This window comes from Streptomyces hokutonensis, assembly GCF_000376565.1.
GTDB lineage: Bacteria > Actinomycetota > Actinomycetes > Streptomycetales > Streptomycetaceae > Streptomyces > Streptomyces hokutonensis.
Genome location: NZ_BARG01000038.1, coordinates 166559 through 280374, shown reverse-complemented (window position 1 = coordinate 280374; position 113816 = coordinate 166559). Strand labels below are relative to the sequence as shown.

Annotated in this window: 102 protein-coding genes and 1 riboswitch (2 of these 103 running past the window's edge); of the genes, 49 read left to right on the top strand and 53 right to left on the bottom strand. The window is 70.7% G+C overall.

Annotated elements, in window-relative coordinates:
- The 7 genes from SSP08S_RS23845 to SSP08S_RS23815 form a co-directional block, all read right to left on the bottom strand.
- Window positions 1-381: the 5' portion of a helix-turn-helix domain-containing protein gene (locus SSP08S_RS23845; RefSeq protein ID WP_019070154.1), read on the bottom strand. Its footprint begins 204 nt before the window's first position; only the first 381 of its 585 coding nucleotides appear in the window; it begins with the start codon at window positions 379-381; its stop codon lies beyond the left edge, outside the window.
- A 64-nt stretch (window positions 382-445) separates the two neighbouring features.
- On the bottom strand, window positions 446-1141 hold the full coding sequence (locus SSP08S_RS23840) for an alpha/beta fold hydrolase (RefSeq protein WP_019070153.1): 696 nt from the start codon (window positions 1139-1141) through the stop codon (window positions 446-448).
- Window positions 1142-1271: 130 nt separating this feature from the next.
- Window positions 1272-2579 carry a dihydrolipoamide acetyltransferase family protein gene (locus tag SSP08S_RS23835; protein ID WP_019070152.1) on the bottom strand — a complete coding sequence of 436 codons (1308 nt, stop codon included), beginning with the start codon at window positions 2577-2579 and terminating at the stop codon, window positions 1272-1274.
- 13 nt (window positions 2580-2592) lie between these two features.
- The gene (locus SSP08S_RS23830) at window positions 2593-3549 is read right to left on the bottom strand and encodes an alpha-ketoacid dehydrogenase subunit beta (RefSeq protein WP_043259646.1); all 957 of its coding nucleotides are present in this window, start codon (window positions 3547-3549) and stop codon (window positions 2593-2595) included.
- 8 nt (window positions 3550-3557) lie between these two features.
- A complete protein-coding gene (locus SSP08S_RS23825) occupies window positions 3558-4694 on the bottom strand; it encodes a thiamine pyrophosphate-dependent dehydrogenase E1 component subunit alpha (RefSeq protein ID WP_019070150.1) in 1137 nt (378 codons plus the stop codon).
- Window positions 4695-4737: 43 nt separating this feature from the next.
- Complete coding sequence (locus SSP08S_RS23820; protein WP_019070149.1) at window positions 4738-5499, bottom strand: SDR family NAD(P)-dependent oxidoreductase; 762 nt, start codon at window positions 5497-5499, stop codon at window positions 4738-4740.
- Window positions 5500-5554: 55 nt separating this feature from the next.
- Entirely contained in the window at window positions 5555-6703 is a 1149-nt protein-coding gene (locus SSP08S_RS23815; protein ID WP_019070148.1) for an acyl-CoA dehydrogenase family protein, read from the bottom strand.
- A 180-nt stretch (window positions 6704-6883) separates the two neighbouring features.
- Between SSP08S_RS23815 and SSP08S_RS23810 the strand changes: the two genes are divergently transcribed.
- Window positions 6884-7333: an Lrp/AsnC family transcriptional regulator gene (locus SSP08S_RS23810; RefSeq protein WP_019070147.1), complete on the top strand. Its 450-nt coding sequence runs from the start codon at window positions 6884-6886 to the stop codon at window positions 7331-7333.
- A 119-nt stretch (window positions 7334-7452) separates the two neighbouring features.
- Entirely contained in the window at window positions 7453-8259 is an 807-nt protein-coding gene (locus SSP08S_RS23805) for a class II aldolase/adducin family protein (protein WP_019070146.1), read from the top strand.
- Here the strand turns inward: SSP08S_RS23805 and SSP08S_RS23800 are convergent, their stop codons facing one another.
- Window positions 8260-8697: a hypothetical protein gene (locus SSP08S_RS23800; RefSeq protein WP_019070145.1), complete on the bottom strand. Its 438-nt coding sequence runs from the start codon at window positions 8695-8697 to the stop codon at window positions 8260-8262. It lies immediately after the preceding gene.
- A gap of 83 nt (window positions 8698-8780) precedes the next feature.
- Between SSP08S_RS23800 and SSP08S_RS23795 the strand changes: the two genes are divergently transcribed.
- From SSP08S_RS23795 to SSP08S_RS23775, 5 genes are all read left to right on the top strand, one after another.
- A complete protein-coding gene (locus SSP08S_RS23795; protein ID WP_043259625.1) occupies window positions 8781-16586 on the top strand; it encodes a type I polyketide synthase in 7806 nt (2601 codons plus the stop codon).
- A gap of 253 nt (window positions 16587-16839) precedes the next feature.
- A complete protein-coding gene (locus SSP08S_RS23790; RefSeq protein WP_019056860.1) occupies window positions 16840-17043 on the top strand; it encodes a cold-shock protein in 204 nt (67 codons plus the stop codon).
- A 177-nt stretch (window positions 17044-17220) separates the two neighbouring features.
- Window positions 17221-18792, top strand: a complete 1572-nt coding sequence (locus tag SSP08S_RS23785; RefSeq protein WP_019070144.1) for a DEAD/DEAH box helicase — start codon at window positions 17221-17223, stop codon at window positions 18790-18792.
- 62 nt (window positions 18793-18854) lie between these two features.
- Window positions 18855-19169, top strand: coding sequence for an SCO5918 family protein (locus tag SSP08S_RS23780; RefSeq protein WP_019070143.1), 315 nt, complete (start codon window positions 18855-18857; stop codon window positions 19167-19169).
- A gap of 150 nt (window positions 19170-19319) precedes the next feature.
- Window positions 19320-20765: a glyceraldehyde-3-phosphate dehydrogenase gene (locus SSP08S_RS23775; RefSeq protein WP_019070142.1), complete on the top strand. Its 1446-nt coding sequence runs from the start codon at window positions 19320-19322 to the stop codon at window positions 20763-20765.
- An 84-nt stretch (window positions 20766-20849) separates the two neighbouring features.
- Here the strand turns inward: SSP08S_RS23775 and SSP08S_RS23770 are convergent, their stop codons facing one another.
- Window positions 20850-22931, bottom strand: coding sequence for a DUF1996 domain-containing protein (locus SSP08S_RS23770; RefSeq protein WP_019070141.1), 2082 nt, complete (start codon window positions 22929-22931; stop codon window positions 20850-20852).
- A gap of 334 nt (window positions 22932-23265) precedes the next feature.
- Window positions 23266-23439: riboswitch (cyclic di-AMP (ydaO/yuaA leader) on the top strand.
- An 8-nt stretch (window positions 23440-23447) separates the two neighbouring features.
- Here SSP08S_RS23770 and SSP08S_RS23765 point away from each other — a divergent pair.
- On the top strand, window positions 23448-25145 hold the full coding sequence (locus SSP08S_RS23765; protein WP_020684320.1) for a C40 family peptidase: 1698 nt from the start codon (window positions 23448-23450) through the stop codon (window positions 25143-25145).
- Window positions 25146-25329: 184 nt separating this feature from the next.
- A complete protein-coding gene (locus tag SSP08S_RS23760; protein WP_019070140.1) occupies window positions 25330-25788 on the top strand; it encodes a hypothetical protein in 459 nt (152 codons plus the stop codon).
- Between the two features lie 6 nt (window positions 25789-25794).
- Here the strand turns inward: SSP08S_RS23760 and SSP08S_RS23755 are convergent, their stop codons facing one another.
- Entirely contained in the window at window positions 25795-26655 is an 861-nt protein-coding gene (locus tag SSP08S_RS23755) for an endonuclease/exonuclease/phosphatase family protein (protein WP_019070139.1), read from the bottom strand.
- A gap of 177 nt (window positions 26656-26832) precedes the next feature.
- On the opposite strand from SSP08S_RS23755, the gene gnd reads away from it, so the two are divergent.
- Window positions 26833-28302, top strand: coding sequence for an NADP-dependent phosphogluconate dehydrogenase (gnd, locus tag SSP08S_RS23750; RefSeq protein ID WP_019070138.1), 1470 nt, complete (start codon window positions 26833-26835; stop codon window positions 28300-28302).
- A 55-nt stretch (window positions 28303-28357) separates the two neighbouring features.
- Here the strand turns inward: gnd and SSP08S_RS23745 are convergent, their stop codons facing one another.
- On the bottom strand, window positions 28358-29446 hold the full coding sequence (locus tag SSP08S_RS23745; protein ID WP_026178770.1) for a LacI family DNA-binding transcriptional regulator: 1089 nt from the start codon (window positions 29444-29446) through the stop codon (window positions 28358-28360).
- Window positions 29447-29650: 204 nt separating this feature from the next.
- Between SSP08S_RS23745 and SSP08S_RS23740 the strand changes: the two genes are divergently transcribed.
- The 4 genes from SSP08S_RS23740 to SSP08S_RS23725 all read left to right on the top strand — a co-directional run bounded on the left by SSP08S_RS23740 (window position 29651) and on the right by SSP08S_RS23725 (window position 35104).
- Window positions 29651-30577 (top strand): carbohydrate ABC transporter permease, encoded by a 927-nt coding sequence (locus SSP08S_RS23740; protein ID WP_026178769.1) that lies wholly within the window; start codon window positions 29651-29653, stop codon window positions 30575-30577.
- A gap of 2 nt (window positions 30578-30579) precedes the next feature.
- Window positions 30580-31530: a carbohydrate ABC transporter permease gene (locus SSP08S_RS23735; protein WP_019070135.1), complete on the top strand. Its 951-nt coding sequence runs from the start codon at window positions 30580-30582 to the stop codon at window positions 31528-31530.
- 46 nt (window positions 31531-31576) lie between these two features.
- A complete protein-coding gene (locus SSP08S_RS23730; protein WP_019070134.1) occupies window positions 31577-32917 on the top strand; it encodes an ABC transporter substrate-binding protein in 1341 nt (446 codons plus the stop codon).
- Between the two features lie 135 nt (window positions 32918-33052).
- The gene (locus SSP08S_RS23725; RefSeq protein WP_019070133.1) at window positions 33053-35104 is read left to right on the top strand and encodes a beta-galactosidase; all 2052 of its coding nucleotides are present in this window, start codon (window positions 33053-33055) and stop codon (window positions 35102-35104) included.
- Window positions 35105-35121: 17 nt separating this feature from the next.
- On the opposite strand, the gene SSP08S_RS23720 is transcribed toward SSP08S_RS23725, so the two are convergent.
- The gene (locus SSP08S_RS23720) at window positions 35122-35703 is read right to left on the bottom strand and encodes a hypothetical protein (protein ID WP_218006658.1); all 582 of its coding nucleotides are present in this window, start codon (window positions 35701-35703) and stop codon (window positions 35122-35124) included.
- 161 nt (window positions 35704-35864) lie between these two features.
- Window positions 35865-36446: a TetR/AcrR family transcriptional regulator gene (locus SSP08S_RS23715; RefSeq protein ID WP_019070131.1), complete on the bottom strand. Its 582-nt coding sequence runs from the start codon at window positions 36444-36446 to the stop codon at window positions 35865-35867.
- Window positions 36447-36564: 118 nt separating this feature from the next.
- Here SSP08S_RS23715 and SSP08S_RS23710 point away from each other — a divergent pair, with 118 nt between their 5' ends.
- The 3 genes from SSP08S_RS23710 to SSP08S_RS23700 all read left to right on the top strand — a co-directional run bounded on the left by SSP08S_RS23710 (window position 36565) and on the right by SSP08S_RS23700 (window position 39349).
- Window positions 36565-36912: a DUF2218 domain-containing protein gene (locus SSP08S_RS23710; protein ID WP_019070130.1), complete on the top strand. Its 348-nt coding sequence runs from the start codon at window positions 36565-36567 to the stop codon at window positions 36910-36912.
- A 74-nt stretch (window positions 36913-36986) separates the two neighbouring features.
- Entirely contained in the window at window positions 36987-38156 is a 1170-nt protein-coding gene (locus SSP08S_RS23705; RefSeq protein ID WP_019070129.1) for a permease, read from the top strand.
- Between the two features lie 167 nt (window positions 38157-38323).
- Entirely contained in the window at window positions 38324-39349 is a 1026-nt protein-coding gene (locus SSP08S_RS23700; RefSeq protein ID WP_019070128.1) for a chitinase, read from the top strand.
- On the opposite strand, the gene SSP08S_RS23695 is transcribed toward SSP08S_RS23700, so the two are convergent.
- The 4 genes from SSP08S_RS23695 to SSP08S_RS23680 all read right to left on the bottom strand — a co-directional run bounded on the left by SSP08S_RS23695 (window position 39336) and on the right by SSP08S_RS23680 (window position 43062).
- A complete protein-coding gene (locus SSP08S_RS23695; protein ID WP_026178767.1) occupies window positions 39336-40298 on the bottom strand; it encodes a GNAT family N-acetyltransferase in 963 nt (320 codons plus the stop codon). The two genes, SSP08S_RS23700 and SSP08S_RS23695, sit on opposite strands and share 14 nt — an antisense overlap.
- 58 nt (window positions 40299-40356) lie before the next feature.
- Entirely contained in the window at window positions 40357-41409 is a 1053-nt protein-coding gene (locus tag SSP08S_RS23690; RefSeq protein WP_019070126.1) for an Atu2307/SP_0267 family LLM class monooxygenase, read from the bottom strand.
- A 28-nt stretch (window positions 41410-41437) separates the two neighbouring features.
- Entirely contained in the window at window positions 41438-41893 is a 456-nt protein-coding gene (locus tag SSP08S_RS23685; RefSeq protein ID WP_019070125.1) for a MarR family winged helix-turn-helix transcriptional regulator, read from the bottom strand.
- A 71-nt stretch (window positions 41894-41964) separates the two neighbouring features.
- Entirely contained in the window at window positions 41965-43062 is a 1098-nt protein-coding gene (locus SSP08S_RS23680) for a PP2C family protein-serine/threonine phosphatase (RefSeq protein WP_026178766.1), read from the bottom strand.
- A 301-nt stretch (window positions 43063-43363) separates the two neighbouring features.
- Between SSP08S_RS23680 and SSP08S_RS23675 the strand changes: the two genes are divergently transcribed.
- From SSP08S_RS23675 to SSP08S_RS23655, 5 genes are all read left to right on the top strand, one after another.
- Window positions 43364-43783, top strand: a complete 420-nt coding sequence (locus tag SSP08S_RS23675) for an ATP-binding protein (RefSeq protein ID WP_245607941.1) — start codon at window positions 43364-43366, stop codon at window positions 43781-43783.
- 124 nt (window positions 43784-43907) lie between these two features.
- Window positions 43908-45815, top strand: coding sequence for a primary-amine oxidase (locus SSP08S_RS23670; protein WP_019070122.1), 1908 nt, complete (start codon window positions 43908-43910; stop codon window positions 45813-45815).
- Entirely contained in the window at window positions 45808-47223 is a 1416-nt protein-coding gene (locus SSP08S_RS23665) for an APC family permease (protein ID WP_043259624.1), read from the top strand. The genes SSP08S_RS23670 and SSP08S_RS23665 overlap by 8 nt, the downstream gene beginning before the upstream one ends.
- Window positions 47213-47665, top strand: a complete 453-nt coding sequence (locus SSP08S_RS23660; protein ID WP_019070120.1) for a hypothetical protein — start codon at window positions 47213-47215, stop codon at window positions 47663-47665. The genes SSP08S_RS23665 and SSP08S_RS23660 overlap by 11 nt, the downstream gene beginning before the upstream one ends.
- A 43-nt stretch (window positions 47666-47708) precedes the next feature.
- Window positions 47709-48299, top strand: coding sequence for a TetR/AcrR family transcriptional regulator (locus SSP08S_RS23655; RefSeq protein WP_019070119.1), 591 nt, complete (start codon window positions 47709-47711; stop codon window positions 48297-48299).
- On the opposite strand, the gene SSP08S_RS55730 is transcribed toward SSP08S_RS23655, so the two are convergent.
- From SSP08S_RS55730 to SSP08S_RS23640, 3 genes are read right to left on the bottom strand one after another with little or no spacing between them, the layout of a single operon-like run.
- Entirely contained in the window at window positions 48254-48517 is a 264-nt protein-coding gene (locus tag SSP08S_RS55730; protein WP_019070118.1) for a non-oxidative hydroxyarylic acid decarboxylases subunit D, read from the bottom strand. The genes SSP08S_RS23655 and SSP08S_RS55730 overlap by 46 nt on opposite strands.
- A 38-nt stretch (window positions 48518-48555) precedes the next feature.
- Complete coding sequence (locus SSP08S_RS23645) at window positions 48556-49980, bottom strand: non-oxidative hydroxyarylic acid decarboxylases subunit C (protein ID WP_019070117.1); 1425 nt, start codon at window positions 49978-49980, stop codon at window positions 48556-48558.
- A gap of 26 nt (window positions 49981-50006) precedes the next feature.
- Complete coding sequence (locus SSP08S_RS23640) at window positions 50007-50603, bottom strand: non-oxidative hydroxyarylic acid decarboxylases subunit B (protein WP_019070116.1); 597 nt, start codon at window positions 50601-50603, stop codon at window positions 50007-50009.
- Between the two features lie 158 nt (window positions 50604-50761).
- On the opposite strand from SSP08S_RS23640, the gene SSP08S_RS23635 reads away from it, so the two are divergent.
- A complete protein-coding gene (locus tag SSP08S_RS23635; protein ID WP_019070115.1) occupies window positions 50762-51559 on the top strand; it encodes a helix-turn-helix transcriptional regulator in 798 nt (265 codons plus the stop codon).
- A 60-nt stretch (window positions 51560-51619) separates the two neighbouring features.
- On the top strand, window positions 51620-52222 hold the full coding sequence (locus tag SSP08S_RS23630) for a ribonuclease FAU-1 family protein (protein ID WP_245607940.1): 603 nt from the start codon (window positions 51620-51622) through the stop codon (window positions 52220-52222).
- On the opposite strand, the gene SSP08S_RS23625 is transcribed toward SSP08S_RS23630, so the two are convergent.
- Window positions 52219-53427 (bottom strand): cytochrome P450 family protein, encoded by a 1209-nt coding sequence (locus SSP08S_RS23625; protein ID WP_019070113.1) that lies wholly within the window; start codon window positions 53425-53427, stop codon window positions 52219-52221. The two genes, SSP08S_RS23630 and SSP08S_RS23625, sit on opposite strands and share 4 nt — an antisense overlap.
- A gap of 43 nt (window positions 53428-53470) precedes the next feature.
- Window positions 53471-54316, bottom strand: coding sequence for a patatin-like phospholipase family protein (locus SSP08S_RS23620; RefSeq protein ID WP_019070112.1), 846 nt, complete (start codon window positions 54314-54316; stop codon window positions 53471-53473).
- A gap of 98 nt (window positions 54317-54414) precedes the next feature.
- Between SSP08S_RS23620 and SSP08S_RS23615 the strand changes: the two genes are divergently transcribed.
- Window positions 54415-55083 carry a TetR/AcrR family transcriptional regulator gene (locus tag SSP08S_RS23615; protein WP_043259623.1) on the top strand — a complete coding sequence of 223 codons (669 nt, stop codon included), beginning with the start codon at window positions 54415-54417 and terminating at the stop codon, window positions 55081-55083.
- Window positions 55084-55177: 94 nt separating this feature from the next.
- Here SSP08S_RS23615 and SSP08S_RS23610 read toward each other — a convergent pair whose 3' ends face one another.
- Window positions 55178-56638 (bottom strand): MFS transporter, encoded by a 1461-nt coding sequence (locus tag SSP08S_RS23610; protein ID WP_019070110.1) that lies wholly within the window; start codon window positions 56636-56638, stop codon window positions 55178-55180.
- Window positions 56639-56815: 177 nt separating this feature from the next.
- Here SSP08S_RS23610 and SSP08S_RS23605 point away from each other — a divergent pair, with 177 nt between their 5' ends.
- On the top strand, window positions 56816-57271 hold the full coding sequence (locus SSP08S_RS23605; RefSeq protein WP_019070109.1) for a MarR family winged helix-turn-helix transcriptional regulator: 456 nt from the start codon (window positions 56816-56818) through the stop codon (window positions 57269-57271).
- Window positions 57272-57343: 72 nt separating this feature from the next.
- Here SSP08S_RS23605 and SSP08S_RS23600 read toward each other — a convergent pair whose 3' ends face one another.
- The 4 genes from SSP08S_RS23600 to SSP08S_RS55725 all read right to left on the bottom strand — a co-directional run bounded on the left by SSP08S_RS23600 (window position 57344) and on the right by SSP08S_RS55725 (window position 63962).
- The gene (locus SSP08S_RS23600) at window positions 57344-58273 is read right to left on the bottom strand and encodes a hypothetical protein (RefSeq protein ID WP_019070108.1); all 930 of its coding nucleotides are present in this window, start codon (window positions 58271-58273) and stop codon (window positions 57344-57346) included.
- A 190-nt stretch (window positions 58274-58463) separates the two neighbouring features.
- On the bottom strand, window positions 58464-59948 hold the full coding sequence (locus SSP08S_RS23595; protein ID WP_019070107.1) for an alpha-amylase family protein: 1485 nt from the start codon (window positions 59946-59948) through the stop codon (window positions 58464-58466).
- A complete protein-coding gene (locus tag SSP08S_RS23590) occupies window positions 59945-62665 on the bottom strand; it encodes an MGH1-like glycoside hydrolase domain-containing protein (RefSeq protein WP_019070106.1) in 2721 nt (906 codons plus the stop codon). Before SSP08S_RS23590 ends, SSP08S_RS23595 begins: the two co-directional genes overlap by 4 nt.
- Window positions 62649-63962: an MFS transporter gene (locus tag SSP08S_RS55725; RefSeq protein WP_019070105.1), complete on the bottom strand. Its 1314-nt coding sequence runs from the start codon at window positions 63960-63962 to the stop codon at window positions 62649-62651. The genes SSP08S_RS23590 and SSP08S_RS55725 overlap by 17 nt, the downstream gene beginning before the upstream one ends.
- Before the next feature lie 219 nt (window positions 63963-64181).
- On the opposite strand from SSP08S_RS55725, the gene SSP08S_RS23580 reads away from it, so the two are divergent.
- Both SSP08S_RS23580 and SSP08S_RS23575 read left to right on the top strand, forming a co-directional pair.
- Entirely contained in the window at window positions 64182-64940 is a 759-nt protein-coding gene (locus SSP08S_RS23580; RefSeq protein WP_019070104.1) for an SDR family oxidoreductase, read from the top strand.
- A gap of 187 nt (window positions 64941-65127) precedes the next feature.
- Window positions 65128-66492 (top strand): FAD-dependent oxidoreductase, encoded by a 1365-nt coding sequence (locus SSP08S_RS23575; protein WP_019070103.1) that lies wholly within the window; start codon window positions 65128-65130, stop codon window positions 66490-66492.
- A gap of 60 nt (window positions 66493-66552) precedes the next feature.
- Here SSP08S_RS23575 and SSP08S_RS23570 read toward each other — a convergent pair whose 3' ends face one another.
- Together SSP08S_RS23570 and SSP08S_RS23565 are read right to left on the bottom strand one after the other, a co-directional pair.
- Window positions 66553-67110, bottom strand: coding sequence for a dihydrofolate reductase family protein (locus SSP08S_RS23570; RefSeq protein WP_019070102.1), 558 nt, complete (start codon window positions 67108-67110; stop codon window positions 66553-66555).
- A 57-nt stretch (window positions 67111-67167) separates the two neighbouring features.
- Window positions 67168-68106 (bottom strand): sigma-70 family RNA polymerase sigma factor, encoded by a 939-nt coding sequence (locus SSP08S_RS23565; protein ID WP_019070101.1) that lies wholly within the window; start codon window positions 68104-68106, stop codon window positions 67168-67170.
- 38 nt (window positions 68107-68144) lie between these two features.
- Between SSP08S_RS23565 and SSP08S_RS23560 the strand changes: the two genes are divergently transcribed.
- On the top strand, window positions 68145-69110 hold the full coding sequence (locus tag SSP08S_RS23560; RefSeq protein WP_019070100.1) for a DUF1152 domain-containing protein: 966 nt from the start codon (window positions 68145-68147) through the stop codon (window positions 69108-69110).
- A 19-nt stretch (window positions 69111-69129) separates the two neighbouring features.
- On the opposite strand, the gene SSP08S_RS23555 is transcribed toward SSP08S_RS23560, so the two are convergent.
- Window positions 69130-71208, bottom strand: coding sequence for an ATP-binding SpoIIE family protein phosphatase (locus SSP08S_RS23555; protein ID WP_019070099.1), 2079 nt, complete (start codon window positions 71206-71208; stop codon window positions 69130-69132).
- 295 nt (window positions 71209-71503) lie between these two features.
- Between SSP08S_RS23555 and SSP08S_RS55720 the strand changes: the two genes are divergently transcribed.
- Entirely contained in the window at window positions 71504-71923 is a 420-nt protein-coding gene (locus SSP08S_RS55720) for a hypothetical protein (protein ID WP_019070098.1), read from the top strand.
- 264 nt (window positions 71924-72187) lie between these two features.
- Window positions 72188-73402, top strand: a complete 1215-nt coding sequence (locus SSP08S_RS23545) for a hypothetical protein (protein WP_051105963.1) — start codon at window positions 72188-72190, stop codon at window positions 73400-73402.
- Here SSP08S_RS23545 and SSP08S_RS23540 read toward each other — a convergent pair.
- Complete coding sequence (locus SSP08S_RS23540) at window positions 73385-74083, bottom strand: maleylpyruvate isomerase N-terminal domain-containing protein (RefSeq protein WP_051105962.1); 699 nt, start codon at window positions 74081-74083, stop codon at window positions 73385-73387. The genes SSP08S_RS23545 and SSP08S_RS23540 overlap by 18 nt on opposite strands.
- Before the next feature lie 98 nt (window positions 74084-74181).
- Here SSP08S_RS23540 and SSP08S_RS23535 point away from each other — a divergent pair, with 98 nt between their 5' ends.
- Window positions 74182-75453, top strand: a complete 1272-nt coding sequence (locus tag SSP08S_RS23535) for an alpha-L-fucosidase (protein ID WP_026178763.1) — start codon at window positions 74182-74184, stop codon at window positions 75451-75453.
- Window positions 75454-75646: 193 nt separating this feature from the next.
- Here SSP08S_RS23535 and SSP08S_RS23530 read toward each other — a convergent pair whose 3' ends face one another.
- Window positions 75647-76450, bottom strand: coding sequence for a helix-turn-helix domain-containing protein (locus tag SSP08S_RS23530; protein WP_019070094.1), 804 nt, complete (start codon window positions 76448-76450; stop codon window positions 75647-75649).
- A 155-nt stretch (window positions 76451-76605) separates the two neighbouring features.
- On the opposite strand from SSP08S_RS23530, the gene SSP08S_RS23525 reads away from it, so the two are divergent.
- The 3 genes from SSP08S_RS23525 (at window position 76606) to tgmB (ending at window position 78261) form a co-directional block, all read left to right on the top strand.
- A complete protein-coding gene (locus SSP08S_RS23525; RefSeq protein ID WP_019070093.1) occupies window positions 76606-76902 on the top strand; it encodes a YkvA family protein in 297 nt (98 codons plus the stop codon).
- Window positions 76903-77066: 164 nt separating this feature from the next.
- Window positions 77067-77258 (top strand): putative ATP-grasp-modified RiPP, encoded by a 192-nt coding sequence (gene tgmA / locus SSP08S_RS23520; RefSeq protein WP_019070092.1) that lies wholly within the window; start codon window positions 77067-77069, stop codon window positions 77256-77258.
- Window positions 77259-77274: 16 nt separating this feature from the next.
- Window positions 77275-78261 carry an ATP-grasp ribosomal peptide maturase gene (gene tgmB, locus SSP08S_RS23515; protein WP_019070091.1) on the top strand — a complete coding sequence of 329 codons (987 nt, stop codon included), beginning with the start codon at window positions 77275-77277 and terminating at the stop codon, window positions 78259-78261.
- A gap of 24 nt (window positions 78262-78285) precedes the next feature.
- Here the strand turns inward: tgmB and SSP08S_RS23510 are convergent, their stop codons facing one another.
- Together SSP08S_RS23510 and SSP08S_RS23505 are read right to left on the bottom strand one after the other, a co-directional pair.
- Entirely contained in the window at window positions 78286-78837 is a 552-nt protein-coding gene (locus SSP08S_RS23510; protein WP_158697191.1) for a toll/interleukin-1 receptor domain-containing protein, read from the bottom strand.
- 46 nt (window positions 78838-78883) lie between these two features.
- Window positions 78884-80029: a serine hydrolase domain-containing protein gene (locus SSP08S_RS23505; RefSeq protein WP_019070089.1), complete on the bottom strand. Its 1146-nt coding sequence runs from the start codon at window positions 80027-80029 to the stop codon at window positions 78884-78886.
- 200 nt (window positions 80030-80229) lie between these two features.
- On the opposite strand from SSP08S_RS23505, the gene SSP08S_RS23500 reads away from it, so the two are divergent.
- A complete protein-coding gene (locus tag SSP08S_RS23500) occupies window positions 80230-82266 on the top strand; it encodes a SpoIIE family protein phosphatase (protein ID WP_019070088.1) in 2037 nt (678 codons plus the stop codon).
- A 4-nt stretch (window positions 82267-82270) separates the two neighbouring features.
- Here SSP08S_RS23500 and SSP08S_RS23495 read toward each other — a convergent pair whose 3' ends face one another.
- Window positions 82271-82738 carry a membrane protein gene (locus tag SSP08S_RS23495; protein ID WP_019070087.1) on the bottom strand — a complete coding sequence of 156 codons (468 nt, stop codon included), beginning with the start codon at window positions 82736-82738 and terminating at the stop codon, window positions 82271-82273.
- 144 nt (window positions 82739-82882) lie between these two features.
- Here SSP08S_RS23495 and SSP08S_RS23490 point away from each other — a divergent pair, with 144 nt between their 5' ends.
- Window positions 82883-83851, top strand: coding sequence for a GlxA family transcriptional regulator (locus SSP08S_RS23490; RefSeq protein ID WP_043259640.1), 969 nt, complete (start codon window positions 82883-82885; stop codon window positions 83849-83851).
- Between the two features lie 5 nt (window positions 83852-83856).
- Here the strand turns inward: SSP08S_RS23490 and SSP08S_RS23485 are convergent, their stop codons facing one another.
- From SSP08S_RS23485 to SSP08S_RS23475, 3 genes are all read right to left on the bottom strand, one after another.
- Entirely contained in the window at window positions 83857-84087 is a 231-nt protein-coding gene (locus SSP08S_RS23485) for a DUF5133 domain-containing protein (RefSeq protein ID WP_019070085.1), read from the bottom strand.
- 69 nt (window positions 84088-84156) lie between these two features.
- The gene (locus SSP08S_RS23480; RefSeq protein WP_019070084.1) at window positions 84157-85929 is read right to left on the bottom strand and encodes an ABC transporter ATP-binding protein; all 1773 of its coding nucleotides are present in this window, start codon (window positions 85927-85929) and stop codon (window positions 84157-84159) included.
- 89 nt (window positions 85930-86018) lie between these two features.
- Window positions 86019-86876: an aldo/keto reductase gene (locus SSP08S_RS23475; RefSeq protein ID WP_019070083.1), complete on the bottom strand. Its 858-nt coding sequence runs from the start codon at window positions 86874-86876 to the stop codon at window positions 86019-86021.
- A 287-nt stretch (window positions 86877-87163) separates the two neighbouring features.
- Between SSP08S_RS23475 and SSP08S_RS61790 the strand changes: the two genes are divergently transcribed.
- Together SSP08S_RS61790 and SSP08S_RS23465 are read left to right on the top strand one after the other, a co-directional pair.
- On the top strand, window positions 87164-87868 hold the full coding sequence (locus tag SSP08S_RS61790) for a hypothetical protein (RefSeq protein ID WP_026178760.1): 705 nt from the start codon (window positions 87164-87166) through the stop codon (window positions 87866-87868).
- Window positions 87869-88005: 137 nt separating this feature from the next.
- Entirely contained in the window at window positions 88006-88893 is an 888-nt protein-coding gene (locus SSP08S_RS23465; protein WP_019070082.1) for a Gfo/Idh/MocA family protein, read from the top strand.
- On the opposite strand, the gene SSP08S_RS23460 is transcribed toward SSP08S_RS23465, so the two are convergent.
- Complete coding sequence (locus tag SSP08S_RS23460; protein WP_019070081.1) at window positions 88894-89250, bottom strand: hypothetical protein; 357 nt, start codon at window positions 89248-89250, stop codon at window positions 88894-88896. It abuts the gene before it with no gap.
- Window positions 89251-89377: 127 nt separating this feature from the next.
- On the bottom strand, window positions 89378-90268 hold the full coding sequence (locus tag SSP08S_RS23455; RefSeq protein ID WP_019070080.1) for a GNAT family N-acetyltransferase: 891 nt from the start codon (window positions 90266-90268) through the stop codon (window positions 89378-89380).
- A 357-nt stretch (window positions 90269-90625) separates the two neighbouring features.
- On the opposite strand from SSP08S_RS23455, the gene SSP08S_RS23450 reads away from it, so the two are divergent.
- Window positions 90626-90835, top strand: coding sequence for a hypothetical protein (locus SSP08S_RS23450; protein ID WP_019070079.1), 210 nt, complete (start codon window positions 90626-90628; stop codon window positions 90833-90835).
- A 25-nt stretch (window positions 90836-90860) separates the two neighbouring features.
- On the opposite strand, the gene SSP08S_RS63065 is transcribed toward SSP08S_RS23450, so the two are convergent.
- Genes SSP08S_RS63065 through SSP08S_RS23435 form a run of 3 tightly spaced genes read right to left on the bottom strand, consistent with a single transcriptional unit; the run spans window position 90861 to window position 92574 of the window.
- The gene (locus tag SSP08S_RS63065; RefSeq protein ID WP_019070078.1) at window positions 90861-91028 is read right to left on the bottom strand and encodes a hypothetical protein; all 168 of its coding nucleotides are present in this window, start codon (window positions 91026-91028) and stop codon (window positions 90861-90863) included.
- A 3-nt stretch (window positions 91029-91031) separates the two neighbouring features.
- A complete protein-coding gene (locus tag SSP08S_RS63060; protein WP_019070077.1) occupies window positions 91032-91241 on the bottom strand; it encodes a hypothetical protein in 210 nt (69 codons plus the stop codon).
- 31 nt (window positions 91242-91272) lie between these two features.
- On the bottom strand, window positions 91273-92574 hold the full coding sequence (locus SSP08S_RS23435) for a hypothetical protein (RefSeq protein ID WP_019070076.1): 1302 nt from the start codon (window positions 92572-92574) through the stop codon (window positions 91273-91275).
- 200 nt (window positions 92575-92774) lie between these two features.
- Between SSP08S_RS23435 and SSP08S_RS23430 the strand changes: the two genes are divergently transcribed.
- Genes SSP08S_RS23430 through SSP08S_RS23420 form a run of 3 tightly spaced genes read left to right on the top strand, consistent with a single transcriptional unit; the run spans window position 92775 to window position 96410 of the window.
- Window positions 92775-93746, top strand: a complete 972-nt coding sequence (locus SSP08S_RS23430) for a formylglycine-generating enzyme family protein (protein WP_043259622.1) — start codon at window positions 92775-92777, stop codon at window positions 93744-93746.
- Complete coding sequence (locus SSP08S_RS23425; protein ID WP_019070074.1) at window positions 93743-95029, top strand: cation:proton antiporter; 1287 nt, start codon at window positions 93743-93745, stop codon at window positions 95027-95029. Before SSP08S_RS23430 ends, SSP08S_RS23425 begins: the two co-directional genes overlap by 4 nt.
- Before the next feature lie 25 nt (window positions 95030-95054).
- A complete protein-coding gene (locus SSP08S_RS23420) occupies window positions 95055-96410 on the top strand; it encodes a diacylglycerol/lipid kinase family protein (RefSeq protein WP_019070073.1) in 1356 nt (451 codons plus the stop codon).
- Here the strand turns inward: SSP08S_RS23420 and SSP08S_RS23415 are convergent.
- The gene (locus SSP08S_RS23415; RefSeq protein ID WP_019070072.1) at window positions 96376-97230 is read right to left on the bottom strand and encodes a hypothetical protein; all 855 of its coding nucleotides are present in this window, start codon (window positions 97228-97230) and stop codon (window positions 96376-96378) included. The genes SSP08S_RS23420 and SSP08S_RS23415 overlap by 35 nt on opposite strands.
- Window positions 97231-97447: 217 nt before the next feature.
- Here SSP08S_RS23415 and SSP08S_RS23410 point away from each other — a divergent pair, with 217 nt between their 5' ends.
- Window positions 97448-98290, top strand: coding sequence for a YhjD/YihY/BrkB family envelope integrity protein (locus SSP08S_RS23410; protein ID WP_245607939.1), 843 nt, complete (start codon window positions 97448-97450; stop codon window positions 98288-98290).
- Between the two features lie 5 nt (window positions 98291-98295).
- Here SSP08S_RS23410 and SSP08S_RS23405 read toward each other — a convergent pair whose 3' ends face one another.
- From SSP08S_RS23405 to SSP08S_RS23390, 4 genes are read right to left on the bottom strand one after another with little or no spacing between them, the layout of a single operon-like run.
- Window positions 98296-98589, bottom strand: coding sequence for an SHOCT domain-containing protein (locus SSP08S_RS23405; RefSeq protein WP_019070070.1), 294 nt, complete (start codon window positions 98587-98589; stop codon window positions 98296-98298).
- A 37-nt stretch (window positions 98590-98626) separates the two neighbouring features.
- Window positions 98627-99046 (bottom strand): DUF6325 family protein, encoded by a 420-nt coding sequence (locus SSP08S_RS23400; protein WP_019070069.1) that lies wholly within the window; start codon window positions 99044-99046, stop codon window positions 98627-98629.
- Between the two features lie 25 nt (window positions 99047-99071).
- Window positions 99072-99479 (bottom strand): SHOCT domain-containing protein, encoded by a 408-nt coding sequence (locus SSP08S_RS23395; RefSeq protein WP_019070068.1) that lies wholly within the window; start codon window positions 99477-99479, stop codon window positions 99072-99074.
- 40 nt (window positions 99480-99519) lie between these two features.
- A complete protein-coding gene (locus tag SSP08S_RS23390; protein WP_019070067.1) occupies window positions 99520-101877 on the bottom strand; it encodes an arylsulfatase in 2358 nt (785 codons plus the stop codon).
- A gap of 275 nt (window positions 101878-102152) precedes the next feature.
- Here SSP08S_RS23390 and SSP08S_RS23385 point away from each other — a divergent pair, with 275 nt between their 5' ends.
- A complete protein-coding gene (locus SSP08S_RS23385; RefSeq protein WP_051105961.1) occupies window positions 102153-104843 on the top strand; it encodes a winged helix-turn-helix domain-containing protein in 2691 nt (896 codons plus the stop codon).
- Window positions 104844-104948: 105 nt separating this feature from the next.
- Window positions 104949-105146 (top strand): DUF8691 family protein, encoded by a 198-nt coding sequence (locus SSP08S_RS23380; protein WP_026178756.1) that lies wholly within the window; start codon window positions 104949-104951, stop codon window positions 105144-105146.
- A 45-nt stretch (window positions 105147-105191) separates the two neighbouring features.
- Here the strand turns inward: SSP08S_RS23380 and SSP08S_RS23375 are convergent, their stop codons facing one another.
- Window positions 105192-105596 carry an SHOCT domain-containing protein gene (locus SSP08S_RS23375; protein WP_026178755.1) on the bottom strand — a complete coding sequence of 135 codons (405 nt, stop codon included), beginning with the start codon at window positions 105594-105596 and terminating at the stop codon, window positions 105192-105194.
- 179 nt (window positions 105597-105775) lie between these two features.
- Between SSP08S_RS23375 and SSP08S_RS55715 the strand changes: the two genes are divergently transcribed.
- Together SSP08S_RS55715 and SSP08S_RS55710 are read left to right on the top strand one after the other, a co-directional pair.
- The gene (locus tag SSP08S_RS55715) at window positions 105776-106054 is read left to right on the top strand and encodes a hypothetical protein (protein ID WP_019070063.1); all 279 of its coding nucleotides are present in this window, start codon (window positions 105776-105778) and stop codon (window positions 106052-106054) included.
- A gap of 122 nt (window positions 106055-106176) precedes the next feature.
- Window positions 106177-107493, top strand: a complete 1317-nt coding sequence (locus tag SSP08S_RS55710; RefSeq protein WP_019070062.1) for a DUF2254 family protein — start codon at window positions 106177-106179, stop codon at window positions 107491-107493.
- Here the strand turns inward: SSP08S_RS55710 and SSP08S_RS23360 are convergent.
- The 3 genes from SSP08S_RS23360 to SSP08S_RS23350 form a co-directional block, all read right to left on the bottom strand.
- The gene (locus SSP08S_RS23360) at window positions 107490-107906 is read right to left on the bottom strand and encodes a DUF7144 family membrane protein (protein ID WP_019070061.1); all 417 of its coding nucleotides are present in this window, start codon (window positions 107904-107906) and stop codon (window positions 107490-107492) included. The genes SSP08S_RS55710 and SSP08S_RS23360 overlap by 4 nt on opposite strands.
- A gap of 120 nt (window positions 107907-108026) precedes the next feature.
- Window positions 108027-109427: a DUF2252 domain-containing protein gene (locus tag SSP08S_RS23355; RefSeq protein WP_019070060.1), complete on the bottom strand. Its 1401-nt coding sequence runs from the start codon at window positions 109425-109427 to the stop codon at window positions 108027-108029.
- Window positions 109424-109651: a DUF8691 family protein gene (locus SSP08S_RS23350; protein WP_019070059.1), complete on the bottom strand. Its 228-nt coding sequence runs from the start codon at window positions 109649-109651 to the stop codon at window positions 109424-109426. Before SSP08S_RS23350 ends, SSP08S_RS23355 begins: the two co-directional genes overlap by 4 nt.
- 203 nt (window positions 109652-109854) lie before the next feature.
- On the opposite strand from SSP08S_RS23350, the gene SSP08S_RS23345 reads away from it, so the two are divergent.
- Complete coding sequence (locus tag SSP08S_RS23345; RefSeq protein WP_026178754.1) at window positions 109855-111468, top strand: MFS transporter; 1614 nt, start codon at window positions 109855-109857, stop codon at window positions 111466-111468.
- 81 nt (window positions 111469-111549) lie between these two features.
- On the opposite strand, the gene SSP08S_RS23340 is transcribed toward SSP08S_RS23345, so the two are convergent.
- Window positions 111550-113816: the 3' portion of a GH92 family glycosyl hydrolase gene (locus SSP08S_RS23340; RefSeq protein WP_019070057.1), read on the bottom strand. The gene runs 154 nt beyond the window's last position; 2267 of the gene's 2421 nt are visible here — the last part of the coding sequence; the start codon falls outside the window, past its right edge; it ends in the stop codon at window positions 111550-111552.

The window sequence follows — 113816 nt, the reverse complement described above, 5'->3', positions numbered from 1 at the left end:
TTCCTCGCCGACATGCCGTGCGGTCTTGGTGTGTTTGCCGGCCGTCAATTCGACCCGGATGACGGACATCGTTTCGCGCGGCCCGCTCAGTACGGTGTAGCGGCCGTCCTGGCCCTCACGCGTCATCGCCTCGTCGGCGCGCACCAGATGGAAGTCGTCCTGGTCGGGTTCCTGTACCAGTTCGCTGATGGATACGCCGTAGACGCGGGCGATCTGCAGCAGGCTGCCGATGGACGGCTTGCGTACGCCCTTCTCCAGGCGCGAGAGATGCGCCGAGGAAATGCCGGTCTGTTCGGCCAGTGTCGTCAGGGTGATGCCCCGCTCGCTCCGCATGTCCTTGAGGCGTTGGGCAACCCACAGATCAGTGTCCTCGATCGACATTCCCGCACGATAACATGCCTGTGAGGTAATTGAACCCGCCTGCGAGGCACATCGGACGGAGCCTCTACGGGAGCTTCAGCAGTTCCTGCGCGAAGCCGTCCGGGTGCGTCAGCAGGCCGACATGGGTGACGCCGGACAGTGCTACGACCCGGAAACCGCGTTTCTCCGCCGCGGCGGCCACCTCGGTGAAGAAGTCCTGGTCGGCACAGTAGACATAGGTGACGGGCTTGGCCGCCAGAACCTCTTCGCTGCCGGGTCCGAGCGGTTCCTCGTGGGTGAACCGCGGCATCGGCGTCATCCTGCTCGACAGCCATGCCGCTCCCTCCTCGTCCGCACCGAGCGCCCCGGTGTCGAGCGGCGCCACCTCCCACTCGGCCGGCCCCCGCGCCTCGGCGAACGCGGGCTCCAGCCAGGGCAGCATCCCGAACGCCGACTCACCGGTCACGGGGGCGAAGGCGTCCGCGTAGACCACCTGCCCGACCCGGTCGGCGGCGAGTGCGGCGGCACCCGTGATCACCATCCCGCCGTAGCTGTGCCCGACGAGGATCGCGTCCTGCACCCCTTCGGATTCGAGGAGTTGGGCGATTTCCCGCGCGTGGACACCCAGCCCGACGTCCGGCGCGGAGAGCTCGTGCCGCTCGGCGAGACCGGCCAGCGTGGGGGTGAGAACCGTATGGCCCGCGCTCTCCAGCAAGGGGCGCAACCGGTCCCACACCCAGCCGCCACCCCATGAACCGTGTACGAGTACGAACGTTGCCATGGCCCGCTCCTCCTGAGACTCCAAGCCTCCTCGGCCTTTTCCACAGAGTCACGGTCCAGCTCACCCAAGTCAACCTCTCAGGCAAATTAAGTTGCCTCTCAGGCCGATACACCGACCGTCGCCACCGCCGTCACAGCAGCGCCAGCCCCGGTTCGTGCAGGATCTCCGCGACACCGGCCAGCAGTTCGGAGCCCTGGCGGCCGTCCATCAGCCGGTGGTCGAAGGAGAGCGCGAGTTGGGTCACCCAGCGGGGCTCGATCCGTTCGTCCCCGTTGTCGTCCCGGACCACCCACGGCATACGGCGAACTGCGCCCACGGCGAGAATGGCGGCCTCTCCCGGGTTCAGGATCGGGGTACCGGTGTCCACCCCGAACACCCCCACATTGGTGAGCGTGATGGTTCCACCCGTCATGTCCTGCGGGGAGGTGCGGCCGGCTCGGGCCGTTGCGGTCAAGTCCGCCAGCGCCTGGGCCAGTTCACGCAACGACATGCGGTCCGCGCCCTTGACGTTCGGCACGACCAGCCCTCGGTCCGTCGCCGCCGCGACCCCGAGGTTGACGTAGTGCTTCAGGACGATCTCCTGCGCCGTCTCGTCCCAACTGGAGTTCGCCTCAGGGGTCTTGGCCAGCGCGATCAGCAGGGCCCGGGCGAAGAACAGCAGCGGGGTGATCCGCAGGTCCCGGAACTCCCGTCTGCCGGCGATGAGTTCACGCAGCCGCATGGTGGCGGTGACGTCGACGGTGATGAATTCGGTGACGTGCGGTGCGGTGAAGGCGGAGGCGACCATGGCGGCGGCCGTGTGCTTGCGTACGCCGCGGATCGGTATGCGTGTCTCGGCGGGTCGCGCCTTGTCGGGGGCCGGGACGTTCTCCGGGGCCGTGCGTTCGGCGGCCTCGCGCACGTCTTCGCGGGTGATGGTGCCCCCGGGGCCGGTAGCGGTGACGGTGGTGAGGTCGACTCCGAGATCCTTGGCGAGTTTGCGGACCGGCGGTTTCGCCGCGGGTCGTTCGACCACCTGGTCCGGGCGGCCGGCCTCGACTCGGTCCTCGGGCAGCGAAGTCCCGTGCTGCGGTGCGGCGGAGCGCCTTCTGCGACGTCCAGCGCCTCCGCTTTGCGGGCCGTATCCGACCAGCAGCGCGGCCTGTTCCGGCTCCGGCTGCCGCGTCGCACGACCGTCCGCCGACTCCCCCGGTGGGCCGGTGTCGATCGTGATCAGCGGCTTGCCGACCGCCAGGGACCCCCCGACTTCCGCGTGGAGGGCGCTCACGACACCGGCGTAGGGCGAGGGGAGTTCTACGGCGGCCTTGGCCGTCTCCACCTCGACGATGATCTGGTTGACCTCGACGGTGTCGCCGGGCCGGACCGACCAGGCGAGGATCTCGGCCTCCGTCAGGCCCTCGCCGACGTCGGGGAGCAGGAACTGCTGCGGGCTCGTCACGGTGCGCCCCTTCCTAGTAACTCAGGCTGCGGTCAATGGCGTTGAGGATCCGGTCGACACCGGGAAGCCAGTCCGACTCGAGGCGGCTTGGCGGGTAGGGGGTGTCGTATCCGGTCACCCGAACGACGGGGGCCTCGAGGAAGTGGAACTCCTCGTCCTGCAGCCGTGCGGCGACCTCCGCGCCGAACCCGTGGGAGTGGGCGGCCTCATGAACGACGACGGCCCGGCCGGTACGGTGCACGGACGCGCGGACGGTCGTGGTGTCCCAAGGAGACAGACTGCGCAGATCTACGACCTCCACGCTGCGCCCCTCCTCCGCCGCAACCTCGGCCGCCTCCAGGGCGACGGGCACGGTCGGGCCGTATGCGATGACGGTCACGTCCGTGCCCTCGGGGCGGACCACGGCCCGGTCCAGGGGCTGGGGCGAGGAGGGGTCGATCTCGCCCTTGGTCCAGTAGTGCCGCTTGGGTTCGAGGAAGACCACGGGGTCGTCGTCGGCCACGGCCTGCTGGATCATGTGGAACGCGTCGTGCGGGGTGGAGCAGGTCACCACCTTGAGCCCGGCCGTGTGGGCGAAGTACGTCTCGGGCGATTCCGAGTGGTGCTCGATCGAGCCGATGCCGCCGCCGTAGGGGATGCGGATCACCACGGGCAGGGAGATGCGGCCCGCCGAGCGGTGCCGGAGTTTGGCGAGCTGGGTGATGATCTGGTTCGCGGCCGGGTAGACGAAGCCGTCGAACTGGAGCTCGCAGACGGGCCGGTAGCCGCGCATGGCGAGTCCGATGGCCGCTCCGACGATCCCTGCCTCGCCGAGTGGGGTGTCGACCACGCGCAGGTCGCCGAAGTCCTTGCGCAGACCGTCCGTCACGCGGAACACACCGCCGAGCCGGCCGATGTCCTCGCCCATGAGCAGGACTTTGGGGTCGTCGGTCAGGGCTTGGCGCAGGCCGTCGTTGAGGGCTTTCACCATGGAGACGCTCACTGCCGCTCTCCGTCCTGCGGCCCCGTGGAGACGAACTCCAGGTGCTCGCGCAGCTGTTGGCGCAGATCGGCGGGTATCTGCGCGTAGGTGTGCTCGAAGGGGGAGGCCGGGTCGGGCTCGGCCAACTCGCGGCAACCGGCGCGCAGTTGCTCGGCGAGATCCCGTTCGCGTTGTTCGAGGTCGGTGAAGTGGTCGTCGGTCACCGCGCCCGTGGACCGCAGATGGGCCTCCAGCCGCTCCAGTGGATCCCGGGCCGCCCAGTCCTCGGTCTCGGCGGCGGGCCGGTAGCGGGTCGCGTCGTCGGCGGTGGTGTGGGCGTTGAGGCGGTAGGTGACGGCCTCGATCAGCGTCGGGCCGCCGCCCGAGCGTGCCCGGTGCAGCGCCTGGCGGGTCGCGGCGAGGCAGGCCAGCACGTCGTTGCCGTCGACGCGGATGCCCGGAAAGCCGTATCCGGCCGCCCGTTGGGCCGCGGGGATGCGGCTCTGCACGCTGTAGGGGGCGGAGATGGCCCACTGGTTGTTCTGGCAGAAGAAGACCACCGGCAGGTTCTGCGCGGCGGCCCAGACGAACGCCTCGTTGGTCTCACCTTCACTGAGCGCGCCGTCGCCGAGGAACGCCAGTACGGCCGTGTCGCGGTCGGGGTCGCCCGTCCCGGTGCTGTCGTCCCGGTGCAGGCCCATGGCGTAGCCCACCGCGTGCAGGGTCTGCGCCCCGATGACCAGGGTGTACAGGTTGAAGTGGTGGGCGTAGGGGTCCCAGCCGCCGAGTGTGGTGCCGCGGAAGAGGCCCAGCAGGGCGACCGGGTCGAGACCGCGGCACCAGGCCACGCCGTGCTCGCGGTAGGTGGGGAAGACCATGTCCTGGCGGCGCAGCGCGTGTGCCGCGCCGACCTGTGCCGCTTCCTGTCCGCGCAGTGAGGGCCACAGGCCCAGTTCGCCTTGGCGTTGCAGGGCGATGGCCTCCGTGTCCAGCCGGCGGGTGAGGGTCATGTCGCGGTGCAGGGTGGCGAGGTCGACGGTCGCCAGGTCGAGCGGGAGCCGGTCGTCCGTGCTCAACTTCCCTGAACGGTCGAGCAGTTGTATCGGCGGGTCGGAGGGTGCTGTCTCCGGCGGCGCGGTTTCGGTGGGTGCCATGAAGTGGTCTCTTTCCAAGCGACGGGCGAAGGCGGGGCGGGATTCAGCGCGGGGGCATGCGCAGCGCGCCGTCGAGACGGATGACCTCGCCGTTGAGCATCGGGTTGTCGAGGATGTGGCCGACCAAGGAGGCGTATTCGTCCGGTGAACCGAGCCGGGACGGATGCGGTACGGCCGCCCCCAGCTGTGTCCGCGCCTTCTCCGGGAGCCCCGACAGCAGCGGGGTGTCGAACAGCCCGGGCGCGACGGTGACGACGCGGATGGCCGAGTCGGCGAGGTCCCGGGCCGCCGCCAGGGTCAGGGAGGCCACCCCGCCCTTGCTCGCCGCGTAGGCGACCTGGCCGATCTGTCCGTCGTAGGCGGCGATCGACGCGGTGCAGACGATGACGCCCCGGTCGCCGTTGTCCGGGGTGTTGCCGGCCATGACGGTGGCAGCCGCGGCGAGTACGTGGAAGGTGCCGAGCAGGTTGATCTCGATCACGCGGCGGAAGTCCTCGGCGGGCAGAGTTCCGCGCTTGCCCAGGATGCGGCCGGGGGTCGCGATCCCGGCGCAGTCGACCGCCGCGCGCACCGGCCCGTGTCCGGCCGCCTCCGCGAAGGCCTGCCGGACCTGTTCCGGATCGGTCACATCGGCCGGGACGAAGTGGGCCCGCTCCCCCAACGCGGCTGCCGCGGACTTCCCTTGACTGTCGGGAAGGTCCAACAGCACGACCGTACGGCCCTGTCGGTGCAGCCGGTGTGCGGTCGCCCGGCCCAGTCCGGAGCCGCCGCCCACGATGACGGCAACGGCGTCGTGTTCTGCCACGGTGCCCGCCTTTCTCGGATTCGTTCTTCTCAAGTTCTTTGGAATCAGGGCGCGTTCAGGAGCCGGCGAGATGGCGGCCGATGACCATGCGCTGGATCTGGTTGGTGCCCTCGAAGATCTGGGTGATCTTCGCCTCGCGCATATAGCGCTCCACGGGGTGCTCACGGACGTATCCGGCACCGCCGAGGACCTGGACGGCGTCGGTCGTCACGGCCATCGCCGTGTCGGTCGCGATGAGTTTGGCGATGCTGGCCTGCCGGCTGAACGGCCGGCCGGAGTCCTTGCGGCGGGCGGCGACCAGGTAGGTGGCGCGGGCGGCCTCGGTGCGCGCGGCCATGTCGGCGAGCAGGAAGCCCACGCCCTGGTGCTCGATGATGCGGCGGCCGAACGTCCGGCGCTCGCGGGCGTATTCGACCGCGTGATCGAGGGCCGCCTGCGCGATGCCGACCGCGACGGCGGCGATGCCGAGCCGTCCCGCGTCGAGTGCGGACAGCGCGATCCTGAGACCCTGGCCGGGCTCGCCGATCAGCCGGTCCTCCGGGATGCGCACGTCGTCGAAGTTCATGACTGCGGTGGTCGAGCTGCGCAGCCCCATCTTTCGCTCCGGGGCGCCCGCGCTCAGGCCGGGCGACCCGGCGTCCACGTGGAAGCAGGAGATGCCGTTGCGCGGGTCGTCGGAGGTACGGAGAAACGCGGTGTAGAAGTCGGCCTCACCACCGTGGGTGACCCAGGCCTTGGTGCCCCGGGCCACCCACGCGCCGCCGTCGTCGTGTGCCGCGCGGGCACGGATGGCGCTGGGGTCGGAGCCCGCGTGCTCCTCGGACAGGCAGTACGCGCCGAGTGCGGTGCCGCTCAGCTGCCACGGGAGCAGCGTCTGCCGCTGGCTCGCGGAGCCGAAAGACGCGACTGCGTGGCAGGACAGGGTGTGGACGCTGACACCGACCGCGACGGCGGCCCAGCGGGCGGCCAGCTCTTCGAGTACTTGCAGGTAGACGGCGTAGGGCTGGCCACCGCCCCCGACGTCCTCGGCGAAGGGGAGGGTCAGCAGTCCCGTCTCGCCCAGGACGTGGAACACCTCGCGGGGGAATCGGCCCTCCTCCTCGAACTCCGCGGCGCGCGGGGCGAGTTCCTTGTCCGCGATGTCGACGGTCAGCTCCAGCAGCTCGTGGGCTTCGCCGGAGGGTAGTTCGCGCTCAACTTTCACCGCTGAGTCCCTTTCTCACGCCCTCGAACGGCGGTCGCCGACCGGTTGGCAGGTGTGGACAGTGGAGCGGCGGGACCCAGCGGCAGGCAATTAAGTTGCAGGTATCTTGCACACGATGCAAGAAACTGGACTCACATCAAAGTTTCCCGCAAAGAACGGGCGCCACCAGGAGGACGGGACATGACCGACACGGGACTCATCGACAGCGTCGACCGCGCGATTCTGGATCTACTGGTCGAGGACGGCCGCCGGACGATGACGGAGATCGCGGAACGGGTCAGCCTCTCCCCGTCGGCGGTCAAGCGCCGGGTCGACCGGCTGGAGCGGGTCGGTGTCATCGCGGGCTACACGGTCACCCTCGACCACGGAAAACTCGGCGCCGGATTCGAGGCCTTCGTCGAGCTGCGGTTCGCCGGTGACGTCAAGGTCGAGGCCATCACCATGGCCGCCACCAGCGTCCCGGAGGCCCAGGAGGTCTTCACCGTCGCGGGCGACCCCGACGCCCTGGTCCGCGTCCGGGTGACCGACGTGCAGCACCTGAGAGATGTCATCGACCGCCTCCGGCGCACGGGCGCGGTGATCGGCACCAAGACGCTCATGGTGCTGGGCGCTTGGCGGAGGGGCGACTGAAGAGAACGCATAATCTGCCACTGAGGCAACATAAGTTGCCTCTGAGGTTGACATCAGGTCGAGGATGGTTGCAGCCTGAAAGAAATTCCTCGTGACCTCGCACCGGAAAGGACGTGCTGATGTCCGTCACCACCGGCAGCAACGACATCGACTTCGACAACACCGAGGAACTCGACATTCCTCGCCTCGCGGAGAGCCGCGACACCATCGAGGCCGAACGTGCGCACCGCAAGCGGCAGTTGGCCGCCGCGTTCCGGATCTTCGCCCGCTACGGCTTCGACGAGGGCATCGCCGGACACATCACCGCACGGGACCCCGAGTTCCCGGACCGGTTCTGGGTCAACCCGTACGCGGTGCACTTCTCCAGGATCCGCGTCAGCGACCTGCTCCTCATCGACGAGGAGGGCCGGGTGATCGAGGGCGACCGCAGGACCAACAAGGCGGCCTTCTGGATCCACTCCTCCATCCACCACGCCCGCCCGGACGTCGTGGCGGTGGCACACGCCCACACCATCCACGGCAGGGCCTTCGCCTCACTGGACAAGCCCCTGGACCCGATCGTGCAGGAGTCCTGCGCCTTCTACGAGGACCATGTCCTGTTCGACGAGTACAAGGGTCTGGTCCTCGAGAAGTCCGAGGGCGAGCGCATCGCCGTCCGGCTCGGCGACCGGAGGGCGGCCATTCTCCGGCATCACGGCCTGCTTACCGTCGGGCGGTCGGTCGAGGAGGCCGCGTGGTGGTTCATCACCATGGAGCGCGCCTGCCAGATGCAGCTGCTCGCCGACGCCGCCGGGACGCCCCGGATCATGACCGAGGAGGAAGTGACCCTGGCGCACCGGCAGTTCAGCAACGCCAACATGGCACAGCACAACTTCAATCTCCTGGCCGACCTTGTCGTGGAGGAGGAGCCCGACGTACTGAAGTGATCAGAGGGCCCACCAGCAGTACAGTCGCCGGTTCTCCGCCACGGCCCGCCGGGCCAGCCCGGACAGCAGCCGAAGCAGCTCCAGCGCCTCGGCAGGCGGCAGACCCACTTCCTCCACGGCCCCGAACGGCCCCGCCACCAGGCCCAGTTGGCCATCCGTTGCCGAGGCCAGCGCGTCCCGGAGCGTGTCGGAGACGCTGATGACGAAGGCGGCTTCGGCCTCGGGGTCCGAGAGCAGTTGCCCGGAGCGCGGGCGGGCGCGTGCCTCCTCGTAGGCGCAGTCCGTGAGGAGGCCTTCGAGCCGCGCCATGACGACCACCGGGTCGATGCCCTTCAGGGACAGCACGTCGAAGACCGACGGATCCGGTCCGCCCGGTGCGTCGAGGACTCCGACGGCGGCCTCGTCGCTCGCGGCGGAGTAGTAGTCGCACATCGCCATGCCGTAGATCCTGCCCGATCCCGGGTTCCGGAGGACGCCTGTCGTACGGTTGCCACTCGGGGTTGGTGAACATTGGGGTGGAAATGGCCGTTTCCGACGACGAGTTGACACGCACGCTGCCCGGCATTCTGCGGGAGCACTCGAATCGGATCGGCGACAAGACCGCCTATCTGGACGACCGACGCGCCGTCACCTACCGGGAGTTGGAGCAACGCACCACCCGGCTCGCGGGCCATCTGGTACGGCTCGGGGTGGGGCGCGGGGACCGGGTCGCGATCCATCTGGGCAACCGGGTGGAGCTGGTCGAGGCCTGGCTCGGCGTGTTGCGCGCCGGGGCGATCGGCGTGCTGCTCAACTCGGCCGCGTCGGAAGAGGAGTTGGCGTACTTCCTCGACGACAGCGGCGCCGTCGCGATCGTGACGGAGGCGCCGGATGCCCAACTGGCCGCCGTACGACAGGTGATCGTCGTCGGACGGGACGAACTCGCCGACGGCACCCTCGACTTCGAGGATCTGGCCGGAACGGATTCGGGTACGGCCGCCCGTGACGACCTCGGGCTCGACGAGCCGGCCTGGATCCACTACACGTCGGGCACCACCGGGCAGAGCAAGGGCGTGGTCTCCACGCAGCGTTCCGCGCTGTGGTCGGTGGAGAAGGCGTACGTATCGGCGTACGGGCTGGAGCAACAGGACCTACTGCTCTGGCCGTTGCCGATGTTCCATGCCCTCGGCCACTCCGTGTGCCTGCTGGGTGTCGTCTCGGTCGGCGCGACGGCGCGTGTCCTCGGGCCGGGCGCGAATGTCGCCGAGGCGCTCGCCGCAGAGCCGTTCACCGTCCTGGGTGGGGTGCCCGCCACCTATCGTCTGCTGCTGGAGTCACTGCGCGAGACGGCACGTCCGGTGCCCGCGTCGCTGCGGGTGTGTGTCAGCGGCGGGGCTCCCTGTTCGCCCGAGTTGCGGGCCGAGGCCGAGCGGATCCTGGGCGCTCCTCTGCTCGACGGGTACGGCTCCACGGAGACCTGCGGGAAGATCGCGCTCGAGCGGCTGGACAGCCCGCGTGACGACCTCTCGCGCGGTTTTCCGCTGCTGGTGCTGGACGTCCGGATCACCGATCCGTCCACCGGTGCCGAGGCCGGCGACGGGGACGAGGGCGAGATCTGGGTGCGCGGTCCCGGGCTGATGGCCGGCTATCACAACCGTCCGGAGGCGACCGCTGAGGCGTTCATCGACGGCTGGTACCGCACCGGGGACCTCGGCCGGCGCGACGCGAACGGCCATCTCCATGTCACCGGCAGGGTCAAGGAACTCATCATCCGGGGCGGTGTGAACATCAACCCGTCCGAGGTGGAACGGGTGTTGCTGGCCCGCCCCGACATCGTCGACGCCGCGGTCGTCGGCCGGCGCCACGATGTGCTCGGCGAAGTGCCGGTGGCCTTCGTCGTGCCCGGCCCGGATGGCGTCGACACGGAGCGCGCGCTCGCCGCCTGCCGAGAGCGGTTGTCCGGGTTCAAGGTGCCGGACGAGATCTATCCGACCGCGTCCCTCCCCCGTACCGCGTCCGGGAAGATCGCCCGCGCCGTGCTCGTCGAGGAGTTGCCGGAGCGCCTCGCCGCGGAACGTACGGCCGCCTCGGCCGCGCTGCGCGAGCGGCTCGCCGCCGCGTCCGACGCCGTACTCGACCTGGTCCTCGGCGTGACGGCACGGACCCTCGACGTCCCCCTACCGGAACTTGACCCCGAAGTACCGTTCAGCGCCCAGGGGTTGACCTCGCTCGGCGCCGTCCTGCTGCGCGACCGGCTGGGCACGGCGACCGGTCTCGCGCTGCCCGCGACGCTGGTCTTCGACCACCCCACGCCCACTGCCGTGGCGGACCTGGTGCGGGACGCGTTGCACGGCGAGAGCCACCCGGCGCCCGCGCGCACTTCCGCGAGCGACCCCGGGGAGCCCATCGCCGTCGTCGCCATGGCCTGCCGCTATCCGGGCGGGGTGGAGTCCCCGGAGGACCTGTGGCGACTGGTCGCCGACGGCACCGACGCGACCTCCGACTTCCCCACCGACCGCGGCTGGAACGTGGCCGACCTGTACGACCCGGACCCCGACCGCCTGGGCAAGTCGGTCACCCGCCGGGGCGGTTTCCTGCACGACGCGGCCGACTTCGACGCGGCCTTCTTCGCCATGTCACCCCGCGAAGCCCTGGCCACCGACCCCCAGCAACGGCTGCTCCTGGAGACGAGTTGGGAGCTGCTGGAGCGGGCGGGGCTGGACCCGGCCGGTCTGCGCGACAGCGACACCGGTGTCTTCGTGGGCGTCATGCACGCCACCTACGCGAGCCGACTGCACCACGGCGGGCACGAGTTGGAGGCGCATCTCGCCCTCGGCTCGGCCGGCAGCGTGGCCTCCGGCCGTATCGCCTACACGCTGGGGCTGCGCGGCCCCGCCGTGACCGTGGACACCGCGTGCTCGTCGTCGCTGGTCGCGATGCATTCCGCCGTACGGTCCCTGCGCGACGGGGAGTGCTCTCTCGCGCTGGCCGGCGGAGTCACGGTCATGTCGTCGCCCGGCCCGTTCATCGCGTTCAGCAGACTGCGCGGGCTGGCCCCGGACGGCCGCTGCAAGCCCTTCTCGGTGGCGGCCGACGGCACCGCGTGGGGCGAGGGCGTCGGCCTGGTCCTGCTGGAACGACTCTCGGACGCACGCCGCAACGGCCACCCCGTACTCGCCGTGCTGCGCGGCTCGGCCGTCAACTCCGACGGCGCGTCCAACGGCCTCACCGCCCCCAACGGCCCCGCACAGCAACGGGTGATCCACGCGGCACTGGCCGACGCGGGGCTGTCCCCGGGCGACATCGACACCGTGGAGGCACACGGCACGGGCACCGCGCTCGGCGACCCGATCGAGGCACACGCGCTCCTCGCCACCTACGGCCAGGACCGCCGCCCCCAACGCCCGCTGTGGCTGGGCTCGTTGAAGTCCAACCTCGGACACACCCAGGCGGCGGCCGGGGTCGGCGGTGTCATCAAGACGGTGCTGGCGATGCACCACGACCGACTCCCCCGCACCCTGCACGCCGACGAGCCGTCCCCGCACGTGGACTGGTCGTCGGGCACGGTACGGCTGCTGACCCAGGACGAGGAGTGGCGGCCCGAGCCCGGACGGCCGAGGCGGGCGGCGGTCTCGGCGTTCGGCATCGGCGGGACCAACGCGCACGTGATCCTGGAGGAGGCGGAAGCAGCAGACGTCCCACCATCCCCGCGCAACGCGGTGACACCCCCATTGCTGCTCTCGGCCGCCACCCCGTCCGCCCTCCGGGCACAGGCCGCACGCACCGCGGCCTTCCTCCGCGAGCACCCCGAACTCCCTCTGCTGGACGTGGCGTTCACCCAAGCCATCAGCCGGTCCGGACTCCCCCATCGCGCGGCCGTCACCGCGAGCGACCGAGCGACGACCCTGACCGCCCTCGACGCCCTGACGGAGTCCGCTCCCCCGCACACAGCCGCCCGCCTGGCCCTGTTGTTCACGGGCCAGGGCGCCCAACGGACCGGCATGGCAAGGGAGTTGTACGACTCCTTCCCGGTGTTCGCGACCGCTTTCGACGCCCTGTGCACACGCTTCGACACCCACCTGGAACACCCGCTGCGCTCAGTGCTCTGGGACGCGGACAAAGCCGCCCTCCTGGACCGCACGGACTTCGCCCAGGCCGCCCTGTTCACCTACGAGGTGTCCGTCTTCCGGCTGCTCACTTCCTGGGGTGTACGCCCGGACTTCCTGGCCGGGCACTCGGTCGGCGAGCTGGCGGCGGCCCACTGCGCGGGCGTGCTGTCCGAGGCGGACGCCGTCGAACTGGTCGCGGCCCGGGGGAGGTTGATGCGGGAACTGCCGGAGGGCGGCGCCATGGTGGCGCTCGACGCCACCGAGGCAGAGGTGACAGCCGAGTTGACCGAGGGGGTCGCGATCGCGGCCGTCAACGGCCCGCGCGCGGTCGTCGTCTCCGGCGCGGAGCACCCGGTCCTCGCGCTCGCTGAACGCTTCGCCGTACGAGGCCGCCGTACTGTCCGGCTACGGGTCAGCCACGCCTTCCACTCCCCACAGATGGAACCGATGCTCGCCGAATTCGGCCGAGTCGCGGGTGAGTTGACGTACGGCACCCCCAACATTCCGGTGCTGTCGGGCCTGACCGGGCTTCCGGCCACCGGGGAGGAACTGCGCTCGGCCGCCTACTGGGTACGGCACGCCCGTGAGGCCGTGCGGTTCGGGGACGCCGTCAACTGGCTGGCGCACGACGGACGGGTGACCGCGTTCGCCGAGGTCGGCCCGGACGCCCACCTCACCGCCCAGGCTGCCGGCGCCGGCAAGGAACTCCTCTTCGTCGCGACGGCTCGGCGGGGAAGCGCCGAGCCGCGGACTCTGTACGACGCGCTCGGCCAACTCCACGTGCACGGCGCGCGGTTGGACTGGCGTCGGGTCTACGCGGGCAGCGGCGCCCGACGGGTCGACGACCTGCCGACCTATCCCTTCCAGCGGCAGCGCTACTGGCTGCCCGACACCAGCAGCGACACGACCGCCGGTTCCGGGCACCCGCTGGTGACGCAGGCGGTCACGGTGCCGGGTACGGAACGGCTGCTGTGCGGCGGCCGGTTGTCCGGTGCGGCTCAACCTTGGTTGCGGGATCACGTCGTGGGCGGACACACCCTCGTACCGGGCGCGGCCTTCGCGGACCTCGTGCTGCACGCGGGCGACCTGTGCGGGCTGGCCGTACTGGAGGAACTCGCCCTGCTGAACCCGCTGTTCCTGCCCGACGACGACGAAGAGGGCGTCCAGGTCCAGGTGGTGCTGGGTGAGCCGGACGACTCCGGGTGCCGCGCGGCGGACGTGTACGCGCGGCCCGAGGAGTCCGGGGCGCTCGGCGCCTGGACACAGCACGCGACCGGCCGGCTCGGCCCGATCGTGCCGGGTGTCCTGGCCGACCCGCTCACCGTGTGGCCGCCGACGGGCGCCACACGGGTGGATCTCTCCGAGGCCTACGACCGGGTGGCCGCGGCCGGGCTGGCGTACGGTCCGGCGTTCCAAGGGGTCACCGCGTTGTGGCGGCGGGACGAGGAACTCTTCGCCGAGGTAGGCCCGTTGCCCGTCGCGGACGTCCGGCGCCATGTCCTCCACCCGGCGCTGCTGGACGCCGCCCTGCACCCGGGGCTGCTCGCCGAACCGCCCACCGGTCCGGCCAGGCTGCCATTCGCCTGGCGGGGCCTGACCGTGCACGCCACAGGCGCGACGGCACTGCGCGTCCGCATGACGAGGCCCGGCCCGGACACGATCACCCTAGATCTCGCGACCCCGACCGGCGCACCCGTGGCCCACCTGGAGTCGATGACGACCCGCCCGGCACCGGAGATCGGTCCTGCTCCGGCCGGGGAGCTGTACCGGCTGCGGTGGACGAAGGTGCCCGCTGCTGGTGAGGTGCCTGCCGTGGACGTGTCACAGACGGACGATCTGAACCTGGCCGCGTTCCTCGCCTCCGCCGACGACGAGGAGACACCGGAGACGACAGTCGCCTCCTTGACCGCTCCCGGCGACCAGGACACGGACCCGGTCACGGAGGCACACCAACTCACCGTACGAGCAATGCAGTTGCTGCAAACGCACCTCGCCGGTTCCGGACACCTGGCCGTGGTCACGCGCGGCGCCGCCGCACCGTCTCCCGACCTGCCCGCCGCCACGGTCTGGGGCCTGCTCCGAACCGCACAGGCCGAGTACCCCGGGCGCCTCACCCTCGTGGATGTGGACGACCACCCCGAGTCCCTACGACAGCTGCCCGCCGCGCTCGCCACGGGCGAACCCCAAATCGCCATACGCGACGGCGTGTTGAGCGTGCCCCGGCTGGCAGCCGCGCCCCCTTCCGAGGCCGAGGGCTCGCTCGCCGGCGGCACCGTCCTCATCACCGGCGGCACCGGATCCCTCGGGGCGATGCTGGCCCGGCATCTCGTCGAACGGCACGGAGTACGGCGGCTCGTCCTCCTCAGTCGACGCGGCGAACAGGCGCCGGGCGCCCGGCAGTTGCGTGAGGATCTGCAACAAGCGGGCGCTCAAGTGGATCTGGTGGCCTGCGACATCACCGAGCGGGACCAACTCGCCCCCGTGCTCAAGGCGTTCGGGCCCGACCTGACCGCCGTAGTGCACGCGGCCGGGGTGCTGGACGACGGCGTGTTGGCGTCGATGACACCTGAGCGGCTGGCGGCGGTGCTGCGGCCGAAGGTCGATGCGGCCTGGCAGTTGCACGAGTCGACGAAGGATCTGCCGCTGGCGCGATTCGTGCTGTTCTCGTCGGCGGCCGGGCTGCTGGGCAATCCGGGACAGGCCAATTACGCGGCGGCGAACTCCTTCCTGGACGCGCTCGCGCACCACCGCTCCCAACTGGGCCTGCCCGCACTGTCGTTGGTCTGGGGCGCGTGGGCGGACGAGGAGGGTATGGCGGCGCGCAGCGGCCGAGTGCACGGCGGACCGGTTCGCGCGGTCTCTCCGGAGCAGGCGTTCGCGCTCTTCGACGCCGCGCTGGGCAGTGTCGAACCGGTCCTCGCGCCACTGCCGTTGGACCGCTCGCCGAAGGCGGTCTCGGCCGGGACAGTCGTCCCGCCACCGCTGCGCGAGCTGTTGCGCGCGGGCCGGCCCTCGGCCGTCGCAGCGAGCACGGGTGGCGTCGGGGTGCCGGACGACAGCGCCGGATCCTGGCGGAGCCGACTCGCGGCCCTGTGCCCGTCCGAGCGGTTGCCCGCCTTGCGGTCACTCGTCCGTACCGAGGTCGCCGCCGTGCTCGGACACACCGAAGTCGACGCCGTGGACCGGGACTTCACGGAACTGGGCCTCGACTCCCTGATGAGCGTCATGCTCTGCAACCGGCTGAGCCTGCTGACCGGGACACCGCTGGCGGTCACCGTGGCCTACGACTGGCCGGACACCGACCAGCTCGCCGAGCACCTGTACGGCGAGTTGCGCGGCACACTGCCCGACGAGCCCGCCGACGCAAGCGTCCCGGCACCGGCACCGGCGCGGTCCGGTGGGCGCGGTCGCGGAGCCGGGCAGTCGCTGCCGGCCCTGTACCGGCAGGTGTGCGAAACCGGTGATGTCGTATCGGCCATGCATCTGCTGGTGACCGCTTCCCTCGGCGCCACCGCCTTCGGCCCGGAGGAGGCCGCCCGGCACACGCTGCCGCCGCTGCGGCTCGCCTCGGGCACCCGGGGGCCGGCCCTGGTCTGTGTTCCCGGCTTCGCCTCCAACCTGGGCCGGCCCTGGTACGCCGGGCTCGCCGCCTGCTTCGAGGGTGAGCGGGACGTGTTCGAGGTGCGGCACGCCGGGGTCGATCACGGGGACGCGGTGCCACGGGATCTGGAGACGCTGACCGCGTCGCTCGCCGTGACCGTGCGACACCAGCTCGGGGATCGCCCCTATGTAGTGGTCGGTCATTCCATAGGCGGTTCGGCCGCGCACGCGCTCACCGCGCACCTGGCGGGTCTCGGCGCTCCCCCGGCCGGACTCGTGCTGATCGACTCGTACCAGATCACCCCGGACCGGGAGGCCGAGCCGTGGCTGCTGTCCCTGCCCGCCCGGATTCCGCTGGCGGCCGGCGAGAGATTCGACACTCTGGTGGACGATCTGACACTGCTGTCGCTGGGCGCGTACACGCGGATGTTCCGTGGCTGGCGGCCCGAACCCACGCGGGTGCCAAGCCTGTTGGTGCGGGCCTCCGCGCCGCTGGCGGACATGCCGCAGGCGTGGCGGTCGTCCTGGCCCGGCGTGCGGGACACTGCGGATGCGCCCGGCACTCATCTCAGCCTGCTCGAAGGGGACGCGCCGACCACGGCCAAGGCGGTGCGCGACTGGATCGAAGGCCTCGCATAGCCCGGCGGGAGAGCGAATATCTGTGTTCGCGGCATGAGAAACGGAATTCACGGCCGCACACTCACGATCGCACCGTGCTACTATTGATCTCAGTTGCAGTTGTGGTTGCCAAACCCTTCAGATGCCCGCACCGCCCTCCGAGGCGGTGGAGCATTTTTTTGTGTGTCCGGTTTTTCTTCCGGCGGGGTGATCATCACGGCGACACGGAGCCCGCACAGTGCGGACTCCGCTGACCGCCCCGAAGGAGAACAAAATGGCCAGTGGCACCGTGAAGTGGTTCAACGCGGAAAAGGGTTTCGGCTTCATCGAGCAGGACGGCGGCGGCGCTGACGTCTTCGCCCACTACTCGAACATCGCCGCCCAGGGCTTCCGCGAGCTGCAGGAGGGTCAGAAGGTGACCTTCGACATCGCGCAGGGCCAGAAGGGCCCGACGGCCGAGAACATCGTCCCTGCGTAACACCGACGTTAACTTCGCAGCTGGGGCCCGCACCTTGGGGTGCGGGCCCCAGCTCGCTGCATTTTCCATGCTTCGGCGATATTCCGCCGAAGCCACCGGCTCGTTCTTGCGATTCTCTGCGCCGTTCAATTACCGCGGGAATTCCTTGATACGTGCCATATCAAGGAAGGTTCCACATTGAACCGCGCACGTACAAATGATCGCTTCGCGCGAAAGCGCAATGGAAATCCGGAATCCGGAAAGAGCGGCGGCTACCGCTCGGCGGCTCCGTCCGGCAATCGCTCGGGCGCTCCGCGCCGCTCCAAGGGCGGCGGCGGCCGACCGGTCGCGCTGCAGGGCGAGTTCGCGCTGCCGAAGACGGTGACCCCCGGCCTGCCCGCCGTGGAGTCGTTCGCCGAACTCGACATGCCCGCCAAGCTGTTGGCCGCGCTCGGCCACGAGGGCGTCACCGTCCCGTTCCCGATCCAGGCGACGACCCTCCCCAACTCCCTTGCCGGGCGCGACGTCCTCGGCCGCGGCCGTACCGGCTCCGGCAAGACCCTCGCCTTCGGCCTGGCGATGCTGGCCCGTACGGCGGGCCGTCGGGCCGAGCCGCGTCAGCCGCTCGCGCTCGTCCTCGTCCCGACCCGCGAGCTGGCCCAGCAGGTCACCGACGCGCTCACCCCGTACGCCCGTGCCGTCAGCGTGCGGATGACGACCGTCGTCGGCGGTATGTCGATCGGCCGCCAGGCCGGGGCACTGCGCGGTGGCGCGGAGGTCGTGGTCGCGACGCCCGGACGTCTCAAGGACCTGATCGACCGCGGCGACTGCCGTCTCGACAACGTCACCATCACCGTCCTCGACGAGGCCGACCAGATGGCCGACATGGGCTTCATGCCCCAGGTCACCGGTCTGCTGGACCAGGTGCAGACGGGCGGCCAGCGGATGCTGTTCTCGGCCACCCTGGACCGCAACGTGGACCTCCTGGTCCGCCGCTACCTGACCGACCCCGTCGTCCACTCCGTCGACCCCTCCCAGGGCGCGGTCACGACGATGGAGCACCACGTCCTGCACGTCCACGGCACGGACAAGCAGCGGGCGACCACCGAGATCGCGGCGCGCGACGGCCGGGTCATCATGTTCCTGGACACCAAGCACGCGGTGGACAAGCTGGTCAAGCACCTGCTGAACAACGGCGTCCGCGCGGCCGGGCTGCACGGCGGCAAGTCCCAGCCGCAGCGCACCCGCACCCTCGCGCAGTTCAAGGACGGGCATGTGACGGCGCTGGTCGCGACCAACGTCGCGGCGCGCGGCATTCACGTCGACAACCTCGACCTGGTCGTCAACGTCGACCCGCCCACCGACCCCAAGGACTATCTGCACCGCGGCGGCCGTACGGCACGTGCGGGCGAGTCCGGCAGTGTCGTGACGCTGGTCACCCCCGACCAGCGCCGTGACTTCACCCGTCTGATGACCATGGCCGGCGTGACCGCCGAGGTCACCTCGGTACGGTCGGGCGAGGAGGAGCTGACCCGGATCACCGGCGCCCAGGCCCCCTCCGGCGTCCCGGTCGTCATCACCGCCCCGGTCGTGGAGCAGCGCGAGCGTGCCCGCCGCAGCCCCTCCTCCTCGTCGTCGCGCGGCCGCCGTGGCCGTCCGGCCGGCGAGGGCCGGACCGGCGGCGGCACGGCCCGCCGCAGTGGCGGCAGCGGCGGTGCCGGCGGAAGCGGCAGGGGACAGCGACGCTCGTCCTTCGGCCCCGCGGCATAGGGATCAACTCGGCCTTTTCGGCGGTCTTTTCGGACGGCTTCTCCTTCTCTCTGTGAGGCAACATGCGTTGTGTCATCGCCCGGTATCCCTTCGATCTCACCAAGCTGGGAGTCCTGGAGACGATGAAGGGCATCAAGCCCGAACTGGTCACGGGTGAGTCCGTGACCATCGGGCGGCGCCGCTACCCCGTCAAGCAGGTGGGGCAGGTCATCACCCGGCAGGACCCGCGCGACTTCAACAGCGGCGAGGTCATCCGGGCCATGACCCGGCTCGGCTTCACCTGCCACGGGCTGCCCGAGGCGGTGCCCGTGCATGTCCTCACCCCGATGGAGAACGCGTCGGCGCTGCTGGGCAGCGGCGCGGCCCAGGACGCGTAGGAACGACACCAGCTACAAAACCGTGAGGGCCCTGCCGACGCGCGTCGGCAGGGCCCTCACGGCGTTCGGCGGCCCAGGAGGGACCCCTTGGAACGAGCAGATGAACAGCGGGTTAGCATATGAGCGCCGCCTAGCTCGAAAGAGAAACCTGTGCCTGTCAACGAGGACTCGTTCACCAACTGGAAGCACCGCGAGGAAATCGCGGAGTCGATGATCCCGATGATCGGGAAGCTGCACCGCGAGCGGGACGTCACCGTCCTGCTGCACAGCCGGTCCCTGGTCAACAAGTCGGTGGTCAGCATCCTCAAGACCCACCGGTTCGCCCGCCAGATCGACGGCGAGGAACTCTCCGTCACCGAGACCCTGCCGTATCTGCGGGCGCTCACCACGCTCGACCTGGGCCCCTCCCAGATCGACATCGGCATGCTCGCCGCCACCCACCGCACCGACGAACGCGGCCTGACCGCCGAGGAGTTCACCGCCGAGGCCGTCGCCGGTGCCACCGGCGCCGAGAAGGTCGCGTTCCGCGAGGGCCGCGATGTCGTGCTCTACGGCTTCGGCCGCATCGGCCGCCTGGTCGCCCGCCTGCTCATCGAGAAGGCCGGCTCGGGCAACGGACTGCGGCTGCGCGCCATCGTCGTACGCCAGGGTGGCGACCAGGACATCGTGAAGCGCGCCTCGCTGCTGCGCCGCGACTCGATCCACGGCCAGTTCCAGGGCACGATCACCGTCGACGAGGCGAGCAACACGATCGTCGCCAACGGCAACGAGATCAAGGTCATCTACGCGAGCGACCCGTCGGAGGTCGACTACACGGCGTACGGCATCAAGGACGCCATCCTCATCGACAACACGGGCAAGTGGCGTGACCGGGAAGGCCTTTCGCAGCATCTGCGGCCCGGCATCGACAAGGTCGTACTGACCGCGCCCGGCAAGGGCGACGTCCCGAACATCGTGCACGGCGTCAACCACGACACCATCAAGCCCGACGAGCAGATCCTGTCCTGCGCGTCCTGCACCACCAACGCGATCGTGCCGCCGCTGAAGGCGATGGCCGACGAGTACGGCGTGCTGCGCGGCCATGTGGAGACGGTCCACTCGTTCACCAACGACCAGAACCTGCTGGACAATTACCACAAGGCCGACCGCCGCGGCCGTTCGGCGCCGCTCAACATGGTGATCACGGAGACCGGTGCCGCGTCAGCCGTCGCCAAGGCGCTGCCCGACCTCAAGGCGCCGATCACCGGCAGCTCGATCCGCGTCCCGGTGCCGGACGTCTCGATCGCCATCCTCAGCCTGCGGCTCGGCCGCGAGACCACCCGCGCCGAGGTCCTGGACCACCTCCGCGACGTCTCGCTGACCTCGCCGCTGAAACGGCAGATCGACTTCACCACCGCCCCCGACGCGGTGTCGAGCGACTTCATGGGCTCCCGCCACGCCTCGATCATCGACGCGGGCGCCACCAAGGTCGACGGCGACAACGCGATCCTCTACCTCTGGTACGACAACGAGTTCGGCTACTCCTGCCAGGTCGTCCGGGTCGTCCAGCACGTCTCCGGGGTCGAGTACCCGACGTATCCGGCACCGGCCGTCTGACCGACCGGACCCGCCGGACGTACGACGGCCCGGCCGCCCTCACTGGGGTGGCCGGGCCGTTGTCGGTTACAGCCGTACGCGGTGTCAGCGAGTGCTGCGCTTGCCCCGGTACAGCACGACGAATCCGGCGACGAGCAGCAGCGCTCCGGCCGCGGCCGGCCACAGGTTCGCGCCGGTCTCCGCCAGGCCGCCCTGAGCCTGCGGCTGGTTCGGGCCTACGGCCGCGTAGCTCTCGCCGCCCGAGGACGAGGCGGGCGGGGTCGCCACGGGACTGCCGACCTGACCGCCGGCGTTGTTGTCCGAACTCCCCTGCGTCTCGGTCGACTTGGACCCTTCGGTCTTCGTGTCGGCCTTGGGGACCGACACAGCGGTCGTCAGATCTCCGGGGTCGGTGGTCCGGGTGTCCGGGGCGCTGGTCGCGGGCTCGGCGGTGGGCTGGTCGTCGTTGCCGCCGGTGCCTCCGTTGTCGCCGTTGCCACCGTTGTTTCCGCCGCTCCCGTCGTTGCCGCCGTTTCCGGCGGGCTCGTCGGACGCGGTCTCGGTGGGCGTCGCCGTAGCGGACTCAGTGGCCGTAGGAGACTCCTGCGGCTCACCCGAACCGCCGCCCGTACCGGATCCGTCACCCGAACCCGAGCCACCGGCCGTGCCCGAGCCGTCGTCCCCGCCGGTACCGCCGCCGGAACCCGAACCGCCGCCCGATCCGGGGTCGTTGTCCGTGCCGGCGCCGCACTTCTCGCCGCTGTTGATGCAGGTGACCATGTCGTTCATCAGGCCCTCGGAGAAGACGTTGATGAAGTCGCCGTGGTCGGTGACGGGCTTGTGCTGCTGCTCGGGGAAGGAGTCCACCGCGAACAGCGGGCTCGTCTTGTCGCCGTCCTGGAGGCTCGGCGCGTCGACGGCGTAGACGATCCGCTGCACCAGCTGCGGAATCGCCTTGAAGCCGGCCGGGCAGGTGCCGTCGGCGGCCTCGAAGGCCACGTGGGTGCGGTGGTTGGCGCTGTCGATGTTGCGGCCGTCCCAGCAGCTCTGGAACTTGAAGGTGCGCACGACGTCACTGCCGGACGGGCACAGCGGGTACTTGTCCTTGAGCTGCCGGTCCTCGAACCCGGTGCAGCTCCAGGAGGCGTTGGCGTTGGCCGGGCCGTTGACGAAGGCCTTGGCGTCGCCGGTGATGATGCGCAGGAGCCGCGGCATCGCGACGACCTTGCTCTGCGGGTTGCCCTCGAAGGTCAGGGTGACCTGCTTGGCCGTGACGATCTCACCGGTGTTGCCCTCGGTGCCGCCGCCGGGCTTGTCCGCGTCCCGCTCCTGCTTGCCGTTCTGCAGACGCAGCACGGGCCAGTAGTAGGTGGACTTGTCGCCCGGGTTCTCGCAGCTCGTGTCGGCGTTGGCGAGGTCCTGGTCGCTGGCGAAGGCGTTGTTGGACTGGTTGCCGATGTAGTCGTGGAAGTGGTGGGCGCCGTTGGTGACTCCGGGCGCGACGATCACGTTGTCGGAGTTGAACAGGCCGTTCTCGTTCACCCCGCAGGCGGTGACGAACGTCCCGCGGGAGGCGTCGGCCTGCTGCTGCGGAGCGTTCACATTCGGCTGCACGGAGGTGATGTCCGCGTAGTCCGAGGCGACGGGCCCGTTGGTGATCTGCTGCTGGCCCTGACCGCCCTGGCCGGAAGCACTGGCGCTGGCACTGGCACTGGCACTCTGGTCGCCGCCGTTGCCGCCCTGGTCGCCGGTCTCGTTCGTGGGCGCGATCAGGGTGCATCCGGCGAGCGCGTCGAGCCCTTCCGGGCGGTCCCCGACGCGTGCGATGGCGTCGTCGATCCGTCCGATCGTCGCCGCCCGCTTCTCCTTCAGCGGATTCATGATCGCGTTGTCGGCGAAGGAGGCGTCCTGGCGTATGGCCTCCGTCGAGTCCCGGAGTTTCTGGTAGGCCTCGGTTATCTGCTGGTCCAGATTCGCGAGTTCCTTGTCGACGTCGGTCTTCGCCCCGTCGGGCACCGTCGTCAACTGGGTGCCGATGTCCGGGCAGTCGATCGTCGCGCCTCGCGACGCCGCGTCCGGAGACCCCTGTTGGGCGGAGTCGCCGCCCCAACCGCCTTCGGACGCCGACGCGTAGACGTTCGCCGCCATCAGTCCTCCGCCGCCCAGCATCAGGGCGACTGCTGCCATCGTCGCGCGTCGTGCGCCTGTGGGGCGTCTGCGCGTGTTGCGTGCCAAGGAAGTTGCTCCTACGCGTATCGGTCGGCCCGGCTCGTCCCGGCATGGAAATCCCCCAACCCAATACGGAGCGCGGCGCCGGTGTGTTCAACCGTCCCAGAAATTCATAGCGACCTCTTATGGATCACCGGCCCCGGAGGGCTCCAGACCCCTCGACACACCAGGGCGAGGTAAAGGTCACAAATACGTATCGGACATATCGCGCTTCAACCTTCACACGAGGCACACACGTTGGCTAAGTTGGCGCCCAGGCCGTACGACCTACTCCGGCGATCGGCGCCGGGCCGCACGGCTTGCGCCGAGTCCGGCGTGCCGCTCGCGGCAGCCGGAGCCGGGGACCCAACCGAACTTGGGGTGAATCGGTCCAACTGCCCTTCAGGGCAAGGACCGTAGGGCAAACCTTCCGTGATCGACGCCCGAACCCGACAGCTAACCCGGTAGGCGCGAAGCGGAAGGAGCACGTCTGCCATGCCGGCAGAACGACGCACGCGCACCGGAGGCAGTGGCCCCACCGTGGACGACCGACCCAGCCGCGACGAAGTCCAGCGGCGGATCAACTCCCTTTACGACAGGGCCGAGACGGCCACCGGAAACTACAACGCCACACGTGCGATGTCCGGGAAACCGCGCAAGCGCGTCGAGTCCCGCCCCAGCGCGTCACGTCCGTCCGACCCCGCCGTCGAAGCCGTCACCCGGCAGCTGTTCGACCGCGCCCGCACCCAACTGGGCCCGACCGTACCGGCGATCCTGCCGCCCGGCAGGACCCCGGCCCGCCCGGCCGAATCCCGCCCCGAGCGGTCCGAACGACGTCCCGAGCCCCAGAGCACCGGCCTCGCGCTCGAAGCGCAGCCCGGTCGCGCCGTGGCCGAACTGACCACGGGGACCGGCACCGCGCCGGAGCCCACCGCTCCGCAACTCATGGCCGCCGCGCCGGAGCTGACCGCGGCGCCCGTCGCCGCGTTGTCTCCCGCAGCGCCGCTGACACAGACACAGACACAGCAGTCTCCTGTGATGCAGCAGATGTCGCAGACGCAGGTGCCTCAGCCGCAGATGTCTCAGATCGCCCAGATCGCACAGATGGCTCAGGCCCAGATGTCGCAGACGCCTCCGGCGACCGTCCTCGACCTGCCGCCGGTACCGCCCGCCCCGGCCGTCGAGATGCCGCCCGCGCGCGTCATGGCACCACAGCAGTTCGCGACCGCCCCGGCACCGGCCTTCGACCCGCTCACCGCGAGCCTGGACCTGCTCCCGGCCATCGGCGCACCGCGCACCGAGACCCCGCCGACGGGCGCCACCTGGCCGCCCCCGGAGACGGCCTGGTCCGCCCCGGAGACCACGTGGTCCACCGGACAGATGCCGATGGTGACCGAGCAACAGACCTGGGCGACAGGCCAGATGCCCGCGGTGACCCAGCAACAGCCGTGGTCCACCGGCCAGTTCCCGGCAGTGACCGAGCAACAGGTGTGGTCAACTGGGCAGATGCCCGCAGTGACCGAGCAAGCCGCTTGGTCCACCGGGCAGATGCCCGCAGTGACCGAGCAACCCGCTTGGTCCACCGGGCAGATGCCTCTGATCCCCCAGCAGCCCGCGGCCCAGCCCGCCTGGCAGCCCGCACCGGAACCGTCCTGGCGCCCGCCGGAGCAGGAGTGGCAGCCGACCGCCCCCGCCCCCGAGGTCTCCTTCGCCGCGGCCCCGGCACTCGCACCCCCTGCCCCTCCGGCCATGGCCCCGGAAATCACCCTCCCGCCGGCCCCGGCCATGAGCCCGGCACCCGCCGTCACCCCCACCGCACCGGACGCCGGCACCCAGAGCAAGACCGACACCGCCCTCGCCTTCGCCCGCGCACAGATCGGCAGGCCGTGCCTGTGGGGCGCGGCGGGACCCGACGCGTACGACTGCTCCAGCCTCACCCAGGCCGCCTGGAAGGCAGCGGGCGTCCTGCTCCCGCGCACCGCCCAGGAACAGTCGGGCGCGGGCGCCCTCGTCCCCCTCACGGACATCCGCGCCGGCGACCTGATCTTCTTCTACGACAGCATCGACCACGTCGGCCTCTACACCGGCAACGGCCTGATGATCCACGCGCCGAGCCCGGGCACGCCGATACGCGAGGAGTCGATCTTCTACGCCGGTTCCGCCGCCATCCGCGGCGCCGTGCGACCGGCCTGAGCCACTACGTCACGCGCGGCCCGCTACTCCCGGCGGGCCGCGTCGTTGGTCCCTACGAGTGGTGGAACCCAGGACGCGGTCGTAGCGTCGAACGAGAAGAGCGACGACGACCGTGTCTCGCCGGGCGGGCCCACCGCCGGTGCGGGTGCGGAGCGACGGGTACGACAGGCGGCCGGGAGCGGACATGTACAAACACACCATGGTCGGACTCGTCACGGTCTGTGCCGCCGCCCTGCTCGCGCCGGCCATGGGCACCTCGTCCGCGGCGACGGTGAAGGCGGCTCCGGTCGCCCAGCGGCAGCCCGCGGTCCCCGTGCTGGTCGACTGCCTCTGGCATCCCGAGGTGCGCCCCGCCGACTTCATGCTGGCCTGCGGCGACGGCAACAGCCGCCTGGCGTCGCTGCGTTGGACCAACTGGGACGCCAACTCCGCGACGGCCACGGGCGTCAACTGGGTGAACGACTGCAAACCCTATTGCGCGGCGGGCAAGTTCCACTCGTACCCGGTCGTCGTCCGGCTCGACAACGCGCAGACGTGGAAGCGGCATCCGGGGGTACGGCAGTACGGCCGGATCAGCCTGACGTACACCGCCGGAAGGCCGGACGAGTTCGCGCACGTCGTGACCTACCCCCTGTGGAACTGAGCCGGCTCACAGCGACAGCTCCACCACCAGCGGCCGGTGGTCCGAGATCGCCGTCCTAGGTGCGTGTGCCGTCCCCATGGCGTCCGCGTCGAGGCCCGCAGCCAGGATGTGGTCGAGCTGGACGCGCGGGCGGTGCGAGGGGTAGGTCGCCCGTCCGGCCGGACCCCGCCAGCTGTGCCGCGCGGACGCGTTGAGGGCGACCCGGGGCAGCGCGCCGATCAGGTTGAAGTCGCCCAGCAGCAGCTGGGGTCGGGGCAGATCGGCGATCCAGCGGCGGACGGTGAGCAGCTGGCGGATGTTCCAGCCCGGTACGAAGGAGAGATGGAGGGCCACGGCGGTGAAGGGGCCGCGCGGTCCTTCCAGCACGGCGGCCAGGGCGGCTCTGGGCTGATCGCGGGCCAGCACCGGAGCGGTCCGCCCGGCCACCTTCAGCGGCACGGCCAGGGGCCCCGGAGAGAGCCGTAGGGCCCGCCACTCGCGGACCGGCAGGCGGGAGAGCAACGCGACGCCCTGGGACGGGACTTCGGGCTCCAGTGCCTCGGTGCCGTGGACGCGCGGCGCGGGTTCGGCCGGGTCGTTGACCCAGCCCCGGCCCGGCACGAGACGGCTGTGCAGCGCGGTCGCGTAGCGCCAGTCGAGTGCGCCGAGCGCGGCGGCGGCGACCGCCGCCTGGTCGACGCGGCCGGAGCGTTCCTGGAAGCGGTCGACCTCCTGGAGGGCCAGTACGTCGACGTCCAGGGACGCGACGGCTTCGGCGAGGGGCGCCGAGGCGTCGTCGGGGCGGGCGGCGGCCGGATGTCCGTCCGGCCGGATCAGCTGGCCGTGCAGCACGTTGAACGTCGCGCACCGCACCCGTGTGTCACCCATGGCCGCTCCCTCCCAGGGGAGCGATCTTCGCATCCGGCGGGACACGCCGTGCGGCGGTCGACAAGATCGCTCCCAATCACGCGGAATTTCGAGTCAATCCGCGATCGCACACGTACCAGCGGTCATGGGCGCCCCGCGCCGACCCGCCACGTCACCGACTCGGAGAACAGGCACCCCATGAACGCATCCGCACCGAACAGCCCAGCCGCCGACGCCACCGCGCAGATCGGCGTCACCGGCCTGGGTGTGATGGGCCGCAATCTGGCCCGCAACTTCGCCCGCAACGGCTACACGGTCGCCGTCCACAACCGGTCGCCGCACCGGACCCACGAGTTGATGAAGGAGTACGGCGACGAGGGTGCCTTCGTCCCGGCCGAGACGGCACAGGAGTTCGTGGCCGCCCTCGAACGCCCCCGCCGCTTGATGATCATGGTGCAGGCCGGTCCGGCCACCGACGCCGTGATCGACGAGTTCGCCGCGCTGATGGAGCCCGGCGACATGATCATCGACGGCGGCAACGCGCACTTCGCCGACACCCGCCGCCGCGAGGCCGCCCTGCGCGAACAGGGCCTGCACTTCGTCGGCGCCGGGGTCTCCGGCGGCGAGGAGGGCGCGCTGAACGGGCCGTCGATCATGCCCGGCGGCTCGGCGGAGTCGTACGCCGTGCTGGGCCCGATGTTCGAGTCGGTCAGCGCGAAGGTCGACGGGGAGCCCTGCTCCACGCACATCGGCACCGACGGCGCCGGGCACTTCGTGAAGATGGTGCACAACGGCATCGAGTACGCCGACATGCAGCTCATCGCCGAGGCCTACGACCTGCTGCGCCAGGTCGGGGGTTACTCCCCCGCCGAGATCGCGGACATCTTCCGCCGCTGGAACGAGGGACGGCTCGGCTCCTACCTGATCGAGATCACCGCCGAGGTCCTCGCGCACACGGACGCGGAGACCGGCGGGGCGTTCGTCGACATCGTCAAGGACGCGGCGGGCCAGAAGGGCACCGGACGCTGGACCGTGCAGACCGCGCTGGAGCTGGGTTCGCCGGTCACCGCGATCGCCCAGGCCACCTTCGCCCGCGCCTCCTCCAGCCAGGCGGACCTGCGCGCGGCCTACCGAGGGCTGCCCGGCGGCACCACTCCCCCGCTGAGCCGCACCGAGGCCGAGCGCTTCACCGCCCAGGTCGAACAGGCGCTGTACGCCTCGAAGGTCATCGCCTACGACCAGGGCTGGAAGATGATCCAGGACGCGGCCACCGAGTACGGCTGGTCGATCGACCTCGCCGCGGTCGCCGGCATCTGGCGCGGCGGCTGCATCATCCGCGCCTCCTTCCTCGACCGGATCCGCGCCGCCTACACGGCCGACCCGGGTCTGGTGAGCCTGCTCGGCGAGGAGACCTTCGCGCGCGAGATCGGCGACGCGCAGGTCCCGTGGCGCGAGGTGGTCGCCTCCGCGGCCCGTCGCGGCATCCCCGTCCCGGCGTTCTCCGCCGCGCTGTCGCACTACGACACGCTGCGCGCCGAACGCCTGCCGGCGGCCCTGCTCCAGGGTCAGCGCGACTTCTTCGGTGCCCACACCTACGGGCGTACCGACCGCTCGGGCACCTTCCACACCCACTGGTCCCGGCCCGGCCGCCCGGAGACGACCGCCTGACCAACTCCCTTACCCGGCCCGCCCGTTGAGGCGGGCCGGAAAGACCTTGCGCCCGCTACTCGTCCACGGCGAGGGCGGGCGCCGCCGTACTCGCGCGCACCACGAGCTCGGTCGGCACCAGGGTGGTGCCGTGCTCGTCGCCCCGGTCCCGCATCCGCCGTAGGACACCCTGCACGCACAGGCGGCCGACCTCGGCGAAGTCCTGGTGGACGGTGGTCAGGGGCGGCAGGAAGGAACCGGCCTCGGGGATGTCGTCGAAGCCGATCACGCTGACGTCCTCGGGGATGCGCCGGCCGCGCTCGTGCAGGGCCCGAAGGAGGCCGAGTGCCATCTGGTCGTTGGCCGCGAACACGGCCGTGCAGTCGGCCTGTTGGGCCAGTTCCAGTCCCACGCGGTAGCCGGACTCCGCGGACCAGTCGCCGCGCACCACGGGTGGCACCGGGCACCCCGCGTCGGTGAGTTCGGCGCGCCAGGCGTCGGCGCGGCGCTGGGCGGCGAAGGACTCCTCGGGTCCGGCGAGGTGCCAGACGGTGCGGTGGCCGAGGTCGAGGAGATGCCGTACGGCCGCGCGCGCCCCGCCGTTCTGGTCGGTGTCGACGACGCTGTAGCGGTCGCCCGCGTCGGAGTCGGCGACGACGACCTGGACGTGGGGCGGCAGCGAGATGGTCGCCGCGTCGAGGAGGTGGACCTCCATGATCGCGATGACGGCGTCGACGGCGAGTTCGCCGAGGCGGGAGAAGGCGCCCCGCACCTCGTCCTGGGTGGGGACGGCGACCGGCAGCAGTGTGACGGCGTAGCCCTCGTGCGCGGCGGAGGTGGCGATCGCCTCCAGGGTGCGCATGTTGCCCGTGGTGGAGAGGTTGAACGTGATCACGCCGATGGTGCGGAACTCGCCGCGTTTGAGCGCGCGGGCTGCGCTGTTGGGCCGGTAGCCCAGTTCCTTCATGGCGGCGAGGACCTGCTGCCGGGTTTCCTCGTTCACACCCGCGTAACCGTTGGACACCCGGGAGACGGTCTGCGAGGAGACGCCGGCCAGGCGTGCCACATCGGCCATGGACGCGCTCGGGGCGCGCCGCAGCACCCGTTTCCCGCCGCGTCTACGGGGCTCCTCGGTGCCGGCCGAGGCACTGTGCGCTGTGTCCACCCGTCTCCTTCCCCTATCGATCCGATTGCCTGGGGCACGTTTCTCCAAACGGCCCTTGACCACCGACATTGGGGCAGTGTAGACATGCCGCCATCAGATGTTTACGTAAACATAACAGGCCGGGACCATCTCGGACCTGGGTGTTTACGCAACCATCGCGACGGCGTGTGACGCCGGTTCCGAGATGGACGAGCGAGGAACTACATGACGACGCTTCAGCCCCCTGCGGCCGCGAATCGGCCCCCGGTCCGGCCATCGGCCAAACGGGACCGCCGTTCCTGGACAGGGTGGGGTTTCATCGGCCCCTTCGCGGTGGTCTTCGCCTTCGTCTTCCTGGCTCCGATCGTGTACTCGGTCTATCTCAGCCTGTACCGCAACCAGCTCATCGGCGGGAACCACTTCGTCGGCCTGGACAACTACACGCAGGCCTTCCAGGACGACCAGTTCTGGTCCTCCCTGGAGCGGGTCTCGCTGTTCCTGGTGATCCAGGTGCCGATCATGCTCGGCATCGCCCTGTTCGTGGCCCTCGCCCTGGACAGCGGCCGGCTCTTCGGCCGGGACTTCTTCCGGATCACGATCTTCCTGCCGTACGCCGTGCCCGCGGTGGTCGCCACCCTGATGTGGGGCTTCATGTACGGCACCCAGTTCGGTCTGGTGGGAGACATCAACAGCGCCTTCGGCGTCACGCTGCCCGACCCGCTCTCCACACACCTGGTGCTGGCGTCGATCGGCAACATCGTGACCTGGGAGTTCGTCGGCTACAACATGCTGATCTTCTACTCCGCGCTGCGGGTCATCCCGACCTCGCTGTACGAGGCCGCGGAGATCGACGGTGCCGGGCAGTTCCGCGTCATCACCGCCATCAAGCTCCCCGCGATCCGCGGCGCGCTGGTCATCGCGACGATCTTCTCGATCATCGGCAGCTTCCAGCTCTTCAACGAGCCGAGCATCCTGCGACCGCTGGCACGCAACGCGATCACGACGGACTACACCCCGAACTTCTACACGTACTCGCTGTCCTTCAACGGCCAGCAGCACAACTACTCCGCGGCGGTCGCGATCATCATGGGGCTGATCACCATGGTCATCGCCTATGTCGTGCAGCTTCGCGGCATGCGCAAGGGAGCCTGACCATGAGCACCCCCGTCACCACCGCCTCGGCGTCGGCGCCCGCACCGTCCGGCGGCGGCTCCCGAACCGCGCCCCGGCTGCGCACGCCCCGCAAGAAGCACACGCCCGGGCGCCCGAAGCGCAGTGTGCTGCTGACCGTGCTCACCGGTCTGATCCTGGTCTACACCGTGGTGCCCCTGATCTGGCTGGTCATCAGCGCCACCAAGACCCAGTCGGGACTGGCCGACTCCAACGGCCTGTGGTTCGCCCACCGTTTCGCCCTCTGGTCGAACATCCACGACACGTTCACCTACCACGACGGCATCTTCGGCCGGTGGCTGCTGAACACCCTGCTCTACGTCGTGCTCGGCGCCGGCGGGGCCACCTTCCTGGCGATCCTCGGCGGCTACGCGCTGGCGAAGTTCAACTTCCCCGGGAAGCGCGCGATCTTCGCCGTGGTCATCGGTGCCGTAGCCGTCCCGGGCACGGCCCTCGCGGTGCCCACCTTCCTGATGTTCAGCAAGATCGGACTGACGGACACCCCTTGGGCTGTGATCATCCCCTCGCTGATCTCGCCGTTCGGCCTCTATCTGATGTGGGTCTTCGCGACCGAGGCCATCCCGGTCGAACTCCTCGAAGCCGCCCGCATGGACGGAGCGGGCGAGATCCGCACCTTCTTCCAGGTATCGCTGCCGCTGCTCGCCCCCGGTGTCGTCACGGTGCTGCTGTTCACCACCGTCGCGACCTGGAACAACTACTTCCTCCCGCTGATCATGCTCAGGGATCCCAACTGGTACCCGCTGACGCTTGGTCTGAGCGCCTGGAGCTCCCAGGCGCAGACGATCGGCGGTGACGTGATCTTCAACCTGGTGATCACCGGTTCGCTGCTCACCATCGTGCCGCTGATCGCGGCGTTCCTGCTGCTGCAGAAGTACTGGCAGTCCGGTCTCGCCGCCGGAAGCGTCAAGGAATAACCCCACCCTCAAGTAGTCCCACCCACGAAGAAGTGGAAGCACCTCCATGCGCAGAACCACCGGCCGCCTGCTGCGCGGCCTCGCCCTCCTCTCCGTCCTCTCCCTGGGGGCGACGGCGTGCGGCAGTTCGGACGACGACAGCTCCAGCACCAAGGCCGTCTCGGCCTCGGACATCCAGGCGGCCCTGAAGAAGGGCGGCTCGGTCACGGTCTGGGCCTGGGAGCCCACCCTGAAGAAGGTCGCGGCCGACTTCGAGAAGAAGTACCCCAAGGTCAAGGTCAACCTGGTCAGCGACAAGTCCGGTGACAAGTACTACACCGCGCTGTCGAACGCGATCGCGGCCGGGAAGGGCGTCCCGGACGTCTCCCAGGTCGAGTACTTCGCCCTCAGCCAGTACTCCCTGACCAAGGGGCTCAGCGACCTGGCGCCGTACGGCGCCGACAAGCTGGCGTCCAAGTACACGGCCGGTCCGTGGAACGCGGTGAGCGACGGCTCCAAGGTCTACGGCCTGCCGATGGACTCGGGCCCGATGGCGATGTTCTACAACAAGAAGGTCTTCGACAAGTACAAGATCGCCGTCCCGACCACCTGGGACGAGTACGTCGACGCGGCCCGCAAGCTGCACAAGGCCGACCCCAAGGCGTACATCGCCAACGACGCCGGTGACGCCGGCTTCACCACCAGCATGCTGTGGCAGGCCGGTTCGCGCCCCTACAAGGTCGACGGCACCAAGGTGACGGTCAACTTCGAGGACGCGGGCGCCAAGAAGTACACGGACACCTGGCAGAAGCTCCTCGACGAGAAGCTCGTCTCGCCCATCAACGGCTGGACCGACGACTGGTACAAGGGCCTCGGTGACGGCACCATCGCCACCCTGACCACCGGTGCCTGGATGCCCGCCAACTTCGTCAGCGGTGTGGCCGGTGCCTCCGGCGACTGGCGCGCGGCCCCGATGCCGCAGTGGACCGCGGGTGCCAAGGCCAGCGCGGAGAACGGCGGTTCGTCCCTCGCCCTGCCGACGCTGGGCAAGAACAAGGAACTCGCCTACGCGTTCGTCGAGTACGCCAACGCCGGCGCCGGCGTCCAGACCCGTGTCGACCAGGGCGCCTTCCCGGCGACCAAGGCGGAACTCCAGTCCTCCGCGTTCCTGAACAAGGAGTTCCCGTACTTCGGCGGCCAGAAGGCCAACCAGATCTTCGCGCAGTCGGCGTCCGAGGTCGCTTCCGACTGGTCGTACCTGCCCTTCCAGCAGTACGCCAACTCGATCTTCAACGACACCGTCGGCAAGGCCTACATCTCGGGCACCACGCTGGCCCAGGGTCTGAAGAGCTGGCAGGACGCCTCCATCAAGTACGGCAACGAGCAGGGCTTCACGGTCTCGAAGTGACCCGCTCGGAGTGACCGGTTCGACGTAGCCGGCACCTCCTCGGGAGCCGCCGCCGGGCAGAACTCGCCCGGCGGCGGCCCGCCCGGAATCCACCCCGCAGCTCGTTCCACCTGTGCAGTCACCGGAAGGACCCCCATGATCTCCACCCTCCTGTCCCAGTTGCGGCACGGGCCGGACGGTGACGCCACCCCCCGTCTCGCCTACGGCGCCGACTACAACCCGGAGCAGTGGCCTCGCGAGGTGTGGGACGAGGACATCCGGCTGATGCGCGAGGCCGGCGTCAACATCGTCTCGTTGGGGATCTTCTCCTGGGCCCGCATCCAACCGTCCCGGGACGTATGGGACTTCGGCTGGCTCGACGAGGTCATGGACCTGCTGCACGCGGGCGGCATCGGCGTCGACCTGGCCACCGCGACCGCGTCACCGCCGCCGTGGCTCAGCACGGAGCACCCGGAGATCCTTCCGGTAACCGCTGCCGGCGAGACCCTGTGGCCGGGCGGCCGCCAGCACTGGCGCCCCACCTCGCCCGTCTTCCGCGAGCACGCGCTGCGCCTGGTACGGAAGTTGGCCGAGCGCTACGCGGACCACCCCGCACTCGTGGCCTGGCACGTCTCGAACGAGCTGGGCTGCCACAACGTCTACGACTACTCCGACGACTCGGCCCGCGCCTTCCGCGACTGGCTGCGCGCCCGCTACTCGACCGTCGAGAGCCTCAACCAGGCCTGGGGTACGGCCTTCTGGTCGCAGCGGTACAGCAACTGGGAGCAGATACTGCCGCCCCGGCTGGCCGCTTCCTTCCCGAACCCGACCCAGCAGCTCGACTTCAAGCGCTTCTCCTCCGACGCGCTCAAGGACCATCTGCGCGCGGAACGCGACCTGTTGCGCGAGATCACCCCGGGCGTGCCGGTCACCACCAACTTCATGGTGATGGGCAACACCAAGGGCATGAACTACGCCGACTGGGCCGCCGAGATCGACTTCGTCTCCAACGACCACTACGTCACGCCGGGTTCGCAGGACCGCGACGAGCTGTCCTTCTCCGCGAACCTCGTCAGCGGCATCTCCGCCGGCAAGCCGTGGTTCCTGATGGAGCACTCCACCAGCGCCGTCAACTGGCAGCCCGTCAACGTGGCCAAGCGCCCCGGCGACCTGGCCCGCGACTCGCTGCTGCACGTCGCGCACGGCGCCGACGCCGTCTGCTACTTCCAGTGGCGCCAGTCGGCGGCCGGCGCCGAGAAGTACCACTCCGCGATGGTGCCGCACGCCGGTGCCGACAGCGAACTCTTCCGCGCGGTGGCCGAACTCGGCCGCACGCTGCGGACGTTGGCCCCCGTCGCGGGCACGGACCGCGAGACCGCCCGGGTCGGCATCGTCTTCGACTGGGAGTCCTGGTGGGCGAGCGAGCAGGACTCGCACCCCACCGACCGGCTCGACTACCGCCAGGAGGCGCTGGACTGGTACTCCGCCCTCCTCGACCTCGGCGTACGGGCCGACATCGTCACGGCCCAGACCGCCCTGGACCGCTACGACGTGGTGATCACGCCGGTCCTGCACATGATCCCGGCGTCCCTCTCCAAGGAACTCACGCGCTACGTCGAGCAGGGCGGCCACCTGGTCGCCACCTACTTCTCCGGTGTCGTCGACGAGAACGACCACATCTGGCTCGGCGGCTACCCGGGCGCCCTGCGCGACCTGCTGGGCATCCGCATCGAGGAGTTCGGCCCGCTGCTCGACGGCGACACGGTCGAGCTGGACCTCGACACCGCCGCCACGGGCTCCCTGTGGACCGACCGGATCACGGTGACCGACCCGGAGGTGGAGGTGCTGGCCCACTACCGCAGCGGCACGTACACCGGCCGCCCCGCCGTCACCCGCCGTACGGTGGGCGGCGGTTCGGCCGCCTACGTCTCCACCCGCCTGGGCCGCGCCGGCCTCACCGGCCTCCTCCCCCAGCTGCTCGCACCCGCCGGCGTCGACAGCGAACTCCCGTCCGGGGCAAGGGGAGACGTCGAACTGACCGTCCGCCGCGACACCGACAGCCGCTTCCTGTTCCTGGTCAACCGCACGGACGGAACAGTGCCGTTGACCGGCCTGCCCGGTGAACTCCTGGTCGGCACCGCGGGCGAGGACGGTTTCCCGGTCCTCTCCCCCAGGGACGTCGCGGTGGTACGCCAACCCGCGAACTGACGCCGAGGCGGCGCGGGTCACGCGCGTGGCGCGACCCGCGCCGCCTCGGCGACCTGACGTACCTGGTCGACCGTCAGGCGCCGGACGTCCCAGAGCAGTCCGGCCGCGTCGACCGCCGCCGGGCTCTGGGGCGGCGGTCCGTCGGGGACGTCGACACCGGTGAGGACGGACAGGGTGTCGACGGGAACGCCCAGGACGGTCGCGAAGTCGGCCAGCAGGTCGGGCGTGACTTCCTTACGGCCGTTGCCCACGGCTCCGTACGTGGACGCGGCCCAGTACCGGCCCGTCAGGGACACGAATGTCCGGGCGATCCCGCTCCAGCTCAGGTTGCGGTTGCCGACCATGCCCAAGAGCACGCCACCGGGACCGCGCTCGAACTGCTCGTACACCTGCGGTGTCCGAACAGGCTCCGTGCGGCTCTCCTGGGGCAACGTGCGGGCCAGTTGAAGCAACCGGCGTCTGCGCTCCAGTGGCAGGCCGACGGCGTCCTGTACGAGGCCGGCGACCAGGTCTCGCGCCCGCGCGTCCAGCGGAGCGAGTTCGTCCGGTATCGCCAGGCCCGCGATCACGAACAAGTCGGCGGCATGCAGCCGCAACACCGGCGCGAGCCTCCGAAGGAGCGAAGGACTCGGCGCCGTTCCCTCATACACAGAGCGGAGTTCGGGTTCCGGGATCTCGGCCGACCTCGACAGGTCGGCGATGTCCAGCTGCCGGTGACCTGCCAATCGTGCCAGCAGCACGTCGAAGTCCGGAAGCCCCGTCATCCCGCGGCCGGCCGGCGCAGCCCGGCAAGGGTGACCGAGACGAGGCGTCGTGCCGCCGCCTTGGACGGCAGGACGCCCGCCGCGGCGAGGGCGTGGAGGCAGTAGGTCGCCAGTTCCTCCGGGGAGACGTCGTCGCGGATGACGCCGGCCCGCACGCCCTCCGCCAGGAGTTCGCTCAGGAAGCGGTGGAGGTGCTGTTCGGCGCCGGCGACGTGGTCGTCCCGGTGCAGGACGGCGCCGAGTTCGGGGCCGTGACCGTGGCGCCGTTGCTGGATGAGCGCGAACGCCTCCAGCACCGCTCGCAGTCGCTCGCCCGCACTGCCGGGGCCGTCCCGGAGTTCGGCGAGTTCGCGCAGATGCCCGGTGATCTGCTGCTCGTGCCACGCCGTCATGATCGACTCGACGTCCGGGAAGTACTTGTAGAGCGTGGCCCGGCCGATCCCGCTCGCTTCGGCGATCTTCGACATCGTCACCGAGCGCAGCCCGCGCTCGGTCACCAGCACCGCCGTGGTCTCCAGCACCGCGTCACGCACGGCACGGCGGTGCTCCTCGATGGTCTCGTTCCAGAGCTTCGGCACGGCCTCAGCATACGTGCTGCCACTGTCGATACATCGTGCATTGACAGCGACACAGTGTCTCGATAAAGCTGCCGAGGAAGCACGCGCCGCGGAACCGGACGACCGAACCGAGGTACCCATGCACACCTCCGAAGCACGCATAGTCACCGAACGCCCCAGCCGGTATCTCGCGCAACTCTGCAAACACTTCGACAACAAGGGCCGCCATCTGACCCACCGCCCGCGGGCGCACGCGCTCCCGGACGTCCCCACCGACCAGATCCATGTCGAGTGGACGGACAGCGACGGGGTACTCCGCCTCCCATGGGGGCAGTGCACCCTCCGGGCCACCCCCGGCTCGCTGCGCGTGCGCGTCGAGGCCGAGAACCAGGAGAACCTGGGGCGACTTCAGGAGCTCGTCACCACGCACATCGACAGGTTCAGCAGGCGTGACCCGTTGCGGGTGGAGTGGCAACCGTCGCCGTAGCCGCCGCCCTCCGTGCGTCAGATACCCCCTAGGGGTATAGTCCAGCCAGACGCACACCGGAGAGGGGCGGATTCATGGGAGCGATCGGGCACGCGTTGTCCATTGCCGGTTCGATGACTTGGGAGGTCACCTGGGCGCTGATCCTCGGCTTCACACTCTCCGCCGTCGTGCAGGCGGTGGTGCGCCGGTCGACGGTCGTACGGCTGCTCGGTGACGACCGGCCACGCACGCTGGCACTGTCCGCCGGGCTCGGCGCGGCCTCGTCGTCGTGTTCCTACGCCGCTGTCGCGCTCGCGCGTTCCCTGTTCCGCAAGGGCGCGAACTTCACCGCGGCCATGGCCTTCGAGATCGCCTCCACCAATCTGGTCGTCGAACTCGGCGTGATCCTGGCCCTGTTGATGGGCTGGCAGTTCACCGCCGCCGAGTTCGTCGGCGGACCGATCATGATCGTCGTACTCGCCGCGCTGTTCCGGCTCTTCCTGCGCCAGCGTCTGCTGCACCAGGCGCAGGAGCAGGCGGAGCGCGGGCTGGCCGGTTCCATGGAGGGGCATGCGGCGATGGACATGTCGATCGGGGGCGAGGGCAGTTTCGTCCGCCGGCTGTTCTCGCGGGACGGGTTCACGTCCGTCGCGCACATCTTCGTGATGGAGTGGGCCGCGATCCTGCGCGACCTGGTGGCCGGGCTGCTGATCGCGGGCGCGATCGCCGCGTGGGTGCCGGACAGCTTCTGGCACACGTTCTTCCTCGCCGACCACCCCCTCGCCGCGAAGCTGGTCGGCCCGCTCGTCGGCCCGTTGGTGGCCATCGCGACCTTCGTCTGCTCGATCGGCAACGTGCCCCTCGCGGTGGTCCTGTGGAAGGGCGGCATCAGCTTCGGCGGGGTGATCGCCTTCATCTACGCCGACCTGCTGATCCTGCCGATCCTGAACATCTACCGGAAGTACTACGGCGCCCGGATGGCCGGCTTCCTGCTGGTCACGTTCTTCTCGGCGATGGCCGTCGCCGGCTACATCGTCGAATTCGCCTTCGGCGGGCTGGGGTTGATCCCCGACCAGGCCGACGCCACGATCCCCGACGACGGCATCACCTGGAACTACACGACCTGGCTGAACATCGCCTTCCTGCTGCTGGCCGCGAGCCTGGTCGTACGGTTCCTGCGCAGCGGCGGCCCGGCGATGCTGCGGATGATGGGCGGTTCGCCGGACCACGGCGAGCAGCACCAACAGCACGAGCACCACCACTGACCCGGGACGGCTCGCGACGAATTCCCGCAGCGTACCGGTCAGTTCACTGTAAAGAACCTTGACAGACGATTGGTCTAGTCCAAATATGGTCGCTGTTCGCCCCGGTCCGGGGCGACTTCTCTCCTTTCAGCATGGGAGCGTCAATGAGACGACCTGGGCCTCTTCGCGTGTCACTGTCCTGTACGGCCGTAACGGCCCTGTCCGCGGGGCTCGTCGCCCTCGGCGGGGGTGCCGCGAGCGCCGATCATCGCGCGCGGCCCATGCCGGACCATGTCGCGGCGCCGTACTTCGAGGCGTGGACCGGCGAGAGTCCGGCCGCGCTCGCCGCGGCCTCGGGCAACAAGTACCTCACGATGGCCTTCCTGCAGACCGAGGCGCCCGGTTCGTGCACGGCGTACTGGAACGGCCAGCCCGCCCAGCCGATCGACAGGTCGACCTTCGGCAAGGACATCGCGACGATCCAGGCGCGCGGCGGCAACGTCATCCCGTCCTTCGGCGGCTACAGCGCGGACACCACCAACACCGAACTGGCCGACAGCTGCACCGATGTCGACGCCATCGCCAAGGTCTACGAGAGCCTGGTCACGACCTACGGCGTGAGCCGTATCGACCTCGACATCGAGGCCGACTCCATCAACAACACCGCCGGCATCGACCGCCGGAACAAGGCGATCGCCAAGGTGGAGCGCTGGGCCGAACGCACCGGCCGCAGCGTGGAGTTCTCCTACACGCTGCCGACGACCACGACCGGTCTCGCACCCAACGGCGTGGCCCTGCTGCAGAACGCGGTCGACAACGGCGCGCGCGTCGACGTCGTCAACATCATGACGTTCGACTACTACGACGGCGCCACTCACGACATGGCGGAGGACACCAAGACCGCCGCCACCGGCCTGCACGCCCAACTCGCCGCGCTGTACCCGAAGAAGAACCCGGCGAAGCTGTGGAAGACGATCGGCGTCACCGAGATGCCCGGCATCGACGACTTCGGCCCCGCCGAGACCTTCACCACGGACAACGCCGTCACGGTGAAGAAGTGGGCCGTCGCCCGGGGCATCAACACGCTCTCCTTCTGGGCGCTCCAGCGCGACAACGGCAACTGCGTGGGCACCGGCGGTGCCAACAACTGCTCCGGGATCGCCCAGGACACCTGGTACTTCAGCCACACCTTCAAGTCGTTCACCCGCCGGTGACGGGGACGATCAACTCCCAGGTGTCGACCCCGAAGTCGAGGGTCATGCCGTGCCGTTCGTACAGGGCGAGCGCCTTGCTCGTGTTGTCGGTGTCCACGCCCAGGCCGACGCGGTCGCGGCCCAGCGCCGCGTAGTGGCCGAAGCCGTAGCGCAGGAGGTGGCTGCCCAGGCCGCGGCCTCGGGCCTGGCGCAGCACGGCGAGGTTGCCGATCCAGGCCATCGAGGCGCGGTCGTTGTGGGTGCGCAGCATCGCGACGTCCCCGAGGCCGTCGACGTGGGCGATCCAGATCAGCGACCAGTCGACCCGCTCGGCGTCGATGTCGTCCAGCCACTGTGAGTACGTGCGGTACTGGAAGTCGAAGTGCTCGGTCATGGCCTCCTGGAGCAGCGCGTGGGCGATGCGCCGGTCGGCCTCCTCCAGGCAGGTGCGCAGGGTGACGCCGGGCGGGGAGGCGGGCAACGGGTCGTCCGACGGTGACAGTTGACGGGCCATCACGTTGTAGCGGCGGACCGGCTGCCAGCCCCGGGCGCGCAGTGCGGGCAGATCCATGGTGGGGTTCAGGGTGAGGTGCAGATGCACCACGGCGCGGGGCGCTCCGTTGACGGCGGCGCGCTCCGCGGCCCTGGCCTCCATCAGGTCGAACAAGTGCAGAGCGCCCGGCAGTTGGCCCGGCACGATGTAGTGGTCGATGTCGATCCGCTCGCCGCCCGAGTCGTCCCACAGCAGGCCGTAGCCGATCAGGCGGGCGCCCTCGAAGAGCAGCCAGGAGTCGCGCTCCAGGTCCACTTCGGGGTGCTTCAAGTCCGCCTGGATCTCGGCCAGTTCGGTGTCCGGACGGCCGATCTCCAGCAGGTCGACCTCATTGAGCAGGGCGCAGACCGCCACCGCGTCGTCGGGTGTCGCCGGGCGGACGCGCAGGCCGGGCGGCAATGGTGTGGGGGCGGTCATGAACCCACTGTCGGGTGACGGCCCCCGGCCCGCAACGGAGTTTCCGCGCCCCCGTCGTTCAGTCGGCCATCAACTCCCGCACCAGGGGCGCCACCTTCGTGCCGTAGAGCTCGATGTTGGTCATCAGGGTGTCGTGGGGCATTCCGGTGATGCCGTACTTCAGGTTGAAGCGGGTCGCGTCGAGGGTCTTCAGGGTGTCGGCGATCTTGCGGGCCACGGTCTCGGGCGATCCGACGTGCAGGGCGCCGCCGGGGCCGACGTCGCGCATGAGGCTCTCGCGGGTCGGGGTGCGGAAGCCGCGTTCCCGGGCCACGCTGCGGATCAGTTCCTGGAAGGCCGGGACGAACTCCTCCACCGCCTGTTCGTCGGTGGCGGCGACATGGCCGGGCGCGTGCACGCCGATGGGCCGCGCGGAGTGGCCGAACTCCGCCAGCGCCCGCCGGTACAGCTGGGAGAACGGGGCGAAGCGGGCTATGTCCCCGCCGATGATCGCCAGCATCAGGGAGAACCCGTACTGGGCGGTGCGGATCACCGACTGGGGGCTGCCGCCGACGCCGATCCAGGTGGGGATCGAGCCGGTCTCGCTGTGCGGGTAGACGGAGACGCCGTCGAGGGCGGCACGCGTGTTGCCGGACCAGGTGACGGGCTTCTCCTTGAGCAGTTCGGCGAAGAGGGCGACCTTCTCCTCGAAGAGTTCCTCGTAGTCGTTCAGGTCGTAGCCGAAGAGCGGGAAGGACTCGGTGCTGGAGCCTCTGCCGAGGATGACTTCGGCGCGGCCGGCTGAGACGGCGTCGAGGGTGGCGTAGCGCTGGTAGACGCGGACGGGGTCGTCGGAGCTGATCACGGTGACGGCCGAGCTGAGGTGGATGTTCGAGGTGCGCGCCGCGATGGCCGCGAGGACGACGTCCGCCGCCGACAGGGGCATCGCCTCGGTGTGGTGCTCGCCGATGCCGAAGTGGTCGACGCCGACCCGGTCGGCGAGGACTCCTTCCTCGACGAGGCGGCGGATGGCCTGGCCGTGGGTCAGCGGCTTGCCGTCCGTGCCGTTCGTGACGTCGCCGAACGTGTCGAGACCGAGCGTGACGCCGTCGGTACTGGTGGGGGTGGTCATGTCGTACTCCTTGGGTCTGCTCGGTGGGTCAGGTGGCGATACGGCGCATCACGCCGAGGAGCCGGGTCAGGTCGTCGGCGTCGACGTGGTCGAGGACATGGCGGCGGACGCTGGCGAGGTGGGCGGGCCACGCCTCCTGGAGGCGGGCGAGGCCCTGGTCGGTGAGGACGGCGTTCCAGCCGCGGGCGTCCTCGGCGCAGCGTTCCCGTCCGACCAGGCCCTGTGTCTCCAGGCGGGCGACGATCCGGGTCATGCCGCTCAGCGAGAGGTTGCAGACGGAGGCCAGCTCGCTCATGCGCATCCGGCGGTCCGCGGCCTCGGAGAGGTGCATGAGGGTCGTGTACTCGGACAGCGGCAGGCGCTGCTCGCGCATCATGTCGGCGTCGACCGCGCGGGGCAGCACGAGCATCACCCGCGCGAGTTCGCGCACCAGCGCCTCTTCGTGCGGGCTCATGGGGTGCAGCGGCTGCTCGGGGGTGGTCATGGCACCAGTTTACTTGATTGACGCAGCAATGACTTTTCGGCAGCAGAAAGGGCTCAGCACAGCTCTCTTGCTCACCCGAGGGGCGAGGTCTCCCCCGCTGTCTCCCCATGCCCGTGATAGCGCAGCAGGAGCATCGCCGCGTCGTCGTGGAGCGGGCCGGCCGTATGGCGGACGAGGTCCTCGCGCAGGGAGTCGAGCGCGCTCTGCGCGTCGGGTTCCTTCAGTAGATGTGCCCGCTCGCCGAGCGGATAGAAGGTGCCGTCCTCGTCGCGGGCCTCGGTGACGCCGTCGGTGTAGAGGAGCAGTTGCTCACCCGGTGCGAAGCACACAGGGAACGGTTTCGGGGGCTCGCCGCCCTGGGCGCCGCCGAGGCCGAGCGGAGGGGCGTAGGCGGGCGGTGCCGGGAAGTCGGCGGTGCCGTTGCGCCGTACGACCATCGGGGGCGGGTGGCCGTAGTTGAGGAAGAGCACCTCGTGGTCGGTGCCGATCTCGGCGAGGACGGCGGTCACGAACTTCTCGTCGGACAGGACGCGGGAGACGCTGCGCTCCAGGCGTTCGCCGAGTCCGACCAGGTCGGGTTCGTCGTGCGCGGCCTCCCGGAACGCGCCGAGGACAACGGCGGCCGTCTCGACGGCGGCCAGGCCCTTGCCCTGCACATCGCCGACGATGACCCGGACGCCGTGCGGGGAGGCGACCACCTCGTAGAGGTCACCGCCGATCCGTGCCTCCGCGACGGCCGAGGTGTACGACACCGCCGCCTGGAGCGGGCCGGCGGTCAGCGGCACCGGGCGCAGCAGGACACGTTGGGCGACCTCCGCGATGGACCGCACGCTGGCCAGTTCGGCCTCGCGGCGTCCGCGCATCACGGCGGCGGCGATGCCCGCGCCGGTCACGCCCACCACCGACACCATCGCCAGGAAGCCTCTTCGCTCCTGGAACAGGCCGTCGTAGAGGCCGAGTCCGACGCACAGGGCGAGGGCCGCCGCGCCGAACCACGCGGTGCGGCGCCAGCCGCCGACGAGTCCGGCGAAGGCCGGTCCGAGGGAGGCCAGGGGCAGGAAGCCGAGTCCGGGGCCGGTGACGAGGTCCCCCACGGCGACGACCGCCATCACCGCGGCGGGCAGCCAGGTCAGCACCGAGAGACTGCGCTGCGGCTTCATTGCGGCCATGGTCCACTCCAACGGCGTCGCGGCATCCGGAGCCGCCCTCGCCTTCCGCGCAGGGGTCCCTCCCCCACCTTGGACATCGCAAGGCTGCCAGGCAACCCCTCGGAAGTGCCCGGCCCTTTACCCAATTGATTCCGAGAACTGACATTTCCTGATCGGCGACAACCAATCGGCGCAGGCCGGTTGGCGATCACGGACTCCGGGCAAGTGAAGTGTGAAGGACCCGCCGCGCAAGAGATGCAGCGGCCCCGGTGCGGTGACACCGCGGGGATACCGGGTGTCCTAGGAGGGGAAGTGATTCGCCATGCGTACGCATAGGCGTACCCATAGGCGTTCCGTACGCGTGGAGTACCTGCTGCCGGACGAGGCCGCGGCGGCGGGGCAGGCACGAAAGCTGACATCGGAGTTCCTCACCCGCTCACGCAGCCGGATGGCGCGGGTGGACGAGGAGCAGATCGACGACGCGACGCTCATCGTGTCCGAACTGGTCGCCAACGCGACCGAACACGGGCGCGGCGAGTGCCGGCTGCGGCTCCAACTGTCCGACGAGCGCGTCACGGTCGAGGTCTACGACGGCAATCCGACCCCGCCCCGGGTGCGGCCACTGACGGCCGAGGGCGAGAGCGGACGCGGCCTCGCCATGGTCCGCTGCCTGGCCCACCGCCTCGATGTCACCCCGCTCACCGGGGGCGGCAAGCGGGTGCGGGCGATCCTGGCCATCTGACCCGACTCCTGATCCGACTCCCGGGACTTAACAGCAAGGCAACGCGGGCGTACTGCCGAGCGAAACGTGGCCGCGCGATTTTTTGCTCTACGGACGTAGAGAAAAAAATCCCCCGGAGGCCCGTATGGCTGCCGCTCCACATCCCCTCGACCCGCTCACCCCCGAAGAGATCACCTCCGCCCGCGAGTTGCTCGCGGCGGCCGGTCTGGTCACCGAGGCCACCCGCTTCGCCTACCTCGGGCTCCTCGACCCGCCCAAGTCCGCACCGGAGCAAGGCGATCGCCGGCTGCGGGTCCTGCTGCTCGACATCTCCGGCGGTCCCTCCTGCGACGCGACGGTCTCCCTGACCGAGTCGCGGGTCGTGTCGCACCGGCTGATCGACGCCGCGACGGAAGGGCAACTCCCGGTACTGGACGCGGAGTTCGCGATCGTCGAGGAAGTCCTCGCCAAGGACCCGCGCTGGCTGGCCGCGCTGGCCGACCGCGGCCTGGACGTGGACTCGGTGCGCGTCGCCCCGCTCTCCGCGGGGGTGTACGACGCCGAGTATCCGCAGGAGCGGGGCCGCCGCATCCTGCGCGGGCTGGCCTTCGTGCAGGAACACGCCAAGGACCACGCCTGGGCGCATCCCGTCGACGGGCTCGTCGCCTACGTGGACGTCCTGAACCGGAGCGTGGACCAGGTCATCGACCACGGACCGGTGCCGGTGCCCGCGGAGTCGGGGAACTTCGACGACCCGGCCGTCACCGGTCCGCCGCGCACCACCCTGAAGCCCATCGAGATCACCCAGCCGCAGGGCCCCAGTTTCACCCTCGACGGCAACACCCTGACGTGGGAGAACTGGTCGCTGCGCATCGGCTTCGACGCCCGCGAGGGGCTGATCCTCCATCAACTTGCCTTCGCCGGACGCCCGGTGATCCATCGTGCGTCGATCGCCGAGATGGTCGTGCCGTACGCCGACCCCTCCCCCGTGCGGTCCTGGCAGAACTACTTCGACACGGGCGAGTACCTCATCGGGCGCTACGCCAACGCGCTCCAGCTCGGCTGCGACTGTCTCGGCGACATCACCTACCTCGACGCGGTGATCGCCGACGAGACCGGCACACCGCAGACGCTCACCAACGCCGTCTGTCTGCACGAGGAGGACTACGGCATCCTCTGGAAGCACACCGACCTCTGGGCGGGCTCGACCGAGACCCGGCGCCAACGGCGCATGGTGCTCTCCTTCTTCACCACGGTCGGGAACTACGACTACGGCTTCTACTGGTACCTGTACCTCGACGGCACCATCGAGTTCGAGGCCAAGGCCACCGGCGTCGTCTTCACCTCCGCCCACCCCGGCGGCGACTATCCCTACGCCACCGAACTCGCCCCCGGCCTGGGCGCCCCGTACCACCAACACCTGTTCAGCGCACGGCTGGACATGGCCGTGGACGGCCCGGTCAACCGCGTCGAGGAGATCGAGACGGTCCGGGTGCCGATGGGGCCCGACAACCTGCGCGGCAACGCCTTCGCCCTCAAGCGCACCCCGCTGACGCGGGAGAGCGAGGCCCAGCGGATGGCCGACGCGGGCGTGGACCGCGTGTGGCACATCTCCAACCCCGGGTCCCTGAACCGGCTGGGCAGACCGGTCGCCTACGCCCTGCACCCGGAGGGCAAGCCGGCCCTGCTCGCCGATCCCGAGTCCTCCGTCGCGGCCCGCGCCGCCTTCGCCACGAAGCACCTCTGGGTCACCGCGTACGACCAGGCCGAGCGCTACCCGGCGGGCGACTTCGTCAACCAGCATCCCGGCGGGGCGGGACTGCCCGCGTACGCCGCCGCCGACCGGGACCTCGACGGGCAGGACCTCGTCGTCTGGCACACCTTCGGACTGACCCACGCCCCGCGCCCCGAGGACTGGCCGATCATGCCGGTCGACACCACGGGCTTCACGCTCAAGCCGGTCGGCTTCTTCGACCGCAACCCCACCCTCGACGTGCCGCCGAGCACCTCCGGCCACTGCGGGACAACAGACACAGGAGGCTGTCATGTCTGAACAGACCATGAGCGGCAGCTCAGTTGACGCTCCGTCAAAACTCCGTGGCTCGATCGGAGTCGGCGGAATCGTGTTCATGGTCGTCGCGGCCGCCGCCCCGCTCACCGCCATCGGCGGCGCCCTGCCGGTGATGCTCGCCATCGGCAACGGCCCCGGAGTACCGGCCGCCTACCTCCTGGTCGCCGTCGTCCTGCTGCTGTTCAGCGTCGGGTACGCCGCGATGAGCCGCCATGTCGTCGACACCGGCGCCTTCTACTCGTACGTCACCGCCGGGCTCGGCCGGATCACCGGCACCGGGGCGGCCGGACTGGCGCTGCTCACGTACAGCACGATCCAGGCCGGGATCTACGGCCTGTCCGGCGTCACCCTTCAGGGACTGGTGGTGAAGTACGGCGGCCCCGACCTGCCGTGGTGGCTGTGGGCCGGTGTGCTGTGGGGACTGGTCGCGGTGCTGGGCTTCCGCAACATCGAGGTCGGCACGAAGGTGCTGTCGGTGCTGCTGGTCCTGGAGGTCGGCATCGTCACGGTGATGACGGTGGCGATCCTCGCCCAAGGAGGCGCCCACGGCATCGACTTCGACTCCTTCACGCCGGGTGCCTTCAGCACGGGGTCTGCGGGCATCGGGGTGATGTTCGCGGTCGCGTCCTTCGTCGGCTTCGAGGCGACCGCCATCTACAGCGAGGAGGCGAGAGACCCCAAGCGCAGTGTGCCCAGGGCGACTTACCTCGCGGTCATCGCCATCGGCGGCTTCTACGCGCTGTCCAGCTGGGCGGTCGTCCTGGCGGTCGGCACGAACGAGGTACAGGGCGCGGCGGCGAAGAACACGAGCGGGCTGGTCTTCGCCGTGGCCGGGCAGTACGTCGGTTCGGCCGCCTCCGACACCATGGAAATCCTGCTGCTGACAAGCCTGTTCGCGGCGCTGCTCGCCTTCCACAACGCGATCTCCCGCTATCTCTTCTCCCTCGGCCGCCAGGGCGACGCCCCCGCGATCCTGGGCCGCAGTCACGCCAAGCACGGTTCGCCGCACGCCGGTTCGCTGGTGCAGAGCGTCTCGGCCGCCGTGGTCGTGGGGGCGTTCGTGCTCGCGGGGTCGGATCCGGTGCTGGAGCTGTTCACCTGGATGAGCGGGCTGGCCACGCTCGGGGTGCTGGTGCTGATGATCCTCGTCGGGGTCGCGATCATCGCCTTCTTCGCCCGCACGGGGGCGGACACCCGCCTGTGGCACACGCGGCTCGCGCCGGCCCTCGGCGCCCTCGGGCTGTGCTGGATCACGTACATGGTGCTGGCCAACTTCACCACCCTGATCGGCGGTTCGGCCTCCCTCGCGCGGCTCTTCGAGGGGATCGTCGTCCTGTTCTTCGCGGCCGGGGCGGTCTCCGCCGCCGTCCGGCGCCGCCGTGACGCATGACGTCCTCCCGGCCGCCGTCGCGCTGACGGGCTCCGGTCTGTGCCTCGCGGGGCATGTGCCGGGGCCCGTGCGGCGCTGGGGTCCGCACGCCGTGGTGCTCGCCGTGACCTTGCTGATGGTGGTGGGGAGCCCGGGGCCGTACCCACTGCTCGTGGGAGCGGGCGTGACGGCGGGCATGTGTCTGTTCACCCGTGGGCCGGTCGCCGCCGACCTCGCGGTGATGGCCGTGGTCACGGCGGCCATGTCCCGGCTTCCGGACGGACAGCACCACCACCATGCCGACGGCCATGGGCTGTTCGCGCTTGCGGTGGTGCTGTGGCTGCTGGCCCGGGCGGGGGCCGTCATGCACCGGGCGCTGCGTCCCGGTGTGCCGTGCGCGGGTCCGCTCAGCGGTGCGGGCGGCGCGATGATGGCCCTCGGCATGGCTGCCATGCTGGGCTGACCGGGTCGGACCTGCGACGGAGCGGCTGGATTAAGGTCGGTGCATGCCCAAAATCGTCGATCATGACGCGCGGCGCCGCGAGATCATCGAAGCCGTATGGGCCCTGATCGCAAGACGCGGGCTCGACGCCGTCACCATGCGGGACCTCGCCGCCGAGGCCGGCTACGCCAACGGTGCGCTGACCGGCTACTTCCGCAACAAGGACGAGATCCTGCTCGCCGCCTTCCAGCACGCCTTCGAGAGCACCAACGTCCGCGCCCGCGAGTCCATCGCCGACGCGACCGGCCTGGCGGCGCTGCGCCTGCTCTGCCTGGAGATCATGCCGCTCGACGACGTACGCCTCATGGAGGCGCGGGTCGTCATCGCCTTCTGGGACCGTGCCGTCCACGACGACCGTATGGCCGGGGTCCACGAGAGCGCCATGGCGGCCTGGCGCGAGCAGATGTGCGGCTATCTGCGACAGGCCCGCCGACAGGGCGACATCGGCACGGAATCACCCGACGACGAGGTCGTCGACACTCTCCTCGCGGCCCTCATGGGCTTCCAGATCAACGCGGTCCTGCTGCCCCACGCCACCACGCCCCTGCGTCAAGAGGCGGTTCTCGACGGCCTGTTGGGCTCGTTGCGGCCGTAGAGCAGCGGGGGTACGACGGGTACCTCCGGGGCGGTCTCGATGTCGGCCGGTGTCATGCGGAACTCGACGGGGTACGCCTCCCGGCGGGTGCGGCGGTCGGGTTCGGTGGTGCGCCACATGTAGAGGCAGCGGACGCACTGGAGTACGTCCCACACGCCGGGCACCGGCGAGGTGGTCACGGTGTCGACCGTGTCGTGGGCGCAGCGGGGGCAGGTCATGGCGGGTGGCTCCTGACGGTGGTGGTGCGTGGGTCGGGTCAGCGGGCGGCGATCAGGGCGCGCAGCCGGTCGGCCCACTCGGGCGTCTCGGGGAGGTCCCGTACCGGGGTGTCGAAGTGGCCACGGTTGTCCGGTGCGACCGGGGTCGTGGCGTCGATGATCATCTTGCTGGTGATGCCGGGTGTGTTCGCGGCGGGTGCCAGTGCCATGACCGAAAGGTTCGGGACGATGACCACGTCGTCCTGGGGGTTGACCTTGGCGGACATCGCCCACATCACCTGGGGCAGGTCGAAGGGGTCGACGTCCTCGTCCACGACGATCACCTGCGTGACGTAGCCGAGGCCGTGCGGTGTGGTCATCGCGCGCATGCCGACCGCCTTGGCGAAACCGCCGTAGCGCTTCTTCGTCGAGATGATCACCGCGAGGCCGTGGGTGTACATGGCGTTGACGGCCTGCACCTCGGGGAACTCGGCGCGCAGTTGCTTGAGCAGCGGGACGCAGGTGTTGGGGCCGACGAGGTAGTCGACCTCGGTCCACGGCATGCCGAGGTAGAGGGACTCGAAGACCGGGTCGGTGCGATACGAGACGCGGTCCACGCGGATCGTCGGCATCCGTCGTCCGCCCGAGTAGTGGCCGGTGAACTCGCCGAAGGGGCCCTCGATCTGGCGCTTGCGGCTCTCGACGACGCCCTCGATGACGACCTCGGAGCCCCAGGGGACGTCGAAGCCGGTGAGCGGTGCGGTGGCGATGGGGGCGGGGGCTCCGCGCAGGGCGCCGGCCATCTCGTACTCGGACTGGTCGTAGCCCATGGGCATGCCGGCGACGATCGTGATCACCGGGTCGTTGCCCAGAGTGATAGCGATGGGCAGGTCCTCGCCCAACTCCTCGGCGGCGTGCAGGTGTTGGGCCACGTCGTGCATGGGTACGGGCTGGAAGGCGAGGCGGTCGCGGCCGATGACCTCGATGCGATAGGTGCCGACGTTCTGCTTGCCGAAGTGGTCCGGGTCGCGCGGGTCGCGGGAGACCACGGCGGCCTTGTCGAGGTAGAAACCGCCGTCGCCGTCGTTGAGCCGGAACAGCGGGAGGACCTTGAACAGGTCGATGTCGGGGCCGAGTTGGGTGATCTGTCGCCAGGGCGCGTCCTCGCGGCGCTCGGGTGCGACCGGGAAGGCGTCCCAGCGGCGGGCGAACTCCTCGACCTGTTCGCGCACGGAGGTGTCCGGAGGCAGATCGAGGGCGAGGGCGTGGTTGCGCCAGGAGCCGTGGACGTTCATCGCGATACGGGCGTCGGTGAAGCCCTTGACGTTGTCGAAGTAGAGGGCGGGCGCGCCTTCGCCGATACGGCCGGCCGCGTTGGCGGCGGCGGCCAAGTCCGGTTCGGGGAGCACCTGTTCGGTGATCCGCAGCAGCTGGTTCTCCTTGTCGAGGGTGTCCAGGAAGCTGCGCAGGTCGTCGTAGGCCATGGGGAGACTCCGTGGGTCCGAGGGGCTCAGGCGGCGGGGTGGATGCGCGCGGCGCGGGCGGTCCGCATGCCCTCCCAGCGCTTGGCCGCAGGGGCGGGCAGGTCCAGCTGGTCGAGGACGCGGGAGGTGATGTGGGTGACGATGTCGTCGACCGTGGCGGGGTGGTTGTAGAAAGCGGGCATCGGCGGCACGATCCGGACGCCCTTGCGCGCGAGGTCGAGCATGTTCTCCAGGTGGATCTCGCTCAGCGGGGTCTCGCGCGGTACGAGGACCAGCGGGCGGCGTTCCTTGAGGACGACGTCGGCGGCCCGGCCGATCAGCCCGTCGGCGTAGCCGGTGCGGATGCCCGCCAGGGTCTTCATGGAGCACGGCACGATCACCATGCCGTCCGTGCGGAACGACCCGGAGGCGATGGTCGCCCCCTGGTCCTCGGCGTTGTGGACGACGTCGGCCAGCCCGGCGACCTCGCGGGCGGTGCGTCCCGTCTCCAGCTCCACGGTCGTACGGGCCCACCGACTGAGGACGAGATGCGTCTCCACCTCGGGCAGCTCGGCCAGCTGCTCCAGGAGCCGTACTCCGAGGACGGCTCCGGTCGCCCCGGTCATGCCCACGATCAGTCGCACGTTCGCCCAGCTCCTTGCCCGGTCCGGTCTCTGTGCTTTCGACCGTAGGAGCGGTTCGGGGCCCGACAAGGGTAGGCTCGGGACTCACCATGGGAAAAAACGGTCACCGTGATATCACGGACGTCTCCTACCGTCCGTCACTGAGCGCACCCATCGGTATGGACGTCCTGGACTTCGCCGAGCTGCTGACTCGCGGTGAGCGCCGCGGCCTCGACCTGTCGGCCCCGCAGCGGCCGGACTTCCATCACCTGATCCACGTCACGGAGGGCACGCTGCGCCACCGGGTGGACTTCACGGACTGCGCCGTCGAACCGGGCGGCTGGCTGTGGGTGGGCTCCGGGCAGGTGCACCAGTACGTCCCCGCCGACCTCACGACGGCCCGGGGCACGATCGTCATCTGGCAGCCGGGCTTCGTGCCGGCCGATCCGCCCTTCGACCAGTCACCACTGCTCCCGACGGAACCCCACGCCGGTGCGGCCCGCCTGACACTGCGTCACCTCGCTCACGAATACGCCGACTTGACGTCACTCCCCCTCGACGCACATCTCCAGACCCTCCGCATGCTCCTCTCCGTCCTGCTGCTCCGTCTCTCGCACGTCCGCCCGGACCCGGTGTCGTCCGCCCCGGCCGACGACACGTTCCGCCGCTACAGCGCCGCGCTGGAACGCGGCTTCCGCACCAGCCACCACGTCTCCGACTACGCCGCCGCCCTCGGCTACAGCCCGCGCACCCTCACCCGCGCGACCCTCGCGGCCACCGGCACGACCGCCAAGCAGTACCTCGACGCCCGTGTCCTCCTGGAGGCCAAACGCCTCCTCGTCCACACCGACGCGACGGCGGCGGACATCTCCCGCACCCTCGGCTTCGCCGAACCGACCGACTTCGCGAAGTTCTTCCGCAAGCGGGAGCGCCGTACGCCACTGGAGTTCCGTGCGGTGGCACGCGGGCAGACATGACTCGTGCAGGAATTACAGCCGGACGAGACGGCAGTACGACGTGATGTGTTCCGTCGGAAGGTGTGGAGCGCTCACGCGCTCCGGGTCGTCGAGGACACCCCGGAAGCACTTGTCCTCGGCTGCGGGCCGGGCGCGGAGCTGGCGGTCCCGACGACCTGGATCGAGTGGCTGCGCACGGGTGACGCATCCGCCCGCCAACGCGCCCTGCCGAACCTGGCCGACGGCAACTGGCGGCTCGGCCGGTGGACTTGGCGCGACACGGCCCATCTCCAATGGGTGCCGCCGGACACCTGGTTCAGCGTCAACGCCTTCTACGACGCCCCGGGCGACCATCGCCTGACGCACTGGTACGTCAACTTCCAGCGCCCGATGCACCGCACGCCCATCGGCTTCGACACCTTCGACCTCCTGCTGGACCTGGTGGTCGCGCCCGATCTGTCCCGGTGGGAGTGGAAGGACGAGGACGAGTACGCCCACGGCCGGCGGCTGGGGGTGGTGAGCGGGGCCGAGCACCGGACGGTGGAGGCGGCACGCGAGGAGGCGTTGGCGATGATCCGGGCGGGCGGGGGCCCGTTCGCGGCCGACCGGGGCCTGCCGAAGTGGCGGCCCGATCCCCACCGCCCGGCTCCCGCGCTGCCTCCCGGAGTCCTGACCGTCGGCTAGACGCCCGGCGCCGCCGGTCCGAACCGCACGGGCAGAGCGCTCAACCCCCGCACCAGCGTGCTGGTCCGCCAGCGCAGTGTCGTGGGGTCGGTGGCGAGGGTGAGGTCGGGACGGTGGTGCAGGAGGAGGCGTACGGCGACGGCGGCCTCCGTACGGGCCAGGGGTGCGCCGAGGCAGTGGTGGAGGCCGTGGCCGAAGGCGAGGTGGGCGGGGCCCCGGCGGCGCAGGTCGAAGCGGTCGGGGTCGGGGTAGTGGAGGGGGTCGCGGGAGGCGGCCGCCAGTGAGATCTGTACCGCGTCTCCGGCCGGGATGCGGATGCCCGCGAGATCGATCGGCTCGGCCGCGAAACGGAACGCCGTGGCGTGGACGGGTGCGCTGTGGCGCAGCGACTCCTCCACGGCTGCGCCGACCAACTCCGGTTCCGCGCGCAGTAGTTCGAGTTGGTCGGGGTGAGTGAGGAGGGCATGGACGGTCGCGGAGATGAGGTTGACGGTCGTCTCGTGTCCGGCGACGAGGAGAAGGAAGGCCATGCCGAGGAGTTCTCGGGAGGTGAGGGGGGACTCGGGGCTGCGGGCCGCGGCGACCAGGTCGCCGAGCAGGTCGGCCTCTCGGGTTCCGCGCTTGTGGTGGATCAGGTCGGCCAGGTACCCGCCCAGGGCGTCGGCGGCCGAGGCACCGGTCTCGGGCGAGGCGGGCATGACGAGTTCGTTGGACCATGCGTGGAACACCGTACGGTCCGCGGTGGGCACCCCGAACAGGTCGCAGATCACCGTGACGGGCAACGGCAGGGCGTATCCGCCCACCAGGTCCGCGGTCCCCCGCGTCGGCAGCCCGGCGAGCAGATCCACGGCGATCGTCTCGACTGCCGGGCGCAGCGCGGCGATCCGCGCGGGCGTGAAGTGGCCCGCGACCAGCCGTCGTAGTCGGGTGTGGTCCGGTGGGTCGGTCTGGAGCATGTTGCGGCCGAGAGCGTGGCCGCCGTCGTCCTGCCAGGTCGAGGAGTGGCGGATGTCGTTGCGCAGGCGCGGATCGGTCAGTGCGGCGCGGGCCGCGTCCCGGGTGACCACCAGCCAGCTCTCGCCGCTGCCCGGGACCAGGACGCGATGCACGGGACCCCGTGCGCGCAGGGCCGCGTAGACGGGGTGGGGGTCGGCGGCCGGGTCGTGGCCGTCGGGGGCGAGGTCCTGAAGGGTGGGCGCCGGCACGGCACTCCTTTCGATGGTCGGACGGGAACGCGCGGCCGCGGTGTCACCTGCCTGTGCGCCATACGGCGGCCACCGTGTGCGCCAGGGCCATCGCCTGGGCGTGGCCTGCCCTGGCGGCCGCCGGGCGGCGGGCGTCGGCGGTCATGTCTCGGCCCATCGCACGGCGGGCCGCGCGGTCGGGGGTCACGAGGGTGATCTCGGTTCCCTGGGCGGCGAGTTGGGCCGCCTGCTGCATGGCACTGGGGTGCGGGCCCACCGCGCTCGGTATCGGTGAGACGGCCAGGACGTGGCGGTGTTCGGCGACCAGTTGCAGATTGGTCGTCGTACGGCTGCCGCCGTCGATCCAGCGCCGGCCGACGGCCGTGACGGGCGGGAGGACGAGGGGGACGGCGCAGCTCGCGGCGACCGCTTCGAGGAGGGTCGCCTTCGTGTCCGCGTCGAAGGTCTCCAGGGATCCGGTCGCGGTGTCGACGGCCGTGATCCACAGCGCCCGCACCGGCCAGTCACGTGCGCCGCGCAGCAATGTGCCGACCGCGTCGAGAAGTTCGGACTCGGTTCCGGTACGGGCATCGAGGGCGGCCCGGGCCAGCCGTTGTACGGAGCGCTGCGGATCGCGGGATCCGAGCGCCGCCCACAGGAAGCGGGCCGTCTGGGCGACGGTGACGCGCAGGTGCATGGAGTCGGCCCGGGCCAGTTGGCGTTCGTACAGCTCTCGCGGTGTCTCGCCGGCCGCGAGTCGGGCACCGAAGATCGCACCCGCCGAGGTGCCGATGACCACGTCCGCGCGCGTGACATCGACGCCGGCCTCGGTGAGCCCCGCGAGCACCCCGGTCATCCACGCCCCGCCGACGGGCCCACCACCGCCCAGGACCAGTGCCGTGTCCCGCATGTCGTCACCCCCTGTCGCCAAAATGGGGAGTACTCCCCACTTGATGGATCGACGATAGCATCACTACCGGGGAGCACTCCCCACTGGTTCGGAGGGTGATGATGACGGGCCCGAACGACGCGACGGCACCCGGTCGGCGGCGCGATGCCCAGCGCAACCGGGAGCTCCTGATCGAGGCCGCCCACGAGGTCTTCGCCGAGCAGGGTCTGCACGCGCCGATCGACGTGATCGCCCGCCGGGCAGGCATCGGCAACGCCACCCTCTACCGGCACTTCCCCACCCGCGCCGCTCTCGTGGACGCCGTCTTCCGCGACCAGCTCACCGACACGATGACCGCGGGCGAGCAGGCGCGCGGCACCGACGACGCCCTGGCGGGACTGACGGGTTATCTCCGCACAGTGTTCGCCGGCCTGGCCGCCGACCGCGGCACCAACGACCTGATGACCACCCACCTCGACGGCGTCGACTCGCTCCAGGCCGTGCACGCCCACAACCGCCGCACCGTGGAGACACTGCTGAGCCGCGGACAGGACCAGGGCACGATCCGCACGGACGTCACCCCGGAGGACCTGCTGTTCGCGCTCGCCGCCCTGGGCCGTACCGTCCCCTCCCTCACCGCGGCCGCGGGACCCGACGCCTGGCTCCGCCCCCTCGCCCTCCTCCTCGACGGGCTGCGCGGCACGTCCGCCGCGCCTCCGCTCCCGGTCCCCGCCCTGACCGCGGCCCAACTCGACCAAGCTCTGCAGGGCCTGGGACCTGGAAGCTGAGTCCGTCGAACAGCACATTGCCCGGCGCCGAAGACCGGTCCCCCGGTCCTACGACGCCGGGCAGTAACTCCCCCGTACGTTCACCACGCTCAGGTCAGGACTCGACCCCGGCCCCTTGCCGCGCGGCCACCGTCTCGGGCTCCTTCTCGTCCTCCTGGGCGGTCTGGCGTACGGCCGGGATCGCCGCCGCGACAAGGGCCGCGAGGAGGGCGACGCCGCCGCCGATGAGCAGGCCGGTGCGGAAGCCGTCCTCGGAGGTGAAGGTGAAGCCGCCGGCCGTGTTGGTCATCTGGGCGAGGACGACGCCGATCACCGCCGCGCCGATCGAGGTGCCGAGGGAGCGCATGAGGGTGTTGAAACCGTTGGCGGCGGCGGTCTCGGAGAGGGGGACCGAGCTCATGATGAGGGCGGGCATCGCGCCGTAGGCGAGGCCGACGCCGCTGTTGATGACGATGCAGACGACCATCAGGCCCCAGGCGGAGCTCATCAGGCCCATCGACAGGGCGTAGCCGGCGGTGATGACGAGGACGCCGCTGATGAGGGTGAACTTGGGACCGCGGGCGTTGGTGAGCTTTCCGCCGAGCGGGGAGACGATCATCATCATGATGCCGCCGGGGGCCATCCAGAGGCCGGAGGCGAGCATCGACTGGCCCAGGCCGTAGCCGGTGGCCTCGGGGAACTGCAGCAGCTGGGGCACGACCAGCATGCTGGAGTACATGCCGACGCCGACGAAGACCGAGGCGATGTTGGTGATCAGGACCCGGGGGCGGGCCGTCGTACGCAGGTCGATCAGCGGGTCGCTCGTGCGAAGTTCCCACACGCCCCAGGCCAGGAAGGCCACGATCGCGACGGTGAACAGGCCCAGCACGGTGGTCGAACCCCAGCCCCAGTCGGCGCCCTTGGAGATGCCGAGCAGCAGGCAGACGAGCCCGACGGCGAGGCCGAGCGCGCCGGGGGCGTCGAAGCGCTGACCCTTGGCGGCGGCCGGTACGTCCGGGATCAGGAACCAGATCAGCGCGGCGACGACCGCGGCGAGGGCGGCCGAACCCCAGAACAGGGCACGCCAGTTGGCGTACTGCGCGATGGCCGCGGCGATCGGCAGACCGAGACCGCCGCCGATGCCCATGGAGGCGCTGACGAGCGCGATGGAGGGGCTGAGCCGCTCCTGCGGTACGACGTCACGCAGCAGGGCGATGCCCAGCGGGACCATGCCCATGCCCATGCCCTGAAGTCCGCGTCCGACGATCATCGGGACGACGGAGGAGGAGAGCGCGCAGACCACCGAGCCCACGATCAGCGGGACGGAGCAGGCGAGCAGCATGCGGCGCTTGCCCAGCAGGTCGCCGAGGCGGCCGACCACCGGCACACAGACCGCGGCCACCAGCAGGGTGGCGGTGATCACCCACGCGGCGTTCGAGGACGAGGTGTGCAGCATCTCCGGGAGGTCGGCGATGAGCGGGGTGACCAGCGTCTGCATGATCGCGGCCGTGGTGCCGGCGAAGGCCAGCGTGGCGACCACGCCGCCTGCGCGGGCTGTGGGCTGGGGGGCGTCCATGACGGGACTCCTCGGCGTATCTGTTCGGTCGGGACGTGAAGGGATGTGCATCGTACACATCGTATGTATCAACCATGTGATGGGGATGATGCATACCGTCGTGCGAGGATGGGTCCGGCCGCCCCGAACCGCATCAAACGGCGGCGGTATCGGCAGGAAGCAGGAGGCAGCGGACCGATGGACAGGCGCACGCGCGAAGTCGAGTACGAGCAGATGCTCCTCAGCCGGCACGGCCTGCTTGCGCAGAAGGGCGGGCGCCGCAAGGACGGCGTGCTGGACCGCAGCGCCTACATCCTGCTGAGCCGGATCCGCATCCAAGGGCCCATGTCCATCGGCGAGTTGAGCGACGCCTTCGGCCTCGACACGTCCACCCTCAACCGGCAGACGGCGGCCGCCATGCGCTCCGGTCTGGTGGAGCGGATCCCCGATCCGCAGGGCGGCATGGCCCGCAAGTTCCGCATCACGGACCTGGGCGCACACATGCTCGACGAGGAACGCGAGGGTCTCGTCCAGTCCCTGGACCGGATCATGGACGACTGGTCGGAGGCGGACATCGCCGCCTTCGCGGCCTTTCTACGACGGTTCAACACCGACATCGAGCGGCTCGGCGGGCGTCCCTGGCCGCGGCCGTGAGTGAGCCCCGCCCCGTGGCAAGTCACGGGGCGGGGCTCTCAGTTCACGCCGGGTGCACCCGGATCAACCGGGTCAGGAGGAGGAGCGGCGCGAGCGGCTCGCCGCGTAGACCACACCGCCGCCCAGGGCGATCACGAGGGCCGCGCCGCCCGCGAGGAGGCCGACCGGCGCGTTGGATCCGGTCTCCGCGAGCGGCTGCTTGCCGCCGTTGGGCGTCGTCTTCGGCGTGGGCGAGGGCGTCGACTTCAGCGGCGGGACGTGCGCCGAGGTGGGAGGCGTCGTCGACGGCTTGGGGCTGGGCGGCGGGGTCGTCTCGTCGGCGGGCGGCGTGCTGCCGGCCGGGGTCGACGGCGTCGCGGGCGGGGCCGAGGCCGGCTGGGTCGGCGTCGGGGTGGGCGAGTCCGGGGTGCTGGGAGTGCACTCCTTGTCGCCGCCGTTCCAGGCCGCGATGAGGTGGTACGGGGTCACGATGTTGTCGGGCTCGTAGGGGAGCGGGCCGTGGCCCTCGCCCGTACCGCCGTCGTAGGCGACGTCGTCGCCGTACAGGTCTATCTGGCCGTAGCAGTCGGGCGACTTGACGTTGAGCTTCTGCCAGGTCTGCCCCGAGCCGTCCGCGCCGGCGACGTCCTTGGCGGTGAGGTAGACCGTGGCCTTGTCGACCATGGTCTGGTGGCCGGAGGTGTACCAGGTGGAGCCTTCGGCGGTGTACTCGGCGAGCGAGACGGGGTACTTGCAGCCCTCGCCGACGCTCTGGCCGGGGGCGAGCCGGACCTCGACGGTGCCGGGGACGGCGTCCCACTGGTGGAAGCCGCCCTGCGAGGTCCAGTCGGCCCCAATAACGTTTCCATCGGCGCCGACGATGCGGTACTGCACGGTGGCGGACTGGCACGCGTCGTTCTCGGTGGCGCTCGCCGTACCGGCCGCGAGCACGGGCGCGGCGGCGGCGATGAACGCGGTGGCCGCCAGGGCGGACAGGGATGGGAGGTGGAGCGAACGTGACAAGGTGAGCCTCGACGATGATAAAAGGTGTGGGAGGTGGCAGAGAGAGCGGCGGGCGCACGAAAGGAAACGATCGGGGGCGTGCGCGACCGGACCGCCCGCAAATGCTTCGCTCAGCGAAGCCACAGCGAAGCAAGCTGAATTCTTGTCACCTTTCACAACTCCCGTCAATCCTTCACCAGTTGGCCACAGGTCAAGATCCGGGCATCACCGCGAGTAGATGCCGGCGCAGACCGTCCAACTCGACGTAGAGACCGGGGTCCAGCAGTTCGTCGCCGTCCCGATCGTAGGTCACATCGGAAAGCAGTTCGGTGAGTTGACGGCGACCGCCGCGCAGGTCGGTCCACGGGAGGCGGACCCGGCCCTGGGCCGGCTGCTCGGACAGGTTGACGACGACGAGATGGCGACCGGAATCGGTCGTCCAGGACCAGGCGATCAGGTTCTCGTGGGACGGGTTGTCGGGCCAGCCGGTGCAGTCCAGCAACTGCCACTCCCCTCCCGTGCGCATGCCGGAGGCGCCCACCGCGGTGAGCAACTGGTGGTAAAAGGCCAGGAGTTCCTTGTCGACGGGCTCTTCCGGCCGACGGGAGAGGAAGACCGGCGGACGGACCCGGCGCCCCTCGAACTGCCCCTCGTGCCAGAGGGTCGCGCCGGGCAGCGTCGCGATCGTGACCGCAGCCGCCCGTTCCCGCTCGGGTGTCAGGGTGGCGGCGGCCCGGGGTTCGTCGTGGTTCTCCAGGAAGCGGACCAGGCCGCGCTGGTAGCCGAGGTCGGCCCGCAGATGCCCGCGCACCGAGTCCGCGCCCTCGTGCAGCAGCCGGTCGTAGAGCCGCTTGTCGTAGCAGTGGTCGAACCCCTGCTGCTGGAGGGCCCATTCGAGGTCCCAGTAGGCCTCGGCGACGAAGAGGAGGTCGGGGTGTCGTTCGCGGACCTTCGGGACGACGTACGGCCAGAAGTCCTCGGCCGGTGCCGTGCCCGCGCGTTCGCCCCAGGTCTTCGCGAAGACGTCGGTCATCAGCAGCATGGCCATGTCGCAGCGCACGCCGTCCGCCTGGTCGCCGATCGAGGCCACGGTGTCGACGGCCGCCGTCCGCAACTCCTCGCTGAACGCGTTGAGTTGGACGACGTCGGGCCAGGGCGCGAAGTAGGGGTCGCGGCCCCGCGCGAACACCTTGCCGCCGCTCTCAAGGAAGGCGCCGGGGTCGTGGGCCAGGTCGTCCGGGGTGCCCTGGACCAGGCAGCCGGGGCGTTCGGTCAGCCAGGGGTGGTCGGGGGCCACGTGGTTGGGGACGTAGTCGAGGATCAACCGGACGCCACGCGCGGCCAGTTGGGCGCGGGCCTCCGCCAGTCCCGCCGGGCCGCCCAGGGACGCGTCCACGACGTAGTTCCGGACGCAGTACGGCGATCCGGCCACGTCCTGCGGGCGGAGGTCGGGCAGGGCCGCCCGGAAAGAGGCCTGCAACGACTCGTCGCGCAGGGCGATCTCCAGTCCGGCCGGGCTGCGTTCCCACACGCCCATCAGCCAGACGGCGTCGACGCCGGCGAGGGCGACCTCGTCCCAGGCGGGCGCGGGCACCTCGCCGAGGGTGACGGGGCGGCCGTAGCGGGTGCTCAACTCCCCCAGCCAGATGAGGGTGTTGATCTCGTAGATCACCGGGTGCTCGGGCCAGGGGGTCATGACAGCGGCTCCTCTCGGTCGCCGGTCGGGCGCAGACTCTCGCGGCCCCGGGCCGACCACTCGCCGTCGCCCAGGGTGTGGAAGAGGGTGGCGGTGACGGCGGACAGGCCGGTCCAGCCGGTCTGGTGGGAGGCGCCGAGGCCGGCGCCGTTGTCGCCGTGGAAGTACTCGTAGAAGAGGATCAGGTCCTTCCAGTGCGGGTCCTTGGCGAACTTGGCCTGGGCGCCGTGCACCGGCCGGTGGCCGTCCTCGTCGCTGAGGAAGGTGGCGGTGAGCCGGTCGGCGATCTCGCGGGCGACCTCGTAGAGGGTGAGGTGACGGCCCGAGCCGGTCGGGCACTCCACGGTGAAGTCGCTGCCGTGGAAGGCGTGCAGGTTCAACAGGGCGCGGATCAAGAGCAAGTTGACCGGGAACCACACCGGGCCTCGCCAGTTGGAGTTGCCGCCGAACATCCCGGAGTCGGACTCGGCCGGCAGATAGCCCACTCCGTAGGTCTCCCCGTGCACGTCGAAGGTGTACGGGTGCTCGGCGTGATAGCGGGAGAGGGAGCGGATGCCGTGCGGGCCGAGGAACTCGTCCTCGTCGAGCATCCGGGACAGGACGCGCCGCAGCCGGTCCTCGCCGAACAGGGCGAAGAGGTAACGGCCGTCGGCGTTCGGACCCATGGCCTCGTGCGAGGAGATGGTGGCCTCCACGGCCGGGTGGCGTTCGATGAACTCCAGTGCTCCGGCGACGAGTTCGGGGAAGCGCTGGTCCGCCCAGCCGCCGACCAGGCTGGTGGCCGCGAGGGGGATCAGGCCGACGAGCGAGCGCACCTTGAGCCGGGTCGCCGTGCCGTCGGGCAGCCGCAGCACGTCGTAGAAGAAGCCGTCCTCCTCGTCCCAGAGGCTCGCGTTGTCGGCGCCGATGCGGTTCATGGCGACGGCGATCCACGCGAAGTGCTCGAACAGGGACTGCGCCTGCTCGACGTAGACGGGGTGGTCGACCGCCAACTCTATGGCGATCTCAAGGAGGTTCTGGCAGTACAGCGCCATCCACGCGGTGCCGTCCGCCTGGTCGAGGTGGCCGCCGGTGGGGAGCGGGGCGCTGCGGTCGAAGACGCCGATGTTGTCGAGGCCGAGGAAGCCGCCCTGGAAGACGTTGTTGCCGTCGGTGTCCTTGCGGTTGAGCCACCAGCTGAAGTTCTTCATCAGCTTCTGGAAGGCGTTCTCCAGGAAGGCGCGGTCGCCCTTGCCGGTGCGGTGCTTCTCCAGCTCGTAGAGGAACAGGGTGGCCCAGGCGTGGACGGGCGGGTTGACGTCCCCGAAGTTCCATTCGTACGCCGGGATCTGGCCGTTGGGGTGGAGGTAGAGGCGGCGCAGCAGCAGGTCCAACTGGCCCTTGGCGAAGGTGAGATCGACCATCGACAGGGCAACGGTGTGGAAGGCGAGGTCCCAGGCGGCGAACCACGGGTACTCCCAGGTGTCCGGCATCGACATGATCTCGTCGTTGACCATGTGGTACCAGTTGCTGTTCCGCACCCGGGGGTCGGAGGCGAGCGGGTCGACGCCGTGCTCGGTCAGCCACCGCTCGACGTCGAGGTAGTAGTACTGCTTGCTCCAGAGCATCCCGGCCAACGCCTGCCGCACCAGCCGCCGTTCGTCGGCGCCCGCGTCGGCCGGGGTGCAGGCGTCGTAGAACTCGTCTGCTTCGGCTCGCCGTTGGGTGATGACCGTGTCGAAGTCGGCGGTCCAGTCGGCCAGTTCGGCGGCGGTGAGGCGCAGACGGACGGTCGCGCTCTGTCCGGCCGGGATGGTGAGTACGTGGTGGACGGCGGCCTTGGTGCCGGTCCGGTCCGGGTTGACCGCTCCGGTCTCGCCCTGGACGACGTACCGGTCGATGCCGTCCTTGACGTACGGGGAGGTGTTCGGACTGCCGAAGATCTTCTCGTTGTTGGTGTCGTTCTCGGTGAACAAGGTCTGCGCCTCCGCGTCGCAGTACAGCCGGCGCGGGCCCAAGTCCTCGTGGTCGGCGCGGAGTTGTCCGCCGGATTCCTGGTGGATGGACGGGACGGCGGTCCCACCCGCCCAGGACCAGGTGTGCCGGAACCACAGGGTCGGGAGCAGGTGCAACGGGGCTTCGTCGGGGCCGCGATTGTGGGCGGTGATCTCGATCAGCAGGTCCTCGGGGCCCGCCTTGGCGTACTCGACGAACACGTCGAAGTAGCGGTCCTCGTCGAAGATGCCGGTGTCGAGAAGTTCGTACTCGAAGTCGCCGCGTCCGCGTGCCGAGTTGGTGGCCTTGAGGTCCTCGTACGGGTACTCCGCCTGCGGGTATTTGTAGAGGTACTTCATGTACGAGTGCGTGGGCGTGCTGTCGAGATAGAAGTAGTACTCCTTGACGTCCTCGCCGTGGTTTCCCTCGGAGTTGGTGAGGCCGAACATCCGCTCCTTGAGGATCGGGTCGCGACCGTTCCACAGGGCGAGCGCGAAGCACAGCCGCTGTTTGTCGTCGCTGACGCCGGCGATGCCGTCCTCGCCCCAGCGGTAGGCGCGGGAGCGGGCCTGGTCGTGGGTGAAGTAGGACCAGGCGTCGCCGCTGTGGCTGTAGTCCTCCCGTACGGTCCCCCACTGGCGCTCGCTCAGATAGGGGCCCCAACGGCGCCACGGCACCCCGGAGTCGTCGGCCTCGGCCAGCCGCCGCCGTTCGGCATCCGGTGCGTCACCGTTCGTCGCCATCATGTGTCCTCCTCGTGGCCCGGCACATTCCCTCAGACTCAGGCGTCTTGGACTCGACCGCAACGGCTTGCCCGGATGGCCATCCGGTGGTCGCGTCCCGTTCGATCACCGGGCCGGGGCGGGAGCCGCGACGCGAGTCCATGAGAACCACCGTCACGGCGAGCAGCAACGCCGTTCCCGCCGCCGCCGGCGCCACCAGAAAGGCACCGGCGGCGCCGTGCCGGTCGGCCAGGTAGCCGGCCAGCGCCTGCCCGGTCGCGGTGCCCAGCGGGCCGCCCGCGCACAGGATCGTCAGGGCGACGGTCGCCCGGTCCGCGGGCGCGAGGCGTTCGGTGAGCGCGTACAGACTGATCAGGTACGGCGCCACGGTCACACCGGCGACGGCCATCGCGGCGGGAACGGCGTGCAGTCCGTACCCGGCGACGAGGGTGAGGGTGCCCAGCAGCAGGGTCGCCGCGAAGGTCACGTACCGGCGGAGCAGCGTGAAGCGGGCGGGGAGCCAGGCGCAGGCGGCCCCCGCCAGGGCGCTCCCGATGCCGAAGAGGGCGTAGAGGAGTCCCGCACTGCCGGGGTGTCCGCTGTCGTCGGCGTAGGCGGTGACGCCGGTCTGTACGGCGCCGAAGACGGTGCCCATCGCGGCCATGGCGAGGAACATGACCGCAAGTGGCAGGCGCGGCAAGGGGGTTCGCGAGGTGCCCGATGCCGGGCGGTGTGTGATTCCGCCGGGGGCGAGGGAGAGCGCGAAGGGCAGGGTGGCCAGGAGGAGCAGGGCGATGGCTGCCAGGGTCGGTGCTGTCGGGCCGAGGGAGGTGAGCAGTCCGACGATCGCCGGGCCCGCGACGAAGCTGATCTCGTCGGCGGTCGCCTCGTAGGAGAGGGCGGTGGGGACGAGGTCGGGCCGCTCGCGCGCGTGGAGCAGGCGCGACCAGTGGACGCGGACCAGGGAGCCGACCGGCGGTTGGGTGAGCCCGGCCAGGGCAGCCGCGGCGATCATGCCCGGGCGGCCGGTGTGGCTCGCCACGACGAGGCCGGTCAGGGCACCGGCGTTGGCGAGTGCGCTCACCGCCCCGACGAGACGGTGGCCGTGCCGGTCGGCCAGTGCTCCGGCGACCGGGGAGCCGAGCGCGTTGGCGACGCCCTGGGCAGCCGCGGTGAGACCGGCGAAGGCGTAACTGCCGGAGGCGGCCCGGACCAGGATGAGTGTCGCGAGCGACGAGGTCGCGTAGGGAAGGCGGGCGAGGAACCCGAGCGGGAAGAATGCCGCGCCGGGAACGTGGAGAAGGGATCGGTACGCCATCGGCGTCTCCCGTGAGCACGTCGGAGGGACGCGCTACCCAGCCACCGACGCGTTGACGATCCCGCTTCTGCCGCGCAGCCTAGCGAGCCGACTGCCCTGCCACCAGAGCGACTTCGCCACTCACGGCCGTCGCGCAGCGCCTTGAGTACGGATATGGCGTTCTCATTTCACGAGAGGTAGCCTCTCATCCGATCGTCACGTCTCGCCGGGGAGGCCGTCATGGCAGGCACGATGCAGGGCAAGGTCGCGGTGATCAGCGGCGGTTCGACCGGCGTGGGGAGGGCCGTCGGGGCGCAGCTCGCCGAGAACGGGGCGCAGGTGGTGCTGCTCGCCCGGCGCGCCGACCGGCTGGAGACGGCCGCGCGGGAGATGGCGGGCTCGGTGCTGACGGTCCCGACCGACGTCAGCAGCGGCGACAGTGTGCGGGCGGCGTTCGCTCAGGTCGAGGAGCGGTTCGGGCGGGTGGACATCCTGGTGAACAGCGCGGGCGTGGCCCGTATCCGTGCCATCGAGGAGACCGCCGACGAGGACATCCACGCCTGTGTCGGCACCAACCTGCTGGGCCCGATCCACACGATCCGCTCGGCCGTACCCCTGCTGCGGGCGGCCGGGGGCGGCGACATCCTGAACATCTCCTCCGAGATCACCCTCGACCACATGCCGCTGATGGCCATGTACGCGGCGAGCAAGCACGGCCTGAACGGCTTCACCGCCGCGATGCACAAGGAGCTGCGCGGCGACGGCATCCGGGTCGCCCTGGTGATCCTGGGCTCGATCTCGGACAGCGCCTTCGTCGAGAACTTTCCCGGCGAGGACCGGCAGCGCGCCGCGCCGGTGTGGGAGGCGGACGGCTATCTGACCAGGGTGGGTGCCATGAAGCCGCTCCCCTCGGCGACCGTCGCCCGGGTCATGGTCCAGCTGCTCGCCACCCCGCCCGAGGTCGTGCAGGACGTGGTGCACATCCGCCCGGCCGGCTGAGACCTCCGATCGCGGCCACGACCCTCCGGTCGGAACCAAGGCCCTCCGTTCCGGACCATGCGGCAGCCTTGGACTCCCCATAAGTCGGCCTTATGAGGTCATAGATCGGACCCGCGTACCGAGTTAGGCATGCCTTAGCTTAGGCTTCCCGTCGAGTCGCCTGTCACCGTTCGAAGGGAACCTGATCATGCCGCGCCCCCTGCGGGTAGCCATCGTCGGAGCCGGTCCCGCCGGGATCTACGCCGCCGACGCCCTGCTCAAGTCCGAGGTGGCCGCCGAACCCGGTGTGTCCATCGACCTCTTCGAGCGGATGCCCGCGCCCTTCGGCCTGATCCGGTACGGCGTCGCCCCCGACCACCCGCGCATCAAGGGCATCATCACCGCCCTGCACCAGGTCCTGGACAAGCCGCAGATCCGTCTCTTCGGCAACGTCGACTACCCGACCGACATCAGCCTCGACGACCTGCGCTCCTTCTACGACGCGGTGGTCTTCTCCACCGGCGCCACCGCCGACCGCGAGATGTCCATACCGGGCATCGAGCTGGACGGTTCCTACGGCGCCGCCGACTTCGTCTCCTGGTACGACGGCCACCCGGACGTCCCGCGCACCTGGCCGCTGGAGGCCGAGAAGGTCGCCGTCCTCGGTGTCGGCAACGTGGCCCTCGACGTGGCCCGCGTTCTCGCCAAGACCGGCGACGAGCTGCTGCCGACCGAGATCCCGCCGAACGTCCACGAGGGCCTCAAGGCCAACAAGGCGCTCGAAGTCCACGTCTTCGGCCGCCGCGGCCCGGCGCAGGCGAAGTTCTCCCCGATGGAGCTGCGCGAGCTGGACCACTCCCCCACCATCGAGGTCATCGTCGACCCCGAGGACATCGACTACGACGAGGGCTCGATCGCCACCCGTCGTGGCAACAAGCAGGCCGACATGGTCGCCAAGACCCTGGAGAACTGGGCGATCCGCGATGTCGGCGACCGCCCGCACAAGCTGTTCCTGCACTTCTTCGAGTCGCCGTCCGAGATCCTCGGCGAGGACGGCAAGGTCGTCGGCCTGCGCACCGAGCGCACCGCTCTCGACGGCACCGGCAACGTCAAGGGCACCGGCGAGTTCAAGGACTGGGACGTCACCGCGGTCTACCGCGCGGTCGGCTACCTCTCCGACAAGCTCCCCAAGCTGCCCTGGGACATCGACTCGGGCACGGTCCCGGACGAGGGCGGCCGGGTCATCCAGGAGACCGGCGAGCACCTCCAGTCGACGTACGTGACGGGCTGGATCCGGCGCGGCCCGGTCGGTCTGATCGGTCACACCAAGGGCGATGCCAACGAGACGGTCGCGAACCTGCTGGACGACCACGCCAACGGCCGTCTGCACACGCCTGTTTCGCCCGACCCGGAGGCCGTGGAGGCGTTCCTCGCCGAGCGGAACGTCCGCTTCACCACGTGGGACGGCTGGTACAAGCTGGACGCCGCCGAGAAGGCGCTGGGCGAGCCGCAGGGCCGTGAGCGCGTGAAGATCGTCGAGCGTGAGGACATGCTCCGGGCGAGCGGCGCGTAAGCCTCGACGAGTTGAAGTGCGAGGGGCCCGGCGGCCGTACCGCCGGGCCCCTCGCGCACGTCAGCGCACGGCCCTCCCGTACCGGGCGAACACGGTGTGCCCCGGCTTCTCCACCTCCAGGCACTCCAGGTGCGCGGGCGGACCCTCCGGGGCGAAGAGCCGCTCGCCGGCGCCGACGACGGTGGGGAAGGTGATGAGCCGGTACTCGTCGACCAGATCCTCCGCCATCAGCGTGTGGACGACGCTCAGGCTGCCCATGACGATCACCTCCCGCTCCTCACGTTTCACGGCGTCGACGAGCTCGCCGTCGAGGACGGTCGAGTTCGCCCACGCCGAGGCATCGGTCAGGGTGCGGGAGGCGACCAGTTTCGACGCGGCGTTCATGCGGTCGGCGAACCGGTCGTCGCGGCCCGGCCACAGCCGCGCGAACGCCTCCCACGTGCCGCGGCCGAGCAGCAGCACCCCGTCGCCCAGGGTGTCGGCCAGCCGGAACCTGTCGCCCTCGATCTCCTCGCGGCCGTAGCGGAAGAGCCAGCCTCCGTAAGGGGTGCCGTCGGACCCGTCGGGGTCGGAGACCACCCCGTCCAGGGTGGTGAACTGAATGACGGTGACGCTCATGATCCATTGTCCTTTCGGTCGATGCTCACCGGTACGTACCGGCGGCAGCGGCCGAACTCATCGCGGCGGGAGCGGTCGATCCGAGGAAATCCGCCGGGGCAGGTCGAAGGACGCCAGGACCTGCGGCTCGGTGAACACCACGTTGCGGGTGACACGGCCGGAGACGACCGTGAACACCTGGACGCTGTGCAGCCACCGGCCTCCGTCGGGGTCCCTCGCGTACGCGGCGAGCGCGGGCTGCGAGTTGGCCGTGATCGGCGTCAACGCCCAGTCCGTACCCCGGAGTTCGAAGACGCGGCGCATGAACGCGCCGTAGTGCCCGGTGCCCAGGAACCAGAGCGGGACCGGCGGCATCTCCAGGACGACCTCGTCGGCCAGGAGCCGTACGAGGGCGGGGACGTCGGCCGCCTCGAAGGCCCGCAGGTAGCGGTCGATCACCTCGCGCGCCTCCCGGTCGTCCGGTTCGGCGACCGTGTGGCCGTCGCCGATGTCCGTGAGGGCGGCGCGGGCCCGCTGGAGGGTGCTGTTGACGGCCGGGACGGTGGTGTCGAGCTGGTCGGCGACCTCGGCGGCGCTGAACTGGAGCACCTCACGGAGTACGAGCACGGCCCGCTGGCGCGCCGGGAGCCGTTGCAGGGCCACGACCAGCGCGAGCCGCATGTCGGTGCGCGCCTCCATGTCGTAGCGCGCGTCCGGGAAGGGCTGGAGCCAGGGGATGTCGGTGGCCGGGGTGAGCGGGGTCCAGGGGTCCTCGCCCGGTGCGCCGAGGCCGGACGGGAGGGGGCGGCGGGCCCGGCCTTCGAGGGCGGTCAGGCAGACGTTGGTGGCGATGCGGTACAGCCAGGTCCGGACGGACGCACGGCTCGCGTCGTAGCGCTCGCGGGCCTTCCACGCGCGCAGCATCGTCTCCTGCACCAGGTCCTCGGCCTCGTGGAACGAGCCCAGCATGCGGTAGCAGTACGCCACCAACTCGCCCCGGTACGGCTCGAAGTCCACCCGCCCATCATGGCCTACGGGGCTGTTAACGTCCTCCGGTGTTCTCCCTCCTCGAACCCCCGTTCTTCTCGCGGCTGCGCGACGCGCGCCGGATCCTCGTCGCCGGGGCCGGCGGCGGCTTCGACGTCTACGCCGGGCTGCCCCTCGCCCTCGCGCTGCGCTCGGCCGGCAAGGAGGTGCACCTCGCCAACCTGTCCTTCGCCGATCTCTACGGCCTCGACCAGGACGTGTGGGTGGAACCGGACGTCGCGGCGGTACGCCCCGGCACGGAGGCCCGGGGGGACTACTTCCCCGAGCGTTCCCTCTCACGGTGGCTCGAGCTGCAGGGCATGCCGTCCACGGTGTACGCCTTCCCCCTGACCGGCGTGCAGCCGCTGCGGGCCGCGTACCGCGCGCTGATCGACCACCTCGGAGGTGTCGACGCCGTCGTGCTGGTCGACGGCGGGACCGACATCCTGATGCGCGGCGACGAACACGGCCTCGGCACACCGGAGGAGGACATGGTCAGCCTCGCCGCGGTGGACGGTCTCGACGAGGTGCCGGTGCGGCTGGTGGCGTGCCTCGGCTTCGGCATCGACGCGTACCACGGGGTCAACCACGCGCTGGTGCTGGAGAATCTGGCCGCCCTGGAGCGCGAGGGTGCCTACCTCGGCGCGTTCTCCCTCCCGCGCGAGAGCCGCGAGGGGCAGCTGTACCTCGACGCGGTGGCCCACGCCCAGGAGTCCACGCCGGACCACCCGAGCATCGTCAACGGTTCCGTCGCCGCCGCCGTACGCGGGGACTTCGGCGACGTCCGCTTCACCGAACGCACGCGCGGCAGCGAGCTGTTCATCAATCCGCTGATGTCCCTGTACTTCTGTGTGGACGCTCCAGGCCTCGCGCGCCGCAACCTCTACCTCGACCGGCTGGGGCGAACCGCGTTGATACGGCAGGTCAGTTCCCGCATCGAGGAGTTCCGCGAGGAACTGCCCAGGCAGCGGCCACCGCGCGCCTATCCCCACTGACCCGCCCGCCCCGGCGTGGTCAACTCGCCGGTGACAGCGCCTGTTCGGCCCAGATGGTCTTGCCGGTCGCGGTGTGCCGGGTGCCCCAGTCGGCGGTGAGCTGGGCGACCAGGAGCAGGCCCCGGCCGCCCTCGTCGTAGATCCGCGCCCGGCGCAGATGGGGCGAGGTGGAGTTGCCGTCGGAGACCTCGCAGATGAGCGTACGGTCGAGGATCAGGCGGAGTTGGATCGGCTCGGCGCCGTAGCGGATCGCGTTGGTCACGAGTTCGCTGACGACGAGTTCGGTGACGAAGGCCTCCTCCGTCAGCCCCCAGGCGTCGAGCTGGGCGGTGGCGAGCCTGCGGGCCTCGGAGACGCCCTCGAAGTCGGCGGCCAGGTCCCAGACTTGGACGTGGTCGGCGTCAAGTGCCTTGGTGCGGGCGAGCACCAGGGCCACGTCGTCGCCCGGGTGCTTCGGCAGCAGCGCGGAGAGCACCTGGTCGCAGCGGTCCTCCAGGGTGGACCGCGATCCGGCCAGGGCCTGTCGCAGCCGGGAGATGCCGAGGTCCGGGTCCAGGTCGGCGGCCTCCACCAGACCGTCCGTGTACAGGGCGACGAGCGTGCCTTCGGGCAGTCGGAGTTCGGTGGTCTCGAAGGGCAGGCCGCCCACGCCCAGGACCGGGCCGACGCCGATGTCGACCATCTGCGTGGTGCCGTCCGGCAGGACGAGGACGGGCGGCGGATGACCGGCGCTGGCGGCGCTCAGCATCCGCGACACCGGGTCGTAGACGGCGTACAGACAGGTCGCCCCGGTGCCGCCGACGCCCGCGCGCCCGCCGTTCTCGTCGTCGCCGCCTAGCCGCAGGACCAGGTCGTCGAGGTGGGCCAGGAGTTCGTCGGGCGGCAGGTCGACGTCGGCGAGCGTCTGGACCGCGGTACGCAGCCGTCCCATGGTCGCGGAGGCCTGGATGCCGTGGCCGACCACGTCACCGACCACCAGGCCCACCCGCGCGCCGGAGAGCGGGATGATGTCGAACCAGTCGCCGCCGACACCGGCCCGCGAGTCGGTGGGCAGATAGCGGCAGGCGACGTCGACCGCCGACTGCGGGGACGTCCCGCGCGGCAGCAGACTCTCCTGGAGAGTGAGCGCCGTGCTGCGCTCCCGGGTGTAGCGGCGGGCGTTGTCGACGCACAGCGCCGCCCGGCCGGCGATCTCCCGCGCCAGCGCGAAGTCGTCCTGGGTGAACGCGTCGGGCCGGGTGCGCAGCAGGACGGCGACGCCCAGCGTGGTGCCGCGCGCGATAAGCGGCACCGCCAGCAGTGAGGTGACGACGAAGCCCCGCATCTTCGCGGCCCGCGCCGGGACGCCCGCGATCCACCGGTCGAAGTCCGGGTCGCCGCTCCCGCTGAGCACCGGACGGCCGGTGTGCAGGGCGCGGGCGGGCGGCGAGAACGGCGGGTAGGCGTCGCTCGCGCCCAGGCCGATCACGGCCTCCGGGGTCCCCTTCTCGGTGGACAGATGCGCGGCCCGGCGGAGCACGACGTCCGCGTCCGGGCCGCCGCCCTCGGGTTCCTCGCCGTGCATCACCGCCTCCAGCAGGTCCACGCTCGCGAAGTCGGCGAACCGGGGGACAACCAGTTCGGCGAGTTCCCGCGCTGTGCGGTCGAGGTCGAGGGTCGTGCCGACGGAGACGGCGGCCTCGTCGAGCACCGCGAGCCGCTGCCGGGCCCAGTGCTGCTCGCTGCTGTCGAATCCCGCCATGCCTACGGCGCACACCTCGCCCCGGTCGTCCCGGACCGGCCACAGCTCCAGGTTCCAGGCGTGCTCGCGGATTCCGGACGGGGCGCGGGTGTAGCTCTCGTAGTGCGCCGGTTTGCCCGTGGCCGCCACGTCGCGCAGTGCCTGGAGGGTGCCCAGCTGGTCGACGTCCGCCGGCAGGCCGTAGGGGAAGGCGTGGCCGCGCAGGGCCTCCTCGCCGAGCCCCATGACCTCGCAGGCCACCGCGTTGAGCCGCAGATACCGCTGCTCGGCGTCGAACACCGACATCGAGAACGACGCCTGCCGGAACGCGCGCTCGATCAGCGCGCGCTCGTCGTCGTCCCCGCGGGCGGGATCCATGGGATCAGTGTGCTCCCGCACCCGGACGCCAACAACCGGGCGCCGGAGCGGCCGTCCGGGGTTTGCGGGATCGAACGAATACTTGGGGTCCGTAAATGCTGTGAAGTGCCCCACGACGGGTAGTTCTTAACTCAGCGCCTCTTCCGCGTGAACACCTCCACTCAAAGGAACTGTGGTCTTGGCTCTCGCGTACCCTGACGCCCCGTCAGCCCGTCGACCCGGGCGTACCTGGACTATTCGCATCACAGGTCACCGTGACCGCACCGCCTCGGTCAGCTGCTCCTCCGGGTGCGGCATGCCCGCCAGGTCGCGTGACCTCCCGGCCCTGCGGCGCTTCGCCGAAGCCCATGCGGCGGCCCATGTCAGAGCGGCGACCGTACGCCCCGACGCGGCCTGCGGCTGCCGTCGGCAGCGGTGCGCGGCGCACGAGGGGACCCGGGTCGACTGCTCGGGCTCGGTGCTGCTGGTGCTGCGGCACGATCCGGCGGTCGGTCAGGTGTGGACCCTGTCCGAGGTCTGCGCGGCCTGTGCCTCGCTGATGACGCACACCCGGGTCGTCGGCAGGCCCGCGCCGCGCACCCGGCCGCCCCGCCAGGAGACGGTCGTACCCCTGCAGGCGCCGCCCCCGGCGAGCTCGCGTTCGGTGCCGGCCGGATTCAGCGCGCCGCCGGCCGAGGCGGGTGTGCCGTCCCGGCCGGAGCGCCGGCGAAGGTGAGGTACGCGGGAGTACACGGAAGGGACCCACCCCGAGCGGATGGTGGGCGGGTCCCGTCCGCGCCACCATTCTGCGGACCGGGCCATGTCAAAGGCACGTGTGAAACCCCGCCGCCCGGAGTGGACCGATCACACCCCGCGCGTATGCTCACGCGGGATCGCAGGAATTCCGGGCATACGAGACTCCACGACCCCCGCTTGACCCGCCAAGATCTCCGACGCCCATACTGGTGGGTCAGCCCCGCCCCCGCCCGCAGATTGGCCTATGTCGAACTCCTCCACAGCTCCGCCCACGATCCCCCACACGGTGTGGCTGGCTCGCGGCCGCCACGTCGGGTCCGAGGACGCGGCGAATGTCGTACGGCGACAGTTGCAGCGACTCAAGGACCGCGAGGTCATCGACGACCATCTGGAACCGGACGAGGACCAGGGCCATGATCCGCGGGAGCTGGTCTTCGAGGCCCGCTGGCGGGTCGAGGGGACGGTGACCGTGCGGGCGCGGCTCACACTGCCGGCGCCGCCGGAGCCGGGCTCGCCCTCTGCCCCGGTTTCGACCGACGGGCAGGAATGGATCCTGGTCGCGGAGGCCGAGCGGCCATGGAACCCCCACTGGCCCTCCCCCGCGACCGTCTTCTGGCCCGAGGACGCGGACTCAGGCTGGGACCACGCGCCGGTCCCCGGTCTGCGCTTCCGGGAGGTCAATCCGCTGCCGTCCGACGAGAAGGACCTGCGGCGGCTGTTCCGGAGTTGCGCGCAGGACGGCTGGAGCGTGCACGTCGTCGTGCACGAGGCGATGACCCCGGACGCGCGCGGCCGGCTCCCCCTGGCCCCGCAGCTGCCGGCGAGCCTGCGGCACTGCGTGGTGGAGCACCGGGCCACACCCGACCAACTACGGTCCGTCAACTGGGCGTTGCTGCGCGAGTTCGACTTCCAGGTGCCGCGCGGCGGCGCCGTCGTGCTGCCCACCAACCCGGCCGCCCCCGGCTACGACGTGCGCGACTTCTCCGTCCGCAGCGTCTTCCTCGACGGCTCCGAGCCCACCGAACTCGTGGACGTGCTCTGCCGCTACGCCGCCTCCGCGCGCCCCCTGCCGGAGGGCGGCGCGGAAGCCGTCACCGCGCTGCGCGAGCAGTGGAGCCTGATGACGCTGGAGGAGGAACTGGCCCGGGAGCGCAGGCTCGTGGCCATGTACGCCGAGGCGCTCGAAGCGATGACGAAGTCCCGGGATCTGTACCGGGAGGCGGCCGACCGCGCGAACGAGGCGCTGGCCGCGCTGCGCGAGTCCGGTGGCGCCGTTGTGCCGGGCGAGCCTCTCTCGTCTTCCGGGTCCCCGTTCCAGCGGACCTTCGGCCGCTTGCGGGACGCGACGAAGGCACTGCGCCCGGCGCCCCCCGCCGAGAGAGACCCTGTACCGCCGGCGGCCGACGGGGACCGCGTCGAGCCGTCGCGGGACGACGGCGGGTCAGCTGAAGAGCGGTAGCCGGTCGGCGTCCGCACGGAGGGAACGTCGTTCGTCCCCGGTGAGGGGTGCGCGGCCCGTGGCGGCGCGCGCGTAGTGCTCGTCCGTCCAGTCCAGGGGGACGGGGCGGCCCAGCAGTCCGTCCAGGGTGGTGCGCACAATGGCCAGTCCGTTCGCTGACGGACCGGGCGCGCCGGGCAGCTCGCGGACGAGGTCGAGGTGGTGGATGCTCGCCTCGACCGCGAGGGTGGCCATCAGGTCGGCGGCACTCAGGACATGGCCCTGGGTCGACACCAGGAGGTCCGGGTCCGTCGCCGCGGCGGCCGTCACCGTGGCCGTCGCGGTCCCCAGGTACAGCGCGCGCAGCTGCCGGAAGTCGAGAAACATGCTCGCCCCGACCCTGCTCCAGCGCCGCCCGTTGGCCGCGCCGACCGGGTCGGGCCGCCAGTCCTGCCAGTAGGTGACGGCATCGCGGTCGGTCGGCCCCGGGGCGGGGGTGTGCAGAGCGACCAGAGCGCGCTGGGCGTCCGCGAGGCAGTGGAAGACCAGATCGCGCACGGCCCAGCCGGTACAGGCGGTCGGCAGCCAGGACTCCTCGTCCCCGAGCGGCGCGACGACGGACGCCAACGCCTCGTAGGAATCGCGCAGCACCCGGACCGGGCGACTCCCGTGACGCGCGTGGCTTCCGGGAACCTCAGTCATGCGACCAGCCTACGCAGCACAGCGTCGGCGGTGAAAATGGACCACCAATGGTGATCACCGCCCACGCGCCCCGCCGTCCCTCGGCCTAGCTTGGCGGTATGCCGATGCAACCCTGGTTCCGCGATGCCAAGTTGGGCATCTTCGTCCACTACGGGATCTACGCCGTCGATGGTGTGCCGGAGTCCTGGTCGTTCTACACGGGCCAGGTTCCGCACGAGCAATACATGCGCCAGCTGGACGGGTTCACCGCGGCGCGCTACGAACCACGGGACTGGGCAAGGCTGTTCGCACGTGCCGGTGCCCGGTACGCGGTACTGACCGCCCGGCACCACGACGGTGTGGCCCTCTGGGACTCGGCCCACGGTGACCTGGACGTGGTCCGCCGCACCCCGGCCGGCCGCGATCTGATCGGGCCCTATGCCGACGCGCTGCGCGAGGAGGGTCTCAAGGTCGGGCTCTACTACTCCCACTCCGACTGGAACCACCCGGACTACGCCAGTGCGGTGCACCCGAACCCGCCGGACGAGGAGATCCGCGCCAACCCGTACGCGTCCGCGCGGCCCGGCGAGGAGGATCCGGCCGCCTGGGCGCGGTACCTCGCCTACCGCGACGGCCAGGTCGGCGAGTTGGTGGACCGCTTCCGGCCCGACCTGCTGTGGTTCGACGGCGAGTGGGAGCGGGCCGAAGAGCAGTGGGGCATGCGGGAGTTGGCGGAGCTGATCCTCGCCGGGAAGCCCGACACCGTCCTCAACGCCCGCATGCTGAGCCACGGCGACTACGCGACGCCCGAGCAGGGGGTGCCGCTGCAAGCCCCGGACGGGCCTTGGGAGTTGTGCCTGACGGTCAACGACTCATGGGGTTTCCAGCACGGGGACCACCATCACAAGTCGGTGCGGCAGCTGGTGCGTTACTTCACGGAGACCATCGGGATGGGCGGCAATCTGCTGCTCGACGTGGGCCCGAAGGAGGACGGGACGATCCCGCCCGAGCAGGTGGAGCGCCTTGAGGGTCTCGGCGCGTGGATCGCCCGCCACTCCGACGCGGTCCACGGCACGGTGGCCGGCCTGCCCGCCGGGCACCACTACGGTCCGAGCACCCTGTCCGCCGACCGCCGCACGCTGTACCTGGTGTGCTTCGACCCACCGCGCGAGTCGGTCTCGTTGCGCGGCCTCCGTACGCCCGTGAAGCGGGTCACGGTCCTCGGCACCGGCGCCGGACTCGGCCACGACGTGATCGGCGGACTCGGCGAGGTTCCGGGCGTGACGTGGATCGACGCCCCGCGGGCCGCCGATGTGGACGAGCTGGCGACGGTCCTGGCGGTGGAGCTGGACGGGGAGTTGGAGCTCTACCGGGGTACGGGCCGGGACTGATCTGCGCGGCGCTGATCCCGCGCCGAGCTGCGCTGCTCCGGCTCGGACCGGGCTCCGCGACGCCGGTCTGGGCCGAGCCGCACGACACCGCCCCGGGCTGAACTGCATCGGCCGGAGGCGACCCACCCGATGAGGGCCGGGGCCGACCCGCACAGTGCCGGCCCGGGCCGACCCGTACGGCAGCGGCCCCGATTCACCCGGTCCCTGCGCGCACCGCCCTCGGCGAAGCCCCCAGTTCGCGTCGGCACGCCTTGTTGAAGGCCTGTAGGTCTCCGATGCCGACGGCCGCCGCGATCGCGGGGACGGACAGCGTGGACTCCCGCAGCAGGTGGCGTGCGTGTTCCAGGCGGCGGTGCCGGATGTAGGCGACGACCGTGCTGCCGAGTTCGGCGCGGAACAGGCGGATGAGGTGGTTGTGCGAGACGCCGGCCGCGCGCGCCACCTCGGGCACCGTCAGCGGTGCCGCGAGGTGCGCCTCGATGTGAGCGACGGCGAGGGCGAGCGCGGGGTGGGGCCCGGCGGCGTCGCCGGCGGCCGGGGTCGCGAGGTCGGCCACCCGCCACAGCACGGTCCACAACTCGGCGGCCGCACGGGCGGAGTTGCGCGGTGCCGCCGCGACGGCCCGCAGCATCAGGTCGGTGAGCACCGGCGTCTGCGTGCCGGCGTCCTGCATCACGGGAACGGTCAACCGCTCACCTGCGGAAGGGAGTTCCAGGTGGGCGAAGAGGTGCTCGGAGCGGCCCCGGTAGTGGAAGCGCACCAGCGCGCCGGGCGGCACCAGGCTCACATGGCCGGGCCTGATCCCGTACGGCACCCCGTCGACGGTCAACTCCGCCTCGTACCGGTAGAGATGGAGCTGCCAGAGGTCGGGCAGCCGGAACACGTCACGCGGGCTCACCGTGCCGTGCACACCGACGCCGAGGCTCGCGACGCGCGGTGGGGCGTCGAGGCAGATCTGTACGTGGGTTCCCGTTCCCGTCCCGCTGGTCGCGCTCACGGTGAAAACGTACCAGTGCCCGACACGGTGTCGGTGGCTGTCAAGACTCTTCCGGGCGTTCGGGTGTGATGTTCCCCTCTTCGGCAATACCGGGGCCTCAACCGGGCATCCGGATAGGGCACATGTCGTGCGGCCGGACCGGAAAAGGGGAGCCCGTGGATTCGACCACAACCGTGATCGTCGTCGCCGTGGTGCTCGCGGTGGCGCTGCTCGCCGTGGCCGTCGGAGTGCTGGTGCGGCTCGTCCGCATGCGGCGCGGACTGCGGCGCGCAGGGCTTCCGACCGGCCCCAAATGGGTTTTCTGGGGTGCCGTCCTCTACTTCGTACTGCCGACCGACCTGATGCCCGATCCCGTGTACTTGGACGACATCGCCGTACTTCTCCTCGCCCTGCGCTCGATGCGCAAGTCCCTCGGCGAGCAGGAGGAGGGGCGGCCGGGCGACCTCGGCTGAACCCGGCGAGCGTCTTACCTTCCTTACTATGACTACGCAGAGTAAGGAAACCATTCACTCGTTCGATTCGTATAAGTCTCTGGAAGCAGACGGAAGTCAGCGGGCCAAGCGACCTCGCAGGGTGGCCACCGCTTGCACGAGGCAGTACCGACGAGGGAGAGACGATGCAACCGTTCGCGCTCAACTACGCTCGCCCGGCAGCACAGTTGGAGCTCACCACTCCGTACAGCTACGACTCCGGACTGCAGTTGAACGTGCTCGCCGACGGACGGGTCGCCGCCCATGATCTCGCTCTGCTGAGAGAACTGGGGACCACGACGTCCACCGCGGGATCGAAGACTCACTTCGACGACTGAACACGGAACGACGAAAATGACCGTGTTGGTCCTTACCTGCGAAGAGGACGTCACCGCGGACCTGGTGATGGTGCATCTGCACGCGGCCGGCGTCCCCGTGGTCCGGATCGATCCCGCCGACCTCACCGGCGGGGTCGCGCTCTCCGGCGAGTACGTCCACGGAGCCTTCCGCGGCCATCTCGCGGCCGGCGGACGGCTGGTGAGCGTGAGCGGACTGCGTTCCATCTGGGTGCGCAGACCGGGCGCCCCGGCGAACCGCGCACCGCAGCCCTCCGCGTGGCTCACCGAGGAGGCCTCACAGGCGCTCTACGGCATGCTGCGCGGCTCCGGCGCCCGCTGGATGAACCACCCCGACGCGGCGCGCCGCGCCCGGCACAAGCCCTGGCAGCTGCGACTGGCCCAGCGCAGCGGACTGCCGGTGCCCGCCACACTCATCACCACGTTCCCGCAGGCCGCCCGCGAGTTCTCGCGGCGCTTCCCGGACCTGGTGGTCAAGCCGGTCTCCGGTGCCCACCCGCAGGATCCGCCCCGGGCGGTGCCGACCAGCCGGGTCGCTCCGGACACCGACTTCGCCGCCGTGGCCTTCGGCCCCACGCTGCTGCAACGCCGGATCGCCAAGCGCGCCGACATCCGGCTCACCGTGGTGGGCGACCGGATGCTGGCCGCCCGGATGGCGACCGCCCCGGACGCGGACCCCGCCGAGGTCGACGTCCGCTTCGCCGCACCCGCCCAGCCGTGGCACCCCGCCGAGGTCCCGCCGCGTATCGCCGAGGCTGTCCGGACGTATCTGCGCGAGGCCGAACTGGCCTACGGCGCCTTCGACTTCGCCGAGGACGGGGACGGGACCTGGTGGTTCCTGGAGTGCAACCAGTCGGGCCAGTTCGGCTTCGTCGAGGCGGACACCGGCCAGCCGATCGCCCGCACCATCGCGGAGTGGCTCGCCCTGCCCGCCGCCCCGGAGCGGGAAGGCCTGGTCAACGGGTCGGACAGCACGGTCGCTTGAGGTAGCGGAAACGGTTCGCCGCGGTCACAGTTCGCAGTCGTCCTGCCAGTTGCACGCGCCACAGATGACCAGCCGCAGCGCTCGGTCGTTCTGATGGTCGACCGTGACGTACGGGCGCAGCCGTTCGCTGGTCCCACCGCACCGCGGGCAGCTCGCGAACAGCCCGAGAGGGCCGAAGTCGCTGATCACCAAGGTGTTTTCGGTGGGCGTGCCCCGAACGGGGAGCGGCGGCACGAGGGCCGGGAAGCCGAGGCGCACGATCATCGCCGCCGCCTCGTCCGACACCCGGCCCCGGCCCTGAGCGAGCCGTACGTGGCGCAGCCCGGCCAGGGCGGACGGCAGCGGCGTGTCGTCGAGGCGGACGGGCACGTGTGTGCCGGGCGGCGCGGGTTCCGTCTGTGTTCGGTCCCACGCCGCCGACCACAGCAGGACGACGACGGTCTCCGGATCGGGGGCACCGTCCGCGGTTGTCGGCCACACGTCGAGCACGACGTCGGCCCCGGCGCGTCCCAGCGCGTCCGCGAGCGCGAACGCCGCCCGCTCGTCCTGCCGTTGATAAGTGAGTCGCGTGTGCACGCACTCATGGTGCGGCATGCCGGAGGCGTCCGGCACGCCTGTGGTGTTACGACCCGTATGTCCCCAGGAGGGCGCACACCGCGTCCTCCTCGACCGCGCGCACTTTGCTCAGCAGAGTGGCGTTCCCCGCCTGGTTCACCTGAGTTGTCAATGAGAAAGTGAGCGCGCGCCGGCCGTCGGGGGTGGCCGCGATCAACTGTGTGTAACCGAGAGTGTTTCCGGTATGTCCGAGAACGACCCCGCAGCGGGTCTCGTAGCGGAAGATGGCGAGTCCCGCGCTGTTGCTGCCCGGTCCCGCCGGTTCGGAGGCGCCGGGGATCCAGTGCCGCTGTTCCCGCAGCGCCGCCTTCGAGGTGAGGGCTCCGGAGGCGTAGCCGCCGATGAACGAGGCGAGGTCGCGGGGTGAGGAGGTGATGCCGCCGGACGCCCACACCCCCGACATGCCGATCGCCTCGCTGACGTCCTCGGGTCCCGACGGTCCGCCGACCGTGTAGCCGTGCATGTACGGCTCCGGCATCCGGTACCCCTGCGGCAGGCTCGTGTCGCGCAGGCCCAGCGGCCGGTACACGTCGCGCCGGAGCAGGTTCTCGTAGCGCGCGCCGGTCGCGGCCTCCGCCATCAGCGCCACGGCGATGTTGTCGGAGTTGGAGTACTGGTACCGCGAGCCGGGCGTGAACCGCAGCGGCTCTCCCGCCACGAAGTCGAGCAGGCGCCGCGAGTCGAAGTGGTGGTGCGGGTCGGCCTGGATCAGGCTCCGGAACTCCGCACTCTGGCTGAAGTCCGGGAGCCCACTGGTGTGCTGCAACAGCTGACGCAGGGTCACTGCTCCCCAGGCCTTGGGCAGTTGGGGCAGCCGCTTGCCGATCGTGTCGTCGAGGGAGAGCCGGTGCTGTCGTACGAGACTCAGGGCCACCGCCCCACTGAACGCCTTGCTGGTGCTCGCGGTCCGGGTGTGGTCGTCCGCTTCGAGCGGGCGGCCGGTGGCGACGTCGGCGGTGCCGGCCCGCAGGACGCGCTGCCGGTCGCCGTCGCGCAGCACGACGATCACGCCGGGCGGGCCGTCCGGGGCGGCGACCAGTTCGTCGAGGCCGCGCTGGAGGGAGAGGTCGTCGGCCGCGGCGGGCGACACGGGCACGAGGGCGCCGACGCAGCCGGCGACCAGGAGGGAGACGAGACGGAGCGGAAAGGGCATCGGCTGTCCTGTGGGGAGTGGGGGCAGGGCACGATCAGAATCCGGGGGCTCGTCGGCGCCCGCGCGGGTATGTGCTCCATACGGCCGCGTCCGCTCCCCCTGTCCTCACGGTGTTGCCGGGTGGGGCGGGCTGTGCCGTAATCGGATGACCGGCGGTGCGGATCTTGGTGGTGTCGTGCCGCGCCGGAAGGAGCGGCTGGATGGACGCGTACGGTGCCGAGGACGGTGTCACGGCCGCCTCGGGAGGACTGCTGGACCTGTTGCAGGTCGCGGCGGTGGTCCTGGACGCCGGCGGGTACATCGCGCTGTGGAGTCCCGAAGCGGAGCAACTGCTCGGCTACTCCGCCGAGGAGGCGCTGACGCAGCGCGCCGACCGGCTGCTGGTGTCGCCCGACGACCGGGTCCGGGCACGTGAACTGTTCGCCCAGGTGGGCTCCGGTGCCCGCTGGGCGGGCGTCTTCCCACTGCTGCACCGGGACGGCACCGAGCGGCCCGTGGAGTTCCGCACCATGCGGCTGCGCGACAGCCACGGCCAGGCGCATCTGCTGGGTCTCGCGGCGGACGCCACGACGGTACGGGGCGTGGAACGGGACCTGGCGCTGTCCCACAGCCTGGTGCGACAGACGCCGGTGGGCATCGCCGTGTTCGACACCGATCTGCGGTGGGTCACGGTGAACCCGGCCCTGGAGCGCATCAACGGCGTGCCGGAGGCGGAGGTCGTCGGGCGTCGGGTGGGCGAGGTGCTGCCGGGTCTGGACGTGGCGGCCATCGAGTCACGGATGCGGCATGTGCTGATCACCGGCAAGCCGCTGCTCGACCAGCAGACCGTGGGCCGTACGGCGGCCGACGCCGTGGAGCGGGCGTACTCGGAGTCGTACCACCGCATCGAGGACGCGCAGGGCCGGGTGCTCGGGCTCGCGATGGCCGTCCTGGACGTCACCGAGCGGGAGCAGGCGGCGGCCGAGGTCGCGCAGGCCCGCCAGCACCTGTCCGTGGTGGCGGAGGCCGGGGTGCGGATCGGGACGACGCTGGACCTCCAGCAGACCGCGCGGGAGCTGGCCGACGTGGCGGTGCCGCATGTGGCCGACCTGGCGGCCGTAGACGTACTGGAGTCGGTCGTGGCGCACGGCCGCATCACTCCGGTGGCCGGGGACGCGCAGGTCGAGTTCCGGGCACTGGCCGTCGCGGCCGGATACCTCACCGACGCGATCCACGCGGCGGACCCGGTCGGCGAACTGGCCACCTACGGCCCTCACCGCATCATCACCCAGTGCGTGCGCGAGGCCGGGCCGATCCTGGTGGAGCGGGTGGACCGGCCGATGATGCGACGCATCGCCAGGGACGCACGCGCCGCCCAGACACTGCGCGCGGCGGGCGTCCACTCCTACCTCGCCGTCCCGCTGATGGCCCGCGGCGAGGTCCTCGGCACGCTGAGCCTCTACCGCACCGTCAACGAGCGCCCCTTCGACGAACAGGACCGCCTCCTCGCCTCGGAACTCGCCGCGCGCGCCGCGATCTGCATCGACAACGCCCGCCTCTACGGCCGTGAGCGCACCACCGCGCTGACCCTGCAGCGCAGCCTGCTGCCGCCGGCCCCGGCCCGGCAGGAGGGGCTCGACATCGCCGCCCGCTATCTGCCGGCGCTGAGCGAGGTCGGGGGCGACTGGTACGACGTGCTGCCGCTGGGGCCCGGCCGGACCGGGCTCGTCGTCGGCGACGTGATGGGCAAGGGTGTCCAAGCGGCCGCCATCATGGGGCAGTTGAGCACCGCGACCCGCGCGCTGGCCCGACTCGACCTGCCCCCGGCGGAGTTGCTGCACCACCTCGACGACCTCACCGGCTCCCTCGACACGATCGCGACCTGCGCGTACGGCGTGGTCGACCTCGGCCGGGGCACCTGCGCCCTGTCCAGCGCCGGACATCTGCCGCCCGTCCTGATCCGCCCCGACGGCCATGCGGAACTCCTCGACATCCCCGGCGGAGTCCCGCTCGGTGTCGGCGGAGTGGACTTCGGGACCGCCGAAGTGCCGTTCACCACGGGCGCGTTGCTCGCCCTGTACTCCGACGGGCTGGTGGAGAACCGGGGTGAGTCGATCGACGTGGGGCTGCACACCCTGACGCGGCTGTTGCAGAGTTCCCGCCGTCCCCTGGAACAGACGAGCGACATGCTCCTCAACGCCCTGCGCCCGGAGCCCGACGACGATGTCGCGCTCCTCCTGGTCCGCGCCACGGGCTGACCGGTCAGGCGCCCGTGGTCGAGCCGGGGCGGATGATCATGAGGACGGTGACGGTGGCCCACAGCAGGTTGAAGATGCCGGTGAACATGGCGAGTTGAACGGTCCCGGCGCGCTCCACGGGCTTTCCCGCGCCGAGTTCCTCAAGGAGTTCGTCCTGACGCGGCAGCACGAAGGCGATCAGGAGGCCGGCCGCCACCGCGGTGAGGGTGATGGAGGCGATGAGCCAGCCGCTGCCCAGGACGCCCATCGCGGCGGCGGTGGCGAAGCCGAAGAGGGGCACCGCGAGGCCGACCGCGCCGTAGAGGCGGCAGATGCGGTGCAGCAGTCGTACGGTCGTCACCCCCGCGTCGGGACCGGCCGTACCGGTGAGAGCGCGGCGGGCCGCCGGTGGGAACATGCTGGCGGCCACGGTCACGGGGCCGACCGCGACGATGGCGGCCAGCACATGCAGTGCGAGAAGGATCTTGGTCACCGGCCCAGGCTAGGGAGGTCCCGGCCGACCGCACAGGGGCTGGAATGACAGCTTCCAACGGATTCCCGCCAACCTCTGTGGTCAGGCTTGAGGGACATAGGGCCTTGTCACCGGGCTGGCGGGAATCTGCCTATCGTGGTGTTCATGCATACCGTCGCGATCCTCGTTCTCGATCATGTGGTGCCGTTCGACATGGCGACCCCGATGGAGGTGTTCGGCCGAACCCGGCTGCCCGACGGCCGGAACGCCTACCGGATCCGGGTGTGCGGGGAGACGCCGGAGGTGCGGACGGACGGGTTCGCGCTGCGGGTCGACCACGGGCTGGAGGCGCTGGCGGACGCCGACACCGTCATCGTCCCCGGCTGCTCGGAGCGGGCCGCGCCGCCCTCCGCGCGGGTGCTGGCGGCGTTGCGGGAGGCAGCGGCGGCGGGTACCCGGATCGTGTCGATCTGCGCCGGTGCCTTCGTGCTCGCCGCGGCCGGGCTGCTGGACGGGCTGCGCGCCACCACCCACTGGATCGCCGCGGACCTGCTGGCCCGCGAGTATCCGCTGGTCGAGGTGGAACCGGACGTGCTGTACGTCGACAACGGGCAGATCCTCACCTCGGCCGGGGCCGCCGCCGGGCTCGACCTGTGTCTGCACCTCATCCGCCGGGACTTCGGCTCGGCCGTCGCCGCCGACGCGGCCCGCCTCTCGGTCATGCCCCTCGAACGCGAGGGCGGGCAGGCTCAGTTCATCGTGCACCGGCACCCACCGGTCCCCCAGGGCTCGACCCTCGAACCGCTCCTGCAGTGGATCGAGGACAACCTCGCCCACGAGGTCACGTTGGGGGCGCTGGCCGCGCGATCGGGCATGAGCGAGCGGACGTTCAGCCGCCGATTCCGCGAACAGACGGGCAGCACACCGCTCCAGTGGCTGCTGCGCGCCCGGGTCCGACGCGCCCAGTACCTGCTGGAGAACAGCGACCATCCGATCGAACGAGTCGCCCAGCAGGCCGGGTTCGGCTCCCCCACCGCGTTCCGCGAGCGCTTCCGAAAGGTCGTCGGCACGAGCCCTCAGGCGTACCGCTCGGCGTTCCACGGCAGGACGGCGCGTGAAGTGGCGCTCTCCTGAAGGCTCTACGCGAGGGCGCGGTCGTCCGCGGTCGCGTCACGGGCCGCCGCCAGCAGGGCGTCCGCCTTGGCGATGGCTTCGCGGATGTCCGTGGTGCCCGTCATCACGCACAGGGTGTAGCTGACGTCGTTCAACTCGGCGGCCGTCTCCGGGCGTTGCCTCTCCGCCTGGGCGATGCGCAGCACCGCGTACCGGGTGAGCAGTTTCCTGACGGCCTTCGGGTCCGGCACGAGCACGGAGCGCCCCTCTCTCGATTTGCGCTTCGTGTGCCCCGCCTGAGCCGGATCAAGCGTCAAGAGGTCAGGTCAGGCGACCTGCCCGCTGTGGAGCGCCGTGTACGCCCCGCCCCGGCGCAGGAGTTCGTCGTGCGTGCCGACCTCCAGGATCTCGCCGTCACCCATCACCACGATGCGGTCGGCGCTCCGGACGGTGGACAGGCGGTGCGCGACGACGAAGGTCGTACGGCCGTGCAGCAGTCGGGCGAGGGCCTGTTGGACGAGCGCCTCCGAGCGGGTGTCCAGGGCCGAGGTCGCCTCGTCCAGGACGAGGACCTTGGGGTCGCGGATCAACGCCCGTGCGATGGCGAGGCGTTGACGCTGGCCGCCGGACAGCCGGGCCCCGCGCTCGCCGACCAGGGTCTCCAGTCCCTGCGGCAACTTGTCCACGAACTCGAGGGCGTTGGCGTCCCGCAGCGCCGCGCGTACCGACTCCTCGTCGGCGTCGTCCATGCCGTAGGCCACGTTGTCGCGGATCGTGCCGTCGAAGAGGATCGACTCCTGGGGGACGACCGAGACGAAGCGGCGGTACGTGCGCAGGTCGAGGGTGTTCATGTCGGTGCCGTCGAGGAGGAGTTGGCCGGCGGTGGGGCGGATGAAGCCGATGACGAGGTTGAGGACCGTGGACTTGCCGGCGCCGGACGCGCCGACGAGGGCGACGGTCTCGCCGGGTGCGACGGTGAGGGTGAAGTCGTGGACGGCGGGACGGAGTTGGCCACCGTCGTAGGTGTGGCCGACGTTCCGGAAGGTGACGGCTCCGCGTACCGCGGTGACCACCTCCTTGCCCTCGTTGTCCTCCAACTCTGGTGCCTGGAGCACCTCGCCGACCGAACGGACCGATTCCAGGCCCTTCGTGATGACCGGGGCCAGGCCCATGAGGGTCGTGGTCGAGTTGGTGAGGGTGGTCAGGAAGGCGCTGAGCATGACGACGTCACCGGCGGTGACGCCCCAGACGCCGTAGTACGACACCAGGGCCGCACCGGCGAGGACCAGGACGCCGACGACGTTCAGCACCACCCAGGCCAGCGAGCCGAAGCGGCCGTTGAGGAGGTCGAGGCGGTTTCCGGTGGTGAGGAGGCGGCGCAGGGTGCCGTCCATGCGGCGCAGCGCCTTGCCCTCCAGGCCGTGGGCGCGGGTGACCGGGATGAGGCGGGTCATCTCCGTGACGCGTGAGGACAGGGTTTCGACCTCGTGGCGGAAGTGCTCGTTGTGGGTACGGAGGCGGGCGCGCAGCCGGGACACGAGCAGGGCGGCGACCGGCACGACGACCACGAAGACGGGCACGAACTCCGGTGTGCGGAAGGCGATGATGACCAGTCCGCCGGTGAGCACGGTGATCGCGCCGAGCCCGGTCTCGGCGGTCTGCTGGACCATCTGCTCGACGGTCTCCACGTCCCGTACGACCTTGGCCTGGAGCACTCCGGCGCTGACCCGGGAGTGGTAGCCGATGGAGAGCTGCTGCATGCGGGTGCACAGGGCCGAGCGCAGGTCGGTGCCCATGCGGCGGACGCTGCCGTAGAGGAGGCGGACGTAGAGGACGTGCAGGGGGTAGTTGATCAGCAGGATGAACAGGATGACGCCGGTACTGATCCAGAGTCTGCTGACCGGCTGGTGCTGGACGACCGTGTCGATGATGGACGCGGTGATCAGCGGGAGCAGCCAGATGGGGCTGTGCTTGACCGTGAACACGGCGACGGCCAGGGCGAGGCGTCTGCGGTCCTCGTGGAACAGGTAGGCGAGGGTGCGGATCGGGTGTTCGTCGCGGTAGCGGTGGTCGAGCGGCTTGTCCGTGGACGACGCCATCGGCGGTGGTCCTCCCCCTGTGACCGGTTGGCGGGCAAGCGCTTTCTTCCCCTGCCCGCCACAACTACACCTCCGGCGTCACCGCCGTCTCAGGCTGCGTCCAGCTCCGCGAACTCCTCGGCGGAGAGCGTCAGTTCGGGTGCGGCGGCCGAGTCGCGGATCGTCTCGGGGCGGCTGGAGCCCGGAATCGGTACGACGACCGGCGACTTGGCGAGCATCCAGGCCAGGCACACCCGCTGCGGGCTGACGCCGTGCTTCTCGGCGATCTTGGCGAACGGCGCGTAGGCGGAGCCGAGTTCACCGGCGCGGCTGATGCCGCCGAGGGGGCTCCAGGGCAGGAACGCGATACCGAGTTCGTCGCACAGCTCCAGCTCCGGCTCGCTGGAGCGGAAGGCCGGGGAGAACTGGTTCTGCACGGAGACCAGCCGGCCGCCGAGGATCTCGTTCGCGAGCCGGATCTGCTCCGGGTTCGCGTTGGAGATCCCGGCGAGGCGGATCTTGCCCGCGTCCAGCAGGTCCCGGATCGCGCCGACGGAGTCCGCGTACGGGACCCTCGGGTCGGGGCGGTGGAACTGGTAGAGCCCGATGGCCTCCACGCCCAGTCGGCGCAGGGACGCCTCGCAGGCCTCCTTCAGGTACTCGGGGCTGCCGTTCAGGGTCCAACTGCCGTCCCCGGGGCGCAGATGCCCGCCCTTGGTGGCGACCAGGACTTCCCCGCCCCGGTCGTGCGAGGCGAGGGCCTTGGCGATCAGGGTCTCGTTGTGTCCGACCTCGTCGGCGTGCAGGTGGTAGGCGTCCGCGGTGTCGATCAGCGTCACGCCCGCGTCGAGGGCGGCGTGGATGGTCGCGAGGGAGCGTGCCTCGTCCGGCCGACCCTCGATCGACATGGGCATACCGCCCAGACCGATCGCACTGACCTCGACGTCACCGATACGGCGGGTGTCCATTGCTCGTGCTCCTCTTCCGGTCTTCCGGCTGTCGCGCAGAACCGTGCCGTCCCGCGCCGCCGGACGACCGATCGGGTCGTGGCGGGCAGGGCGCGTCCTCCAGCCTCTCCGGCCGGGGTCCGCAGGTCCAATAGAAGAAATCGAACGCATCCAGCAGCGGGACTGCTCAATCGGTGTGCGGCCGCAGTGGGCGACGGGTTTGTCAGGACTTCTTAAGGCGCGCGTGAGCGTCTCCCCAGGTACGGCGCCCAGGCTCGGAGTAGTTGCCCAGCGAAGGGACCCCCACCATGAACAACCACGACCTGCTGTCCCGGAGAGGCGCGCTGATCACGGCCGCCGGTCTGGCGTGCGCGGTGGCAGGAGCCGGGCTCGGCAGTACGTCCGCCGTCGCGGACTCGTCGTCTCCCGCACCCGCGGCGACGGCCTCGCCGACTCCGACGCCGACCGGTCCGGAGGGCGGCGGCACCCGGGCCGACCCGTCCGACGGCGGTGCGACCGGCATCGTCGACGCCACGTCCGCGTCGGGCTTCACCATGACGACGGCGACGGGCGTGAAGGTGACCGTGACCGAATCCTCCGCCACAAAGACCACCGGAGCCCCGGCCAAGGCCGTCAAGAAGGGTGCGAGCGTCCTCGTCCTCGGCACGGTCGACAGCGCGACCGTCGCCGCGACGCGGGTCGTCGTCCAGCGCGGTGGCGACGGCGGAGCGGCAGCCGCCGAAGCAGCGGGAGTGATCGCCTTCCAGCAGGGGACACCCTCCCCCGGCAAGTCGGTCGGCCGCATCCCGGACTACACCGAGGGCGAAGGCACGATCGTCAACGGCACGACCGCCTACAAGGCGATCAAGGCCGCCCAGGCCGTCGTCCCCGGCGGCATCAACGACCGTGTCGTACAACTGAGCGACGGCGAGTACGAGGTCCACAACATCAGCGTCAACTGGCCGCACCACGTCTTCGTCGACAGGAATTTCAAGGTCGTCGGCTGGGAGTAGACACCGACAGGGCTTGCGCACCAGCCCCGTTCGTATGGCACGCTCACCGGCGACCGGCCGCTCGGATCAATTCCGGTGGTCACCAGGTTCGCCGCGCGGATGCACACCGTGCATCCGCCCCGTGGAGAGGCACCGCCATGCGCATCGGACTGCTCGGCACCGGCCCTTGGGCACAGATGGCACACGCCCCCGCCCTCGCCGGACACGCGGAGTGGGACTTCGCGGGCGTATGGGGCCGCCGCCCGGACGCCGCCAAGGAACTGGCCGACCAGTACGGCGTGCCGGCCTACGACGATGTCGACGCGCTCCTCGCGGACGTGGACGCCGTCGCCGTGGCCCTTCCGCCGTCCGTGCAGGCCGAGTTGGCGGTGCGGGCCGCGCGGGCGGGCCGTCATCTGCTGCTGGACAAGCCCCTCGCCCCGACAGTGGAGCAGGGGCGGGCCGTGGTCGACGCGGTGCGGGAGGCCGGCGTCGCGTCGGTCGTGTTCTTCACCACCCGCTTCCAGCCGGAGACCGAGGCTTGGATCACCGAACAGGCCGCCGCCGAGGGCTGGTTCACCGCTCGGGCCGAGTGGCTGGGCTCGGTGTTCACCAGCGACAGCCCGTTCGCCGCCTCGCCCTGGCGGCAGGAGAAGGGCGCGCTGTGGGACGTCGGCCCGCACGCCCTGTCCGTGCTGCTCCCGGTGCTCGGTGACATCCGCCGGGTGGCGGCGGCGGTGCCGGGTCCCGGGGACACGGCCGTGCTGGTCCTCGACCATGTGGACGGTGCGTCGAGCACGCTCACCCTGAGCCTCACCGCGCCGCCCGCGGCGGCGGGGGTCGCGGTCGAACTCCGGGGCGCGGCCGGGGTGACCACCCTTCCGGACAGCTCGGGCACCGCGGTGTCCGCCCTGGGCCGGGCCGCGGACGCGCTCGCCGAGGCGGTCCGCACGGGCCGGCCGCACCCGTGCGACGCGGCTTTCGGGCAGCGGGTCACCGAGATCCTGGCGAGGGCCGAAGCGATGGTGGCCGGCGCGGCCGACTGATCACTCACCGCCGGGCGCCGCCTCGTCGCCGTCCTCATCGTCGTCGAACGGCTCGTCGCTCCACCGGAACCAGGCCCGCTCCCCCTCGATGTGCAGCAGGAACTCGGGCACGGGCCCGTCCGGCGAGGTGAGTGCCACCTGTCTGCGGACCTCGTCGTAGACCTCCTCCCACCGCGCCCACTCGTCGTCCGCCTGCGCCAGGGCGAGCTCCCGCGCGAACAGCTCCCGTACGGCGTCGAAAGCCGGACCCGCGGTGAACTTGCCCGACAGCCAGGGGAAATCGGCGTCGTCGATCAGGATCTCCCCGACCGATTCGTCACCCTTGTGCACCTGCCAGACCTCGCCGACGAACCCCATGCCCGCCTCCATCCCGCCGTAGAGCCATGTGCCGTGGATCGACCTGCCGCCAGCATGGCACCCGGCACTGACAGTCGGCCCGGAACCTGGTGGCGGGCCGGGCCGACCGCTCTACGAACCGGTTCGGCTACTCGACGAACTCGAAGTTGGCGCGCTCGCGGATGACCGGATAACCGACCTGGGCGAAGTGCGCGGCCATCGGGAAGTTGCCCTGGTCCGTGGCGGCGGCGATGAACTCGGCGCCGCGCTCGGCGAGATAGTGGGTGCACTCGGCCAGCAGGTCGCGGGCGTAGCCGTGGCCGCGCTGTTCCGGTACGACGCCGATGAAGCCGACGCAGGGGCCCGACGGGTTGCGGGCCGGGATGTGGATGCCCGCGAGGTCCCCCTCCGGGGTGCGGGCGACCTGCCACCACTCGCGCGGGGACGGGCACCAGCGGAAGAAGTCGATCTCCTCCTGTGCGGCCTTCTCGACTCCCCCTTCGCGGATGGCCCGTTGGGCATGTGCGTCGAGGGTGACGGAGTGGATGCGGCGCAGTGCGTCGAAGAACACGGCGTCGTCGGGTTCGGGGGCGAAGTCGAGGCGTCCGGGGCGTTCGGGCAGACCGCACTTCGGGGTCCATCGGTAGATGAACCGCTCGACGAGGAGGTCGTAGCCGGCCGCGCGCAGGGCGGTGAAGCGGGTCTCGGCGGCGGCGCACGCCTCGGGGCTCTCGCGCCAGCCGGCGAAGAGGTTCAGTTCCGCGCCGACGCGCCAGGGTGCGCTGCGCAGGAGTTCGGCCCCTGCCTCCTCCTCGCCCTCAAGCACGTCGAAGCAGTTGACGGTGAGGGGTTCGGTGTCGTTCGGGCCGCCCCACCAGGCGCCGCGCGCGACGACCGTGCCGTCGCGCAGAGCCACCCGCTGCCAGTCGGGCCGCCAGACCGTCAACCGGTCCGCGGCTCGGGCGCCGAGCGGATCGGGAAGTGCGTCGAAAAGATGCGCGTCGTTCTCGTCGAGCGCGCGGATGACCAGATCGGTCATGGATTCCTCCGGGATGCGTACTGCGTGAAGCGCTCCCGGTCAGGTCAGTCTTGGCACACCGGGCCAACAGGGAGGGAGCGCGGGGGTGTTGTGAACCTCATGGCACTCGCCTCCTTCCGTTGGTCTCCGGGCGTGCACGCAGACTCTAGGGGGTTGGTCTCCCGTCCGTCCATCGCATTTGGCCCTGCCCCCTGCCCTTATCCCCTGTTCGTCCCAGCAGTGATCCGTCCCCGCAGGTCACAGACGCGTGACTGTCCTGGCGTCCCAGTGCGGGCAAACGGATCCGGCCAACGCGACAGCCGCTGCCAGCATGAGCCTGCCGGGGCTCCCGGCAACTCATCAGAGGGGGAACACCTGATGGAACGAAGGACGCTTCTGCGGGGTCTGACCCTCGCCGTGGCAGCGGTCCTGCCCCTGTACGGGCCTACGGTGGTGCGGGCGGCCGACTCGGCGGTCGAGGCGCAGTGCGAGCTCAACCTGGCGACGAAGCCCAGCAAGTACACATCGATCGCGGCGGACGGCTCGTTCGGTCCGGAGACGGCGACGCGGTGTGCTGGAGCTCGATGACACGGGACCGGGTCCCGCCCCCGGCTCAGCTCTTCGGTGTGTTCTTCAGCGCCGCCTCGCAGGAGGGCCAGTCGTGGAAGTCGTGCTCGGCACTCCACAGCCGGTGGGCGGCCTTGATGTTCCACTCGGGGTCGAACGCCCGCAGCGGGGTGCCGCCGAGTTCCGACAGACGGCGGTCGGAGATCTGGAACACGCCTCAGCTGCGGCTGCCGTTGGTGTGGGGCAGGACGTACAGCGGGTCGAGGAACGACGCACAGCGGGCCACGGCAACGGCGGTGTCGGGATCCTCGGCGAACACCTCACGGATCAGCTTCGTGGCCGGCGGACCAGCCGGCACCTGGAAGCCGAGGCTGTCGTAACCCCGGCCACTGCGACCCTTCAGCATCCCCAGGTGGGCGGCGAACACCTTCGCTCTGACGACGGTATTCGACAGTGTGTCAATCAGCGGCTGAAGCCCCTGCCGCCCCCTCCCTGCGACCGCTCGCCGCCAGCAGGGCGATCACCGCGAGCACCGCCAGGAAGACGAGTACCAGGAGCAGCACCGTCAGGACGGTGGGGTGATTCCACAGGGCGAACAGCAGGGCAAGTAGCAGCAGGAAGCCGATCGTGAGCCGGCGCCGGTTGTCCGCCGTCCACGTCCCCGCTCGGCCGGTCCGGATGTCGTGGGCGTCCGCCCAGCGGGCGACGGAGTCGGCGGTCCGCTCGGAGCTGGTCCGCACGGCCCGCGCCCCTCGGCCGGGCCCCACGAAATACGCACCGAGGGCGACGACCACACCGAGCACGATCACGGTGCGCAGCGTGACCCGCAGGAAGTGCAGGAGATGGTCGAAGACGGCTGCCGCGGCCGCCTCCGACTGCACCTGCGGGGGCAGATGATCCAGGTAGTAGTGGCGGGCGACGACCAGGCCGATCGCGACGATCAAGGCGGCCCCGGCGGCGCCCAGGGCGGTCTTCGCCAGGGCGCGTCGGCGTCCGTACGCGAGGAACACCCCCGCCGCTCCGAGGACCACCGTCAGCACCGGCATCCAGGTACCGACCACGTCGAGGGCGTGCGCCGCGCTCTGCATGCGCTTGAGCTGATCGGACTTGAAGAGAACCATCTGCTTGTTGACGTCCGGGATGTTCTCGGCCGGTGTCAGACCGGCGTCGACGAGCTCCTGCTTCACCCGGTCGACGGCGGTGCCGACATCCAGCGTCACGGTGCCGTCGTCGACGCCTACCGCGCCGCGTCCCTTCCCGGTCAGCGCGTGCACCACGGCCGCGTGGGCGGCCCGGTTCGCCGAGGTCCACACCTTCTCGAACCTGTCGCTCCGGACGAAGCGCGTCGCCACCTTGTCCGCGGCGCCGGTGACGGCGGCGTCCAGTTGCGGGGCCAGTCCTCGCACGGCCCGAGCCGCGGTGGGCGGCAGGCCCTGCGACTGCAGCCAGGCCGCGAGTTCGGCGGTGGCACGCTTGCCGTCGACCCGTACGTCGACGGCCTGGACGATCCGGTTCCGCGCGGCATCCTCGATCGCGGGGTCGGAGGCGAGGGGCTTCACCGTGGCGACGTAGCGGTCCGTGTCGAGGGCGATGTCGTGCACCCAGACGGTCAGTACCGACACGGGGACCAGGACGCAGGTGAGGACGATCAGAACCGCCGAGGCGACCTTCCGTACGATCCGGCCGCCGGTGGTCGACCGGCCGGCCGACGGCGGATCGTCCGGGGCAGCGGCCTGTGATGGTTCCCTCGGGCTGGTCATCCGTCCTCCAGGCGTGGGCGCGGCCTGTTGTGGCTGCCGTTGGTACCCATTGCTCCCGATCTCGGGGCACCCGGCATCCGGGGTGCGCCATCCGGAGTGCCCGCAGGGGCACGCCACCCGTTCGTCGTGTCGATGCCGGGCACGCGGGTGCCGGGTCGGATCATGCTCAGGTCGGCACATTCGATCCCGATTGGTGCTCAATGTCGGAAAATGCATCAGACAGACGGTGCTGCGCTCCGTCGCGGGGCGAGTCGTCGCGGCAGGTGACCGCGACAGTGCCGTCCTCGGCCCCGGCCGACGCCTGGGCGGTCGGCATGGTGCACCTGCCGGGCGGTCCGTTCCTGATGGGCGCGGAGGACGACTGGGTCGTTCCCGAGGACGGGGAGGGACCCGTTCATCCGGTTCGCCTCGTGCCCTTCTGGATCGACCGCTGTGCTGTCACCAACGCGGAGTTCGAGGAATTCACCGACGCGACCGGGCACATCACGGACGCCGAACGCTACGGCTGGTCTTTCGTCTTCGCCGGGCTGCTGCCCGACGACTTCCCGGACACCCGCTCGGTCGCCGAGGCCCCCTGGTGGCGGCAGGTGCACGGGGCGTACTGGCGCCGACCCGAGGGCCCCGGCTCCGATGTGGGCGAACGCGCCGAACACCCGGTCGTCCACGTCTCGTGGAACGACGCCATCGCCTACGCCGCGTGGGCGGGAAAGCGGCTGCCGACCGAAGCGGAGTGGGAGTACGCCGCCCGCGGCGGTCTCGAACAGACGGTGTTCCCCTGGGGCGACGAGCTGGAGCCCGGCGGCGAGCACCGGATGAACGTGTGGCAGGGCATCTTCCCCGACCGCGACACCCGCGCGGACGGCTGGTACGGAACGGCACCCGTCACCACGTACCCGCCGAACGGATACGGCCTGCACAACATGTGCGGCAACGTCTGGGAGTGGTGCGCCGACTGGTACTCACCGGCCTACTACGCGCGCGGCCCGCAGGACGATCCGCCCGGCCCGTCGTTCGGCGTGCAGCGGGTGATCCGGGGCGGGTCCTACCTGTGCCACGCCTCCTACTGCCGCCGCTACCGCGTCGCCGCCCGCAGCTCCAGCACCCCCGACAGCAGCACCGGCAACCAGGGATTCCGCTGCGCCCGCGACGCCACAACGGTGAGGTCCCGGTGAGCGGTGGCAGTGCGTGGGCCGGGGCGGCCGTGGCCGCCGTCACGGCGGGGTACGCGCTCGTCTCCAGGCGGCTTTCCACGACCGCCGTGTCGGGGCCGATGGTGTTCGCCGGTTTCGGGGTGGCCATCGGCCCGCTCGGGCTCGACCTCCTCGACCTGGAGCACGACGCGGGACCGCTGCTCACCCTGGTCGAAGCGGCCCTGACACTGGTCCTGCTGACCGACGCGATGTCCGTACGGCGTCGTGATCTGCGGGTCGGCGGGTTCCTCCCCGGCCGGCTGCTGGGAATCGGACTGCCGTTGACCATCGGGGCCGGCTGGCTCCTGGCCTGGCCACTGCTGCCCGGGCTGACCCTGTGGGAGCTGGCGCTGGTCGGGACGATCCTGGCGCCGACGGACGCGGCGCTGGGCAGGACCGCGGTCTCCAGCCCACGTGTCCCGCCGCTCGTACGCGGCGGTCTGAACGTCGAGAGCGGTCTCAACGACGGGATGGCGCTGCCCTTCTTCCTGCTGTTCCTCGCGGCTCTGCCGGGAACCCACGCCTCGGAGGAGGGAGTCGCCGGAGTCTTCTGGCGTGCCCTCGTGGTCAGCACCGTGCTGGGGCTGGCCGTCGGAGGGTTCGGCGGACGGCTGTTGTCCTGGTCGCGCGGGCGGGGGTGGGTCAGCCGCACCTGGCATCAGGTGTTCGTCCTGGCCCTGGCGGCGGGCTCGTACACGCTGGCGGTCGTCGTCGACGGGAGCGGGTTCATCGCGGCCTGGGTGGCCGGCTTCGCCTTCGGTGCCTCCCAGCGGCGCTCCACAGCGGCGGAGCCCGTGGACAGGAGTGCGGACACGGCGCGGCTTGCCGAGCAACTCGCCGAGTTCCTGGCGTCGTTGAGCTTTCTCGTGTTCGGTGCCGTGCTCCTCGGGCCGGCTCTGGAGCACCTCGACTGGCGGATCGTCACATACGCCGTGCTGAGCCTCACGGTGGTGCGCATGCTGCCCGTCGCCGTTTCCCTGATCGGGAGCCGACTGGCCCTTCCCACGGTCGGCTACATCGGGTGGTTCGGACCGCGCGGACTCGCGTCCGTCGTCTTCGGGCTGCTGGTGGTGGAGGAACAACACGTGCCGGGGGTTCGGCTCATCGGCCGGGTCGTCGCCGTCACCGTCGCAATGAGCATCCTGCTGCACGGCATGTCTGCCGTGTTCCTCGCGAACCGGTACGGCGCCTGGCATCGGAGGGCCGCCGTCGCGCGGCCGCACCTGCGTGAGGGGACACCGGAGGGGAGCCCCGGCACGCGCTAGGACAGAGACGAGTCACGGAGGAATCATGGGTGGCGACGACACAGGGCATCGCGGCAGCAGGACGCAGCGATGGGCGGCCCGACTGGCCATCGCGGCGGCCGCCGTCGCCGTGGCTCTGCCTCTCGTGGTCGCGGGTTTCAGGAGTCTGGGGCTGGCCGCCGTCGCGCTGGCCGGGCTCGCCCTGAGCGCGGCCGGGCTGTGGTGGGCCCTCAGCCGCAGGGGGCCGGTGAGGTGGCTCGCGGTCGCCCTGGCCGTGGCCGTACAGGGGGCGGTGATCGCGCTCTTCGTCGCTGTCGGCCTGTTCTGGCTCGTGATCGTCGTTCTGGTGCTGTGGGCCGTGGTGTGTTTCGAGGGCTGGGCCGCGCTCGCCGAGGACGGCGGACGTGTCGCTCCGGTCGAATACCGCACCCCGCCGCCCGAGCACCCGTTCCTCATCATGAATCCGCGCTCGGGCGGCGGGAAGGTCGGGAGGTTCGGTCTGCGGGAGAAGGCGGAAGCCCTGGGCGCCCAGGTCGTGTTGCTCGACCCGGCGCACCCCCGGGATGTCGCCGCGCTCGCCCGGGATGCGCTGGAGAACGGTGCGGACCTTCTCGGCGTGGCGGGCGGAGACGGCACGCAGGCCCTCGTCGCCGGGGTGGCGGCGGAGCACGACGTCCCCTTCATGGTGATCTCGGCCGGTACCCGCAATCACTTCGCCCTCGACCTCGGGCTCGACCGCGAGAACCCCGCCACGTGCCTCGACGCGCTCACCGACGGTGTCGAACTCCGCGTAGACCTCGGGCGCGTCGGAGAGCACACCTTCGTCAACAACGTGTCGTTCGGCGCCTACGCCGAGGTCGTCCAGAGTCCTGCCTACCGGGACGACAAGATCGGCACCATCCTCCGGATGCTGCCGGACGTCCTGACCCATCACATCGGCTCCCGGCTCAGGGTTCGGGGCCCGGGAGTCAGCATCGACTCCCCCCAGGCCGTGCTCGTGAGCAACAACCCGTACAGCACGGACGACCCGGTGGGCCTGGGGCACCGGGAGCGGCTGGACACGGGCGTCCTCGGAGTACTGGGCGTCAAGGTCGACAACGCGGCCCAGGCGGCCGACCTGATCCGTGGCCGACGCTCGTCCGGGCTCACCGTCGCCACCGCGCAGGACGTCGTCATCCATGCCGACACACCCGAGGTGGAGGTCGGTGTCGACGGCGAGGCCCTGTCCTTTCCGACCCCCGTCCGGTGCGCGATCCGCCCTCAGGCCCTGCGCGTACGGGTCCCCCGCAGCCGGCCCGGCGTACCCCGGACGCGGCCCCGTCTGGACTGGCGACGCCTGCGCGATCTGGCGCTGGCGCACGGCCGAGTCAGCGGCGGCGCAAGTACCACACCAGCGCGGTGATCGCGGCGACGGCGAAGACCGCGAGCACCATCACGCTCCAGTGCTGGTCGCCGAAGCGAAGGTCGGCGGCCAGCACGACGCCCACGATCACGACCGGCACCAGGCACGCCAGCAGGACCCGCACCGTCACCAGGAGGAGGCCCGGGCGCAGCGTGGCCCGCCGCCCCGCCGGACCGCCCTGAGGGAGCACACCGGTCCCGCCCCGCAGCGCGAAGTGCCGGGCTGCGACAACCGCGAGCTCGTTGGTCGCGCGCCGGTACGTCCCGGCGCAGACCGGAACCCAGACGAACGGCACCACGAAGCCGACGAGGACCAGCGCGATCATGCCCACCCACACCGCGGCACCGCGCAGCCTTCCGCGCGGATGTTCCTGGGGCGTGACGAGACCGATGAGGTACGCCAGTCTCCGTACTGTGCTCCACCAGCCGGCCTTCGTCTCGCCGCCCCCGGCCGCAGGACGTGCCTGCCGCAGCGCCTCCTCGGCCTGTTCGACCGTCGGATGGACGCCCTGGATCACGAGGAGGTCGGCCACGACCGTCTCGTCCCCGGGGTCGCGGCCGGACAGAGCCGCGAGTTCGAGCACCATCCGCACCTGGGCGAGCAGCGCACCGCAGAACGCGATCGGCAGCAGCGCCATGAACGGGCCGCCCAGGAAGGAGCCTTCCACGACGGATGTGCGCACTCCCCGGCGCACCACCTGGTGTGCCCGTTCAGCGGTGTCCACTCGCTGTTCCGGTCCCCCGGGCTGTCGCTGGGCCATCCTCTCCGCGGCCGGCGGGCCGAGGAGTTCGACCGCGAACACGGCCATGCGCTCCGGCATGTGCCGCGGATCCGCGCGGACCGTACGCAGCAGTTTCCTGGCCGCGCCGGGAGTATGACGCCCCGCTGACTCGCCGTCCTTCACCTGCCGCACGCTAGCCAACCCGGCGCGTCTTTCCGCTTCGCCGATCTCTCTCACCGGCTGATTCACCCGGATGAAGCGCACATGACGCGAGCCCCTGAAGGCGGTGGCGGTCTCTCTGTGCGAGGAATGGACTGTGAATCGTAAGCAGCTCGGGGACTGGGCGAGGGCGGCTCAGGACATGCCCCGGCGGACACCGGTGATCGGTCGGATGCTCGGCCGGCTGATCAGCGTGAACTGGATGGACGCCAGCGCGCGGCTGGCGGCCCAGACGTTCCTCGCCGCGCTGCCGCTGCTCATCGTCGTGGCCGCGTTCGCACCGAAGCCGGTCAAGGACGTGCTGGTCGACTCCGTCCAGGCCATGCTCGGGAGTGACGCGCCGGTCGAGGACATCGAGAAGACGTTCGGCGCGCAGGGCGGCACGAAGGAGACGTACGGAGCCGTCGGAATCGTCGTCACGCTCATTTCGGCGACCGCCCTCAGCCGCGCCCTGCAGAGGGTGTGCGAACGCTGCTGGGATCTGCCCAAGGCCGGCACTCGAATGGCCGCGTGGCGCTGGCTGGCGTGGCTGCTGGGCTGGCTGGCCACGGTGCTGTTGCAGGCTCCGTTGCGCCACGGCTTCGGAGGCGGCACCTGGCTCGGTGTCCTGCTCTCGCTGGCGACCTCCGTACTGCTGTGGTGGTGGACGCAGCATCTGCTGCTCGCGGCGCGCATCGGCTGGCTGCCGCTGCTGCCCGGAGCCGTTCTCACGGGCGTCGGCATGGTGGCGTTCGTCTATGCGTCGGGCCTGTTCATGCCCGCGACCATGAAGCGGAGCATCGACCAGTTCGGGTCCCTCGGCTACGTGTTCACGCTGCTCTCGTGGTTGATCGGGTGCAGTTGCGTGGCCGTCGCCGGAGTCGCGCTCGGCCAGGTCACCGCGGTTTCGGGGCCGTTCCCGCGGTGGCTGGGCACTCCTGCGGAGGGCGAGGAGTCGTAGGTCCGTCAGCCCCTGAGGATGCGGTCCTTCTGGACGGCGAACTCCTCGTCCGACAGCACGCCCTGCTCATGGAGCTTGCCCAGGCGTTCCAGGTTGGAGATCTCCTCGTCCGTCAGCCCCGAGGACGCGTGCCCGGCGGCTTCCGCGTCGGGCACGGTCTGCTGTGCGGCGGCACGCTCTGCCCGGTGCCGGGCGACCCGGCCGGAGACCGCGCTCGCAGTGCCGGCGGCCACCGCCGTACGGGCGGCCACTCCGACGAGGCCGGGACGTTCACGACGCGCCAGACGGCGACCCAGCATGGCACTCACCTTCCCTTTCCGGTGCGCGTGTGCCGCCTCAGGCGGCGTCCTGGTACGCCCGCTCCACCACTTCGGCGGGGATGCGCTCATGGGCGACGAGCCGGCCCCCGGCGCGGCGGACCGCGCCGGCCATTCCGGCGGCCCAGGTGTCCTCCCACAGGAGGAGGGCCGCCGACGAGTCCGGCGGGAGTTCCCCGGCGACCAGGGCGAGGTCCTCCCGGGTGAACAGCCCGCCGACTTCTCCTTCGATGTCGTCGAACACCGATGCCTCCGTGGGGTCGAGGGCGTCGAGCTCGATGTAGGAGACGGCGCCGTCCGCGTCCTTCTTGACGAAGGTCAGATCGAGGATCCGTACGGTGCCGCTCGCCACGAGAGCTCTCAGCTCCGGTGCGATCTCGCCCCGGAAGCGGTTGCCGGGAAAGGCGACGATCACGTATTCGACAGGTCCCACGTCCATGGCAGTGCCCCTTCCTCACCCACCGTCAGCCGGCGAGCACCTTCTCCTTGGCCTGCTCGTACTCGGCGTCGGTGATGTCCCCGTGGTCGTGCAGGCCGGCGAGCTTCGAGAGTTCCTCGACGTGACCTGTGGGTGCGGGCGTGCCACCGCCGGTGTTGGCGGCCTCCCGGACGTAGGCCTGGAATTCCTGTTCGTTCCTGCGTGCCCTGAGCATCGCGCGCTCGCCCATGCCCTTGCCGCGGGCGATGAGGTACACGAAGCAGCCGAGGAACGGCAGGACGACGCAGAAGACCGACCATCCGGCCTTGCCCCAGCCGCTCAGCGAGTCGTCCCGGAAGATGTCGCCGAAGACGCGGAAGAGCAGCATGAACCACAGGACCCAGAGGAAGACCCACATGATGGTCAGGAAGGCGTTCAGCAGCGGATAGTCCATGATCCTTCTCCTTGCTACGACGTCATGGGCACTGACTTGGTCACTGGCGTCCCATGGCGATACGGATGCGGTCCTCGGGCCGGATGAAGTGGTCCGCGTCGTTGGGCCCGGTGTCGACCTGGACCCAGTGGATGTCACCGGTGAACGCGCCGTCGGGGCTCACGTAGTCGGGGGCGACCGGAGTGCCGGTGTCCAGGCCCACGTCGGCGGTCTCGTCGGCGGAGAACAGGAACGGCAGCGTGTGCTCGACGCGGCCCTCGCCCACGTTGTCGCCGTCGTAGTACAGGGAGACGGTGCCGCCCTTGCCGAGTCCGCCGCCGTCGTAGGCGAACTCCATGCGCACCTGGTGTTCTCCGGAGGGCAGCGGGCGCTCGGCCTCGACCTGGGCGATCTCCAGGGCGCAGAGGTTGTACGCGAACTTGGCCCGGCCGTGCCTGGTGTACAGGCTCCAGCCGCCGAAGCTGCCGCCCTGGGCGAGGATGACGCCCTCCACGGGACCGTCGGTCGAGGCGATCTCCGCGGTGACGGCGAACGACTTGTTCTTGACGTTCACCAGGCTGCTCTCGGTCAGCCGGCCCATGCCGCCGTACAGCAACTGGTGGTCGGATTTGATGAGTTCGGGCCGTCCCGCGATCTCCGCGTTGAAGCGTTCGGCGGTCCGGTCGTCCATGGGCAGGACGTTGTACCGGGTGGCCTCGATCAGCCAGAGCCGTTGCAACTCGTGCAGCTTCCCGGGCATTTCGGCGGCCAGGTCGTGGGCCTGGCTGGGGTCGGTGGAGCCGTCGTAGAGCTCCCACACGTCGTCGTCGAAGGCGACCTGGCTGCCTGTCGCCACCCATGGGGTGCGGTGCTTGGTGACGGCGGACCAGCCCTTGTGGTAAATGCCGCGGTTGCCGAACATCTCGAAGTACTGCTGGTCGTGGCGCTCGGGCGCGTCGGCGTCCTCGAAGCTGTAGAGCATCGAGATGCCCTCCATCGGCGACTGCTGCACGCCGTTGACCGTGGTGGGCTCGGGGATCCCGGCCGCTTCGAGGATCGTCGGGGCGACGTCGATGAGGTGCGTGAACTGGCCGCGGTTCTCGTCGTTGGCCCGGATGCGGGCCGGCCAGTGGACGATGGTGCCGTTGCGGGTTCCGCCCCAGTGCGAGGCGACCTGCTTGGTCCACTGGTAGGGGGTGTCCATGGCGTGCGCCCAGCCGACCGCGTAGTGGTTGTACGCCTCCGGGGTGCCGAACTTGTCGATGCGGGAGGCCATGAACTCCGGCGTCTCGATCTGCGCCATGCCGTTGAAGGCGAGCAGCTCGTTGAAGCTGCCGCGCAGCCCTCCCTCGGCGGAGGCGCCGTTGTCGCCGGTGATCACGTACGTCAGCGTGTCGTCGAGGATCCCCAGCTCCTCCAGGGCGTCGAGCAGCCTGCCGATGTGGTGGTCGGTGTGGGTGAGGAAGCCTGCGTAGACCTCCATCTGCCGGGCCAGCACGGGCCGGAACTCCGCCGGGATCTCCTCCCAGGCGGGGATCTCCGCGTGCCGCTTCGTCAACTCGGCGTTCGGCGGGACGACTCCGAGCTCCTTCTGCCGGGCGAGGGTGTCCTCCCTGATCGCGTCCCAGCCCATGTCGAAGCGGCCGCGGTAGCGGTCGGACCACTCCGCTGGCACATGGTGCGGCGCGTGGGTGGCGCCCGGTGTGAAGTAGCAGAAGAACGGGCGGTCCGGCATCAGGGTCTTCTGCTGGCGCACCCAGCCGATGGCCCGGTCGGTCAGGTCCTCGGTGAGGTGGTATCCCTCCTCGGGGGTCTTCGGCGGGTCGACCGGTGACGTGCCCTCGTACAGCGCGGGCTCGTACTGGTTGGTCTCGCCGCCGATGAAGCCGTAGAAGTACTCGAAACCGCCGCCGCCCGTGGGCCACGCGTCGAAGGGGCCGGCCGGGCTGGTCTGCCACACGGGGACCTCGTGGCACTTGCCGAACTGGGCCGTGGAATAGCCGTTGAGCTTGAGGATCTCCGCGAGGGGCGCCTTCGTGTTGGGGCGCATCGAGTTGTAGCCGGGGGCGGAGGTGGCGATCTCGGTGACGCCGCCCATGCCCACGGAGTGGTGGTTGCGGCCGGACAGCAGCGCCGCACGGCTCGGCGAGCACAGGGCGGTGGTGTGGAAGCGGGTGAAGCGCAGGCCGTTCTGTGCCAGGCGGTCGAAGACGGGGGTCTCGCAGGGACCGCCGAAGGTGCTGGGGGCGCCGAAGCCGACGTCGTCGAGCATGATCAGCATGACGTTCGGTGCCTGCTCGGGCGGCAGCAGCGGGAGGATGGGCGGGAACGAGGTGTCCGGGTCCTTCGCGTCGTACGTGATCGGTCCCAGGCGACGCACGTCGGGGATCGGGAGGATCTGGCGGTGGGTCTCGGACATGGGCCGTGCCTTCTTTCCAGGTCGTCCCGGTGGGGCCCGCTCCCCTGCCCCCGTCGTCCCGGTGGGACCACGCTTTCCCTGCCCCCCACGGTGCGCCGGACCCGCGCCCTCGCGCCTCACCCGTCCCGGGTGAAGAGCGGCGCGGCGGCGCGTCCGGCCGCAGGTCGTCCGGGCCGGGGGCTGACCTGCATCCATTGCGGCATTCCGGGCCCGGGGCGATGATCAATCGGTAGGCGTTTTTCCGGACTGCGAACTGCGGTGTTGCGGTGAGTGCCATGCCCGATCCGACCTCCGGCCGACACCGGGACGCTGCTGCCGAACGCCTCGCGCCGAGCGGTGATCCGCTCCTGGCAGCGCGGTTCAGTGTGCCTGCTCCTCCGGACACGTTCGTGCGCAGGCCGCGGCTCGTCGAGCGGCTGACTCTGGGCATGCAGGTGCCCGTAACCCTTGTCAACGGGCCTGCGGGCGCGGGCAAAACGCTGCTGGTGGCCGACTGGATCGCCATGGAGGAGTCGCCGAGCCGTCCGGCGTGGCTGACGGTGGAGACCGAGGACAACGCCCCCGGTGTGTTCTGGACCTACGTGCTGGAGGCCATGCGGCGCCTCGGACTGGGTCCGCCGGACACCGTCGGCAGCCCGGCCCGCCCCGGCGAGGTGGACCACTCGCTGCTCGCCAGGCTCGCGGCGCATCTCGGTGAACTGACGGAGCCCGTCGTCCTGGTGCTCGACGAGTTCGACCGTGTGGCGGGCTCGACGGAGATCGCCGACGAGCTCGAGTTCGTCCTCCGCCATGTGGGCGAAGGGCTGCGCCTGGTCCTCATCAGCCGTACGGAACCACTGCTGCCGTTGCACCGCTACCGCGCCGCCGGCCAGGTCACCGACATCCGCGGCGCCGACCTGGCGTTCCGGCAGGAGGAGACGGCCGAGCTGCTGAACAGGCACGGCATGCACCTGTCGGACCGGGGCGTGCGGGCACTGACCGAGCGGACCGGAGGCTGGGCCGCCGGGCTGCGGCTCTGCATCCTGGCGGCGCAGCGGGCCGAGGATCCCGACATCTTCCTGAAGAACTTCGAAGCGGGCCAGAGCACGCTCGCCGACTTCCTGCTCGCCGAGGTGCTCGACACACAGTCGGCCGAGACCCAGGACCTGATGGTGCGCAGCAGCATCCTCGAACAGATCCACCCCGACCTGGCCAATGCCCTCACGGGCCGTGACGACGCGCACCCGATCCTCGCCGGGCTGCGGCGCGCGAACGCGTTCGTGGGGCCCGTCGGCCACTCCTGGTACCGGCTCCATCCGCTCTTCGCCGAGATCCTCCGGGTCCATCTGCGGGTCCGCTGCCCGGGGCTCGAACCCGAACTGCACCGGAGGGCGGCACGCTGGCTCAGCGAGGCGGGGAGGTTCGCGGAGGCGCTGCCCCATGCCGCGGCCGGCGGGGACTGGGAACGCACGTCGCACCAGTTCGTCGAGGAGCTGGCGATCGGGCAGCTGCTCACGGGGCTGGATGCCGAACGCCTCGACCGGCTCTTCTCCCAGATGCCCCCGGCCACGCCCGGTCCCGCCGCGGATCTGGTGCGCACCGCCCGGCATCTGACCCGCCACGACGTCGACCGAGGGCTCGACCATCTGCGCCGGGCCGAGGACAACCTCCACTACGACGGCCCCCCGTCCGCGGCCCTACGGCTCAGCTGCGCCGAGCTGCGGGTGCTCGCCGCCCGGATGACCGGCGCGGCCGATCTGGCCGAGGCCGCCGCACAGGACGTGGAGGCGGCGCGGCGCGCCGTGCCCGCCGAGCGCCTGGAAGCCCACCCCGAGCTGCGGGCGCTGATGCTCACCGACCTGGGATCGGCCCAGTTGTGGGCGGGGCGCTTCGACGCCGCCCGGTCGACTCTGTCCGCAGCCGTGCGTCTGCACGACGGTCCGCACACCGCGTTCCCCCGGCACGAGTGTCTGAGCCGGCTGGCGCTGATCGACTTCCTGCGAGGCTGGCCCGACCGTGCCGAGCGGCATGCGCGGGAGGCGGTCGCCGAAGCGGAGCGCGGCGGCCTGCCTCCCGCCACTCGTACCGGAGTCGCCCAGTTGGTGCTGGCCGCCGTAGCCCTCGACCGTGACGAGCTCACCGCCGCACATGCCAACCTCGATCAGGCCGCCGCCTCCACGGCGGCCGCGCACGATCCCATCGTGCTCGCCGGCCTGAGCCTCCTGCGGTCCCGTCTCCTGCTCGCCAAGGGCAACCCCGAAGGGGCACTCCACGTCCTGGACGAGCTGGAGGAACCGCACGCCGTCGCCGAGCCCTCGCCATGGGTGTCCGACCGCACGGCCCTCACGATGGCCGGCGCGCACCTCGCGGCGGGCCGGCCGGAGGTCGCCACGGAGATCCTGGGGAAGGACCGGGCCGCCGGGCCGGAGAGCGTGGTGGCCGCGGCCCGCGCCCGGCTTGCCGTCGGCGCCGTCGAGGAGGCGCTGGAGCTGCTCGGCTCACTCCCGGGCGGACCGGAAGACGGCCCAGCCATCACGACCAGGGTGCTGCTGGCGCGGGCGCAGGCCGCCGACGCGCTGGGCGACAGCTCCGCGGCGGAACGTCTGACCGCGAGAGCCCTGTCCACGGCCCGGCCCGCGCGGCTGAGGCGGCCGTTCGTCGAGGCCGGACCGTGGCTGCGGCACCTGGTGCGCCGGCGGCCGGAACTGACCCGCGGGCACGACTGGCTGCCGCCCGCGCTCCTGGGACACACCCGGGTACCTCACGCGCACGACACGGGCCCCGGCCTCCTGACCGAGCCGCTCAGCGGGCGTGAGCACGAGGTGCTGGAACGGCTGGCCCAGACAATGTCGACGGAGGACATCGCCGCGGACCTCCATCTGTCGGTCAACACCGTCAAGACCCATCTCAAGAACATCTATCGCAAGCTCGCCGCGACCCGGCGGAGCGAAGCCGTGCGGCACGCCCGGGAGCTGCGCCTCCTGTGAGGAGGTGCCGGTCACCTGGGACGGGTGATGCAGCACACCGTCCGGCCGCCCCAGCATGGAGCGTGTGGCCCGGAGCCGCCGTACGACTGCGAGAGAAGCACGCTCATGCGCTACGAGATCCGTGTCGACGGGGAGATGTCCCACACGATGACCGAGGCGTTCCCGGAGCTCGAGAGCGTCGTCGCGCCCGGGCAGACCGTGCTGTCCGGGCAGATCGCCGACGAGGTACAGCTGTACGGCCTGCTGACGCGTTTCCAGTCGCTGGGGCTGCACGTGGTGGAGATGCGCCGCCTTCATGAGTGATCCGGCCCGGGCGTGCGGCGGACCGGATCACGGGGACGGGCTAGTTCACGCGGCGAGCACCCTGGACTTGGCCTTCTCGTACTCGGCGTCGGTGATGTCGCCGTGGTCGTGCAGGCCGGCGAGCGTGGCCAGTTCGTCCGCCTTGTTGGCCCGCGGCGCCGTGTTATCGGCCGCCGCCTTCCGCACGTAGGAGCGGAACTGCTGCTCCCGGGCCTGCGCCTGCTGCACGTCCCGCTTGCCCATGCCCTTGCCCCGGGCGATCAGATAGACGAAGACGCCCAGGTAGGGCAGCACGCACACGAGGAGGGTCCAGCCCGCCTTGCCCCACCCGCCGAGCTTGTCGTCGCGGAAGATGTCGCCGATGACCCTGAACAGGAGCATGAACCACAGCACCCACAGGAAGAACCACATCATGGTGAGGAACGCGTCGAGCAGGGGGTAGTCGGACATGTTGACCTCCGATGGCCGCAGCCGGGTGGTGTTGACGGCACCACGTTCCACCGGCACGCCAGGCGGCGGATCACCCGGTACGGGTGGCCTCACGGGCGGCTCGGTGGCCGCATCCTCAACACCAGGAGCCCGTTCGACCCGCGCACCACGTGGTCGAGATACGACCAGGAGGCAGAGCCATGGCAACGGATCTCGTTCCCGGGACTGCGAACCTCGCGGATGCCCTGGCGGCCGTGGAGGCCGCGTACGGTGAGCTGAACGCCGGCGACGGCGCCGATGAGCGGTCGCTGCGGCGGCTCCACCAGTGCGCCGAGGAGCTGGCCGAGGCGACCGCCCGGCACGGGCACCGTCCCGGAGTCATCCGGCTCGACGAGCCGTGGAACCTGCCGGAGCGGCTGCGTCACCGTTACGTAGCGGCGGATCACGGGGCGCACTGGATCATGCGGCACTGCCACTGAGGTGTCCGCGCGGACGGCCCCGGCAGGGGCCTCCGGCCTCCATCACGCATCACCCGTCGCGGGTGGTCCACCCCGGTGTGACTTGGCGCGCGCGAACGACGCCCGGCTCTTACGGTGATCGCGTGGAGCTTGAGCCGTGGCACACGCGAGGTCCCGTCACCACGCCCCGCGTCAGGCGCCTGGCCGCGTTCCTGAGCCCGGCCGTGGCGGTGGCGACGATGGCTGCGGCGGTCGGACTCGGCCTGGGACTGCCGCACTGGGAGGACTCTCTCCCCCAGGTCGGCCTCACCTACGACCCGGGAACCGCCGCGACGACCCTCGCCGCCATCGCGGGCGGCATGATCACCCTGTCTGGGTTCGTCATCACCGCGGTCACCCTGGTCATCCAGACCGTGCAGAACATGTCTCCGCGGCTGATCGGGGTCATCGGCCACTTCCGCCGGTCGCTGGCCGTCGTGGGGCTGGTGACCGGTACCGCGGTGTACGCACTGGTCGTGCTGGCCCAGATCCGGCCCGACGAGACACCGCGGTTGTCCGTGACCGTGGCCGTCGCCCTGGTGGTCGTCGACACGGCCGTGCTGCTGCAGAGTCTTACCGGGCTCCGGCACCTGGTGACCGGCGGCGGGCTCGCCCGGGCGGTGGGTGAGCTCATGGCCGGGTCGATCGACGCCGCGCTCCCGCCCGGCGGCACGGCGGTGGCTTCGGGCGCGGCGGACGGCTGGGCCTCCGGATCGGGGGTTCCGTTGGTGCACACCGGGCGGTCGGGTGTCGTCCGGAGCGTCGACGAGCGTCGGCTGCTGCGCATCGCGACGGACCGGGATGCTCGTGTCTCGCTCACTGTCGGTCCCGGGGACCATGTCTGTGAAGGCACGGTCCTGGGGTACGTGCACGGGCCGGAGCCGTCGCACGAACCACGTCCCGTCCCCCTGCGACGTCTGGCTTCCTGCGTACGCGTCGACCGTGTCCGCACCATCGTCCAGGACCCGGCGTACGGTCTCCGGCTCCTGGCCGACATCGCGATCCGCGCGCTCTCACCGGCCGTCAACGACCCCACGACCGCCGTGCAGGCACTGGACCAGATCGAGGAGACCCTCGTCCGGCTCGTCGCGCGTCCGCTCGGCGTGACCTTGGTGACCGACGCCGACGGGACACCCCGGCTGCGCCGGTCGGCCCCCTCATGGCACGAGCTGGTGAGTCTGGCGCTGGACGAGATCCTCGACTACGGGTCGGCGTCCTTGCAGGTCGTACGGCGCGTACGGGTGCTGCTCGACACCGTCGCCGCAGTCGCCCCGGACCACCGGCGAGCCCCGCTGGCCGAGCGTCTCGCGCTGCTGGACCGCCTCGCCCGCACCTTCCGGGATCCGCTGCTCGTCGCGGTGGCGGAGGGTGCGGACCGGCAGGGACTCGGCGGGGCCGAAGCCCCGTCGAACCCTCGCTAGCCGTTCTGGTCCTTCCGCTGGACCACGCACAGCGCCCAGATGACGAACCCGTAGAGGGCGATCAGGGTGAGCGACCAGACGGGGTAGTACGGGATGGAGAGGAAGTTGGCGATGATCAGCAGCGCCGCGATGCCCACCCCGACGACCCTCGCCCAGGTGGCCGTCGCGAACAGGCCGAGGCCCACGATCATGGCGATCACGCCGAGCGACAGCTGGATCCAGCCCCAGCTCGTCAGGTCGAACTTGAAGACGTAGTTCGGGGTGTTGACGAAGACGTCGTCCTGAGCGATCGCCATGATCCCCCGGAACAGGTCCAGGGTGCCGGCGACGAACAGCATCACCGCGGCGAACAGTGTGAGTCCGGTGGCGGCGGACTGAACCCCCGCTGAGCGGTGGTGGATGGTGGTGGCCATTGCGGGACCTCCGTTCCTCGTACGGCTGCGGCCCGCAGCCGCTCGTGTCAGAGCCTCCACCCGGCCGGCCGGTCCGTCGTCACCCGGGAAGGGTGACCGGTGCCGAGGGGCGACCGGGACTCAGGCGGCCATGGCGGTGACCCGGTCGGCCTGCACGGCCTCGGCGAAGACCTCGTAGTCGCGCTCGTTCTGGTCGGCGTACGCCTCCGCGAACTCGACCATGGCGCGGTCGAAGGCACCGCCGGTGCCGAGGTAGGCGGCGATGGCGACCGGATCGCCCGAACGGGCGTGGGCGCGGGCCAGCGAACCACCGCACAGGCCCGCGTAGAGGCGCAGCATGGCGGGCGTCATGGTCTCGGGCCGTGGTGTGCCCTTCCAGTCGCGCAGCTGCCTGACGTAGAAGTCGCGCAGCCTGCCGTCCATGCCCGTGACGCGTTCCCAGCCGAGGAAGATGTCGCTGTTCGCCTGCATCAGCCGCTGCCCGGCCACGACCCGCTTGCCCTGGTTGTCGTAGCGGCCGGGGCCGCAGTACGGAGCGAGGACGGACTCCCCTGCCTCCTTGGCCTGGAGCAGCAGTGGATCGCCTTCGTCCCTGCCCACCATGAGGACGATCCAGCAACGGGTCCCCACGCTGCCGACCCCCACCACCTTGCGCGCCACGTCGACAAGGCGGAAGCGTTCCAGCAGGTGCCGGCGCTCGGTGGAGAGGCTGCGCCCGTAGTCGGCGATCAGCGTGCGCACGGGCCCTCCGAGTTCCTGGTACTCGGTGCCCGGAGCCAGATCGCCGAGCGGCGTGATGAGGGGTGGGTCGGCGACGATCCGGAGCTCGCCGTCGACCACACCGGTGAGCTTGTCGAACGCCTGGAGGCTGTCCCGGGTACGGGCCTTGGCCATGGCCCGGGACGTCCGTCGGCGTGTCTTCTTGCCCGGCAGCAGGACGTGAAGCCGGTCGGCGTCGTCCTGGGCGTACCAGATGTCCAGGGTGCGCATGCCGGAGAACCGCTGCATCCGCTCCCGGTACGCCCGCACCGCCTCGGTGACAATGGCGGCGCGCTGGTCGTCGTCCAGACCGTTGGCGCGGCCGGCGACGGCGAAGCTGGCGGTCAGCCGCTTGACGTCCCATTCGAAGGGGCCCGGCAGTGTCTCGTCGAAGTCGTTGATGTCGAAGACCAGGTGCCGTTCGGGCGAGGCGAACAGGCCGAAGTTCAGCAGGTGGGCGTCGCCGCACAGCTGGGCCGTGATGCCCGTGTGAGGCGCCTGGCCGAGGTCGGCGGCCATGATCGCGGCGGCACCCCGGTAGAACCGGAAGGGCGACTCCACCATCCGCCCGTACCGGATGGGCAGCAGTTCGGGTACCCGGGTGACGGCCTGCTGCTCCAGAACGCCGACGGGATCGGGCCGCCGCTCGGCCGGGACGAACCCGGCGTGGCTCGACCGTGGTGCGGCGGAACGGGCCGCCCGGCCCCGTGCCACTCGCTCGGCCACGGTGAGGTGGCCGCTGACCTGATATGTCGTTGTCATCGCGTCCTCCCTGTCGCACGCGTCTCCACATCCGGCAGGCGGCGCATCTCGTCGACGCGCAGTCCCAGGTTCCGGAAACGCAGGAGCAGTCCGTACAGATGCGCCTCGTCCGTCACCGAGCCGGTGAAGACCGTCTGTTCGGAACCGGTCTCCGTCGCCAGCTCCGGGAACGCCTCGGCCAGTGCCATGGAGACGCGACCGTCGACACGGAACTCGTAACGCATGCCGGCACCACCCTCTCCCACCGCGCTGGGGACCCTCTTCCCCGCATGCTGCCCGCTGTACGGCCCCGCCGGATCACCCGCCCGAGGTGACTGCACGACTTTCCGCGCGCCCGGACCCGGTGTCCGGCGGACCCACCCGCCAACCGGTTGACCTCGGTGGCGGGTCGCGGTTCGATCGCCGCGGTCGCTGCGACGATGCGCCCATGGCATCCCGGGAACACAGCGCTGAGAGTCCGGCGACCGCACGACCGGTCCTGGTGACACTCGCGGCCGGCCAATTCCTGATGGCCCTCGACAGCTCCGTCATGAACGTCTCGATCGCGACAGTGGCCGACGACGTGAACACGACGGTGACGGGCATCCAAGGCGCGATCACCGCCTACACCCTCGTCATGGCGATGTTCATGATCCCGGGTGGCAAGGTCGGCGCGCTGATCGGCCACAAACGCGCGTTCATGATCGGCTGCGCCGTGTACGGGTGCGGCTCCCTGACCACGGCGCTGGCCCCGAACCTGCCGGTGCTCCTGTTCGGCTGGGCACTCCTGGAGGGCCTCGGGGCGGCGCTCATCCTACCCGCGATCGTGGCGCTCGTCGCCGCCAACTTCGGTGTCGAACGCCGACCCGCCGCCTACGGACTGGTCACGGCCGCGGGAGCCGTGGCGATCGCCCTCGGGCCGCTCATCGGAGGCGTCGCGACCACGTACTTCTCCTGGCGCTGGGTGTTCGCCGGTGAAGTCGTGATCGTGCTCGGCATCCTGGCCCTCTGCCGCCGCATCACCGACGCGCCGGCCGAGAGCCACCCGCGCATCGATCTCGTCGGCGCGGCCCTCTCCGCCCTCGGACTCGGGATCTTCGTCTACGGCGTCCTTCGCTCGGACGAGTGGGGCTGGTTCCAGCCGAAGCCCGACGCACCCTCCTGGCTCGGGATCTCGCTGGTCGTCTGGCTGATGCTGGCCGGGCTGATCCTGATCTGGCTGTTCCTGCGCTGGGAGGCGCGGCTCGTGGAGCGGCGCAGGGAGCCGCTCGTGGACCCGGCACTCCTGCGGAACCGTCAGCTCACCGGCGGGCTGACGATGTTCTTCTTCCAGTACCTCGTCCAGATGGGCGTGTTCTTCGTCGTACCCCTCTATCTGTCGGTGGCCCTCGGCCTGTCCGCGCTCAAGACCGGCGCACGCATCCTGCCGCTCTCGCTGACCCTGCTGGCCGCCGCGATCCTCATCCCGCGTTTCCTTCCGCATGTCTCACCGCGGCGGGTGGTGCGGCTCGGGATCCTGTCCCTGTTCGCCGGAGCGGTGGTCCTGATGGCCGCGCTCGACGCCGACGCGGGTGCGGAGGTCGTCACCGTCCCCCTCCTGCTGATCGGGCTCAGCATGGGCGCGCTGGCGTCCCAGCTGGGCTCGGTCACCGTGTCCGCGGTTCCTGACGAGCGGAGCGCGGAGGTCGGCGGCGTCCAGAACGCGGTCACCAACCTCGGCTCCTCGATCGGTACCGCACTCGCCGGGTCGATCCTGATCGCCGCGCTCACGAGTTCCTTCATCAGCAACATCGAGCAGAACCCGGATGTCCCGGAGCGCGTGAAGAGCTCGGCGAGCGTCGAACTCCAAAGCGGTGTGCCCTTCCTGTCGGACGCCCAGCTCAAGGCGGCTCTCGACAAGGAGGGCACGAGCTCGGACGTCACACAGGCGGCGCTCGACGCGAACGCCGACGCGAGACTCGACGGACTGCGCGCCGCACTGGCGATCCTCGCCCTCACCTCGCTGCTCGCGATGTTCTTCACCCACCGGATCCCGACGACCCAGCCCCGTTCGAAGTCGTGACCGGCCGCCGGACACCCTTCCGGCTGTCCGGGCGAGCATCCTGCGGCCGGCGGACGACGGGGCCGCCGGCCGCGGTGCGGGTCAGTTCGGGAGGCCCTCCGGATCGGTCGCCCAGGTCGTGTCCGGTTCGGTGGCCAGCCTGAAGTCCAGCCTGCCGCCCTTCAGGGTCAAGGCCGCGCCGGTCCATGAGCGGGTGAGGTCTCGGCCGTTGAGGCGTACGGCGTCGACGTACGGGTGGGTGTCGTCGGCGTCGGGTGCCGTGATGACGATGTCCGTGCGGCCCGGTCGGTCGAGGACCGCCTTCGGGAAGAGCGGTGCGCCGAGAAGGAGGTCGGCGCTGCCCGGGGTGCGCGGATAGATGCCGAGGGCGGAGAGGACGTACCAGGCGGACATGGTGCCGAGGTCGTCGTTGCCGGGCAGGCCCTTGGGGCCGGTGCCGTACGCGGTGTCGAGGATCTGGCGGACGGTCGCCTGGGTCTTCCAGGGCTGTCCCAGGGAGTTGTAGAGCCAGGGGGCGTGGATGTCGGGCTCGTTGGTCGGGTCGTAGCGCAGTGCGTCGCCGCCCCGGACCGACCATGCGCCGTCGGCCGTGTGGAAGAAGGCGTCGAGGCGGGTGGCGGCCGTCTCGCGTCCGCCCATCGCCTCGGCGAGGCCCTGCACGTCCTGCGGGACCATCCATACGTAGGCGGCGGCCGAGCCCTGGGCGAAGCCGAGGTCGCTCGCCGGGTTGAACGGGGTCACCCAGGAGCCGTCGAGGTTGCGGGCCTGGATGTAGCCGGTGGCGGGGTTGAAGACGTTGCGCCAGTAGGCACCTCGCGCTTCGAAGGCCTTCGCCTCCTCCGTCCGCCCCAGCAGTTTCGCCCACTGGGCGAGGGCGGAGTCGGCGACCGCGTCCTCCAGGGTCTCGGCGGCGCCGCCCCAGCAGTGGCAGGCGTCCTGGGCGGCGTAGTGGGAGGTCATGTACTGCGCCAGGTTGGGGCGTTGGCCCACGCACTGGCCGGGGCAGCCGGCGTCCGAGAGTTCGTCGGGGTTGGGCACGGTGGCCTGGTGGACGAGCGAGTCGAAGGCGCCCTGGTAGTCGAAGTTGCGTACGCCCATGGCGTAGAAGGTCGCCAGGGTCGCGGCGGACGGGTCGCCCGTCATGACGTGGGTGGCGCCGCTGATGTGCACCCAGCGGTCCCAGACTCCGCCGTTCTGCTGGGCGAAGTTGTAGAGCGATTGAGCGAAGTCGCCCGCGACGGTGGGCTCCAGGAGGGCGAGCAACTGGATCTGGGCGCGGTACTGGTCCCAGCCGGAGAAGTTGCTGTACTGCGCCCGCTGGCCGCGCGCCAGCCGGTGGACGGCCTGGTCCATGCCCCAGTAGCGGCCGTCCGTGTCGCTGATCAGGTTGGGCTGCGTGAGGGCGTGGTAGAGCGCCGTGTAGAAGGTCTGGCGGCGGGCGGGGGTGCCGCCGTCGACGCGTACGGTGCTCAACTCGCGGTCCCACGCGCGGGCGCCCGCCTTGGCGACGTCGGCCACGCGCGCGTGCGGGGCGATTTCCTGGCGGAGGTTGGTCTCGGCCCCGGCGAGGCTGACGTAGGAGATGCCGATCCGCATGTGGACATCGTTGTCAGCCGCCGTGTCGAAGCCGACCCAGCCGCCGGATCCGCGTCCCGCGCGGTCGGCGCCGGTGGCGTATCCCTCGCCTCCGGAGGCGGTCGCCGAACCGGGTGACACCGTGCTGTCGTGCCAGGTGCCGACCGAGGAGAAGGCACGGTCGAAGGAGGCGCTGAAGTAGAGCCGGTAGTAGCTCTTGCGGTTGTTGACACCGCCGTTGGCGCGGCGCCCGCAGAAGGCTCCCGTGAGGACCCAGCCGGTCACCTTGCGGTGGGCGGTGTCGATGTCGACGTGCGCGTCCGCGCTGCCGTTGAGGGAGTTGGAGACGCGGAAGAGGAGGCTCGCCGGGCGGTCGGCGGGGAAGGTGAAGTCGGCGACTCCGGCGCGCTTGCCGACGGCCAGGTCGGCGGTGGCTCCGGAGGCGAGGCCGAGGGTGTAGCGGCCGGGGGTGGCCTTCTCGTCGGCGTGCGAGAAGTTCGACGCGTAGACGGCGTCCTTGGTGTCCGCCGACGGTGACGAGGTGACGTCGCCGACGAACGGCATGATCGGTACGTCGCCCGCCGCGCCGGGGTTGCAGCCGGCGCCGTTGACATGGGTGAGGCTCAGACCGCGGATGCGCGTGGCGCCGTACTCGTAGCCGTTGGCGGCACCCGTGCTGGTCTGGTCGCCGGTGGTGCTGGTCGGGGACCAGGCGATCATGCCGCCCGGGAGAGTGGCGCCGGGGTAGGTGTTGCCGCCGTTGGAGGATCCGA

Coding starts and splice junctions, on each gene's coding strand:
- SSP08S_RS23535 (WP_026178763.1), top strand. CDS start 74,182: ATGCCGATGCAACCCTGGTTCCGCGATGCCAAGTTGGGCATCTTCGTC.
- SSP08S_RS23805 (WP_019070146.1), top strand. CDS start 7,453: ATGTCCGTCACCACCGGCAGCAACGACATCGACTTCGACAACACCGAG.
- SSP08S_RS23390 (WP_019070067.1), bottom strand. CDS start 101,877: ATGTCCGAGACCCACCGCCAGATCCTCCCGATCCCCGACGTGCGTCGC.
- SSP08S_RS23735 (WP_019070135.1), top strand. CDS start 30,580: ATGAGCACCCCCGTCACCACCGCCTCGGCGTCGGCGCCCGCACCGTCC.
- SSP08S_RS23710 (WP_019070130.1), top strand. CDS start 36,565: ATGCACACCTCCGAAGCACGCATAGTCACCGAACGCCCCAGCCGGTAT.
- SSP08S_RS23380 (WP_026178756.1), top strand. CDS start 104,949: ATGCGCTACGAGATCCGTGTCGACGGGGAGATGTCCCACACGATGACC.
- SSP08S_RS23665 (WP_043259624.1), top strand. CDS start 45,808: ATGTCTGAACAGACCATGAGCGGCAGCTCAGTTGACGCTCCGTCAAAA.
- SSP08S_RS23740 (WP_026178769.1), top strand. CDS start 29,651: ATGACGACGCTTCAGCCCCCTGCGGCCGCGAATCGGCCCCCGGTCCGG.
- SSP08S_RS23615 (WP_043259623.1), top strand. CDS start 54,415: ATGATGACGGGCCCGAACGACGCGACGGCACCCGGTCGGCGGCGCGAT.
- SSP08S_RS23765 (WP_020684320.1), top strand. CDS start 23,448: ATGCCGGCAGAACGACGCACGCGCACCGGAGGCAGTGGCCCCACCGTG.
- SSP08S_RS23450 (WP_019070079.1), top strand. CDS start 90,626: ATGGAACGAAGGACGCTTCTGCGGGGTCTGACCCTCGCCGTGGCAGCG.
- SSP08S_RS23670 (WP_019070122.1), top strand. CDS start 43,908: ATGGCTGCCGCTCCACATCCCCTCGACCCGCTCACCCCCGAAGAGATC.
- SSP08S_RS23780 (WP_019070143.1), top strand. CDS start 18,855: ATGCGTTGTGTCATCGCCCGGTATCCCTTCGATCTCACCAAGCTGGGA.
- SSP08S_RS23385 (WP_051105961.1), top strand. CDS start 102,153: ATGCCCGATCCGACCTCCGGCCGACACCGGGACGCTGCTGCCGAACGC.
- SSP08S_RS23680 (WP_026178766.1), bottom strand. CDS start 43,062: ATGGCCGCAATGAAGCCGCAGCGCAGTCTCTCGGTGCTGACCTGGCTG.
- SSP08S_RS23595 (WP_019070107.1), bottom strand. CDS start 59,948: ATGACCCCCTGGCCCGAGCACCCGGTGATCTACGAGATCAACACCCTC.
- SSP08S_RS23800 (WP_019070145.1), bottom strand. CDS start 8,697: ATGGCGATGTGCGACTACTACTCCGCCGCGAGCGACGAGGCCGCCGTC.
- SSP08S_RS23555 (WP_019070099.1), bottom strand. CDS start 71,208: ATGGATCCCGCCCGCGGGGACGACGACGAGCGCGCGCTGATCGAGCGC.
- SSP08S_RS23375 (WP_026178755.1), bottom strand. CDS start 105,596: ATGTCCGACTACCCCCTGCTCGACGCGTTCCTCACCATGATGTGGTTC.
- SSP08S_RS23655 (WP_019070119.1), top strand. CDS start 47,709: ATGCCCAAAATCGTCGATCATGACGCGCGGCGCCGCGAGATCATCGAA.
- SSP08S_RS55725 (WP_019070105.1), bottom strand. CDS start 63,962: ATGGCGTACCGATCCCTTCTCCACGTTCCCGGCGCGGCATTCTTCCCG.
- SSP08S_RS23810 (WP_019070147.1), top strand. CDS start 6,884: ATGACCGACACGGGACTCATCGACAGCGTCGACCGCGCGATTCTGGAT.
- SSP08S_RS23620 (WP_019070112.1), bottom strand. CDS start 54,316: ATGCGGGACACGGCACTGGTCCTGGGCGGTGGTGGGCCCGTCGGCGGG.
- SSP08S_RS23545 (WP_051105963.1), top strand. CDS start 72,188: ATGTCGAACTCCTCCACAGCTCCGCCCACGATCCCCCACACGGTGTGG.
- SSP08S_RS23570 (WP_019070102.1), bottom strand. CDS start 67,110: ATGAGCGTCACCGTCATTCAGTTCACCACCCTGGACGGGGTGGTCTCC.
- SSP08S_RS61790 (WP_026178760.1), top strand. CDS start 87,164: ATGAACAACCACGACCTGCTGTCCCGGAGAGGCGCGCTGATCACGGCC.
- SSP08S_RS23690 (WP_019070126.1), bottom strand. CDS start 41,409: ATGACCACCCCCACCAGTACCGACGGCGTCACGCTCGGTCTCGACACG.
- SSP08S_RS23465 (WP_019070082.1), top strand. CDS start 88,006: ATGCGCATCGGACTGCTCGGCACCGGCCCTTGGGCACAGATGGCACAC.
- SSP08S_RS23760 (WP_019070140.1), top strand. CDS start 25,330: ATGTACAAACACACCATGGTCGGACTCGTCACGGTCTGTGCCGCCGCC.
- SSP08S_RS23480 (WP_019070084.1), bottom strand. CDS start 85,929: ATGGCGTCGTCCACGGACAAGCCGCTCGACCACCGCTACCGCGACGAA.
- SSP08S_RS23490 (WP_043259640.1), top strand. CDS start 82,883: ATGCATACCGTCGCGATCCTCGTTCTCGATCATGTGGTGCCGTTCGAC.
- SSP08S_RS23695 (WP_026178767.1), bottom strand. CDS start 40,298: ATGACCGCCCCCACACCATTGCCGCCCGGCCTGCGCGTCCGCCCGGCG.
- SSP08S_RS23730 (WP_019070134.1), top strand. CDS start 31,577: ATGCGCAGAACCACCGGCCGCCTGCTGCGCGGCCTCGCCCTCCTCTCC.
- SSP08S_RS23395 (WP_019070068.1), bottom strand. CDS start 99,479: ATGGACTATCCGCTGCTGAACGCCTTCCTGACCATCATGTGGGTCTTC.
- SSP08S_RS23505 (WP_019070089.1), bottom strand. CDS start 80,029: ATGCCCTTTCCGCTCCGTCTCGTCTCCCTCCTGGTCGCCGGCTGCGTC.
- SSP08S_RS23345 (WP_026178754.1), top strand. CDS start 109,855: ATGGCATCCCGGGAACACAGCGCTGAGAGTCCGGCGACCGCACGACCG.
- SSP08S_RS23575 (WP_019070103.1), top strand. CDS start 65,128: ATGCCGCGCCCCCTGCGGGTAGCCATCGTCGGAGCCGGTCCCGCCGGG.
- SSP08S_RS23645 (WP_019070117.1), bottom strand. CDS start 49,980: ATGGCCTACGACGACCTGCGCAGCTTCCTGGACACCCTCGACAAGGAG.
- SSP08S_RS23795 (WP_043259625.1), top strand. CDS start 8,781: ATGGCCGTTTCCGACGACGAGTTGACACGCACGCTGCCCGGCATTCTG.
- SSP08S_RS55730 (WP_019070118.1), bottom strand. CDS start 48,517: ATGACCTGCCCCCGCTGCGCCCACGACACGGTCGACACCGTGACCACC.
- SSP08S_RS23825 (WP_019070150.1), bottom strand. CDS start 4,694: ATGGCACCCACCGAAACCGCGCCGCCGGAGACAGCACCCTCCGACCCG.
- SSP08S_RS23460 (WP_019070081.1), bottom strand. CDS start 89,250: ATGGGGTTCGTCGGCGAGGTCTGGCAGGTGCACAAGGGTGACGAATCG.
- SSP08S_RS23675 (WP_245607941.1), top strand. CDS start 43,364: ATGCGTACGCATAGGCGTACCCATAGGCGTTCCGTACGCGTGGAGTAC.
- SSP08S_RS23705 (WP_019070129.1), top strand. CDS start 36,987: ATGGGAGCGATCGGGCACGCGTTGTCCATTGCCGGTTCGATGACTTGG.
- SSP08S_RS23420 (WP_019070073.1), top strand. CDS start 95,055: ATGGGTGGCGACGACACAGGGCATCGCGGCAGCAGGACGCAGCGATGG.
- tgmB (WP_019070091.1), top strand. CDS start 77,275: ATGACCGTGTTGGTCCTTACCTGCGAAGAGGACGTCACCGCGGACCTG.
- SSP08S_RS23455 (WP_019070080.1), bottom strand. CDS start 90,268: ATGACCGATCTGGTCATCCGCGCGCTCGACGAGAACGACGCGCATCTT.
- SSP08S_RS23475 (WP_019070083.1), bottom strand. CDS start 86,876: ATGGACACCCGCCGTATCGGTGACGTCGAGGTCAGTGCGATCGGTCTG.
- SSP08S_RS23840 (WP_019070153.1), bottom strand. CDS start 1,141: ATGGCAACGTTCGTACTCGTACACGGTTCATGGGGTGGCGGCTGGGTG.
- SSP08S_RS23400 (WP_019070069.1), bottom strand. CDS start 99,046: ATGGACGTGGGACCTGTCGAATACGTGATCGTCGCCTTTCCCGGCAAC.
- SSP08S_RS23725 (WP_019070133.1), top strand. CDS start 33,053: ATGATCTCCACCCTCCTGTCCCAGTTGCGGCACGGGCCGGACGGTGAC.
- SSP08S_RS23360 (WP_019070061.1), bottom strand. CDS start 107,906: ATGGCCACCACCATCCACCACCGCTCAGCGGGGGTTCAGTCCGCCGCC.
- SSP08S_RS23605 (WP_019070109.1), top strand. CDS start 56,816: ATGGACAGGCGCACGCGCGAAGTCGAGTACGAGCAGATGCTCCTCAGC.
- SSP08S_RS23755 (WP_019070139.1), bottom strand. CDS start 26,655: ATGGGTGACACACGGGTGCGGTGCGCGACGTTCAACGTGCTGCACGGC.
- SSP08S_RS23350 (WP_019070059.1), bottom strand. CDS start 109,651: ATGCGTTACGAGTTCCGTGTCGACGGTCGCGTCTCCATGGCACTGGCC.
- SSP08S_RS23635 (WP_019070115.1), top strand. CDS start 50,762: ATGGACGTCCTGGACTTCGCCGAGCTGCTGACTCGCGGTGAGCGCCGC.
- SSP08S_RS23430 (WP_043259622.1), top strand. CDS start 92,775: ATGTCGGAAAATGCATCAGACAGACGGTGCTGCGCTCCGTCGCGGGGC.
- SSP08S_RS23685 (WP_019070125.1), bottom strand. CDS start 41,893: ATGACCACCCCCGAGCAGCCGCTGCACCCCATGAGCCCGCACGAAGAG.
- SSP08S_RS23590 (WP_019070106.1), bottom strand. CDS start 62,665: ATGGCGACGAACGGTGACGCACCGGATGCCGAACGGCGGCGGCTGGCC.
- SSP08S_RS55720 (WP_019070098.1), top strand. CDS start 71,504: ATGCCCGCCAGGTCGCGTGACCTCCCGGCCCTGCGGCGCTTCGCCGAA.
- SSP08S_RS55715 (WP_019070063.1), top strand. CDS start 105,776: ATGGCAACGGATCTCGTTCCCGGGACTGCGAACCTCGCGGATGCCCTG.
- SSP08S_RS23540 (WP_051105962.1), bottom strand. CDS start 74,083: ATGACTGAGGTTCCCGGAAGCCACGCGCGTCACGGGAGTCGCCCGGTC.
- SSP08S_RS23435 (WP_019070076.1), bottom strand. CDS start 92,574: ATGACCAGCCCGAGGGAACCATCACAGGCCGCTGCCCCGGACGATCCG.
- SSP08S_RS23580 (WP_019070104.1), top strand. CDS start 64,182: ATGGCAGGCACGATGCAGGGCAAGGTCGCGGTGATCAGCGGCGGTTCG.
- SSP08S_RS23355 (WP_019070060.1), bottom strand. CDS start 109,427: ATGACAACGACATATCAGGTCAGCGGCCACCTCACCGTGGCCGAGCGA.
- SSP08S_RS23500 (WP_019070088.1), top strand. CDS start 80,230: ATGGACGCGTACGGTGCCGAGGACGGTGTCACGGCCGCCTCGGGAGGA.
- SSP08S_RS23415 (WP_019070072.1), bottom strand. CDS start 97,230: ATGCCGGAGCGCATGGCCGTGTTCGCGGTCGAACTCCTCGGCCCGCCG.
- SSP08S_RS23790 (WP_019056860.1), top strand. CDS start 16,840: ATGGCCAGTGGCACCGTGAAGTGGTTCAACGCGGAAAAGGGTTTCGGC.
- SSP08S_RS23830 (WP_043259646.1), bottom strand. CDS start 3,549: ATGGTGAAAGCCCTCAACGACGGCCTGCGCCAAGCCCTGACCGACGAC.
- gnd (WP_019070138.1), top strand. CDS start 26,833: ATGAACGCATCCGCACCGAACAGCCCAGCCGCCGACGCCACCGCGCAG.
- SSP08S_RS23610 (WP_019070110.1), bottom strand. CDS start 56,638: ATGGACGCCCCCCAGCCCACAGCCCGCGCAGGCGGCGTGGTCGCCACG.
- SSP08S_RS23770 (WP_019070141.1), bottom strand. CDS start 22,931: ATGGCAGCAGTCGCCCTGATGCTGGGCGGCGGAGGACTGATGGCGGCG.
- tgmA (WP_019070092.1), top strand. CDS start 77,067: ATGCAACCGTTCGCGCTCAACTACGCTCGCCCGGCAGCACAGTTGGAG.
- SSP08S_RS23405 (WP_019070070.1), bottom strand. CDS start 98,589: ATGCTGGGTCGCCGTCTGGCGCGTCGTGAACGTCCCGGCCTCGTCGGA.